Source organism: Candidatus Cloacimonas sp. (assembly GCA_035403355.1).
Taxonomy (GTDB): domain Bacteria; phylum Cloacimonadota; class Cloacimonadia; order Cloacimonadales; family Cloacimonadaceae; genus Cloacimonas.
Genome location: DAONFA010000003.1, coordinates 57,672 through 162,701, shown reverse-complemented (window position 1 = coordinate 162,701; position 105,030 = coordinate 57,672). Strand labels below are relative to the sequence as shown.

Genomic DNA, 105,030 nt, shown 5'->3' with positions numbered 1-105,030 from the left:
CGGAGGGTTGGCGTCCTCGCCAACCAAAAAAATCCGGAGGGTTGGCGTCCTCGCCGACCAAAAAAATCCGGAGGGTTGGCGTCCTCGCCAACCAAAAAAATCCGGAGGGTTGGCGTCCTCGCCAACCAATAAAAATTTGGTATGGGATGAACAGGATAAAAGGGATTTTAGGGATAAAAAGAGCGCACGCAGATTACGCAGATTTCACAGATAAAAAAGAATAGCTCTCACAGATTACACAGATTACACAGATAATATCGTTTTTATAGCGAAAATGGATATGGCAATAAGTTAGCTGGCAAATTGCGAAACCGTTGCCGATTTTTATACTGCACATTAATCCTTGCTTAGTTGAATCTTTTATGCTTCTGTAAAGCTCCTTAAACGACTCCTTAACAAAGTTAATGTATCGTTAAAGAGTCATTAAAGAGGCGTTAAAGAAATGAGCAGGCAACAGGTAGTTAAACTAAGTCCACAAGGTAATTTAGTAAATCAAGATAATGGGCAGTATAAAAATAGATAAATGACAGGAGCATCGCTTGTGTCTTGTGATTTCATTTACTATAAAGCTGCTACTTTCATAATGTTAGGAACTATGAGATCATCAATGAAAGGTTCTATTGCCAGCTGAATATTTTCCAATATCCGAACAACAAGATATTACTTACTTTATATTTATGTCCACTATTTTCAGGACACTTCAATTCTATTTTTGGTTGGCGAGGAGCCAACCCTCCTATTCTTTTAGGTTGGCGAGGACGCCAACCCTCCGGATCTTTAGGTTGGTGAGGACGCCAACCCTCCGGATTTTCATCTGTGAAATCTGTGCAATCTGTGAGAGTTTTTTTTATCCCTAAAATCCCTTTCATCCTGTTCATCCCATACCTATTATCTTTTAGGTTGGCGAGGACGCCAACCCTCCGGATCTTTTGGTTGGCGAGGACGCCAACCCTCCGGATTTTTAATCTGTGAAATCAGTGTAATCTGTGAGAGTTTTTTTTATCCCTAAAATCCCTTCCATCCTGTTCATCCCATACCTATTTTCTTTTAGGTTGGCGAGGAAATCAATCCTACGGATTTTTATCTGTGAAATCTGTGAAATCAGTGTAATCTGTGAGAGCTATTTTTTTTCAATCGTTAATAATAGCCAGTTTGCCTTTTTTAATATTTCCGGCATCATCAGCAACTACAAAAAAGTAAATCCCGCTACCGCATTGTTTTCCTGCAGCATTTTTTCCATCCCATTGAAAACGGCAAAGGGCATTTTCTTCCAATTTAATTACTAAAGCACCCGCACTATCATAAATTCTACATTCTGCTTTTCCCGCAGGCAAATTATCCACAGGTATATTTACAATCTGCAAATAGGGTTGAACAGAAGGTCTGAAAGGATTGGGAAATGCTTTCAAATTTTGCAGCGTAGTAGGAATTTTAACTGTTCTACCTATTTTTAAGGAATTGAAACCATCCGGGGTTCCAATAATCAAATTCCCGGCAACGGGATCAAAACCCAAACAAGTTATGTAATTGGAAATAAGAGGATATTTGGGATAGAAATAATTAGTGAACCTTTCTGTATTGGGATCATACATAGAAAGTCCGTTTTCCATACTGCCCAGCCAGATCCGATTTTGGGCATCCAGAAAAATACAGGTGGGAGTTGTTCTTACAGAACCGAAAAGACGTTCTTCATCCACATAATAAAGAATATCGTTTTCCCAAACATTTAAATAGGTGTTAAATTTATAGCGTTTAATCATAGTATCATAACGATACCAGTTAACTTCATTCCACATAAAAACACCTGTACTTGCGGCAATCCAATGCTGCCTTCCTTCATAAGGTGTATCAATTGTAACTACTCCATAAACAACACAACTGTTTAAATCGGAAGTGGGAGGAATTATCCAATGCGCCCCTCCCGAAACAGGAAGAGAATTATGATTCCAGATAGTAAGTCCGCGATCGTCATTAGTTCCGATAAAATATTTATCTCCGCTGTAATAACTATAAAGGAGATGATTAAAAACAGTATTGGGAGGAGAAAAACGAGACACAATTTGGAAATTCATATCCAAAACATTAACTTCGCCATCCGAACACATCACCATCATTAATGAATCTCCTGCTGGATAAATACCTCCAATTGTGCTGGTGGTTAAACGATAGGAAGGATTAGGATTATAGGCACCCCAGGATTGTGTTTCATTATTATAATAGCGGATACCATCTCTCGTAATATGCACCCAGATATTACTATCTTCATCAAAAACGCTGAGACCTTTTTCCCAGCCGGAAGGGCTGTTTGTATTATCCCAGGTGGCAAACCATTTTCTGTTCAAAGGATCAACTGCAATGCCCAAAATATTATCTGTATGAATAGGACTGTTATGAATGTTCAAGGTTGACCAGTTGCCATTGGCTAATTTACTTACTCCCATTGAACCCTTACGCACAGGAAAATTAGAAATATAACCACTGGCAAACCACAAGTTATAGTTATTATCAGTAACAACTTGAGCAATTCTGGGAAAACCAATGCTGACCGGATTATAATTACTCCAGGAATCTGCTTCCCTACAATAGATACCTTCTCCCCAGCTGCAAAGATAAATTTTACCGTTCAAGTCCACAATTCTGCTAATTGGACTATAGCCAAGCCCGTTATTCTCTTTCAAAAGATGGGTATTGGTATTATTTTCTATCAAAGTTAAAAGCGAATCGGTAGTATTAGTATAACTTAAAATAGCTTCATCCCAATCGGCATAAGAAATCCATAAACGAGCTTGGGAATCCAAAAGAACGGAAGAGACATTTTTTCCGGTAAGCATATTGGCACTACTGTAAGTTATCCAGGAACCGTTTTCCATATTCAAAGGATGCAGATAAACCTTATCATATAAACCAATTACAATGCTTTCGGAATTGGCAGAAAGCTTTGGATTGCCTCCGCTTAAAACAGGACTATTTACTCCGCTAATTGTTTTCCAGGCAGAATCATTATCCAATTGCTCCAGGGGAATATAGCTAACTCCATCGGTTGTAGCTACAAAAAGAATTCCTGTTTCCGTTAATAACATATCCACAATATTATCTCCAACCAGTCCTCCGGAAGTATTGGCAACGGTATATTGATGCAACATCAAAGGAAAGGCAACCTCCGGCAAATAATAAAAAACGGCAAGACCTGCAGAAGTTGCCACCAGAATTGTGGATTGATGTTCAATAATTCTGGTTACCTTTAATGACGGCAAACCTAAATCACTGCCAAGATTCTGAAACCCCTGCTGACTTAAAATAGAAATTCCGTTATCCGAAGAACCCATCCATAAACTACTGGAAAAATCAATATAGGAAAGGGTTCTGATGTCATTAGAGACCAATCCGGTCCCTTTTTGGTATATTTTCTTTTCCGTGTAAGCGTTTAAGCTGGAGGAATCATTTCCCGGACTCAATTGTAAAACTCCACCCCAGGTAGCAAGATAAAGATCATTACCTTTGGCAGATAAATCGTAAATATGATTTGTATTAGTAGATATTGTCCAATTCTGTGCAGGCAGATAAACACATACCAGTATTGCTGCAAGCAGTAAAATCCTTCTCATCGTTTTCGCTCCTGTCGCATAATTAAATAGGCAATCACAACCATCATGGCAAAAAGCCCTAAAAGCAAAGAAAAAACAATCTTTTTGGAAGAAAAGGAAAAGCCGATGGCAATAAGTCCAAAAAGCAAGGTTACTAAATATATTATAATCGCAATTGTCTTTTGAGAAAAGCCAAAATCCAACATCGTATGATGAATATGCTCTTTATCGGAATGAAACATATCTCCGTAATGCAAACGCCTGAAAACAGCCAGCACAAAATCAATTAAAGGAACAGCCATCACCGTTAACGGAACCATCAAAGTTATAGAAGTTATTCCTTTAAATTGGGAAGTTCCCGCTGTGGAAATTGCAGCTATATTCAGCCCGATAAATAAAGACCCCGTTTCTCCCATAAAAATTTTTGCCGGATAGAAATTATAACGCAGAAAAGCTAAATTTCCCGCCAGTAAAAAAGAAGAAATAGCAATTACCAGCTGATTCTGTTCTTTGATGCCAATTACAATTAAAACGGCACTTACAATAATCGTTATTCCACAAGCTAAACCATCTATACCGTCAATAAAATTGATAGCATTGATTACTATTAAATACCATAAAACAGTAACCGGAAAGGATAACCACCCCAAAATAAAGTGCGCTCCGAAAGGATTAGTCAGATACAAAACCCGATAGCCAAATAAATACATAATAATGCCTAAGGTAATTTGCCACAAAAGTTTATAAGGAGGAGGACTTTCAAAACGATCATCCCAAACTCCAAAACATAATGCCAGAACTCCTACTCCTGAAAGCTCTAAAAGCATATTACCCGGTTCTGAATTTCCGCTGATCAAGCCAAAAGTTGCCTGGGCTAAAATAATAGGCAAAGCAAAACACAAACCACCTGCTTCGGGAATTGGCATTTTATGAATTTTACGCTCATTCGGATGAGCAATGAGCTTTAATTTTGTGGAAATTTTCACATTAAGCGGGAATAACAAATGCGTGCACAGATGAATTATAACCGCTTCAATTATAATCAGTAAGTATATGTTTATCATCGTTGTTCTCTATTATTTAGCTGAAAGATAAAGTTCTCTGTAAGCATTAACCATTTTCTCATAAGAACAAATTGCGGCGATCTTTTTTGCTGCTTCCTTGCCTTTCCGATACGCGGTCTCAAAATCCTGGGCTATTTCTATAAAGGTCTTTGCCAGCTCTGCATTATTATCTAAAGGAACAATATAACCTGTTTGGCTATCCACCAATTCCAAAAGAGAAGGCAGGTCGGAAACAATTATCGGCAACCCTGAATGCATTGCTTCAATGATGCTGAAAGGCATCGCTTCCCAACGCGAATAGAGAACAAAAACATTGAAGACCTTCAACCAGGGCAAAACATTTTTATCCCAACCCGGAAGCAATATCCGCTCGTCCAAACCGTAACTGTGAATAATGGCTTTACACAATTCATAATATTCACCCTCACCCAAATAGATGAATTTTAATTTTTGCTCCTGTAAACAGGCATTACAAGAAGCAGTTATTAAATTGATTACATTTTTTTGAGGACAAAACCTTAAAGTGGAACCAATAATAATTTCCTGTTCCGGTTTTTTTCGGTTTTGGGCAATTTCCTGTAAGGCAGTTGCTAATGTTGGAGGAAGTGCATTGTAAATAGTAATTGCTTTTTCCGGTTTGATTAAGCCCATCTTTAGGGATTTCAACCGATCAGAATTATTCACGAAAATATTGTAATCACCCAACCGGTTGCCAATCCTTTCTAAAGTAGTAAAGAACTTGTAAGTTATCGGTTTTTGCTGTTCCAGAAAAGGAAAAGTATGTGTTGTATGAATAATTAACGGAACTTTACCTAAACGGGCAGCTAAACGACCTAAAAATCCTGGCTTGGAAGCATTGGTATGCACAATATCAAAACGGTGCTTTTTAATTATATATAGTAAGTGGAAAAAGGTAAAGATGTCCCCAAAGCATATCTGATGACGAAAAGTAGGCAAAGGAATATATTGATAACCCCTGGCTTTAATTTCGTCCACAAATTCACCATTCGGCTTACAGGCAACCTGGACATCAAATTCATTGCTATCCAAGCCATCCAATAAATGCAAAGAAAATCTCTGCACCCCGGATAGTATTGGCAGTAACTGTATATGCAATACCTTTTTCATCTCTATCCTTTTATCTTCGGAAGAACGACGTCCTCGTCGTTCATAAAACCCGGAAGAACGATTTCCTCGTCGTTCATAAAATCCGGAAGAACGACTTCCTCGTCGTTCATAAAACCCGGACGAACGATGTCCTCGTCGTTCATATAACCCGGACGAACGACGTCCTCGTCGTTCACAAAATCCGGAAGAACGACGTCCTCGTCGTTCCACTTCCAACCGCGCTATTTCTTTACCCCCAAATTTCACATTAACCCATTCTGGTTGATGAGGACATCAACCTTCCTGTTCTCTTTTTGGTTGATGAGGACATCAACCTTCCTGTATCTCTTTTTGGTTGACGGGGACATCAACCTTCCTGTTTTTTTATCTGTGTAATCTGTGTAATCTGTGAGAGCCCTTTATCTTTTTTATCCTGAAAATCCCTTTCATCCTGTTCATCCCATACCTATTCTCTTTTTGGTTGATGAGGACATCAACCTTCCTGTTTTTTTTATCTGTGTAATCTGTGTAATCTGTGAGAGCCCTTTATCTTTTTTATCTGCGTCATCTGCGTAATCTGCGTGAGGTTTTTTCATTTCCCTTCCACCACGATCACCGCTATAGAATCCGCTTTGACATTCGTAAATTGTACTTGGTTTCCCATCACCTTTGCCGGCATTTCAGCTACTTCTTTAATTTTTGGATTTCCATGCAAGCACAGCGTAAAACTATCCAAATCGTCCGGAAACATCAGACAAATCTGATCTTCGCTTTCATTGATTGTCACCCGGTTTCTTTTTTCCCACCAGTCAACTAATTCACCTGCCGTAGCCAGATAGGTCTTTCCACTTTTGATCAGTGCCAAAAGATAAGGATAAAGTTTATTCATATAGCTGATATTGCTGAAACTGGCAATCGTGAAATCCATACTGAAAATGCTATGAGTGCGCACTGCATTTTGGAAGAACTTTTTCAGTTGGTGTTTAGCATCTTCCAGTTGCAGATAGTTATGTTTATTAATCTTCAAATATTCATCACGATAAATTGTAGGCAATTCCCAATAATCCATTTTAGTTCCGTTTACCCAGGGTTGCCAGGGTAAGCTCATTCCGTTTTTGTATCCGGGAAGTGATTGAAACGCTGTGCTCTGGCTAAAAGCAGGAGAAATTTTGTTTTGTAATTCCCGGATTGTGTTATTGATTTTATAGTTCAGTTGCCTAATTCCCAGTTTTTCTTTACCCAGCAGATGCAGAAGAATTTGTTTGCGGGTTAAATAATCATCCTGATTAAGCTTATCAGCAGTTGCCAAAAGACCTATTTCATTTCCGCTATGCAAGATTTTCTGAATTTCTTCCTGCAGATCAGGATCTTCCAGAGAGTAATCAATATCTTCATTTGCCTCGGTTGCCAGATAGTATGTGCTACGACAATTGGAGTCCTTTTCCTGATTTAAAAACTCATCAAAATTCCAGTTAAGCTCGTAGTTAGTAAAAAGATATTGAAGTTTACCTTTCAGCGTATGTGCCAATTGTTTCCAGCGAAAAGTAAATAACCTTGCCAAATCGTCAGGGAGGGAAAGGATTAGCGAAGAGGCATTCCATTTTTGCAAATCATCTATACTATGTGATAAAAGCACAGCTGCTTGTTGAGCCGAGGGCCATAATAACTTTTGAGCAATGCAAGTATTTTTAGCGCGGCAGTGTTCTTTGATCAGCGAATCTACCAGCCACAGCAAATTATCTACAATTGGTGTTTCTCGATAGTTGTAAAAAACACTGGCACTATCAGGATAATAGCCATTTTCCATTGAGCCGGCATCACTACTTTCTTCCAGATTGCTCAAATGCAAAAAGATGTTACCCACCAAGTCAAAATTGATTTTTCCTCCGCTAATGTCACTTTCCGTATAATTTTCCGCAGGGTATTCAAATTTGCGGGCTGAAACAATAGGCGTTATATTCAGTAACTTTATTTCCCGCATACATCTACGCAAACGGTCTGCACTGTATGCTTTGTTGTCAAAAAAATCCGGATCGCAGGGAATGAAAAATGTGATATAATGCTTAGCCAGACCTTTTAATTCTTCAGGAGTTGGCTCTGTGTAACCATATATCAGCAAAATATCGTTTGCTTTCAGCTCTTCCAGCTCTTCCAGAAAACGAAAGTTATAACCCAGGGTCTGGAACATAAAGCCAAACACATATTTTATTTCCCTTGTCCACCGACTTACTTTACTGTCTATTACTATAGATATCATCTTCTTTATTTACCAGCTATTACCTTTTTTTACCTTTTTCTCATTAACCTAATCTGCGTCAAGTTAAATCCTTTTTTTGATCCTTTTATTTATCCTTTTATCAACCTTCCTCTTTGCCCTTAATCACAATCATTTTTTATCTGTGTAATCAGTGTAATCTGTGAGAGGTATTTTTTCTCTCCGCTCTCCGCCCTCCGCCATCAGCTAATATAATCCTGTTCATCCCCTACCTATTCTCTTTTTTTATCTGTGCAATCTGTGTAATCTGTGAGAGAATTATATTTTTTTCCACATAGCTAACCTCTTATCCAACTTTATCTTATCTTTCTCTCCTCTATCCCAGTTCACTCTAAATCTCGTTTCCCATGCAAAAAATATATTGACAGCTCCAGCCCCAATTTCAATTATGAACTCAATTATGAAAAATATAAACGAGAGTATTATAAAACTATGGCTAACATACCGATAAAATACAGGACAGCAAAGAACTTTAGACATAATCAATATGACTTCTCAGTTACCTCATCAAAGGGTAATTTAGAAGTCAATTTTTTTATCTGCTCTGCATTTTATCCTTCTGCACCTGCTTTTTATCCTTCTGTACCAGCTTTTTGTCATACTGCTCCTACTTGTTGTCATTCCTTACTTGAAACGAAATCTATTCCCTTTTAGAATATAATACTCTACCAGCCATATCTTTTAACGCCTTATGCAACCCAGAATGCATAAGCCACGGGGCGAAGCTGTAGGCAGTACTGGAGTTCAAAGTTCAAAGTTCAAAGTGCAGAAGTGCAGGAGTTCAAAGTTCAAAGTGCAGAAGTGCAGGAGTTCAAAGTTCAAAGTGCAGGAGTTCAAAGTTCAAAGTGCAGGAGTTCAGTTGTGAAGATAGAAAGTTTTTCAGATATTGAAGCATGGAAATAAGCGCGAATTTTCGTAGCTGATGTTTATCATATTTTTTCAGAAGGTAATTCACAAAAAGATTTCGGTTTTAGAGATCAGATTCAAAGAGCATCCGTTTCTATTATGTCCAATATAGCCGAGGGTTTTGATAGTGGTTCAAAGAAATCATTTCTTCAATTTCTAAGTTATTCTTTTCGTTCTGCTTCTGAAGTTGAATCCCTTTTGTATGTTGCTTTAGATATTCATTATATAGATTTAAATCAGCACAATGAACTAATGTTAAAACTAAATAGTATCAAAAGATTGATTGGCGGTTTTATCCGTTACCTTAAGAACTCTGAACACCCCAACTAAGAACTTTGCACTTTGAACTTTGAACTTCCGCACTCTAAACTCTCTAACTCTATATTTTTTAACTTCTATTAATTATTTATCATCTCAAATAGGGCATATTAATTCTTGTTAATCAGCTACAATGATAGTTTTCTAAGAAACACATTTTATGTAGCTATAATGTGAAGGGATATTAAAAATAACATATCAAAGTACTTTAATCGAAGATGTCAAATAAACTTATCATAAAGAACAGTTTCTATCTCTATATTCGTCTTGTTGTATCAATGATCGCAGGAGTTTTTACTTCGCGATTCGTTCTTATGGCATTAGGTGCTTCGGATTATGGATTATATAATGTAGTTGGTGGTGTTGTGTCTTTAATGGCATTTGTCAATACCATTATGATAACAACTACTTATAGATTTATTGCTTATGAAGAGGGGAAGCCAAATGGAGATAGCAATAAAATATTTAATATAAGCTTGAGTATTCATCTACTGCTTTCAATATTATTTGTTATATTAGCTTTAACTGTTGGTCTATATTATATCTATCACTATTTAAAAATCCCTGAAGGGAAATTGAATGATGCTGTATTTACCTTTATTTTTTCCATTCTAAATACCGTCTGTATTATTATTGGCACCCCCTTTCAAGGTCTACTCGTTGCAAAAGAGAAATTTTCTATCACTGTTCCCATTGAAATATCTACTAAAATACTAACTTTATTATTATCCATATTATTAATTTATTTGCCAGGGAATCATTTAAGATATTATGTAATATTTATAACTATCATTCATGCCCTAAATCCTATAATGTATATTGCATATTGTCTAAAGACATATTTTAATACAGTCAAATGGCAATTATGTAGGGATTGGGTAAAGTACAAAGAAATGCTTGGTTTTACGGGATGGAATTCTATTGAAGTTGCTGCAATTGTTGGGGAAAATCAAGGATCAGCAATTATTATTAATCGGTTTTTTGGCACTATATTAAATGCCAGTTTTGGTATTGCTAATCAAGTAAATTCAATCGTAAGATCATTTGCACAGAGCTTAGGGCAAGCAATTATTCCACAGATAACAAAAAGTTATAGTGCAGGAGATCATAAACGAGCAAGTAAATTAGTTATTATATCTTCTAAATTCTCTTTTTTTTTAATGGCAATACCTATGCTGCCAATTCTCTTAGAAACTGATTTTATACTCAACTCATGGCTTAAAGAGGTTCCAGAATATACGATAACATTCGTTCAAGCCATGCTAATAAAATCAATTATTGCTACAAGTCAATTTGGTATAGGTCCATTGATTCACGCTTCTGGTAAAATTGCATTGTTTAAAATAATTAATAGTGGTATTACTCTTCTGTGTTTACCTTTAGCATACATTGCTTATAAAATGGGTCATCCACCTTATATTATTAGCTATATTTATCTTTTCACTGCTTTTTTAACCTTTATAACGAATCAGATTCTGCTAAAAGTTATTTTAAACTATGATGCAATTGAATTCTTAAAAAGATCTACATTTAAAATACTCCTTGTTTGCTTAACAGTAACTCCTCTTTTTATCATAAAAAATGCATTTTCTTATGGCTTGTTACGTTTTATTATTATAAGTATTATTTCAGAAATAGTTCTCTTTGCTTCAATATATTTTTTAGGAATGGATAATTCTGAGCGACAAACTATTAAAGGTTATGCAAGCCAAGGAATTCATAAATTACAAATGCACCATTCTTTTTCCCCAACCGAGCCATAAACATAATATATAAAAATTACAGTATGAGTTAATATGGTTGAACGAATTTAATAGGTTGAGAAGGTTTAGAGTGTTGAGAAGGTTTAGAAGGTTTAGAAATTTGTGTAGTCGGAGCTCGCTGAAGCTCCGCATTTATTGAGAGGGTTAAATTACTTAAAAAGCGGAAATGGATTACAATATACTTTAGATTATTATAATTCAAATAATTCGTGCTAATTAGTGAAAATTCGTGGACAGAAGAAAGGAAAATATGAAAGTTCTTGTTACCGGTGCTGATGGTTTTATCGGTTCCCATCTTACTGAAGCATTACTAAAAGATGGCTACCAGGTGAGAGCTTTAGCTCAATATAATTCTTTTAATTATTGGGGTTGGTTGGAAGATATAAAACCAAGCTCAAATTTGGAAATTGTATGCGGAGATGTAAGAGACCCTAATTATTGTAGAGAAATTAGCAAAGGCATAGATGTTATTTTTCATTTAGCAGCTTTAATAGCTATCCCTTATTCTTATATTGCACCAGAAAGTTATATAGAGACAAATGTAAAAGGGACTTTAAATATATGCCAGGCAGCTAAAGATAATGGAGTTAAAAGAATTTTAGTTACTTCCACCAGTGAAGTTTATGGCACAGCCAAATATGTCCCTATTGATGAAAAACATCCTTTACAGCCACAATCTCCTTATAGTGCCAGTAAAATTGGGGCAGATGCAATAGCGATGAGTTTTTATAATGCTTTTAAACTTCCCTTAACTATTATGCGTCCATTTAATACTTATGGTCCCAGGCAATCTGCTAGAGCTGTTATACCAACAATTATAATTCAAATAGCCAATGGAATGAAAGAAATCAAATTAGGAGATACATCTCCAACTCGTGATTTCAACTATGTAGAAGATATTTGCCAGGGCTTTATATTATTATCCCAATGCGATAAGGCAATTGGAGAAACAGTGAATATTGGTTCCAACTACGAAATTTCTATAAAAGAAACCTTTGAATTGATCAAGGATATTATGCATAGTGATGCTAAATTGGTTACTGATGAACAAAGAAATAGACCTGAGAAGTCAGAGGTCTTTCGCCTTTGGTGTGATAATAGTAAAATAAAGGCATTAACTGGTTTTGAGCCAAAATATAGCATAAAAGAAGGATTGGAGAAAACAGTGGAGTGGTTTACAAATCCGCAAAACCTGGGAAAATACAAACCAGGAATTTATAATCTTTAGTCCACGAGTCCACAAATTAGTCCACGAATTTTCACAAATTGACACGAAGTATGAATAATAATATTTTGTATAAGGAAGAATGCTACAAGATTATTGGGGCTTGTATGAATGTTCATAAGGAGTTGGGGCCTGGTTTTCTGGAAGCTGTATATCAAGAATCATTAGCTATTGATTTTTTGGATCAAGGAATACCATTTGAAAAAGAGAAAGAGATTCGCATCTTTTATAAAGATAAAATATTAGATAAATGCTACAAAGCTGACTTCTTATGTTTTGGGAAAATCATTGTGGAAATAAAAGCCCTTTCAGAACTCTCCAATGATCATATTTCTCAAATATTAAACTACTTGAAAGCCACTAAACTTAGAGTTGGCTTATTAGTAAACTTCGGTTCCCCCAGTTTAACATATAAACGCCTAATCTTATAAATTCGTGTTAATTTGTGTAAATTCGTGGACTAATTTGTGAACTATCAACTAATAATTGACTTCATTCGTTCCCTCTATCCCAATAGAGATCTCATCCCCCTTCATGAACCCTATTTTGGTGGTAATGAGAAAAAGTATGTTCTGGACTGCATAGAAAGCACTTTTGTTTCTTCCGTTGGTAAATATGTGGATCGTTTTGAAGAGATGATCAAGGATTTTACCGGTGCAAAATATGCTATTGCTACAGTGAATGGAACTTCTGCTTTGCATATTGCTTTAAAACTTGCAGGTGTTGATCAAGGTGATCTTGTAATAACACAACCGCTTACTTTTATAGCCACTTGTAATGCTATAACTTATTGTGGTGCAGAGCCAATTTTTGTAGATATTGATCCTGAGACCTTAGGTATGTCTCCTGATTCATTAGAACTTTGGTTATCTGCAAATACAATTATTCAAGATGATGCCTGTTATCTAAAAGAAGTTAATGTGTCCACAAATTTACACAAATTATCACAAGATCAAGAGTCCACGAATTTATACAAATTATCACAAATAGAGGAATTACAGGGATCGTTTGAAGATAATTCGAGTAAATTTGTGAAAATTCGTGGACAGAAGAAGATTACCGCATGCGTTCCTATGCACACTTTTGGTCATTCCTGCAAAATTGATCAAATCGTAGAGATTTGCAACCGCTATCATATTCCCGTTGTAGAAGATGCTGCAGAATCAATTGGAAGTTACTATAAAGGAAAACATACAGGAACCTTCGGGAAATTGGGAATATTGAGTTTTAATGGCAATAAGACCATAACTACAGGTGGGGGAGGAATGATTTTAACTGATGCCGATCAACTTGGTCCTCTGGCAAAACATATTACCACAACTGCCAAAAAAGCACATCCCTGGAAATTTGAACACGATATGATTGGCTACAATTATCGTTTGCCAAATATTAATGCTGCTTTGGGTTGTGCTCAAATGGAAATGTTACCGGAAATTCTTAAAAGCAAAAGAGAAACAGCCCAAATTTATCAGGACTATTTTAAAACAATTGCGGATATAGAATTTATTACAGAACCCAAAGATTGTATTTCTAATTATTGGCTTAATGCTATTCTCCTAAAAAATATCGAAGAAAGAGATGCTTTCCTTGAACAGGTAAATTCACAAAAAGTTATGTGCCGTCCTGCCTGGATTTTGATGAATAAACTTAAAATGTTTAGCCAATGCTTGAAAGCTGAAATACCCTTAGCAATAGAAATTGAGGAGCGATTAATTAATATTCCAAGTGGATTCGGAATTCATTTATAAGGTTATGTGTTATATCCAATATTTCAATATAGATATCTAAAAGCATAATGCATTGTTAGGATTTATAATTGTGAATATATTGATTATATCTGTTCATCCGGATGATGAAACTCTTGGTTGTGGTGGCACTATACTAAAGTTAAAGGAAAAAGGCCACTCAGTTAACTGTATGTTCATTACCGATGGAAATTCTCAACAATCTTTGATTATTGAAAAGGTTAATAGAATTTATGGTTTCAAAGCTATATACCGGATGAGCTTGCCTGAAACAGAGATAGATCAAATTAAACTAAATGATATAATTGGATCAATGAGTAAATTTATTATAAAATCAAATGCCGAAATTATATTTGCTCCTAATAGGAGTGATGTTCATTCTGATCATAGGACTATTTTTAACGCTTTGATATCTTCGACTAAAAGTTTTAGAGCTCCATTCATTAAAGGAATTTATATGTTCGAAACCCTATCAGAAACTGAATTTGCCCCTGCCTTAGCGGAAAATGCATTTATTCCCAATACATTTGTTGATATTACTGATTATCTGGATACAAAAATTGAAATAATGAAGATATATGAAACAGAGATAATGCCTGATCCTTTACCGAGAAGTGCTCATGCTATAAAAGGTTTAGCAGCTTTTCGGGGTTCAAGAATCGGCGTAAAGTATGCGGAAGCGTTTATGTGTATTTTTCAGAGGTTTTGATGAATAAACAACTAAAAGTTGCTTTGATATGCCACTTTTCTAATCCAGAAGTTAGAGAAAAGCTACCATTATCGGGATGTAAGATTGAGAATTATATTCGTAAGATTTTAAATAAGCGAAATAAACAATTATTTGACTATGCTCCTTGGGTAACGAATCTTATTTATGAGTTTGAAAAACGGAATGATATAGAAATTCATATTATATCTCCACATAAAAATCTAAAAAAGTTTAAATACAGCTTTAGCTATAATAATATACACTATCACTTTTTTAGACCAGATGATGATATTCTAATAATTAAGATATATAGGCGCTTCTTTAATGTGAAGAGACCAAAATACTATCATAATAGATATTTAATAAACCAATTTTTGAAGGATATTAAACCAGATATTGTAAATTTGGTAGGTGCTGAAAATCCTTATTATTCTATATCTGCTTTGGATATTAATAATTTACCGTTAATGCTTACAGCTCAAACTGTTTATACAAATCCCCTTAGGGAAAAACTCAGCGGAGATGTAGATCAATATCGTTGGGATTTAGAGTTGAGAATACATAAAAAAATAAAGTACTTTTGCTGTAATGGACTAATGCATAGGAATATGGTTTTGCGTAATAACCCTGAAGCCATAATATTTCATTATACTTTCCCTTTTAAACATCCCAAAACAATAGATAATATAGCTAAGAAATATGATTTTGTCTTCTTTGCTGCCGGTGTTACAAAGAAAAAAGGGGTAGAGGATACTATCCAAGCACTTAAATTGGTAAAAAAAGAATTTCCTGAAGTTACTTTAAATATAGTTGGGAAGTGTGCTGCAGATTATCGTAAATTTCTGGACAAAATGATTGAGGAATTACGATTAAAAGATAATATCGAATTTACGGAATATTTTATTAAACAATCTGATATGCACAAGCATATTCAACAAGCAAAGTATGCTGTGTTACCTGTAAAACTTGATGTAATATCAGGAACTATTATAGAAGCTATGATACTTGGATTTCCAGTTATTACCTATAAGACAACCGGCACTCCTTTTCTTAATAAATATGGTGAGGCAGTTTTAATTAGTGAGATTGACGATGTTAATTCATTAGCTAAAAATATGCTTAGAGTGATGAAAGAACCTGAACTTGTTGAAAAAATGTTAGCGAATTCAAAGGTCTTTATTGAAAGAGAGTATGATAACAAAGCTAATATGGATAAACTCGTAAATATTTATAATGCCGTCTATAAGCATTATTATAATAGAGAACATATACCTAAAGAATTACTTTTTAATCCTGATGAATTTCCCGAATATACAATGGGATAGAGGAGTATAAATGTCTAAAATTATATCATTAATAGAAATAATAGATTTACTGAAGCAAGAAATTGTAACAGTAAATGGAGATATCAAAAATATAAAAGTAAATGGAATTGCCTCTTTAGATAATATGGATTTAAATAAGTTAGATTGGGTAAATCCTTCGGCACTTAATAAACAAACAAGAGCTGAGCAAACAAATTCTTCTGCTATTATTACTGACGCGTCCGTAAGTTATACAGAGATAATGCAACAAAAAGGTATTGTCCAAATTGTCGTTAAATCACCAAGAAATGCTATTGCTATGATAGGTAATCATTTTTTTATAAACACTTATAAAGCATATATACACCCTACATCAATAATTTCTAATAAAGCGCAAATAGATAAAACAGTTTATATTGGCCCAAATGCAATTATTGGTAAATGTATTATAGGAAGGAATTCTATCATACATAATTCAGTTACAATAGAAAATGATGTTATTATCGGAGATAATGTAATAATATATTCAGGATCTGTTTTGGGAACAGTTGGACTGGGTTGTTATAGGGATGAAATTGGTAACCTTTTTACTTTTCCTCATTTAGGAAGATTAATAATAGAAGATAATGTTGTTATCGGTGCTAATTGTTCTATTGCAAGGGGTTCTTTATCAGATACTTTCATAGGTCAAGGAACAAAAATCAATGCCTTATGTTTTATTGCTCATAACTGTAAACTTGAAGAAAATGTATTAATAACCGGTTCAACAATGTTGAATGGCTCTGTTTCTATCGGGAGGAATTCCACAATTTATTCACAAGTAATTATCAGAGAACAAACTAAAATTGGTGATAATGTTATAATAGGAATGGGTTCAGTTGTTTTAGGTGATATACCTTCAAATGAAGTATGGGTAGGCAACCCAGCTAAGTTTTTAAAGAAAAGATGAATAATAAAATTAAAGATCTTACCATCGGATTGAAGGACACTATTGCTTCAGCATTAAGGCAGATGGATAGAATTAATAAAAAACTCCTAATAGTAATAGAAAATGATAAATATTATAGTATGTTAAGCATTGGAGATCTTCAGAGAGCTATTATTAGAGGGATAGATCTAAACACTGAAATTAAAACAATCCTTAGGGATTATGCTGTAGTTGTTTCAGAAACAGATAATATTGAGCAGATAAAACAGAGAATGTTACAAAGACGGAATGAATATATGCCCATTATATCTACCGAGGGAAAGATAACAGATGTAGTTTTTTGGGAAGATATTTTTAAAGAACAGGAAAAGCTAAAGAAGGGAAATATCAATCTACCAGTGGTAATAATGGCTGGAGGTATTGGCTCACGGTTAAAGCCCTTAACAAATGTCTTTCCGAAAGCATTAATCCCAATTGGGGAAAAAACAATTCTGGAACAAATAATAGATAGTTTTCTGGAATACCAGTGTGAGAACTTCTATATTTCGGTAAATTACAAATCAGATATGATCAAATATTATTTAAATTCACTTAATAATCATAATTACAATATACACTATATTGAAGAAAAAGAATTTTTAGGGACTGCTGGAAGTATCAAATTGGCAAGAAAGTTCATTGATTCTACTTTCTTTGTAAGCAATTGCGATATTCTTATTGATGATGATTATGCTAATATATTGGATTTTCATAAAGAAAGTAAGAATGAAATAACTATTGTAGCAGCGATAATGCAATCCAGCATCCCTTATGGAGTTCTGGAAACAAATAATGAAGGTCAACTGATAGAGATTAATGAAAAACCGGAATATTATTACAAAATAAACAGTGGCTTATATATCTTGGAGCCAAGTGTTTTTAAATATATTCCAGAAAATAAGCTCTTTCATATTACGGATTTAATTAAATTGTTAATGGAACAGAAAAGGAGAGTTGGCGTTTTTCCTGTGAGTAAAGAGAGTTGGACTGATATGGGTAATTGGGATGAATTTTTGAAACAGGCAAGGATTAAATAATTATGGAATATTCCCAATTTATAAAACAGGACAACAAGCTGATATTATGGTCTATTCCTATTGTATTATTTTTATCACATTTATCTATCAATACATATTTTCCTAATCTGATTATTAATATGATAGGTATTATGTTAGTTACCATAACTTTAATATTGATATGCAGAAACTTAAAATTACCCTTTAGTATTGTGCTTGCATTTTTGATTACTCATTATCAATATAAGGAACATAGTTGTAATAATAGAAACAGTACTTATTGTTTAAGATACTGCAATGATATGGTGTTACGATATACATAAAAATATATGAAGACATTAATAAACAGTATATTAATAATTAATTAATGAGAGTGCAACTAATATTATGAGAGACATGGATTTAAATAACAGAGCAATTGCGTCAATGGGTTATTATGTCCCTTATGCAAAAAAAAATACACTAATACATAAAATAAATATATTTTTATCAAAAGACATATTGTATATTTTTGTTTTCTTTATAGCTATTACTCCTATGCAGTTCTCATTTAGTAAATTATTAATTCCCTTTGCATTTATTTATACATCAATAATATTTTTTTTAGAGAGGAAAAAACTTAGTGGAATTTTGATATTTCTTAGTATTTTATGGCTTATGATTAATATAATTGCTTTTTATAGAAGCATCTCCCTTAATGTTACCTCATTTCCTTATGCTTTTTATATGCAGTTCTTAAGGTTATTCTTAGCTTATATGATAATGTCTATTTTAGGTGATGAATTTTTCTTTACTCTAGAAAAATGGCTTTATAAATTGTCAGTATTGTCTCTACCTTTTTTCTTATTAGAAACATTGTTTAGACCTTTATTCTATAGGGTTTCTTCTTATCTAAATTTTGCTACTATTATTGATCAAAAAATTCTTGGAGGATGGTATGGCGGTTTTTATACTTTCAATGCATGGAGTGCTGGAAGGAATAGTGGATTTATGTGGGAACCTGGAGGTTTTGCTTTTATTCTTATTTTCCTAATTATTTTTAGATTTTACCAAAATTCACTTAAGATAGATAAACATATTATAGTATATTTTATTTGTCTGGCAACAACTTTATCAACAACAGGAATATTAGTAGGATTTTTATTACTATTAACTTATTTAGTGTCTAAATCTCGAAATGTCTTCCCAATATTACTTATTCCTCTATGTATTTATATATTTTTCGTTCAAATCTGGGAATTAGAATTTATCGGTCCCAAAATTAATATGTATTTATATAATTTAAATCTAACATGGCAAGTGGGTGTTGGTTCAGCTTATACATTGAGATTAAATAGAGTTGGAATATTTTACTATGCAATTAAACAATCTTTCAATTATCCCTTAGGACATGGTGTTTTTCCAGTACTTGGCTATATAGATGAATTCGGAGAAGAAGTATCAGGTCCAAATTCTTATGCTTTGATTATTGTAAAATGGGGTTGGATAGGACTTATAATATTTGTAAGTGGGATATGGAATGCAAGCAAAATAATGTTTAAAAAATATAATGAAATCGTTCAGATATTGATTTTTATTGCAGTAGCTCTAACCTTGTTTTCTAATATATTGGAGAATAATCTTATTGTATTATGCTTTTTACTGTATCCTTTTGCAATTAGCAATAACCCACTCAATAACACTTACTACAGCCAATTATCATAAGAGTGCTATATTATATTAAGATATAATTATTCTCAGCAATGAAAAATTAGATGATATTATTAGATTAGTATATTTAAATAGAAATCATAAGGATATTATATGTTTACAAATAAGTTAATAATTATTACGGGTGGAACAGGTTCTTTCGGTAACGCTGTTTTAAGACGGTTTTTAAATACCGAGGTGAAAGAGATTCGCATATTCAGTCGGGATGAGAAAAAACAGGATGATATGCGGAAACTATATAATAACCCTAAAATCAAATTTCATATTGGAGATGTTAGGGATTATGATAGTGTAGCTAATGCAATGGTAGGTGTGGATTATGTTTTTCATGCTGCTGCCCTGAAGCAGGTTCCTTCCTGTGAGTTTTTTCCTGTTCAAGCAGTTAAGACCAATGTTCTGGGCGCTGAAAATGTAATTAGAGCTGCTATTGCCAATAATGCCAAGAAATTAATTGTGCTTTCTACAGATAAAGCTGTTTATCCTATAAATGCAATGGGAATGTCTAAGGCATTGATGGAAAAAGTTATGATTGCCTATTCCAGACAGCAACCGGAAAATGGAACTGTTCTTTGTGGAACAAGATATGGCAATGTAATGGCTTCCAGAGGATCTGTTATACCTCTATTTGTAGAACAAATCAAGGCAGGGAAACCGATTACTATTACAGACCCGGATATGACACGTTATTTAATGTCTCTGGAAGAAGCAGTTGAACTTGTTATTTATGCATATCAGAATGGAGTGCAAGGGGATATTTTTGTGCAAAAGTCACCAGCTTCTACGATAAAAGACCTGGCACAGGCATTGATAGAACTTTTTGAAGCGACGACAGAGATAAAAATAATCGGAACCAGGCATGGAGAAAAGAAGCACGAAACCTTAGTAAATAGAGAAGAAATGGCAAAAGCAATTGATCTTACGGGTTATTACAGAATTCCTGCAGATGTTAGAGACCTGAATTATGATAAATATTTTAGCAATGGGGAAGAAAAAGTTGCAGAAGTAGTGGAATATACTTCGGAAAATACCTATCGGCTGAATGTGGAAGAAGTGAAAGAGAAACTGCTGACCCTTAAATATATCCAGGATGAGCTAAGTTCCCGCAGATGACGCAGATAAAAACGCGAATTACGCAGATTGGATATAATTATAAGAATTCAAAGAAGCTATTTGTTTATATAATTCAACATTATAATGGAAAAGATTAGATATGAGTGAGAATGAAATTGCCTATAAGATAAGAGGTGCTATTTATGATGTGTATAATAAACTTGGTCCTGGGCTATTTGAGTCGGTATATGAAAATGCCTTAAGTTATGAATTAAAGAAACGAGGATTAGATGTAAAATCTCAGGTTCCAATAAATATAATCTATGATGGAATTGATATGGGAGCTGGCTTTAAAATGGATTTACTAATTGAAGACAAAGTGATTATGGAATTAAAATCTGTTGAAACACTTGCTTTAGTCCATCATAAACAATTACTAACCTATCTAAAACTAACTAACTTGAAACTTGGTATACTCGTCAATTTTAACACTTCCGATATCAACAAAAGCATTATCCGAAAAGTAAATGGTCTTTAAAATTCTTAAAATGAATTATAAAATAATATCTGCGAGATATGCGTTTTTATCTGCGTAATCAGCGGGAAACTAACTATGATTAAGATTGGGATAACTGGTCAAGCAGGGTTCATAGGTACCCATTTATTTAACACCCTTAGCTTGCATCCGGATAAATATATCATAATTCCTTTCCGGGATGAATTCTTCCAATCCGAAGAAGCATTGGATGCATTCGTAAAACAGTGTGATGTGATAATTCATTTAGCTGCAATGAATAGGCATAACGATCCAAATGTGCTGTATAAAACCAATATAGAATTAGTGCAGAAACTAATTGACTCTATGGAACGCACAAATAGTAAACCTTATGTAATTATGAGTTCATCTCTGCAAGAAGAACGGGATAATGTATATGGACTTTCCAAAAAAGAGGGCAGAAAATTATTTAATCAATGGGCAGAAAGAAATGGTGCAAAGTTTACCGGTTTAATTATTCCTAATGTCTTTGGTCCTTTTGGTGTGCCATTCTATAATTCTGTGATTTCTACATTTTCACATCAAATATGCAATACGCAGGAACCCAGAATTGAAGTGGATAATGAACTGAAATTGATCTATGTGGGGGATTTGGTAAAGGTGGTTCTTGATTTGTTTCCCGCAGATTATGCAAACACTGAGGGCTCTGAGGGCACTGAGGACACTGAGAACTCTGAGGGGTGGCAACCACCAAAGGTTTTGGAAGTACCGTATAAGGCAAAATATAAGGTCTCGGAATTATTGAATAAACTACAAGGTTATTATGATACTTATGTAGTGAATGGAATTTTTCCTGATTTAGCTGATTGGTTTGAGGTTTGCTTATTCAATACTTTCAGGTCGTATATACCTAAAGAGCATTTTCCTGTTAAATATAATAAACATTCAGATCAACGTGGTATATATGTAGAAACAATGAAATTTAATTCAAGAGGACAAGTTTCCTTTTCCACAACCCTACCTGGAATAACAAGAGGGAACCATTTTCATACCAGGAAAGTTGAAAGATTTGCTGTGATAAAAGGAAAGGCATCTATAAAATTACGAAAATATGGAACTGATGAAATTATTGAGTACATTCTGGATGGTGAAGAACCTGCTTATGTAGATATGCCTATATGGTATACACATAATATTACTAATATAGGGGATACGGAATTGCTGACTATGTTTTGGATTAATGAATTCTATGATCCCAATGACCCTGATACTTACTATGAACCGGTGTGATTTATTTCCGGCAGATTACGCAGGGGTTATTTCCCGCTGATTACGCAGATTTATGTTTAGTGATATTTTCATAATTTTGAAACGAAAAAGATAAAGATATTTCATCATACAATAAGGTATGCTAACTATTTCAATTACATCACTACTTATTAAATATATGCTGTTTAACTTTCTTGAACACTTATCTAAAAATAAAATTAAAAATCCTATCTGCGAAATATGCGTTTTTATCTGCGTAATCTGCGGGATATGATACTATGATGGGATTGACATGGGTGCTGGCTTTAAAATGGATTTACTGATTGAAGGGAAAGTGATTATAGAATTAAAATCTGTTGAAGCACTTTCCTTAGTTCATCATAAACAATTACTAACTTATTTAAAACTAACTAACTTGAAACTTGGCATACTCGTCAATTTTAACACTTCAGATATCAACAAAAGCATTATCCGAAAAGTAAATGGTCTTTAAAATTTTAAAATGAATTATAAAATAATATCTGCGAAATATGCGTTTTTATCAGCGTAATCTGCGGGAAACAATACTATGCTTAAATTGATCACTGTTGTTGGCACAAGACCTGAAATAATCAGATTATCTTGTGTAATTCCTTTACTGGATAAATACACAAATCATATTTTAGTTCATACCGGTCAGAATTATGATTATGAACTGAATCAGATTTTCTTTGAGGACTTAGAGCTTCGGCAACCAGATTATTATCTTAATGTAAATACTTCCAGTTTAGGATATGTCTTAGGAGAAACGCTGATTAAAATTGAAGAAATTCTGGATAAAGAAAAACCGGATACAATGCTTATCCTTGGAGACACAAATGCTTCTATAGCTGCAATTATGGCGAAAAGAAAACACATTCCGATTTATCATATGGAAGCAGGCAATAGAAGTTTTGATAACAATGTACCGGAAGAAATAAACCGTAAAATGATTGATCATATAGCGGATTTTAACTTGGTCTATACAGAGAATTCAAGAAGACATCTTTTATCTGAAGGTCTGCCTCATAGAAGAATTTATGTTACGGGCTCCCCTATGTTTGAGGTGTTGCAGCATTATTTGCCTAAAATTAAACAATCAAATATCTTGGAGACTTTGAACATAAAACCCCAAAAATATTTTCTAATCTCTGTGCATAGAGAAGAAAATGTTGATTATCCGGAAAATTTACAAAAAATAAGTATTGTCCTAAATACACTTGCAGAGCAATATCATTATCCTGTTATAGTCAGTACCCATCCCAGAACCCGTAAAAGGTTAGAAAATTCAGAGGGATTAAAGTTTAATTCTTTAATTCAGTTTCTTAAGCCATTCAGTTTTACTGACTACAACTTCCTGCAAATGCATTCTTCTTGTGTGATATCAGATAGTGGAACTATTAGTGAAGAAAGTGCGATTTTAAAATTTCCTGCTATTACCATTCGGAATTCAATGGAACGTCCAGAAGCAATAGATGCTGGAACGATAATCCTTTCCGGTTTTGATCCTGATATAGTGCTTGATTCAATTAAAGTTGCAATAGAGGAAGATGCTAAATATACAAAAATATGCCCAGAATATGAGATTGATAATTGTTCAATGCGTGTGCTGAAATTGATCTTGGGGACAGCTAAATTGCATAAGCAGTGGAATGGGTTATTAATATCTTTTCTTGTGTCACTATAAAAAATCGTTAAATAATTGTGAATATAGTTATTATTTGTAGATTTCCTTTTCCAATAGGGTATTCTGGTACGAATAGAATAATATCTTATTCAAGAGGTTTGATAGAATTGGGTTGTCAAGTTTCAGTTTTAGTTTTGTGTAAAACTGAAAAAAATAAAAAAGCAATAAATAAGAATACTAAGGGTATTTATCAAGGTATATATTTTGAGTATATACCTAAAAGTACTATTAAATCTGAATCTAAGATCGGAAAAGCGATTGACTTAATTAGAGATTCTTTGTGCAGTTATATCCACATATTTAAGTTATCCAAAGATTCATCTATTGATGTATTTCTTATTAGTTCCGATCTTTGTTATGATGTGTATGTATTAAGTATGTTAGGGAAAAAAGATAAAAACCAAAAAGTATTTTGGATTGTTGACGAATTTCCAATTCCCATTCGTTATGGAAGGGATTCTATATCTTTATTGAGTTCTGCTTTATTTAAATTAGCATTGAGAAGATTAAATGGGCAAATATCAATGACAAAAATAGTTAATGAATATTATAAAAATCTTGCAGGTCAGCAATTTCCAAGTTTAATTATGCCTATGACTGTTGAACCTGATAGATTTGTTTATTTATCTAATAATATTCAAGATTCTAAAACTATAACTTATATTGGCAATATGGAGATTTACAAAGATAGCTTAGATATATTAATTAAAGCATATTACCTATTTTGGAAGGAAAGAAAAGACTATGAATTATGCCTAGTGGGAGATGGGAAAGATACACCAAAGCTTAAAAAATATGTAAATCAAATGGGGATATCTGAAAGTGTAATATTTACAGGTTCAGTTAATAGAGATGAAATTCCTTGTGTACTTTCCAATTCTAGTATTCTTATACTTGCAAGGACTAATAATAAGAGAGCCATGGGTGGATTTCCAACAAAATTAGGGGAATACTTAGCTTCTGGTAAGCCGGTTATTGTTACGAATGTTGGAGAAATAAGTGAATATCTCACCGATAAACAGAATGCTTATATAATTGAACCTAATAATATTGAAGCTCTTTATAATTGTTTTAAGTATGTTGCTGATCACTATGAAGAAGCAATTAATGTTGGTCTTGAAGGAAAAAAATTAGCTGAGGGTATTTTTAATTACAAAAGTCAAGCTATACGGATGTACGATTTTATTAGAGTGTATTGAATATGAGAGTTGCTTTATTTCATTTTGGTGTGTACAAAAAAGGAGGTTGGGAAAGAACTTTTTCACTTGCAAAAGGTTTAGCCGCTAATGGTTGTTGTGTTACTGTAATTACAACTGATGATAGAAAAGGTATTACCTATAACATCAATAAAGAAGAAGGAGTTAATGTAATTAGATGTAAAGATGTGTTACCTGATATTGTATTAACTAAAGGATTTGGATTATTTTCATTTATTGAAAGATTATGTTTTGTAATATTTCACAGTTTCGAAATTGTACATGCAGACAGTCATCGTCCTAATTCATATTATCCCTGTATATTAAATAGATATTTATATAAGGGGAAATTTATAATAGAGTGGTGGGATAATTTCAGCTATGATGGACAATTAGCAAACAAAAAGCAAATATTTAAATTAACTTTAGGTAGATGGGAAGAGAAAACAGAAATAGTTTCAAAATTGCGAGCAGATGGCGTAGTTGTACTATCTCAAGCGATGAGGGAACGAGCATTAAATTGTGGAGTAGTAAAAAATAAAATACAAGTCATTCATGGTGGCTCTAATATTAATAATATCAGGTATTTAGAAAAAACTATCGATAATGACAATTTATCAAAATATGATATTATATTTGGGTTCATTGGTTATGGTGATTCAGAAATTAATGATTTGATGCCATTCTTTCAAGCAATTAGATCAATTACTGTAAATTATTCTATAAGATTAATGAATTTTGGGAAGGACTTTTCTCGAAAAAGTATTGAAACTTTAGGATTAGACAAGATTATTATGAATTGTGGATGGATTGACTACCATTCAGATACAACTCTTTTATCATACCCGGATATATATATTTTGTTAAAAAAAGACGATACAATAAATAAATATGGTTGGCCCAATAAACTTGGTGATTATATGGCTTGTGGAAGACCCATTATGCTGAATTTATATGGAGATTTGCATGGTTTTGTTTCTGAATATCCTTATGGTTTTATTGTAGTAGAATACAGAGAGACGGATATAATAAAAGCTATAAAGAATATTATCATTGGAAATTATAACTTAACTGATATGGGCAAATATAATAGGACAATAGCTGAGAATTTGTTATCATGGAATGCTAAATCTAAAGAACTTCTTGAATTCTATAGAAAGATATACAATAAAGAATTGAATAGGTAAGACCTATCATTATTATACCTAATTATTTGTTTGTAATGTGGCTCACACATTCAATATATTGCTTCCCTATGATATGCATTTGTTAGGTAGTGTCTCGTCAAACTTGACATGACGCATAGGGATAAAATAAATGTCTCACTAAACCAAAGTGAGGTAATTATGCTCAAGTACAAAGTAACCTTAACGAAAGAAGAAAGAGACGAACTTATAGTTTTAACGAAAAAAAGAGATCACCCTGTATCCAAAATAAAAAAACCCTTGATTTTATTAAGTTGTGATGAAGGTGAAGGAGCAAAGAAACATAAGAATCAAGAAATTAGTGATATAGTTCAGGTAAGAAAGAAGACCATAGACCGGATTAAAAAGAAATTTGTAGAAGAAGGATTTGATGCAGTTATGTATCCGGGCAAATCTAAGCGTATTTAGCAGAAAAAATTTGATGGTGATATAGAAGCTCACTTAGTAGCTCTTTGTTGTAGTAATCCGCCAGATGGATTTGCCAAATGGTCTTTACGCTTACTAGCGGATAAAATGGTAGAATTACACTATGATGATATTTCTCACGAAGGTGTGAGACAGATTTAAAAAAACGAACTTAAACCCTGGAAATGTACAGTATGGGTAATTCCTCCTCAAGAGAGTAGTGAATTTGTAGCCCGAATGGAGGTTGTGTTGGATGTTTATAAAAGACCGTATGATGAAAATAACCCGGTAATATGTATGGATGAGACCCCCAAACAGTTAATTGAGGAAACCAGAATTCCAATTGCATGTCGTCCTGGTTTTATCGAGAACCACGATTATGAATACAAACGCAATGGTGTAAGCAATATATTTATAGCCTCAGAGCACCTAAAAGGTAAACGTTATGCACAAGTAACAGAGAAAAAGAAGAAAGGAGATTTTGCCAATTTGTTAAATTCCGTTATAGATTTATATTCTGAAGCCAAGAAAATTACTTTGGTAATGGATAATTATGATACCCATACAATTAGTTCTTTTTATGAGGTTTATCCATCTGAAAGAACAAAAGCAATAATAGACAAATTGGAAATAATTTATACCCCTAAGCATGGTAGTTGGCTGAATATAGCTGAAATTGAATTAAACATACTTCAAAGTCAATGTTTGAATAGGAGAATTCCAGATATTATAACTTTGGATAGGGAAGTAACAGCTTGGGTATTAGCCAGAAATAGTAAGGAATGCAAAATCAATTGGCAGTTTACTGTTGCCGATTCGAGAATAAAACTAAAAAGGCTTTAATCGATAAATTAAAGGCATTCCCACAAAAAAGTGATGTGGACAAGTTATAACACACTGTTGTGTATATATATAGGTTGTGTAGATGTCCAAGGTATTAATTTTTGTTATTAATTGAAAAATGGGATTTTTCCACAAAACTTTTCGTAACCAAAATTGCCGATCGAGAATTTTATGCCCTTTAAAGCCCATAATACTTTAATAGAAGCATTTTCTCGGGGGTGAGACGAACTTTGTGTCTAAATTTTAAAAATAGTTCAACTAACGCTGAATTAGCCCTGTGGATAAGTCAAAATCTGGACATATAACTATTGTAATAAACTGATATTAAAAGCTTTACAAAAATGGCGGTCTCACAATTATGGAATCAATTAAAAATAAGGAGACCACCATGGTAATAATACAGAATGAAACCACCGAATTCGTGCAAGGGAAATTATCTTGCTTCTGTAAAAAAGCAGCAGAAGGACTATCTAAACCCAAACAAAAATTCATAAAAGATATACTTATGGGATTATGCGGAACTGGATCACCCTCTATACACAATATCTCAAAATTTATCCAGGACAATGTATCTACCAAATCTACTTCTGAGCGTTTATATCGGAATTTGGGCCAAAACGACTATGTTGAGCACATTGATGAAACGCTGTTAAAGTTAGCAAAACCCTATATTACAGATGAAACCATCTTTATCGTGGATGAAAGTGACATTGCAAAACCCTATGCCAAAAAGATGGAAGGTTTACAGAAGATTTATAATGGTAGCGAAGGTAAAAGTACCAATGGGTATCTATTAATCAACATTGTAGCCTATACGCCCAACAAAGATTCCTACATGCTCTTACCAGTCTTTAGTCGTTTAATTGCACCCGATTTGGAATCTGACTCAGCTAAACAGATTATGCAAGATGCAATTATCAATATGGAGTTGTTCTTTAACGGTAAAGGCACATATGTGTTTGATAGAGGATTTGATGATCGTAAGCTAATAGAGTTTTTAAGTAATAATGGGATTCAATTTGTCATTCGTGGCAAGGGTAATCGAGCTGTTAAAGAAGGATTTGAAGAAATCAATTTTAACAAAATCGTAAGCGAAATGGAGTTCAACTATGAATTGCTTGGCTGCAAAGATAACGAAGTATTTAAATGCGGTACCAGAAGAATTAATGTCAGAACCGATGACCATCCCAGTAAAAAATCAAATACGGTTGAGATCAGTTTGGTTGTCTCGCGGATCTTTAGAAAAGGTTTTCAAAGAGGAAACGATTTTTATCTATTATGTGATTTTGCCAGCCAGGATAGGTTTGATTTGGAACTGGTTGCGAAAGCAATAGCTGTTTATAAAAAGCGTTGGGCAATAGAAGAAGTTCATCGCCAAATGAAGCAAAGTATGAAATGGGAAACCATGAGATTGGGTAGCTATCAAGGTATGAAAAATCTTAATGCTTTCATGGCTTTAGCATTGTTCTTCATTTATGTATCTAAAAAGTATATTGAAAAAATCGCCCTGGGATTCCCCAAAATACTACACTACAAAAAAGAAGATTTATCTATACCTAAAGAATTCATATATTACAGAATAGCTGAAGTTATTACAGTATGCATTAACTTTATTATTCAGTATAAACGAAAACTAAGCTTAGCCGAACGTATCGACCAGCATCAAATGAAAATAAGGTTCCGATGAAAAATATGGGAATGCCAACGATAAATTATTCTTGACATGACACTAGAAACAACTGTGGTTAATGAAAAATCTTATAAAAAATTTCTATATTAATTCAGTGATAGAGGATAGGAAAAAAATTCCTTTTATAACTTTGTATTTAGCACGGATAGAGAAAGAAAAGGTTATTTATGAATTAATTGAAGCTTTTAAATTAATCAAAAGAAATTATAATGATGTTTATCTAATAATCGCAGGAGATGGTTCACAAATAAAGGCTATTAATAATATAATAAATAATGATGATAGAATAAAAATGGTTGGATATGTTACTGGGGGAATAAAGACTGATATATATAAAAAAAGTTCTATTTATGTTTTACCTTCATATACCGAATGTATGCCTCTTTCTGTATTAGAGGCTATGGCTTTTGGATTACCAATTATTTGTTCAGAGATAGGTGGTTTATCAGATATTATCAGGGACAAAGAAAATGGTATTTTAGTTAGATGTAAAGATATTAATAGTTTGTACTTAGCTATCGAGAATTTATATTTAAATATATCTTATATTAATTTTAATAAAGCTACTTATTTTTATTCAAAACAAGTCGTATCAAGACTAGAAGCAATTTATAAAAAAAACATATATAATTATTCATTATAAAATTATGTATATTAATGAACAAATTAATATAATAGAAGATTTAAACAAATTACTTTACTGGATTGATTCCGAAGGATATAAAGGTTATGATCCCTATGATACATTAAATGCACCAATTTTTTCTTATGTAAAGTCTATTTATATCAAATATATCGCACTTCAAATCAATAAATATCTTCCAATTAATATTAGACCTCTTATCGGATTAAAAAAAGATTATTCACCTAAGGGTATAGCACTTTTTTTAAATGCTTATTCTAAGTTAATGCGGATTCCAGAGTTATCATCTATTTATGGTTTATTGAATAGAGGGATAGAGAAACAATTATTCTGGATTAAAAATAATAAAATTAATTTAAATGATACAATTTGTTGGGCTATGAATTTTCCTTTATCAAATATTCAAGAAGAAAGATCAAAAAATGATCCTTCTTCAGTTCTAAATTGCTTTATGGGAGAAGCTTTATATGAATATTATATAAACACAAAAGATCCTGAGATTTTAAATTTATTAATAGGGATTAGTAATTTTTTGAATAATAAAATACCAGTAACCAAAACTAATTATGGTCTGTGTTATAGTTATACTCAACATAGAAAAGATATTGTTTTTAATGCAAATATGCATGTTGCCGAATTTTATTCTAAATTATATAAACTAACAGATAATGAAGAATATAAATATATCGCAAAAAAATGTGTTAATTTTACCATAAAAAATCAGAAATCTGATGGGCGCTGGGAATATAGTATTTCTGAGAATGGTCAGGAAAGACATCAATATGATTTTCATCAGGGATTTATTCTTTGTTCTTTATATGATTATATGATTTTATGCAATGACCATAGAGATGAAGTTATAGGAGCTTTACAAAAAGGATATATTTTTTATAAGAGTTTATTCTATCGAGGTAAATCTTATTGGCGTTATCCAAAGAAATATCCTATAGATATTCATAATCAAGCAATGGGAATTATTTGTTTTTCTAAATTATCTAATATTTTTAATGATTCTTTAAAGCAAGCCGAAGAAATTTTCATTTGGACTATTAATAATATGCAAGATAAAAAGGGTTTTTTCTATACACATTCTTATCCTTTAATTAAGAATAAAATTCCTTATATTAGATGGGGACAAGCCTGGATGTGTTTAGCTTTTGCCGAATGTTTACAAAAAATGGAGGATTATAATGGAAAATTTTGAAATTGGAAGATATTTAGAAGAGTTTACAGTTGGTGAGATTATTTACCATTCAATGACTAAAACGATTTTTGAATCTGACAATAACCTTTTTTGTTTGTTAACGATGAATCTTCATCCTTTACATACTAATATAGTTTTTGCTCAGAAAAGCCAACATGGGAAAACTGTTGTTGTTGGAACACTCGTTTTTAGTCTTGTAGTAGGTTTTACAGTTCCTGATATTAGTGGTAAATCTATAGCAAATTTGGAATATGAAAAAATTGAGCATCTTTTTCCAGTATTTATTAATGATACAATACATGCTCAAACAGAAATTTTAGATATAAGAGAATCAAAATCAAAGCCCGATAGAGGCATTATTTATGTTGAAACTACAGCTTTTAATCAAGATAATATAGCTGTGCTAAAATTTAGAAGAAGGGTGCTAGTACCTAAAAGGAGAAAATAAATGGATAAAATTTTAATGCGAAGTTTGATGTTCGTTCCAGGCCATAATGAAAAATTACTTGCTAGTGCTGCAAAATCTCAAGCAGACGTTTTATTATTAGATTTGGAAGATTCTGTTCAACCGAAATATAACAAAGCTTTAGCAAGGAAAACTATTCTAACTTGGGTATCAGAGGGTAGATTTAAAAATTATCATATCTTTCCAAGGATTAACGATAGAGAAAGTGGATTTTTACTTCAAGATTTATATTCATTAACTATAGATGGGATAGATGGTTTTATGTATCCGAAAGCAAAGAAAGGGGAAGATATATATTTTTTTGATAAACTATTAGAAACTATAGAATATGAAAAGAAATTACCTATTGGAACTTTTAAAATTATTCCCTTAATAGAAACATCCGGTGCAGTATTAAATGCCCAAGATATCTGTCAGGCGTCTAGTAGGGTGATTGCAATTTCATTTGGTTGCGAAGATTTTGTAAGTGATTTGGAAGGTCTTCACGATAAGGATGGTCAAAGTATATATGTTCCTCGTGCACTTATAGCTCTTGCCGCAAGAGCGAATGGAATTATACCAATTGATACTGTTCATATAAATGTCCATGACTTAGAAGATTTAGAAAAAAATCTTATTCTTGCAAGGAATTTAGGTTTTGAAGGAATGCTTGTTTTACATCCTAAAGAAATTGAACTTGTACATAAATATTTTTCTCCTACTGAGGAAGAATATAAAAATGCTATAGAAATGCTAAAATTATTTGAAGAATCTCAGAAAGAAGATAAAGGTGTAGCAATTAAGGATGGGAAATTTATAGGTCCACCTCTTGTGATTGCTGCAAAAAAAGTTATAGAAAAATGGAATTTAATAAATAAGAACAACACTTATTTTTAGTTTAAGGAGGTTAAGAATGATGGAAAATATAAATTATTATGATTTATGTAGGGATTTTGACAAATTAGGTATAAAGAAGGGAGATAATTTAAATCTTAAAATTTCTTTAAAATCTATAGGTCATGTAGAAGGAGGAGCAAGCACAGTTGTTAATGCTTTATTAGATGTAATAGGAAGGGAAGGTACTATTGTTGCTGAATCTTTTGTTAATAGTTTTTATTTTCCCAGATTAATGGGGGAGAAAGCATTGGTTACACAAAAAACTACTTCCTATGCCGGCGCAATAGCAAATGAAATGTTAAAAAGGGCAGATAGTTATAGAAGCACTCATCCCATTCAAAAGTTTGTAGCCATAGGTAAATATGCTAAATATTTAACTGAAAGACATACTCCTGATTCTATGCCATATAATGTACTGAAGGAATTGGCAGAATTAAATGGAAAAAATCTAAGGGTAGGGGGATTGAATAAAGTTGTAGGTGTTGGTACTACACATGTAGCAATAACTAGTTTAAGATTAAGACAAAGAAGAATAAAATCTGGGGTAAAATATATAGATGAAAAAGGAAAGGAAAAAGTTTTTATGTTAAATTGGGCTGGTGGTTGTGCTAAGGGGTTTAATAACCTTATGAATATATATAAAGAAAATGGTTGTATAGTTTCTGAGGGTATTGTAGGCGAAGCCCAAAGTTTGATTACTGATATGAAAAGAACTTTGGAATATGAAATTGAATTATTTTCTAAAAATCATAAAGCTTTTTTTTGTAATGATCCATGTTGTGTAGATTGCAGAATAAGCTGGGATTTTTCGGAAAAGAAATTACTAAAATTTATTAGTAATTGTATAAAAGAGAAGAAGTATAAAAATATTATTAAGTTAATAGGTTTATATTTATACTCTGCCAAATTTCCAAAATGAACGATGCTTAAAATTGCCTTAACTCATGATGTAGATAGAATTAGGAAAACTTATCAATATCTTACGAGGTCTTTCAGATATCTAAGAAAATGGGACTTTAAAAATATCTATAAAGAGTTTTTATCAATTCCTAAATTTGACGATGTCTATTGGAATTTTGAAGATATTATGGAAATTGAAGATTCGCTGAACATTAGGTCAACATTTTTCTTTTTAAATGAGTCTATTCCTATTGATATTTTGCATCCTTCAAACTGGAAACTTTCTTTTGGTAGATATATGATTACTGAAAAAAAAGTCAGAGATATAATATATACCTTAGATAAGAACGGGTGGGAAATTGGATTACATAGTTCATATAATTCTTATTCAGAACCAAAACTTATTAAAGAAGAAAAGATTCTTTTAGAATATATATCAGGATGTAATATATTAGGAGTAAGGCAACATTATCTTAATTTAAATGACAAAACATGGGATATTCAAAAAAAGGCAGGTTTTAAATACGATTCCAGCTTTGGTTACACCAAAAAGATAGGATACAAAGATGAAAAAATATCTCCTTTTAGACCTTTTAATGATGATTTTATAGTTTTCCCCTTATGTATTATGGATTCTTGCTTTATGGACGACAACAATAGGAATACAGAAATTAGAGATATAATAGAAAAAACTGAAATTAAAGATGCAATTTTAGTTTTAAATTGGCATAGTAATAACTTTTCTGAAAGAGATTATCCATATTATAAATCCACTTACATTAATCTAATAAACTTATTTAAATCTAATGGAGCAATATTTAAGACTTTAGGTGAGTATTGGCGCGATTTAAATATCAAAGAGTAATTTTATATTTATAATATAAATAATCGTTATCATTATATATTTCTTCTATTAGACATTATTCTCGTTGTTTTAGCCTTTCTTGTAGTGTCCAATACCAAAAGAACAGAAAAAAAAACTTATCTTTAACCCAAAAAGCAATTGCTGCTTTAAATATAGAAGATGTTGAATTAAAACTCGTATATAATGTTCCTCATAAAGAAATGCCATTATATTTTAATGGATCTGATTTATTATTATCTACATCTCTCTGTGAGGGCTCTCCCAATGTTATTAAGGTAGCAATAGCTTGTAATTGTCCCATTGTATCAACAAATGTAGGTGATGTTAGATGGTTGTTGGATGATGTAGAGGGGTGCTTTATTACTACTAATGATCCCAGGGATGTTGCTGATAAAATAAATAAAGCACTTAATTTTAAAAGTAAAACAAAGGGTAGAGACAAGCTTTTTAGATTAGGTTTTGATTCAGAACATATTGCGAAGAAAATAATTAAAGTTTATGAAGAGTTAATTTATAGTACTCTAAGGGGAAACAGTTTATAAATGATAGGGTAAGGATATCTTATGCAAAAGCCATATTATATCTGTGTTGATTTCAATTTTATAACTACTTGTTACTTAGCTGATTATCTAATAATCCTCTAACTACAATCTAGCACATCTCTAATTTCGTTAGAGAAGTGCTAAAGAAATGTAACAGGATTATAAAAGAATGCTCCTACTTAAATAATATGCTCTACGGTGGGAATATCTTAAAAAGTGATACAAAATGCTAAAAATAGATGAAACAAGGCTAGTAGTAGAAAGAGGAAAAGAATGATAGAGGTTTATTGTCCTGAATCTTACATCATATTCCAAAATAAAATCATCCAAGGAAATTATACACAATCTTTCCGATAGACCTATCTAATTGCGAGTATAGAAGTTATGCAATGGAAACTGCTTACAAACAAAGATATATCAAGGGAACAATGCTTGTCCTATGTTGATAAACATCCTTATGGGACAATTTTTCATACTCCCTATATGTTTGAGGTTTATTGGGAAACTCCTAATTATGAGCCCTTTGCTTATTATGCAGTTGATGAAGAAAAGCAAATTAAAGCAATGCTTTCCGGATCCATTGAAACAGTAAAACCTGGGTTTTTATCAAGTTTGAGTAAAAGAGCCGTAATGATGCAAGCGCCAATTTTTGATGAAATAGATGCTCTTGATTTTCTTCTATCAGAATACTCAAAGATAATGAAATATAAGGTGGTTTATTCTGCGATTAGGTATCATTATAACCCTACAGGTATGTCCCAAGCTATAATCAAAAAAACGGTTTTAGCTATGAAGATAAATATAATATTATTGATGAATTATTGATAGTGTTTACTTTACTATTAGTGGAGATATGTAAGATTTCTTCAAAAATAGCAAATGAGAAAGGACCCAATAGAGTACATATTGCATTGCAATAAAAAGGGTAGTATACAAAATAGAGGATAATATTTATACTTTTAAAGGGAGGTATATTTTTCTAAATGATGAAACAATTAAATATATCTGATAATCATTGTAATGTAACTCCCCCCAAGGGAGCTATAATTCTAGGTGGACATATACAAGCTTATGGAATTATTCGTCAATTAGGTGAGATAGGTATAATGTCCATTGTAATAGATTATGTCCATTTTAACATTGCAAAATATTCTAAATATTGTCAATCATCTTATGTGGTTCCTTATAATTCAATTCTTAGCTATTTATTAAACCTTGCTAAAGATGAAAAATATTACAAATGGCTAATTATACCAACAGATGATTATTATGTACGTATAATTAGTAAAAATTATGCTAATTTAATCCAATATTTTAATCTATTGACTGACAGATGGGAAATAGTATCGGTTTTTTTTAATAAATGTAAGACATACCCCTGGGTTGATAAACTTGGTATTCCTATTCCTAAAACTTATTATCCAAAATCGCTTGAAGAAGTAGAAAGTTTGCATTCTCTAATTATGTTTCCCTGTATAATAAAACCGGCAATCATGAAGGATTTTTACAATTTCTTTGGTTCTAAGGTTTTAGTATGTAATCAATACGATGAATTAAAAAATAAATATCAAAAAGCTATCAGACAAATAAAAGCTGAGGAATTAATGATTCAGGAGATTGTTCCGGGATCGAGTGAAAACCAATATTCCGTTGGCTTATTTAGTGTTGAAGGAAAGATTTATAATTATATTGTAGCTCGAAGAAAAAGACAACATCCCCCACTTTTTGGGAATGCCACTACCTATGCTGAAACTGTCAATATACCAATATTATTACAATATGCAATCCAGATTATTGATGAAATTAAATTTACTGGTGTTTGCGAAATAGAATTTAAGTATGATAAAAGATCAAATGAATATAAATTTTTGGAAGTAAATCCAAGATTCTGGAAATGGCATTTAATTACTCAAGTTGCAGGTGTTCCATTGCTTAAAAGTGTTATATCTTATTATTATACAGGTAAAGCTATTGAAAGTAAGGAATGTAATAAGGCATCGTGGCAGGATATTATAACTGATATACCTACTATTTTGAATTATAAATCTAAAGGATTATATGTTAAACCACAAAAATATAGGCGGATAAATGCCGTTGCTAATCTTAAGGATCCTAAGCCATTTTTTATGCAATTATTACATTTGCCTTATTTATATAAAACAAGAAGATAGAAATGGAGACGGCTTTGATATATATATTAATATGTTATATTGTTATGGCAAGCACCATTATGTATATATGCATTCGTCATATTACCCATATGAGAGTTAAGCTCTTTTTTATTGATAATCTTATTGTTGCTATTGTAGGGATATTAGTAGCTATAGTTTTATATGTATATCCGATTTGGGCTATAATAATATCGACAATCAGTTTGCCTATTTTTGCATATTTGGGAATTCAAATAAGGTTTTGGAGGTCACCAAATAGAAAATTAATTGCTAAAGAAAATGAAATTGTCTCTCCTGCGGATGGCAATATTATATACATTAATAAAATCGACCAAGAACAGCAGTTCATCTCTATAAAGAATGGGAAAATATCTGAGTTAGAAGAAATCACTCAAACTAGTTTGATTAAAAAACCCTGTTGGCAAATAGGAATTAATATGACCCCCTTTGATGTTCATAAGAACTGTAGCCCTATAGAAGGTAGAATTGTTTTATCAAAACATATATCAGGTACATTTCATTCGTTAAAAGAATATATCTCTATAATTGAAAATGAAAGGCATACTTTTATTATATCTAACGATAAATACAAAGTAGGGGTTGTTCTAATTGCCTCCAGAAGGGTCAGAAGAATAGATTCTTATGTTCAAGAGGGTCAATATGTAAAACAAGGCCAATGGATAGGAATGATTAGATTTGGTAGTCAAGTGGATGTTTTTCTACCAATTGAAGCCAAAATTAATATAGATCTAAAACAACAAGTATATGCAAAAAAATCTATTATTGGGGTGATTGAATGAGAATATTAATAGATATTGATCATCCAGCTCATGTGCATTATTTCAAGAATCTCTATTCGGAATTGATACAGCATAAGCACATAGTATATGTAACTTGTAAATCAGTAAAAAGTATAACAGCATTATTAATTCATTATAAAATACCCTTCATTGAACTTGGAGATAAAGGAGACGGAATAACAGAAAAAATATTTAAGCATGTTAAGCATGTAAAAAAAGTAGCCAATTTAATAAGAAATAAGGATATTACATTAGCAATAGGAGTTTCTTTTATAGCTGTTCATTCATCAAAAATCACAAATTGTGAATCAGTTTTTTTTGACGATGATGATCAAGCTGTTCAACCCTTTACGGAAAAATATGTTACTCCTTTTGCAGATTGTATATTATCTCCTGATGTATTGAAGTATGAAAAGTTAAAAAATGTTATTTACTATCCAGGAACTCATGAGCTTGCTTATCTACATCCTAAAAGATTTACTCCCAATATAGAGGTCTTAACAAAATATGGTTTGTCTATAGATGATAAGTATTATATCTTAAGGTTTAATGCATTTAAAGCACATCATGATATTCACGAAGGGGGAATGAATTTAAACCAAAAACGGAAATTGATAAAATTATTAGAACAATATGGTAAAGTGTTTATTACTACTGAAAAGGAGATTGATCCTGAATTTGAACGATATAGAATTCCAATTGAACCTTATGAAATGCATAGTTTTCTTGCATATTCTCAGATGTTTGTATCTGATAGTCAAACAATGAGTTCAGAGGCAGCTGTATTAGGCGTTCCTTCTTTTAGATGTAATACATTTGCAGGAAGAATATCTCTTCTTGAAGAAGAAGAGAAAAGATATGGATTAACCTATGGTTTTTTACCAAGGCAATTTGATTGGATGTTAGAGGCAATAGAAATAGTCCTGAAAGATCCTGATTCAAAAGCTAAATGGAGCATAAAAAGGAATAGAATGTTAGAGGATAAAATTGATGTAACTGCTTTTTGGGTTTGGTTTATTGAGAACTATCCTGAATCTGTGAAAGAGGTTAAAGTAAAGGATTTTGATTTTGGAAGATTCAAATAATTTAACCACTAAGAACACAGAGGACACAGAGGACACTTAATGCACTGAGGACACGGAAGCTACGGAAAGCACTGAGAAAATAAAAGTTAGAGAAGATTATGGAGATAAAAGGAAAGATGAAGGCGAAAAGAAAAATTAAAAGTTACTTATATGCCATTAGTTTTAAGCTGAAATAAATAGATAATTCAATAGAGATTAAGGAAAAGTTATGTTTAAGGATAAAGTAATTATTATTACAGGCGGAACCGGTTCTTTCGGGAATGCTGTTTTGCAGAGATTTTTGAATACCGATGTGAAAGAGATTCGCATTTTCAGTCGGGACGAAAAAAAACAGGACGATATGCGAAAATTGTATAATAACCCCAAAATCAAATTTCATATTGGGGATGTAAGGGATTATGACAGTGTGGCTAATGCTATGGTGGGTGTGGATTATGTTTTTCATGCTGCGGCATTAAAACAGGTACCTTCCTGTGAGTTCTTTCCGGTTCAGGCGGTTAAAACCAATGTTTTGGGTGCAGAAAATGTAATCAGAGCTGCCATTGCCAATAATGCAAAAAAGTTAATAGTTCTTTCTACAGATAAAGCTGTTTATCCTATAAATGCTATGGGAATGTCTAAAGCATTGATGGAAAAGGTGATGATTGCTTATTCCAGACAGCAACCGGAAAATGGAACAGTTCTATGCGGAACAAGGTATGGAAATGTGATGGCTTCCAGAGGTTCTGTTATACCACTATTTGTTGACCAAATAAAAGCAGGAAAACCGATTACTATTACAGACCCGGAAATGACCCGTTATTTAATGTCCTTGGAAGAAGCGGTTGAACTTGTTATTTATGCATATCAAAATGGAGTGCAGGGTGATATCTTTGTGCAAAAATCACCTGCCTCTACAATTAAAGATCTGGCTCAGGCACTTATAGAACTTTTTGAAGCAAAAACAGAGATAAAGATAATTGGCACCAGGCATGGGGAAAAGAAACATGAGACATTAGTGAATAGAGAAGAAATGGCAAAAGCTATTGACTTGCCAGGTTATTATAGGATACCTGCCGATATTAGAGATCTGAATTATGATAAATATTTTAGCAATGGGGAAGCCAAGGTGGTAGAAGTGGGGGAATATACATCGGAAAATACCTATCGGCTGAATGTGGAAGAGGTGAAAGAGAAATTGCTGACCCTGAAATATATACAGGAAGAGCTTAGAAACCACTGAGGACACTGAGAGCACTGAAGGCACTGAGGACACTGAAGTGAAGAGATTAAAGAGAGAATAAGATATGGTTAATGAGATTTACGAAAAGGAATTAAGTTATAAGATTATTGGTTGTGCTATACAGGTACATAAAGTCCTTGGTTCTGGTTATATGGAAAAACTATATGAAAGAGCTTTATTAGTTGAATTAGCGGAAAATGGTTTAAAAGTTGAATCTCAGGTGCCAGTACAAGTTCATTATAAGAATATATTAATTGGTGACTATAAGATGGATATGATAGTTGAAAATAAAGTTATACTTGAATTGAAAGCTTGTTCAAAGATTATTCCAGTTCATGAAGCTCAATTGATTCAATATCTATATGCTTCAGGTATTAAAATCGGTTATGTTATTAATTTTGGCAGTTCAGGTAAACTAGAATATGTACGCAAAGTTGTATAAGTTCTCTGTGCTCTCAGTGTCCTCAGTGTCCTCAGTGTTCTCAGTGCTCTCAGTGGTGACAATATGTTGAAAGTTGGGATAACTGGTCAAGCAGGGTTCATTGGTACCCATTTATACAACACTCTCAGCTTGCATCCGGATAAATATATCAGAATTCCCTTTCAGGATGAATATTTTCAATCAGACGAAGCACTGGATGCCTTTGTTAACAAGTGTGATGTGATAATCCATCTGGCAGCAATGAATAGGCATAATGATCCTGATGTGCTATATAAAACAAATATAGAATTGGTGCAGAAACTAATTGATGCAATGGAACGGACTAATAGCAAACCTTATGTAATTATGAGTTCATCGCTTCAGGAAGAACTGGATAATTTATATGGACGCTCTAAAAGAGAGGGCAGAGAATTATTTAATCAATGGGCAGAAAGAAACAATGCAAAATTTACCGGTTTAATTATTCCTAATGTGTTTGGACCTTTTGGGAAGCCATTCTATAATTCGGTGATTTCTACATTTTCTTATCAAATATGTAATAAGCAAGAACCCAAGATTGAAGTGGATAATGAACTTAAATTGATCTATGTGGGAGATTTGGTGAAGGTGATTCTTGATTTGTTTCCCGCAGATTATGCAAACACTGAAAACACTGAGGACACTGAAAACACTGAGGACACTGAGGACACTGAGGACACTGAGGGCACTGAGAATGTAACCACTGAGAGCACTGAGGACACTGAGAGCACTGAGAGCACTGAGAACACTGATAACACTGATAACACGAAGAAATGGGTACTACCAAGAGTTTTGGAAGTTGAATATAGGGCAAAGTATAAGGTTTCAGAATTATTGGATAAACTAAAGGCCTATTATGAGACCTATGTTGTGAAGTGGATTTTTCCTGATTTGACCGATTGGTTTGAAGTGTGCTTATTTAATACTTTCAGATCTTATTTACCTAAAGAGCATTTTCCGGTGAAATACCATAAACATTCAGATGATAGAGGTATCTATGTAGAAACAATGAAGTTTATGTCCACTGGGCAAGTTTCTTTTTCTACAACTCTTCCAGGAATTACAAGAGGCAATCATTTCCATACCAGAAAAGTAGAAAGATTTGCAGTGATACAAGGAAAAGCATCTATTAAATTGCGGAAATATGGAACCGACGAAATTATTGAATATATCCTAAATGGGGATGAACCTGCTTATGTAGATATGCCTATTTGGTATACACATAATATTACTAACATTGGGTATACGGAATTACTGACTATGTTCTGGATTAATGAATTCTATGATCCGGATGACCCTGATACTTACTATGAGCCGGTGTGATTTTTTCCCGCAGATTTCGCAGAGTTTGTTTCCCGCAGATTACGCTGATAAAAAACGCGGATTCCGCAGATTGGATTTAATAATAATTCAAACAAATACTATTTATGTGATTGAACTTAGTAATGGAAAAGATTAGATATAAGTGAAAATGAAATTGCCTACCAGATAAGAGGTGCTATTTATGATATGTATAATAAACTGGGTCCGATTTTTTTGAATCTGTCTATAAGAATGCATTAAGCTATAAAATTAAAAAAATGGAGATTAGAGGTTAAATCTCAGGTTTCTATTAATATTATTTATTAATGAATTGATATGAGTGCTGCCTTTTAAATGGATTTACTAGTTGAAGAGAAAGTGATTATAGAATCAAAAACTGTTGACAATTTTGCTCCTGTTCATCACAAACAGCTTTTAACCTATTTAAAACTAATTAATTTAAAACTTTGTATCCTTGTTAATTTTAAAACTTCGGACATCAACAGAAGCATTATCTATAAAGTAAATGGACTTAATGATTCCTTATGATAAATTATAAAAATATAATCTGCGTAATCCGCGTTTTTATCTGCGAAATCTGCGTGAAATAAATTATGCTTAAAGTGATCACAGTTGTTGGCACAAGGCCTGAAATAATCCGGTTATCCTGTGTAATTCCTTTACTGGATAAATACACCAACCATATCTTAGTGCACACGGGTCAAAATTATGATTATGAACTGAATCAGATTTTCTTTGAGGATTTAGAGCTTCGGCAACCTGAATATTATCTTAATGTGAATACAACCAGTTTGGGAACTGTTTTAGGTGAAACGCTGATTAAAATTGAAGAAATTCTGGATAAGGAAAAACCGGATGCAATGGTTATTCTTGGAGACACTAATGCTTCTATATCTGCTATTATGGCTAAACGAAAACATATTCCCATCTATCATTTGGAAGCAGGTAATAGAAGTTTTGATAACAATGTGCCGGAAGAAATCAACCGGAGAATGATTGATCATATAGCGGATTTCAATTTGGTCTATACCGAGAATTCAAGAAGACATCTTTTATCTGAAGGGCTAACTCATAGAAGAATTTATTTAACTGGTTCTCCTATGTTTGAGGTCTTACAACATTATTTACCTAAAATTAAACGATCAAATATTTTAGAAACCTTAAAACTGGAACCCCAAAAATATTTTCTCATCTCTGTCCATAGAGAGGAAAATGTAGATTATCCTGATAATTTGAAGAAAATAAGCATTGTCCTAAATACTCTTGCAGAGCAATATAATTATCCAGTAATTGTTAGCACCCATCCCAGAACCCGTAAACGGTTAGAAAATTTAGCTGGTTTCAAATTTAATTCCTTAATCCAATTTCTAAAGCCATTCAGTTTTACTGACTATAACTACTTGCAAATTAACTCTACCTGTGTTATTTCCGATAGTGGAACGATTAGTGAAGAAAGTGCAATCCTTAAATTTCCTGCAATAACAATCAGGAATTCAATGGAACGTCCAGAAGCAATAGATGCCGGGACGATAATTTTATCCGGTTTTGATCCTGAAATAGTACTTGATGCAATTAGAGTTGCTATAGAAGAAGGTGCAAATTACACAAAAATATGCCCGGAATATGAGATTGATAACTTTTCTATGCGAGTTTTAAAAATAATTTTGGGAACCGCAAAATTGCATAAGCAGTGGAGTGGGTTATATTAAATGCAACCACTGAGAACACAGAGGACACAGAGAACACTGAGAATGCAACCACTGAGGGCACAGAGAACACTGAGGACACTGAGAAAAAGATAGGATTATGATAGAAGAACGAAACATAATGAAGAGCATAAAATGGTTATTTTGGGGATGGTTGATAGTGGTTTTGGTGATAAATGTTGTGCCTTTGGGCAATGAATTAAATAGGGATCTAACAGCTAAAAGGTTTATTTTTCGGCTGGATTATGTAGTGCATTCCTTAACATTTTTGGCTTTTGCATGGATATGGGTATTCGGGAAGATAAAGAATGTTCGTTGGTATAAGAGTTATGAGGTTTTGAAGTTTTGTGGGATTGTATTTGTTTCAGCTATTGGGGTTGAATTGCTACAGATAATAATACCTTATAGGACATTTAATCCGATGGATATGATGGCTAACCTCTTTGGTGCTATATTATGTATATTGTTTATTCTTATTAGCCACCGAGAGCACCGAAGATACCGAAAAGAGATTATAGCCACCGAGAACACTGAAGACACCGAAAAAATATAACCACTGAGAACACTGAGGGCACTGAGAAAGTCATATAATTTTCAAAGAAAGGCAGGAGAAGGTAAAAAGTTATGATATATGAGAAAGAGCTGAGTGATAGAATTATTGGTTGTGCAATTGCTGTTCACAAAGAGCTTGGTTCAGGATATTTGGAAAAACTATATGAACGAGCTTTATGTGTAGAATTTAAATATCAAGGTATTAGTTATGTTTCTCAAGTTCCTATACAAGTTTTTTATAGAGATCAGATTGTTGGAGATTATGTTGCTGATATTATTGTAGAAAGTAAAATTATACTGGAGCTTAAGGCGTGTAATATAATTCATTCCATGCATTCAGCACAAATAATAAATTATCTAAGTGCTACAGGGCTTAAAGTTGGATATATCTTAAACTTTGGCAATGAGGCAAAATTAGAATTCAAGAGAATTGTCCATTAAACTATTTTTCGGTAATTTCGGTGGCTTTATTTTGATTAGAGATTTTACAGTCAGAAAGTATAGCGAATTGTTAGATGCTTTTAAAGATGCGGGATATGAATTTAAGGCATTTAGAGATTTTTTAAAGCAGCCCCTTGATAGAGTTGTTATTCTAAGGCATGATGTAGATAAACTGCCATTAAACTCTCTTAATTTTGCAAAAATAGAAAAGGATAAAGGGCTAAATGCTTCTTATTTTTTCAGAAGTGTACCTGTTTCCTTCAAACCAAGTGTAATTAGAGCTATTCAACAGATGGGTCATGAAATTGGTTATCATTATGAGGTTATGGATCAAGCTAAAGGCGAGGTTAATAAGGCATTAGAGATATTTATTCAAAATCTGGATAAATTTAAAAAAGTGGCTAAGATTGAAACTATTTGTATGCATGGAAGCCCGATGTCTAAATATGATAATAGAGAACTGTGGAAGAAATTTCATTATTATGATTATGGAATCATAGGAGAGCCATATTTTGATATTGACTACTCTAAAGTTCTTTATTTAACTGATACTGGAAGAAGTTGGAATAGTGAAGAATCAAATATTAGAGATAAGGTGGTAAGTCCTTTTCACTATGAAATAAAAAATTCTGATCAGCTTATAGAACTGATCCTTAAAAAGGAATTGCCAAACCAGATAATGCTTAACACGCATCCACAAAGATGGAATGATGATTTTATGAAATGGGGGAAAGAATTGGTGTGGCAAAATGTTAAGAACCAGGTAAAAAGATTGGTCTCTCACAGATTACACAGATGATAACTCTCACAGATTACACAGATTTCACAGATTAAGTACTATAATGAAAATAAGATTTTGTTTTATTGCCTTAATTTCTTTAGTTGCTATATTATTATGTAGCTGTGATAGTAATACTAAGATACAAAAGGGTGTTATTTCCGGGGTTATCATTTTAGATGGTCAAACAGATTATTCTGGAATTACGGTTATGTTATATTCTACTGATATAGTTCCGGAAAAATTAAAAGAAATAAATAAGCAATATCCTCAGCTTGCTTTTCCACTTAAGGATAAGCATATATTTGATCATAGAGAAAGGACACCTTTATTTACGGTTGTTACTAATAATAATGGTTTTTTTAGCTTTCCGGAAGTTGTATATGGGAAATACATCATAACATATCTGAAAGAAGGTTGGGGATATAACTATCTTTTTGATATAGAATTAAATGCCCAGGAAATTTCGACGAATAACATTCAGAAAGCTGATCTTACCCTATATCCGGAAACAATAGTTCCAGCTACAATTGAGGGAAACTACAATTTTTTACAAAACCATTGTTATATTGTAGAAAATGATGTAACCGCGCTACCTACTTCAACTCTTAATTTTGCTCAAGATGCTAAAATCCTTATTGCACCGAGTAAAAAGATAACTATCTATGGGAATTGTTCCTTTCCCGAAGGGGATGATTTTGCTTATATAACTTCATATTCTGGAATTTATTCCTCAGCAGGTGCAGAGATTTTAAACGGGGAAGGAATTGTTTATTTGGGAACTACAGGAACAATCAATAATATTTGTATTACCAATCAAAATAATGGAATAAGCATTAGAAGCAATGAAACGACTTTGCATCATTTATTGGTGAGAGATTGTGTTTTTGGAATCACTTCTGTGCAGGTGAACAACTTGGAAATAAGCAATTCTATTATTATGGACAATAAATCTCAGGATGCGGTAGCTATTAGTAATTATACTGTTAACGGTTGTAATGTTCAAGATAATATCTTCTATAATAACTATATTTCCTTGAAACACGAGATAGTAAAAAACGCTGTCGTTAGTAATAATGCTTTTATCAGTGGTTCACGGGAGTTTATTAATTCCTGGGAATCAACTTGTGAATTCTCTCACAACCTGATAGATAATGTGGGTATAGGCATTGTAAATACAGGCCAATCCAATCTTAATATTTCATATAATTCCATTAAAGCAAATGTATGTATTCAAACCTACCATTCTCATCATTCATGGAACACAGTGAGTAATGGTTGGACTAAAGCAAATAACAACAATTTTTATGCTTCGCAATATGTTATGGAATCGGGGGCATCTTATATATATCCGGATGGTTTACCTTATCCATTGGATTTTAAGAATAATTTTTGGAATACTACATCAACTACAGAAATTGATGAATTGATAATTGATTTTAATGATCTTGGCTTAGAGCTTAATTATGGTGTAACTTCTATTGTAAACTATGTGCCATATAAAAATGGTCCTGTAGCGGGAGCAGGTATTCAATAGAATTTCACGCAGATTCCGCAGATGATGTCTCTCACAGATTACACAGATTTCACAGATAAGGGTTTGTAATGAGATTAAATGATATAACATACAAAGTGCGGGGTGCTGTTTTTGAGGTTTATAATATATTAGGTCCCGGTTTGTTAGAAAGTGCTTATGAAGCAGCTTTAGCTTTTGAATTTGTTAAGTTGGGTATGGAATATAAAACTCAAGTTCCAATTAATGTTCTTTATAAAGGGCAAGATTTAGGTTTGGGATATAGAATGGATATGCTTATTGAAGATATTCTTGTTTTAGAACTCAAATCAGTGGAAATATTAACAGATGCTCATAAGAAACAATTGCACACTTATCTGAAATTAGCAAATAAGCCCTTAGGTCTCTTGATCAACTTTAATACCACAAACTTAAGTAAAAACATTATTCGTATTGCAAATGGTGACATTTCTTCATTATTATAAATTTATATCTGTGTTATCAGTGGAATCTGTGAGAGCCGTGTAATCTGTGAGAGGATAGAAAATGAAGTATTTAGTTACAGGGGGAGCCGGGTTTATCGGTTCCAACATAGTGAAAGAGTTATTAAAACAACATCAGGAAGTTCGGGTGCTGGATAATTTTGCTACCGGCAAAAGGGAAAATATCCTGCCTTTGCTGAAAGACCCGAAGTTGACATTGATAGAAGGGGATTTAAGAAGTTTTCATATTGTCCGTTCTGCTGTTAAAGGAGTGGATTATATTCTTCATCAGGGTGCTTTACCTTCCGTTCCGCGTTCCATAAATGATCCCATCACTACTAATGATGTGAATATTTTGGGAATGCTGAACATTTTGGAGGCAGCTAAGGAATTTGAAGTAAAAAGGGTGATTTGTGCATCGTCATCTTCCATTTATGGCAATAGCCAATCTTTACCCAAAGTGGAAACAATGCCTGTTAATCCGATGTCGCCTTATGCTTTAACAAAATATACGCAGGAGCGGTATTGTCAGATTTTTTATCAATTATATGGATTGGAAACTGTCTCGCTAAGGTATTTTAATGTGTTTGGACCCAATCAGGATCCTACTTCACAATATAGTGCTGTTATACCCAAATTCATAAAATTGATGATGCAGAATAAAAGACCTGTTATTTATGGGGATGGAAGCCAATCCCGGGATTTTACTTATGTGGAAAATAATGTTTGGGCAAATATTCAGGCATGTACTGCAGAAAAAGCAGCTGGAGAAGTGATCAATATCGCCTGCGGGGAGAGTTATACTTTAGTGGATTTAGTAAAGATGTTGAATGAGATTTTGGGGAAGGAGATTGAACCGGTTTTTGAAAAAGAGAGAGCAGGAGATGTGAAACATTCATTGGCAGGGATAGAAAAGGCGAAAGAAGTGCTGGGGTATGAAGTGAAGGTGGATTTCAAAGAGGGTCTGCGTCGCACCGTAGATTTTTTTAAATAGGTAGGGGATGAACAGGATTTTAGGGATTAAGGAGATAAAAGATTTATAATATAAGTAATTGAAAGGGTGAATATGTGGAGAATGTTAAGAAACGAAGTATAAACCAAATTGATATGCTGCACAAAGAGATAACAGATAGAATTATTGCCTGTTTCTATAAAGTTTATACTAATCTTGGTTATGGATTTCTGGAAAAGGTCTATGAGAATGCTATGCTGATAGAGCTTAATAAAAATGGTCTGAAGGCAATTTCTCAATATCCTATAAAAGTTAACTATAATGGTGTATCTGTAGGAGAGTATTTTGCTGATATTATTGTTGAAGATAAAGTTATTATTGAATTGAAAGCAAGTGCTAACTTAGTTCCTGAAAATATTCTGCAATTACAAAATTATTTAAAAGCTACTAATATAGAAGTAGGATTACTTCTAAATTTTGGGAAAAAACCTGAAATCAGGCGCAAAACCTTTCACAATAATTTAAAATCTTTCTAACTCTATAATTATCTCCCATTGTGCTCTATTCAAATTTCATTTTTTATATTACGGCATGTCTATCTTTTTAATTCCTAATTAAGGAAATAATCAGATTATAATCCTTAAAATCACTTAAATCCTGTTCATCCCAGACCTATTATATAAAGTGTAATCTGCGTGAGAGAAAAATATGAAGTATAAGATAGCAAAGTATATTCTGCTTACCCTTGATTTAGTGATCATTGTATTTGCATTTTTATTTGCTGCCAAAGTGCGTCCTGGCACCAAAAGAATAATTCTAACCTATTATCGTAGTTTTATTCCTTTTGCTCTTATTTGGCTTGGCTCAGGGCTTTGGGGTAGGAAATACAGTGTTAAAACAATTAGGGGCGGAGCGGATTATGTAAAACGCATCTTCAAATGTAATTTGATAGCAATTGCGTTTCTCTTTGGTCTGATGTATCTTTTCGGGAAGTTCTATTATTCCCGCTACATAGTTTTCGGGACGATATCCATTTCCTTTGTTTTGGAGTTGTTTTTTTTCCCTGGTGTTTTTTATGCCTTTCGTTTTCAGAAGGAGAATGAGAGTTATGCTTCTACTAATTTGGTAACTCATTCCCAGGCAATGGAGAATTTACAGAGTCCGAAGTTTTTTCTGGATTCTGCCAATGCTGTTCCAATTATCAGTAACGAGCCCTATCATTTACATTGTAGTGAAAATATTGATTCCGATTCAATTCTTATTCCTCTCTGGCAGCAATATTTAGCGGAGCAACCGAAATTATTTGAGTTCCTAAATGACTATCTGGATTTGGGAAAGTTTAATAAAAACAGTGCCTTAATTCTCAATTCGGAGGACTATTTTAATATTCAAAACGAAGCGAAAAGCAGTCGCCAGATTTTTATCAATCTACATAAAATAAATGACTTACGCCGGCTGAACTACTATTTTATCCGGGTTAACGAATTACTGATTGAGGGAGGTGTCTTTGTCTGTAAAGGACAAACCATCTCAGAGAGGCATAATCTTTTTTATAAGCGTTGGACACCTTATCTTGGATCGATCCTGTATGGGATCGATTTTATTTTTAGGCGCGTTTTTCCTAAATTGCCAATTTTGCAGGGTTGGTATTTTGCCATAACGAAAGGTAAAAATAGAGCCATTGCAGAAACGGAAATGCTTGGACGCTTCTATTTTTGCGGTTTTGAGCTGATTCATAAACGCGAAATTGACGATATGATGTATTTTATCCTGAAAAAGACCAAGGCACCTCGCACTGATCCCAATCCTACTTACGGTCCTCTGATTCGTTTGAAACGCAAAGGCAAGGACGGTAAAACAATATATCTAAAGAAGTTGCGGACGATGCATCCCTATAGTGAATACCTGCAGGACTATGTGTATCAGACCAATGCTTTGCAAGAAGGGGGTAAATTTTCAAATGATTTTAGAGTTACTTCCTGGGGTAAAGTATTCCGCAAGATGTGGTTGGATGAATTACCCCAACTTATTAATTTTATTGAAGGCGATCTGTCTTTAGTGGGAGTCCGCGCTTTGAGCGATCACTATTTTTATCTCTATCCCAAAGAAATGCAGGAACTTAGGATAAAATTGAAACCGGGCTTAATTCCTCCCTTCTATGCAGATATGCCTAAAAGCTTTGAAGAAATTGTGGAATCGGAAAGAAGATATATAATGAAAAAAATGGAAAAACCGTTTAAGACGGACTGGGTGTATTTCTGGAAAAGTGTGTGGAATATTTTGGTTAGGGGAGCCCGGTCAAATTAGGATTTTAGGAAGTTGAGACAAGGATTATAGGTAATTGAAACGAGGATTTAAGGATTTCAGGATTTAGAGGATTAGCATTTTAAAAACAAGGATTTTAGGTTGAAAAGGATGTAATATGGTTAATGCTGAAAAGACAGAAACGATTATTGGAGCTTGCTTAGAGGTATATAATAATTTAGGTAATGGATTTCTGGAAGCTGTTTATGCCGAAGCACTGGAAAAAGAATTTGCGCTTTGTAATATACCTTACACGAGAGAAAAGGAATTTTCATTGCAATATAAAGGGTTTAAACTAAAAAAGACATATAAGGTGGATTTTTATTGCTATGATTCTATTATTGTGGAGCTGAAAGCAGTTGAAAATATTATTCCCGTCCACATCAGCCAACTAATCAATTATCTAAAGCTTTCTAATTCCGAGACGGGATTATTGATAAACTTCGGGAATACAAGCTTACAATACAAAAGAAGAGATCTATCGTTTATAGGGAAGAATAAAAACAACAGCTGAGTATAATTGTAGAAACAAGGATTTTATAGTTGGGATTTTAAGAAGCTGAAACAAGGATTTAAGGATTTTAGGATTTTGAGGATTAAGGTTTTAGAATGGGGTACAAGGTTTTGGGATTAAAGGATTTAGAGGATTAGGATTTTATGTATTGAAACAAGGATTTAAGGATTAAAGGATTTAGAGGATTAAGGTTTTAGAATGGGGTACAAGGTTTTGGGATTAAAGGATTTTGAGGGATGGACTTAGAATTGAATTGAAGTTATTTTGTTTTTTTGCTTTTAATGAAATATTCTTTTGTTCTATACCGATATTCTTTCTTATATTTTTTCCTCTAAATCCTAAAATCCTTAAATCCTTGTTTCATAAAACCTATCCCTATAATCCTTGTTCCATAAATCCTAACCATATAATCCTTGTTCCATAAATCCTAACCTTAAATCCTTGTTTTAGCGTTATTGGTTTCGTGGATTACTAAACCTATTGTAAAGGCAAAGATAGTAACAGTTACACCAATAGGAAAAAAATTTTGCTTGACAGAATTAGTATGGATCAGAAAATGATGCTGGTTGGCAGTATTGATAGGTATCGTAGTAAGATACACATATTAAGGAATAAAGATGAAAAAGTTAGCAGTTATCGCTTGCGGATTTTTATGGATAAATACTCTTCTTTGGGCAACAACCTGGACTTATGATTTTGGGACAACTACAGGATCTTACACTTCCACAACTAATAATTGCAATAATTTTTTACCTCAACCCGTATCAGGAGAGGATTATGTTAGGGCAGGTGTTGATGGCATCCTTAATCTGGAAAATCCTGGTCTTAATAATTTTGGCACAGGATCGGAACTTAGAATTGTAGCTCCTTCCACGGGCGATATGGCTAAAGTATCTATTTATGATTTTTCTGCAACTTTATTATTTTATACCAGATTTAATATCCTGTTTGGCGATTCTGCAGGTGGAAATACTGCTAATTCCGGAGCTTTTTATTTGATTTTGGGTAACGGTGGTTCTTTTTCTAATAATGGAACTATTAATAGAGATGAAGCTTTTACGGTATTATCATTTACTTTTAGTGATGCTGATACTTTAACCGTGGGATATTTATCGGGCAGTTCTAACTCTTATATTGTAAATAATGCATGCCTCAAAAAAGGAACAAACAATATTATAGAAATTTGGTGCAATAACTATAATTATACTGATTATAAAACTTATTATCGCAATGGCGCTGGTTCATACAATATATATAAAAATAAATTACATCTTTGGATTAACGGGAAGCAACATATTTTGTCTAAAGCTAACTTAGTCAATAATAAAAACATAGATTCGTTTATGTTTTATGGAGAAGGGAGCCAAAATAATGTGGCTAACTGCTTTATTGATAATATTGTCTATTCTAATGAGCTTTGTTCAAGTCCTTCTACTCAGGCATCATTTCTTAGCAACCAAACAGTAACTTCAAATTCTTGTGATTTAACTTGGGCTGTTGGTAACGGGAGTAAAAGAATTGTAATTCTGAGCACAAATAGCAATATTATAGCTCCCGAAGATGGATCTGATCCGGAAGCGAATCCTTATTTTTGCAGTAAAGGTCAGCAAGTTGTTTATAATGGCCCTGGAAATTCTGTAACTGTTTCCGGTTTATCATCTTCCTCAGTATATTATGCTAAGGTACTTGAAGTTAATGGTTCTGGAATTGCAACAAGTTATAACACCACAAACACATCCGAAAATTCTATCCAACTTATAACTTCAGAAGATACTTTACCGGTGGAGTTTTCCAATTTCAGGGCAGAATTGGATTATCCGAACAGGATTAAACTGATGTGGGTAACGCAATCGGAAGCAAATCTTTTAGGGTATTATATTTATAGAAACAATGAGGATGATGTTGCCACTGCGGATCTTATTTCTCCAATAATTACAGCAACAAATACTTCTTCCATGCAGCTATATGTTTTTACAGATGCAAGTGTAAATGAGGCAGGCAATTATCATTACTGGTTGCAATGTATAGATTATCAAGGGAACGAAAATTTTTTTGGTCCATCTATTTGCCGGTATGATTTTCCGGGAACAAATTCAGGTTCAGAAATACCTTTACGAGAAGGAATAAGAAGCATTTTTCCCAATCCTTTCAATCCCTGCACCACTATCAATTATGCAATGGAAAGTGCCGGTTCAATGGAATTAGCTATTTATAACATTAAGGGGCAGAAGGTGTTAGGCAAGACATTTGCACATAGTGAAAAAGGGAACTACAAATATCTCTGGGATGGTTGTGATGAAAAAGGAACTGGCTGTAGTTCAGGGATTTATGCTATCAGGATGAGGTGTAGGGGAAGAAATTATCTAAGAAAAGTAGCGATTATAAAGTAGGTCTCTCACAGATTACACAGATTTCACAGATAAAATAGGTAAGGGGTGAACAGGGATTTTAGGGATGTTTTTTTTAGAAACGAGGATTTTAGGATTTTTTTTAGAAACGAGGATTTTAGGATTATAGGATTTAGAGGATTGATTTTTATACTTGTGAAGAAAAAAAAATAAGTTCACACAGATAAAATAGGTTGGGGATGGATAGGATTTTGGAGTTGATTAGGATTAGATATATAAAATGAAATTGGAAAGAAATTTAGCTGTGTGGGGGGATTTGTAGAGATTAAGAAATGTTTTATGTCTGATTTCAAGTTTTTACCCAATTAAGAAGTAATCCCATTTCAATTAAGCATTAAATCATCACCCAGTTGTTTCTTTTTTTAGTCATAATCACTAATATCCTTAAAATCCTGTTCATCCCTTACCGATTTTATCTGTGTAATCCGTGAAATCTGTGAGAGTTATAATCCCTAATATCCTTAAAATCCTGTTCATCCCTTACCTATTTTATCTGTGTAATCCGTGAAATCTGTGAGAGTTATAATCCCTAATATCCTTAAAATCCTGTTCATCCCTTACCAATTTTATCTGTGAAATCCGTGAAATCTGTGAGAGTTATAATCCCTAAATCCTTAAAATCCTGTTCATCCCTTACCTATTTTATCTGTGTAATCCGTGAAATCTCTGAGAGTTATAATCTGCTGAGATTAGGATATTTGCAGAAGGTAGATATCATTTAAATTAAGGGGATAAGACCAGGAAGGAATAATAGCGTCAATTGCTTTTAGAGCTGTATAGGAATCGCAGTTTTTAAGGGCGGAAGATATATCTATTCCCTTTTCCTGCAGTTGGTTGGCTGTGTTTTGATTAACCCAGGCACCGGATACATTTTCCAGATTATCATTTCCATCGCCGGCAAGAGCATAAAAAGTAATATGCTTTTTGCCGGCGATTTTTTTTGCCATTAAAAGAGCAAGATGTGTGCACCTTCCACCTTTTCCTTTTCCGGTAACTTGCACAGATGCTTCTCCACCAAAGATATAGATACCTTTTTTGTTTGCAGAAAAAGCAAAATTAGTCAACGAGTTCGCTACATTTTCTGCATTTTCAGTAAAATAACGGGTCTGCACCTCAACCGGAGCAGTTAGTGCTTTAGCTAACTGATAGCGGAGAGAGAAGTTATCGCCTATAATAGAATAGGATAGTTCTTGCTTGCCATTTTTCAGTTTTGCCCGATAATGATTTTCATCTATTTTTTGGGAATTAGCAGGGAAAAAACAGCCGGAGGCAATAATATTTGGTTCCTTATTGGGGACATCGGAAAGAGCGTAACAGTATATTATTTTAGCTTTTATATGGTCAAGTGCTTTTCCGGCTTTTACTTTTGACTTTTGGGCGCGTTCATAATTTATTTCTTTAATACTTAATCCACTTTGCAGCAGGTTCTTATTAAAATGAATCAAGTCCTCTAAAGTAAAGCCGTCAACCGGCACTTCAAACAGAGAACTTCCACCACCGCTAATCAGGATTATCAGTTCATCATTTTCCGGAAGTCCTTCCAGCCAGGATAGAATTTCCCGGCTATGTTTGATCGTATTTTTATCGGGAACAGGATGACCCGCCTTTCTAACAATTAAATCGGGTATTATTTCAGATACCTTTCCATATTTTGTAAGTAGATAACCGGAATAATTTATTTTCCTTTTATTTAGTGTATCTACACAGACCTTAGCCATTGGGAAAGCGCTTTTTCCAATGGCTAAAATTTTTACCGGATGGGAAAGAGGTCTTTTGTCCAAGTCCTTTTTTAGTTCAGGCAGTTCATTGAGTTGCGTTAAAGTATCTTCCAAGGCATTGATAATAATGTCATTCATATTTTATTCCGCGTCGTTCTATTTTGTTTTATTATGCTAATTGGGCTGTCTAATTTATTCCATATCAAATGTAATAGGTTCACCTGTAAAACTTTCTAACAGTTCATTCCAGGCAAGATTCATTGCTCCACCCCAAATATCGTTGTTATGAAATTTACTCCCCGTATAATTGAGGTTTTCGTTTTCTGCATTTGTGGCGTTGGTTTTTTTGAGGGAAGTAAGCTGAAAATAGGAGAGCAGTTATAATGATTATGGTAATTTGATATTCACGCATTTTTCACCTCATTTCATTTTTAGTTAGGATAAATTATGAAGGGATGGTGTCAATTAAAATATGTATCTCTCCCCAATTATATAGATTATACATATCCTAATTGATAACAGCGGAGGGCTGAACAAGATTTTGCGGAGTTAGAAAGTGTTTTAATAATCAGGTTTGAACTTCAAAAATGCAGTTGAAAAAAAAGTGGATAACTCCGTCATTTTAGGAAGCAAAATTATTTCTTGCTTAGTAACTTGTGGTGCAGATACCGTGGTGCCTCTGGGGAATTTACCGAGCAATGCCACCGTAGCTCTACCACAGATAATTAAGCAGGAATACACCTGATTTATATCTCTCACAGATTACACTGATGACACAGATTTTTATTTTCTAATTTTTCATTTTCAATTTTCCATTTTCCATTTTCCATTTTTTATTAGCCATTCTGCAGGTATGAGTCCTCACTTACACACGAATTTGAAAAACGGATAGAGTTATTTTTGAATATTATGACTCCTGACTTAAAGTGCGGAAACCCAATTTCAGGTATAAAAGATAGCAAGGAGCTAACTTTGCTTGACAAAAAGGGAGAGATTAAATATCAAGAAACAACTGAAAAAATAGCAGGAGTAAGTTTAATGGAGAAGATTTCGGAACTATGGTCAACTGATGCTGAAAAAATGTTTTTTATCAGTTACCTGAAAACTGTATTGCCAGATAAACTCTTTTATAAATTGGATGATGTTTACTATGCTTATATACCGAAAGTCCTGAATTCAAGAAATCAAACATTACAAAGCAGAAATGCGCTAATTGGATTTTATACTGAGAAATGGTGTAGAGATTTATTTGCTCCCATAGCCCGAAAAATGAATTTGTATGCTGTAAATGGTGTTGTTTGTGAGGAATTAGGATTAACTAAAAATTCATCTGCTGATTTGGCTTTTTGCACAAATGAGAAGAAATATCAGAATGCTGAAGCTATAAAGCTAATCTTTGAGATTAAGATGAGCATTGTTTGGAATTATATATATAACGGTAAGAAGGAAATAAAAGTTTTGGGTGATTTTAGAACTCATAAAGGAAATCCTTCTCTATTGAGATCGGATTCTATGTTGAAAGCTATCGGGAAGGCAATTAATATACGCGTTTCCAGTTTTAGTGCCAATAAAATTCCTATAATTATAATTGGAAATAGTCCAATTACTTCTACATATCTTAGTAAAGTAGATTATCTTAAATCTGCCGGTGTGGTTCAAGGTTTTTGGTCTTTAAATCCTTACCCGTCAGATGCTGATGATTATATAAAGAACTCACCCCTGCTGGGATTTAAAACATATAACAATATAGCTGGTATCAGTAAAGATTGCGAAAAGCTTGTAACAAACGAGTATTATTTTATCTCTACTATGTTAAGCAAGCCCCAAATTGGCAAATGCATAAGTATAGCGGCAAAAGAAAAAACCAATACTGCTAAGGCAGAAAAATTCATTGAACTTCTTAAAGGCGAATTATGAACAAGAAAACAGGAACATCAACAAGTTCATTTGGTTCAAAAGGAAGGATAAATCACGACTCTTCCAAGTTTTATAACTCTAAACTATATGAAGAGATACAGACAAAAAATGTGATAGATAAAACAGAAAATCCTTTCCCCGAAGAATATTTGAATAAAGTTGTTTCAGGTTCTGCAGAAAATATGCAGGAAATTCCTGATAATTCTGTTCATTTAATGATTACTTCTCCTCCCTATAATGTTAGCAAGGACTATGATCAGAATTTATCTTTAGGGCAATATCTGGAATTGTTAGAAAATTCCTTCAGGGAAACATACAGGGTTTTAGTAAATGGGGGAAGAGCTTGTATTAATGTAGCTAATGTTGGCAGGAAACCATATATTCCATTATCTGATTATATCTCCCAAATGATGATAAACATCGGGTTTAATATGCGAGGAGAAATAATTTGGAATAAGGCAGCAAGTGCCAGTCCATCTACTGCCTGGGGAAGTTGGATGAGTGCTGCAAATCCTACTTTAAGGGATATTCACGAATATATTTTGGTCTTTTCCAAAGGAGATTATTATAGAACTAAGAAAGATAAACAAAGCACTATCCGCAAAGAGGATTTTATTGAATGGACAAAATCAGTATGGGTTATGAAAGCTGAATCAGCAAGAAAAATTGGACATCCGGCACCTTTTCCTGAAGAACTTCCTTACCGGTTAATACAATTATATTCTTTCCAGAATGATATAATTCTCGATCCCTTTATGGGTAGTGGAACAACTGCAATATCTTCTTTAAAATCAAACCGCTATTTTATTGGTTATGAAATTGAACCCGCTTATGTAGAGCTATGTAATAGGAGGATTAATAATTACTTAGATCAGTTAACGCTGGAATTGGAATAGAAAGTAAAAAAAGGGAGATGTTGTAAGGGCAAGCAAAAAGACAATAAGGTTTAGAAGGTTGAAATACTGTGGATGGCAATAAAAAATGGTACGATTTGGCAAGCGAAAAGTGATACACTTGAAAAAAATGGGAAAACAAACTCTTCGCCCTAAGCTCTTTGCCCTCTGCCAAAAGCCCCTTAGGGCGACACAATAATAGCGATGGAGGCGTAAGCCCCTCGTAAAGTAGGGTTTAGAAGGTTGAGAAGGTTTAGAGGGTTGAGATACAAAAATGGCTGATAAACCCTTTGCTCTCTGCCCTCTGCCAAAAGCCCCTAAGGGTAACATCGCAATGGTGACCTCCTGGTCAATTCCTTCTTGTGCTTGGACGACGAGGACGTCGTCCTTCCGAATAAAAAAAAGCCCCTAAGGGCGACACAAAAATAGCGATGGTGGCGTAAGCCCCTCGTTTAGTGCAAGCTACAATATTTTTTATCATTTTTCCTGTATCCTGAAAGCTGAAAGCTCCTAAGGGTAACATTGCAATGGTGACCTTCTGGTCAATTCCTTCTTGTGCTTGGACGACGAGGACGTCACCATTGCGATGTCGCCCTAAAGGGCTTTGAGGTATCTCAACCCTCTCAACCTTCTCAACCTTCTCAACCCTCTCAACCTTTTCAACCTTCTCAACCTTATTCTCCTTTTATGTCTTTTCAATATGAAATGTATATTACAGACGGATTGTCTCAATCGTGCCCTGGTTTAATTTTAATGCCGGCTCTCCCTGAATCATCATAATAATTCCTAATTCTTTACCGCATTTTGGGCATTTGGGTCGGGAAAATGTTTCAGCACATTGAAGTCCTACAAAGTCGTCCGTTAATCTACTAATGATGCATTTGATTAGGCGTCCTTTTCCTGCTTTGTAATAACGGAAAAGAAGATATCCGCAACGGCATTTTACATCAATTATTTTTCCACTGTGCATTTTGTTTTATTCCCGCTCTCATTTATTTGTTGTTATTAGGTGTCTTTTGCGCTCTATAAAAGATCAATTAAAATAGATGAAAAGGGCTCCTGTCTTCACTTGAAGCCGTAACGGTATATTTTTTGCTGAAAGAGCGCTGTTTTTTCCATATTTAACAAAGCAGACAGAAGATCAAATACGGAAGGGCTTTCCAGTAATTTTTCCAGAATCAGTTCGTTGCCGTTTTGTTTTAGAGAAACGATAATCTCTTTCAGGTTATAGTTTTTCACTTTGGGAGGAATGCCTTTTGTGTAAGTAAATATTTTACTATGGTTGAAGAAGATAATTTTATCTTTGATATCCTTATTTAGATCTTCAGGAAAGGAGATACCCAGCACTTCAAATTTGGGAGGAATAGTTTTTGTTTTTAAGTGCTCTACATTAGTTACGGTAAAATCGGGAATTTTGGTTTTATTAAATTCCTGTAAAATCAATTCTACGGGATAGGGTTGATAGAAAGAAAGGTCAAAATATTCTGCCAAGCCCTCAATTCCCACTGCCAAAGGTGGACATAAAGAAACCTTCGGATGAGGATTAAACCCCTGTGTAAAAACAGTTTGCAGGTCTAATAAAGATATTCTGCGAAAAAGCATTCGCATCCAATCCAGATGAGCAATAAAGCGTAAAAGTCCCGTTTTTTGATAATAAACCCGATATCTGAATTGTTCTTCCCGGGGAGCAGGGTTTTTCTTTTCCTGCCGTAACTGATCGGTTTTTAAGGAAATACCGACTGCGGTTGTAGTTTTAACTTCTTTATTGCAGATGCCGCAGGAAGAACATATTTCTCTGCAATCGGGTGTTTGAATTCCTGTTAACGCTTTCTTTTGTTCTGCAAGCAGAAAGCTTTTATCTATGCCCAGGGAGATAAAATCCCAGGGTAAATTATCTTCCGGATTACGAGAGCCCAAATAACTATCTAATGTGATGTTACATTCTGTTATTGCCTCCTGCCAGCAGGAAAAATTGAAGCATTCTTTCCAGCCGTCAAAACGAGCCCCCTTTTTCCATGCAATTTCAATAACTTCGGCAATTTTTATGTCCCCCCTGCTAATTAGTGCTTCCAAAAGGGAATTTTCAATAGTATGATAGTGGATTTTGATATTTCTGGCTTTGGCAAAAGCGTTTTTAATCCGCAACGCGTTTTTCAGCAAAGTTGCCGAGTCCTGCATTGCACACCATTGAAAAGGAGTAAAAGGTTTGGGAACAAAAGGAGATAGAGTTACATTTATTTGCAGTTTTCTATTTCCAGCTTTGTGAATTTTATGGATAAGAGCAATAATTGCTTCAATATCTGCATCTGTTTCTGTGGGCAATCCTAACATAAAATAGAGCTTAATCTTTTGCCAGCCAAGCTGTAAGGCAGTTTCAATTCCGGTAAGGATTTGTTCTTCGCTCAATTTTTTATTTATCACTTGGCGTAAACGCTGTGAGCCGGCTTCCGGAGCTATAGTTAAGCCCTCTCTGCCTAAAATTTTAAGCGAGTGCACAAGTTCCCTGTCCAAAGTGTCCACTCTTAAAGAGGGAAGAGCAATATGGGTTTTTTGGGTATCTATCCTTTCCAGCAGTTCTTGCAGAAGTTCTGGAATGCAGGAATAATCGCTACTGGAAAGAGATAGCAAGCCAACTTCGTCCCAACCGCTTTCTTTAATTTCTTTCAAGATATTTGTAATAATGTCTTTCGGTTCGCGTTCACGCACTGGTCGATAAAAATAACCGGCAAAACAAAATCGGCAGCCCCTGGTGCAACCTCTCATAATTTCAGATACATAGCGATTATGAGTTGCCAGCTGCCAGGAAAGTATTTGGGGACTATGTTGTACTTCTGATGTGTGAAAAGCAGTATATTTACGACTTTTTATCAAGTCAGCGCCATTACGTAAAGAAGGAACATAGCAGGAATCAAGCTGGGCAATTTGTTTGAGGCGTTCAGAACGGTTCTTTTCGTTTTTCAGAATTTGGGCAATTTGCAGAATACCTTCTTCCGCTTCCCCAATAAAAAACACATCTATAAAAGGGGCTAAAGGTAAAGGATTTACGGCACAGGGTCCACCTGCTAAAATTATCGGGTCTGTTTCGTTCCGTTTTAAGCTATGTATATCAATTCCGCAAAGGTCTATAATTTCCAGCACATTAGTGTAATTAAGTTCACTTTGCAGGGTTATCCCTAAAATGTCAAAGTCCTTAATTTCCTTTCTGCTTTCCCAACAGAAGAGATTTAATTTCTCTTCCCGCATAAGTTCTATTAAATCAATCCAGGGTAGATAAACCCTGTCTGCCATAGCGTAATCCAATTGATTGATAATGGAATAGAGTATTTTTATGCCTAAATGGGAAATCCCCAATTCATAAGTATCAGGGAATGCAAAAGCAAAATGGACCGGATAAGCAGAAAAATCCTTTCGGCAGGCATTTATTTCGTGGTCTATATAGCGGGATGGTTTTTCCACGAAAGGCAGAAGGTGTTCAATATTCACTATCATAAGCAGCGCAAGGATATTTTAACGCTATGTTCTGAACCCCAATTGATTAGGGATTGGCAAGCAGGATTTTCACCGAAAGGAAAAGAACCGGCTAAAATATCTTCTTTTCTTATTCCTTCCAGGGTTTTGCTATAATGACATTGCTGAATGATGAATCTATCTCCCTGCTTTAATAAATTCTGCATAGAAGCTAAATCGTCCGTACTTAAAAGCAAATCAAAAAAGGTAGTGCGAAATTCATAATCAACACCCGATTGGCGAATAAGATCCATACTTTTTTCTATTATCCCTGGTTCTAACTCCGCTCTGGTAATAACTTTATATAGCTTTATGGGGGCTTTAATATCCATTGCAAAATAGTCCACCAGGTTCTGATTAACAATTTCCTGTAAAACCTCAGGACAGGAGCCGTTAGTATCCAATTTAACTTTGTAATGCATTGCCTTTAGCAACTTTAGAAAAGGAACAAGGTCTTCCTGTAAAGTTGGTTCACCTCCGCTAATTACTACTGCGGAAAGTTTCTTATGCCTTTTATAGAGAAAACGCAGAACCATTTCTGTATCTAATAAGGGACTATATCTTTGCGGATCAACAAGTTCAGGATTGTGGCAATAGGGACAGCGAAAATTGCAGCCCTGCGTGAAAATAATGGCAGCTAATTTGCCCGGATAATCCAACAGAGAGAATTTTTGTAATCCACCGATGTTCATTATTAAGTCCTATACAATGTGACTTTTAGCTATTGAGGAACTTTCTTTTTTCTGCTGCTTGTGCAGGTCAAAATTTGTCCTCAGTTTAAATTCTGCTTTTTTGCCTTCGTTCCATTGAGAAACAGGACGCAAATAGCCAACAATTCTGGAAAAGACCTCTGTCTTTGTTTGGCAGACAGGACAAATTGGCTGTTCGCCATCCAAATAGCCATGGATTGGACAAATACTGAAGGTGGGTGAAAAAGTGAAATATGGTAAACGGTAACCTTCACAGACGGTTTTTATCAGTGCTTTGATACTTTGTCCATATTCAACTCTTTCTCCGCCAAAGATATGTAAAACCGTTCCGCCGGTATATTTGGTTTGGAGCTCATCCTGCAAATCCAAAACCTCAAAAATATCATCCGAAAAGTTTACCGGCAGCTGACTGCTGTTAGTATAAAAAGGGGAATCGTCATCACAATTGGCACAGATAATACCGGGGAATTGTTTTTTATCTAAAAGAGCCAAACGATAGCTTGTTCCTTCAGCAGGAGTTGCTTCCAGATTATAGTTATTCTGTGTTTCTGCTTGAAATTCCAGCAACCGTTTACGCAGGTAATCCATAATTTTTAGGGCAAATGCTTGTGCTTTTTTTGTTCCTAAGTTTTCATTCATAAAGTTTTGCATTGCTTCATTCATTCCAATAATGCCGATGGTGGAAAAATGGTTTTTCCAGTATTGCTGAAAGCGTTCAAATATGCTTTTTAAATAGAACTTGGTATAGGGATAAAGTCCGCCTTCCGTAAAATTTTCCAGAACCTTGCGTTTTATTTCCAGGGATTTTTTAGCCAGCAGCAAACGCTCCTCCAAGAGAGAGAAAAATTCCTCTTCCGTTTTTGCCAGATACCCAATGCGAGGTAAATTAATAGTTACTACTCCAATGGAACCGGTTAAAGGATTAGCTCCGAAAAGCCCTCCCCCTCTGGTTTCCAGTTTACGGGTATCCAAACGTAAACGACAACACATACTGCGCGCATCTTTGGGGTCCATATCAGAATTTACAAAATTGGAAAAATAAGGAATGCCATATTTGGCAGTTGCTTCCCATAAATAATTCAGATTGGGGTTATCCCATTCAAAATCCTTGGTGATATTATAGGTCGGAATGGGAAAAGTGAAAACGCGTCCTTTAGCATCGCCTTCAATCATTACTTCCAGAAATGCTTTGTTCAAAATGTCCATTTCTGCCTGAAAATCTCCGTAGGTCTTATTTTTTGGTTTGCCCCCAATGATAGCTGCCTGATCTTTGTAGAGCTGATGGGGCTTTAAATCTAAAGTGATATTGGTGAAAGGGGTTTGAAAACCGACCCGCGTTGGAACATTGATGTTGAAAACAAATTCCTGCAGCGCCTGTTTTACTTCTGTGTAGTTAAGCCCGTCGTAATATATAAAAGGAGCTAAAAGAGTGTCAAAACTGGAAAATGCCTGTGCCCCTGCAGCTTCACCCTGCAAAGTATAAAAGAAATTAACAATCTGCCCCAAAGCACTTCTAAAATGCTTAGCAGGAGTGCTTTCCACTTTGCCTTCCGCTCCGCAAAAACCGGTTAAAAGCAAATCCATCAAATCCCAACCTACACAATAAACAGAAAGCTGACCCAAATCGTGAATATGCAAATCTCCGCTTAAATGTGCTTCCCGAATTTCCGGAGGATAAATTTTATTCAGCCAATAGGTCTTACTTACTTCCGAAGCTATGTAGTTATTCAATCCCTGCAGCGAGTATGCCATATTGGAATTTTCATTCACCTGCCAATCCAGTTTTTCCAAATATTGATCTATCAAATCCACACTGGCTTTGGAAACAAGTTCTCTTATCCGTGAATGCTGATCACGATAAATAATATAGGATTTGGCGGTCTTTTTATAAGGTGAGGCAAGCAAAACCTCCTCTACAATATCCTGAATCTTCTCCACTTCGGGAATTTCATCCGGAATAACCTGCTGTGCTAAATTAAGTACTCGCAAAGTTAAAACCGCAGCAATATCTTTTCCGAATTCACCTGTGGCAAGTCCAGCACTTTCAATTGCTTTGGCTATTTTTTGTTGATCGAAAACAACGATTGAACCGTTTCTTTTGCGGATAGACGAAAACATCTCAAAACCTCTATATTCTTAAGTCAATATCTTATTTATAACTAAAGAGTTATAGCACTGAAATACATTTTTGGAAAAGTGGGTTTCAGCAACTGAAGTTTATGAAAATAGGGAGTTACTATTTTGTCAAGCGGAATTGTGAATTCCTCTCACAGATTTTACAGATTTATTTTCACGCAGATTACGCAGATTACGCAGATTTAAATAGGTATGGGATGAACAGGATTATAGGGATTTACAGGATTTATTATAATTAGCCACCGAGAACACCGAAGCCACCGAAAAAGAACTAACTTTGAACTAAGAACTCCTGCACTAAGAACTTTGAACTCCTGCACTTTGAACTCCCGCACTCCCGCACTTTGAACCCCTGCACTAATTTTCCGAAAAAAAGTCGGAGCTAATTAAGAAGCTCCGACTTTCAAACTCTCTTGTTAACCAGTTAACTTATTTTGCCAGAACCATCTTTTTGGCACTGCTATAATTTCCACTGGTCATCCGATACATATAAATTCCACTGGCAACAGGTTTACCGTTTGCATCACAACCATCCCAGGCAAGCTGATAAAAACCAGGGATATTATGTTCAGCAGTTAAGGTTTGGATAACCTGTCCCTTCATATTATATATATCAATCCTTACTTTTCCTGCATCCTTAAGTGAATAACGAATATTAGTATTGGGATTGAAAGGATTAGGATATGCATTTAGCAGTTTGGTAGCCATTAAAACTTCTGGAGGACGCGGTTCCTGATTGGGGTCGCCAATAGTAACAATGGAAGGACCATAGTAAGAACTGACTCCATCCAGAGAAACACTTTCCAGCCAGTAATAATATACCATATTGGTGTATGCCTCAAAATCGGTGTAAGAATAGCTGATCTGAGTTCCTGCTTCTACTCCCTCGTCAATTATCTGAGCATTTATTCTTTGAGCAGTAGCAAGGTCTTTCTTTTCGGCTCGTAAAATGTTGTAACCGGAATGATTGGTCTCGGATTCCGCTATCCATTTAATCAGCACATACATATCGGAGGTAAGAACAGCGGTAAAACTGCTCAATTCTACCGGCAAAGTAGGATCCTGTTCTCCTAAAACTATAGGTATTTCTTCTGAACCTTTTCCTTTAGCAAAAGTGATATTGAAGATAATCTGTTCTGTAGTACCAGTAACTGTATGCCAGCTTCCATTCTGATAATAAGCACCGTAAGCTGCACCTGGTTGAATGGTAATTGTCCAATTTGCTATGCTGTTATCCAAAACAAAAGATAAAGGAGTGAAATTAACATTCTGATTTGGAATAGGAGGTATTGGACCACTACCAACATTAGCATTACCTCCAGAGATAGTAACAGTCAAGCCGTTTATAGGTGTGGGAGTATCTTCAAGAAAGTCAAAAGCTTCTTCAAAATCAGCTAAAAAACGGGGAGTAATTTGAATATCGGCATTATATTGTCCTACCAGGCAAGTTATATTTTGAGGGGTTTGAGGAATTGGTTCTCCGTTATAATCAGTGGAAGTTAAAGTTCTTAAAGTTAAAGTTGTTTCACCTTGCGTAACAGGAATACTCTGGGTACCTGAAGAAAAGTTACCCGTAGAACCTAAAGTTACATTATAAACCTTAATCAGCTTGGATTGATCTGCACTGGTTAAACTGGCAAGAGTTCTTTCTTCTGGGATAATTACATTTCCTGTTGAGGAAGCAGGTCCGGGATCAGCTACAGGAACAAATTCCAGTAAACTGTTATAAGTAGAAAGAGTTCCCAGTAAACCGGTTATTCCATCTCCCATATTATAAGCAGTAGTTATTTTTCCCGCAGTATCATAAATATAAATAGCAGCAGTTGCATCTTGAATCCATTTGGGATGATAAGATAAACTCTGCTGAAAAGTAAGAATCGCTTCGCCAGTTAAACGATAAACATTAGAACCGACAGGTTGATTTCTCAAAGTGGCAATATCAGCTACCTCAGTTATCTCAGGAAATGTATAAACCGCTGTGGCAATAGCACTTGGATCATAACCTTCGGCATAGGCAATTGCTTTTAGAGTTGTGGTATCTTCAATATAAATAGGTTCTGTATATTCTGTAGCTGTTTCATCCGGATCAGAACCATCGGTAGTATAATAAATAGTTGCTCCCTCTGTTGTACAGGAAATTGTAGCATTAAATGCAGAATAAAAAGTATTCGTGGAAGGGGATATATTAGGAGTTGCAACTGTTGGGTTTCCACCTGATAATTCAAAAGTTCCAGTAATAGTTATTGGTCCTTGTAAACCAGCTGTACCACCTGTAGCTTCAGAATTATATAGATATAATCTAAAACCACAATTGGTTGTAATATTTGCATAATCAGAACCAAGTGTTATAATATTTCCTGTCCAAGATGAATTTGTATCAGGATTTGTTAATACACCAGAAGAATTGTTTAAATTTGTGTTCAAAGTTGTATAATTATCCAATATTGATCCATAATTATCATAACTACCTCTCCACTGGCATTGTCTGGTTCCTGTTGCACTTCTACCAATTCCAAATGTAATCGTTGAAACAGTAAATTTATAACCAGATGCCGCAGTAATAGTGAAACCAAAATACTTACCAGTATCTACAGAACCTGTAAAAGTGTCACTACCACTTATAGCTCCAAGGGGCCATCCAGTAGCTCTAAAGTTTCCAGTGCTTGAAGAACTCGTAACACCTACTTTATCAATAGTTCCCATAGAAATTCCATCGTAAAGAGTTCCATTATACGAAAACTTTTCTACATGACCAGTCGTACCAGTAAAAGTATAAGTAGCAGTAAATGCTGTTTGTGCCCAAGCCATACTAATGGTCAGTATGGTTAGTGTAAATACGAAAAGTAACTTTTTCTTTTTTCCTCCTACGGAATTAAGTTATTTAAACATCATTTTGGAATTTCTCATCATAAAGACATTATAATTTGAACAAGGATCTTGGCAAGTTATTTTTTTTACTCAGAAGAAATCTCACGCAGATTACGCAGATTACGCAGATTTAATAGGTCTGGGATGAACAGGATTATTGGGATTTACAGGATTTATTATAATTAGCCACCGAGAACACCGAAGCTACCGAAAAAGAACTAACTTTGAACTAAGAACTCCCGCACTTTGAACTCCGGCACTAAGAACTCCGGCACTTTGAACTCCGGCACTAAGAACTCCCGTACTAAGAACTATGAACTCCCGCACTTTGAACTCCCGCACTTTAAACCCCTGCACTTTGAACTCCATCACTCCCGCACTTTTAATAAAACACCGCTCCAACCGGGCAACCTGAAAAGTTTTTCTTATTGCCTTCAGAGCAGATTCCACAGGCATTGCATTTTGTAGTATCAATTACGGCTTTACCGTTTTTCAGGGAAATAGCTCCTTGAGGGCAATAGCGGAGACAGAGTTTACAGCCAATACACAGGTCTGGATTTATTCGGTAAGTTGTTTTAGGGGAGGGCGTTGTTGTTTTTGCAGGTTCAGGTGTTTCAGGTCTTTTCTCCTCTGGCAGGTCATCTATCTTCTTCTTATTTTGATATTGATTAGCAGAGGCAGTTTCTGCTTTTGCAGTATTGGATTGGGGTTTTAGAACAGAAGATTTCTCTTTTGTGCTATCCGGTTCAGGAACAATTTTTTTAATTGAGTTTACAGGAACAGCTTTTGAAGGCAGGAAAGCACTATAGAACAGGAATAAAAGAATGCTTCCCAAAAGCAGTAATACCAATATTTGTAAAATGGTTCTCATTTATTTATCCATCTTGCCTTTGAGGGTTTCGGGTTTAGGACATTTTTCCGCACACTTAAAACAAAGAATACAATTCGGGTTTTGCACATATTCTTCTTCCGTAATGTTAATATTCATCGGACAGGATAGAGAACAGATTTGGCAATCGTTACAGCGTTCCAGATTGCGGTGAATTTTGCAGCGGGGAAAATGAACCAGTTGACCCAAGCGCATAAACAAATTCATTAAAGCAGCATAAGGACAGAGGAAACGACACCAGAAGCGTTCCAGAAAAATACCTGCTATAATTATTAAGAGAGTAACGATTAAACCCCAAAAAGCTATATCGGGCAAAAGAGAAAGAGCATAAACAGGGCATAAGCGAATAAAGATATAGTTTCCACCGACAAGAGATAAGAGGATTGTTATTATTAATACAAGATACTTAACTGGGGCAAAACGCCTTTCTTGATAAAGAGGGATTTGTTTTCTGTTTCTTTTCTTTTTGCTGAAAAGGGCATAGATAATTTCTTGCATAGTTCCCAGGGGGCAAACAAAGGAACAGAAAAGGCGTCCGCAAAAAATCGTTAACACCAAAATTAAGAAACTAAAGGCAATTGTTAAAGCGAAAGGATTTCCAAGATATTGAATAAGGATGTTTTTGCTTAAGCCAAAACAGACAATGGCATAAGGGCAAATGTTATGAATTGTAAAGGGCAAAGCAAAGAAGATAAGCCCGGCAAAAAAAGCCAGAGATAACAGTAAAAAGAGTAGTTGGATATTATGTCTGAGGATTTGTCTTTTGCCTTCTTTACTCATTTTAGCTGTTTCCTTTATTTTTCTCATAGTATGACGGGAAAGTGGGTTTTTTTCTGCAATGTTGACCTCCTGACCAACCAAAACCAACGGAGGGTTGACCTCCCGGTCAACCATATTAAACGACAAGATGTCGTTTTTCCGGGATTTAAACGACAAGATGTCGTTTTTCCAGGATTTTAAACGATGAAGACATCGTTTTTCCGGGATTTTAAACGATGAGGACATCGTTTCTCCGTAATGTTGACCTCCTGGTCAACCAAAACCTGGAGGGTTGACCTCCTGGTCAACCAAAACCTGGAGGGTTGACCTCCTGGTCAACCAAAACCTGGAGGGTTGACCTCCCGGTCAACCAAGATAAACGACAAGATGTCGTTTTTCCGGGATTTTAAACGACAAGATGTCGTTTTTCCGCAAGGTTGACCTCCTGGTCAACCAAAACCTGCAATGTTGACCTCCTGGTCAACCAAGTTAAACGACAAGATGTCGTTTTTCCGGGATTTTAAACGACAAGACATCGTTTTTCCGGGATTTAAACGACAAGATGTCGTTTATCCGATTATCTATTTATATTCTACTCTCTTTTTTCAGTAGCTTGCGGTTCGGTAAGATATGTTTCATAGCCGCTTATATCATATTTCAGGTTGGGACGGACTTCATTAAACAATTGCAGAACTCCCTTATAGTCATTAAATTCCTTGGCGTAGCTAACTGCGAACTGAGCAAGATTTTCTTCTTGCGGGAACATTAACATTCCTTTTTTGATGTAGGTTGGAAGTTTCTCAGGGTAGTTATAGATCAAATGGGAGAGGATATAGTAAAAATACATATTTACGCCATCAGGATTTTTTGCGATATTACGGTTTATGAACTCATCCAGCTTATCCCACTGGCCTGTTTTACTATAATAGTTAGCATAAAATTCGGTCAGTTTATATTCCTCTTCCACGAATTTTTTTGCTTTTTGGATATATTTGAAAGCTTCAGGATAGTTTTCTTTATCCACGAAATAATTAGCAGCGCGTAAAAATCCCGAAGCGTAGTTTGTTACGAGGCGTTTCATATTCTCGTCTTTATAGACCCTTTCATTGTCTATGGAGCGGTAATTGTAAACCACATCTATATTATGGACAAGGCGTTCAGGGTTAATCTGACCTTCATTAGGAGTGGAAATAATTCTACCTACCATTCCTTCATTGCGCAGATAATCTTTAAAATTGATATAACTTTCGCAAGTTACAGCAAAATAGATAGGGCGTTTGCCGTAGTTATCTTTCACAATTTGCATCACGGCGATATCGGAAATACGATAAACAGGTTCATTTTCTCTCCATTCAGCAGTGGGAGGTATATCTACAGTAAAGCCCATAGAAGGATTATCCGGAGGACCGGGAATAACCAGGGGTTCTTCTATTCTTCTTGGTTCCAGTTCATCTAACTGCTTATCAGGGATACTGAATAAAACTCCTTCCTGGTCTCTTAGCTGTCTAATATACCAGGGAGTGTTCAAAAGTGAAAGATTGGCAACCGTAACATCTTTACGAATACCTTTCAAGCATTTACTTTTATAGTCAGTTGCCTTAGCAATTGCGGCTTTACTTTCCTTGGTAGGATAAACATTTGTGGCAGGATAGATATTCTCTTTAGCATAAGGATCTTTAACCGCTTGAGCATACCAGAGAGGAAATGTGTCATTATCTCCATTTGTGAAGATAATAGCATTTTCCTCAACCGAATTAAGGAAATTCAATCCATAATCCAGAGCGATAAATTCTTCGGAACGATCGTGAATGCGGTATTGAGTAATCACATTACTTAAAGGAGCCAGGAACATCAAAATGAGTAAAGCAATTCTTACGGGTTTGCTTTTCCACAGGGTAACTAAAGCCAAGGCACCAATTCCCATCCAAATTGCCCACATATTATAAGCAACTACAAAAAAGTAATCTCTATCGCGCACTTCGGCATTGGAAAGATTCATCACAAAGACCATTACAATAGTAGTAATTAAGATAATGGAGAAGAAATACCAAAAGCTGTGTTTATTTTTGCGAAATTGTAACAGGGCACCCGCTACACCCAAAAAAGCGACGAAAATATTAGCTATGGGCTTTAGCAGACCGGAAGTTACACCTAAGAATTTGGTGAAGAACGGTTCATTTAACCATTGCATACCGAAATAGCGTAAAAAGTGATAATTTAGCTGGTCTTTAAAAAAATTCCCCCTTCTTTGCACAAAACTGGTATTTCCGTATTGCTTTCTTAACACATATTCCTGAAACATTTTCCAGTTGCTGGGGTTGCCTTCATTGATGAAAGGTCTTTCTGCAGCTCGCACCATTAAATATATATGAGAAGAAACGCCAACTAAAACAAGAGCAATACCCAAAAGCCAAATTCGGCGATTAAGCACTTTTCTCAATTCTATAAACATAATAATAACGGCTACAAGAGCAAATCCCATTTTATCCAAATCATCTATCAGCAGCTGTTTACCTATCACACCGCAAAAGAAATAGCCAATTAACAGAAAGATGGAATACACAATCAGCTTGGGGAAAAAACTGCCGTTTTTAATGCCCTGCCTTAAAAGCGGGTAACATACTATAAATAGCATTGCGGGAGCTACTTGTAACGCGGTTTGATGAACACAGAAGCCGAGGAAAAAGAGATAGGCAATTAAAAGCAGTATATTCTGGTGAGAAAAATCCCGGCTTTTTTGCACCCAGGTGAAAGTGAGCCAGATAACCAAATTTACAAAGAAAACCAAACCGGAATAGACCTCTGCTTCTACAGCATTCATCCAGAAAGTGAAAGAGAAAGCAGTATAAAAAGCAGAGATTATGCCTGCGAAAATTGCCTGCCAGGATTTCACTTTCAGCATACTGGTCAGCTGGATAGTTATCAAATAAGTAAACATTACAGCCAGAGCACTAAACAAAGCAGAAATGAAGGCAGCAATCATAGCATGGGGAATAAAACCACCAAAAATAGCTACTATTGCTCTGCCCAGTAAGATATAAAAAGGATTTCCCGGGGGATGGGGAACCCCTAAAATGCTAATGCAGGTTGCATATTCTCCGCTATCCCAAAAACTCATTGTGCGTGCTTGAGTAAGCATATATACAACAAGAACCGCAAGAAAAACCCCGAAAGCAATCCAGCGATTCAATTTTACTGGAACAACTCTTTGAGGGCGTAAGGATTCATCATCAATTATTGTGTGGTGAACCGGTTTTTGATATTCGGGAGTAGTTCTGTGTGCTTCTCTGGTTTTTTGTAATTGTGCTTTTTTCCTTATTTCTTTGGCATCCACTGTTTTTCTCCTTTAATCTTTAAGACCTGCTTTGGCGTAACTGGCAATAATTTGTTTTTGTGCCATAAAGAACAGAATCAGAATGGGAACGATGCTGAAGGTGGAAGCAGCCATCAGCAATGTTGTTTGAGTTGATGCTTCCTGGTTAAAATAGCTAAGCCCGACTTGCAATACTCTCAGATTGGGGCTATCCGTCATCACCAGGGGCCACATAAAACTGTTCCAGCTTCCAATAAGGGAAAAGATGGAAGCAGTGGCAATAACTGATTTGGAAAGGGGGAGCATTATTCTCCACAGCATTCCGAAAGTGCTGCAGCCGTCAATTGCTGCAGCATCAAAAAGTTCCTGCGGCAGCGATTTAAAATGCTGGCGGAAAAGAAAGATGGTAAAGATATTTACAGACCAGGGAATAATTAGCGCCTGATAAGTATTCAGCCAATTTATTTTATCCAGCAAAACATAAGAGGAAACCAGATAAATTGGCTCCGGAACCATCATCATACTTAAAAACAGATAGAACAGAAAGTCCCTGCCGAAAAATTCCATGCGGGCAAAAGCATAAGCAGCAAGAGTAGAAGTAATCAGCACCCCGATTAAAGTTAAGAAACTTACCAGCAGAGTATTCTTAAAATAGGTGATAAAAGGCACTTTATTAAAAGCAGTAATAAAATTCTGCCAGTGGAAACTGGGGTCTTTAGTAATCTTTTTCACTTGAGCAGTAGGGACTTCTTTATATTCTTCAATAATTTTATCTTCACTGTTCAAAATGTGAATAACGCTTGTTTCCCCTTTATTTTGCACGAAGATAACTTTCTGCTTTTGCATTCCGTTATCCCATTCATAATATGTTTCTTTAGGAATGAAAAGACGTTCCTGTTTATTAAATTCAGATTGCGTCATCAAAGAAGTGGAAAGCATCCAAAGAAAGGGAAGAATCATACCTATACCGCAGATAATTAACACAGCATAGATAATAGTCATACGAATCTGTTCCGGCATTTTCTTTCTCCTTCTTTAATAATTCACATATTTTTCCAGGCGTCGCTGGAAAACCGTTAAAGTAAGGATAATAAGGAAAAGAGCCAAGGCAACGGCACTGGCATAACCCATTTCCAAAGTGTCAAAGCCCTTTTCGTAAATGTAATACACAATCAGTTTAGTGGTATTCAATGGTCCGCCTTTATCCGTCATTAAATAGACCTGCGAAAAGGTTTGAAAAGTTACGATAGTAGTCATTAATAACACATAGAAAGTAGTGGGGGAGACCAAAGGCAGGGTTATTTTGAAGAACTGTTTAAATTTGCCGGCACCGTCAATTTCCGCCGCTTCATAATAGACCTTGGAAATATTTTGCAAACCTGCAAGATAGATAATAGTATTATAGCCCAAACCCTTCCAGATAGTCATAATAATTATGGCAAAAAGGGCTTGAGAAGGACCACCCAAAAATCGGGGAAAAGTAGCTCCTGTTTTGGCAAACAGCATTTCAAAGATGCCTCTGGATTCGGAAAGCCATTTTTGGGGCTCAATACCGATATAGCCAATTATAGTATTTATTAAGCCGGTTTGCTCATTGAACATCAGTTTCCACACAATTGAAACAGCCACCAGGGAAGTTACATAAGGCATAAAATAGACAGTGCGGAATAAACCCTTAATTGCTTTGATATTATTCAGCAGAACGGCAAAAAGCAAAGAAAAAATAATACTTAGAGGGACGATAAGAATCACCAGCCAGAAAGTATTACCCATTGACTGCCAAAAGACACTATCTTTCAGCATATTAGCATAATTCAGAACGCCGATGAATTTACCGGTACCCCTAATTGACCAATCAAAAAAGCTGAGCACAAAGCTCATCACAATTGGTATTAAGCGAAAGGCAACCAGCAAAAAAAGCGCTGGTAGAATATAGAGGTAGGGGGAAATTTTCCGCTTTGTTTTCATATCGCTATCCCTTTATTTACCTGTTTTATTTCAATTTATGCCTCTCTGCTTAGAGCAGAGGGAAAATAACTATCATCTTAAGTTTCCCAAAGGAAGCATTTGCGGTCTTGTTTTTGTTTAATGCAGCTTTTGATATGTCTCAAGACCAATTTTAAAGATATGCATTGCTTTGGCAAGATCTTCTTTACAAAGAATGTATGCTAAACGCAATTCATTTTTTCCCAAGCCGTTAGTGGCATAAAATCCATCTCCGGGAGCAGCCATAACGGTTTCCTTATTAATCTGAAATTCTTTCAGCATCCAGATAATAAAATCCTCTGCATTGTCAACTGGAAGTTTGGCAAAAATGTAAAAAGCGCCTTCGGGTTTCTTACAAATTACACCGGGAATTTTTTCCAGTTCGCTAAATACCAAATCTCTCCGGGCTTGATATTCTTGTTTTATTTGTTCATAATATTCTGGCGGTAAATAAATTCCGGCATTGGCAGCTAATTGATCTACGGTGGGAGGACATAAACGCGCCTGGGCAAATTTCAGCAAGGCAGCCATAATTTCTTTGTTTCTGCTTACAATACAACCAATTCTGGCTCCACAAGCACTGTAGCGTTTGGAAATACTATCTACCAGGATAGCGTTTTCCTCAAATCCGGGAACTTCCAAAACACTTGTATGGCTTAAACCGTCGTAAATAAATTCCCGATAGACCTCATCGGAAATAAAATATAGACCTTTGCGTTTTGCCAAAGCAGCAATACGAAATATTTCTTCTCTACTGTAAACAGTTCCAGTTGGATTTCCAGGATTGCAAAGCATTATAGCTTTGGTTTTAGGAGTAATTTTTTCCTCTATTAAGGCATCGGCAGGTAAGGCAAAACCGTTTTCAGCATAAGTAGTTAGCGGTTTCAAATTAATTCCTGCCATCGTGGCAAAACCATTATAGTTTGTATAAAAGGGTTCGGGAACTATTATTTCATCACCAACTTCACCTACAACCATCATCGCGAAAGTAATAGCTTCGCTTCCCCCGGTTGTTACAATGATATCCTCCACTTTCAATTCAATGCCTAAATTATGGTAATAGTGCACTAAACTTTCACGATACAGATCAATGCCTTGAGAAGGTCCGTATTCTAAAACCTCATCAGAATATTCGTGATATGCTTTTAACATTTCCTTCGGAGTAGGCAGATCGGGCTGTCCAATATTTAAATGATAAACCTTAATTCCCTTTTTTTTGGCAGCATTGGCATAGGGATTCAATTTACGGATAGGTGATGCCTGAATTTCTCGGGCTCGTTTAGAGAGTTCCATTTCTGTTTCCTTTATATTTTTTTTATTTATATTACTGTGAACCGGAGGACGCTATTCCTCCGCAAATTCGTGTAAACGGAGGACGCTATTCCTCCGCAAATCTCTAAATCCTTATCATCATCTTATTCTTCTGATACCGACTATTTATAATCCTGAAAAAAGACAAGAAAAATCTTTGCCCTGCATACCAAATGCATCTACAAAGGACATCAACATTACGGAAAAAAACAGCATCCTCGGTCTTTTCAGTTCGGAAGAACGACATCTTGTCGTTCTCCTTGCAACCGAGCTATTTCTTTATTACTCTTTTTTCAGTTCGGACGAACGACATCTTGTCGTTCCCCTTGCAACCGAGCTATTTCTTTATTACTCTTTTTTCAGTTCGGACGAACGACATCTTGTCGTTCCCCTTGCAACCGAGCTATTTCTTTATTACTATTTATACAGTAACGAGATAGAAAGATAATGGTGGTTGACTAAGACATCAACCTTCGGCTATTCCCTTCTGGCTTTGGAAACAGCACTATTTTCCCTTCTTCTTCCTTAGCTATTTGTGGTAGAGATACCGTGGTGTTACTGGGCAAAATACCGAAGAACATCACTGTATCTATACCATAGATAGCTATACAGGGATAAAGGAAAACAGGCAGTTATATTTGTAACTTATATCCATTTCATATTGAAAAAGACATAAAAGGAAAATAAGGTTTAGAGGGTTGAGTGTGGATGGCAATAAAAAATGGTACGAGTTGGCAAGCGAAAATGATACACTTGAGAGAAAATGGGAAAACAAACTTTTCTTCTTTTGCTCTATGCTGGAAAGCCCCTTAGGGCGACATCGTAATGGTGACCTCCTGGTAAACCTCTTCTTATACTTGAACGACGAGGACTTCGTTCTTCCGAATAAAAAAGCCCCTTAGGGCGACACTAAAATAGCGATGGTGGCGTAAGCCCCTCGTTTAGTGTAAGCTACAGTATTTTTTATCCTTTTCCCGCATCCAGAAAGCCCTTCAGGGCGACACGATAATAGCGATGGGTGCGTAAGCCCCTCGTAAAATGCGGAAAAAATATCTCTTCGCCTTTTACCTATGCTTGAAAGCCCCTTAGGGCGACACTAAAATAGCGACGGGTGCGTAAGCCCCTCGGAAAATGTAAGATACAGTATCTTTTTATCCTTTTTCCCGCATCCAGAAAGCCCCTTAGGGCGACATCGCAATGGTGACCTCCTGGTCAATCCCTTCTTGTGCTTGAACGACGAGGACGTCGTTCTTCCGAATAAAAAAGGCCTAAGGGGCTTTAGGGAACCGGGAAAGTGAAAAAAGCTATCGTAGCTTGCATTTTCCGAGGGGCTTACGCACCCGTCGCTATTTTAGTGTCGCCCTAAGGGGCTAAAATTTGCCAACCCTATTTTTTCTAATTGCTCAAGTTGGGTATAAAGGCGGTTAGGATAATGCAGAAGAGGTTTTTAATTCACTTTTTCCACACAGGAAGGCAGCTGCTTGAGGAGCAGCTTTTTTCACTTGGGCAGCCATCAAGTGTGAAAGTTCTCTAATTTCCCATTGAGCATTTTCATCGCTACGCAGGCGGACAAAATGATATATTTCTCGTAAATTCATATTCACGAAAACGGTAACAATTGAGGCATTAGTTCTAAAATAGGGGGTAAGATATGCCAATTTAGCAGGTAGAGAGCTGCCCATTCGGATGATGGAATTATTCAGTTTTGTCCATATCTCTTCGCGTTTAATGTTTTGTATGGCAGGAGGGATTTTGGTAGCTAAGGAACTTCCTGCTTTGCGTAAAACGGTGCAATAGCGATGACGCTTAAATTGAGCCCAGCAACTTTCGCTCATTGTAAGTTCAAAACTGAAATTAACTGTCTCAAAAGCACGGGGGACTTTGTTCCAGGGCTTTATATTTTTAAAAACCTGATTCCAGAGTTGCTGTTTAATTATCCGGGGCAAATGAGCTACTGTTTCTTGTGTTTCCCTCCAGTCCAATTCCCCCTGCTGATAAATGATAGCAGTTAAAATTGTATCATCGGCATTAGCAGGAGTGCTAATAATCTTCACTTTATTTTCCATATCCAGTTCTTTCACCCAAGGCAATTCCTGTTGCAGAAAACCGGTAAAACCGACCTTTTCCAAATCTACAAAGCCGGTATAGTTATCAATTTCTGTGTAACGAATTAGAGAAGGAGCTATAGTGCAAACATTGGAATAAAGTAATTCTTTTAGTTCCGCTGCTTCTTTTAAGGGACTTTTGGCTAAATGGGCTAAGAGATTTTCCAGAGAACGGGCATTGATGGTCATACCTAATTGGGTTTTAGTGGAAAGAGGTAAAATGTAGCGGGCATCTTCTTTGGCAAGGCATTCTCTTTCCCGCGGTTTAAGCTCCGGTTTTTGTTCTTTATAGAATTCATTTAAAGCAAGATAGCATAATGCATATTCTGCGAAGAGCTTATCCATCAATTTTTGATAGGGCTGTTTCAGTTTGGGGCGATTGGCAAATTCAGGGGGAACAACATAGTCCTTATTAAAAGTTACATAACGCTGCGATTTTTCCGTGAAGGAAGCTATTCTGCTATGTTCTACCAATTCTGTAAGCGCTCTGGAAATTCCAATAAGATCAATATTAAAAACAGAATGCTCCGCAACGGAGCTGTGACCCATAGAAAAAATAATATCGGTATTGGTTTTTCTCGCTTTTTCCAATTCCATCATTGCTTCTTTCCTGAGGTCGGCAATGCTTTTATTGCTACGGCTGATTCTGGCATAAGAGGCAGAGATTAATTCCGGAGTAGCTAAAGGGCTTTGCAATTTATCAATCAGTTCTTTATCTATGTTGTATCCAGCGATATTTACTTTCATTTTTATTTTCCTTATTGTAAAATAGCATTCACACTGGATGCCCCGATTCTATTGGCTCCGACATCAAGCATAGCCAGTGCTTGTTCTTTGGTTCTAATTCCGCCTGCAGCTTTTACTCCAATTTTGGGTCCTACCACTTGGCGCATTAAAGCGATGTTTTCAATAGTAGCTCCAGCGGAACCGAAACCGGTTGAGGTCTTAACAAAATCCGCACCTGCTTTTTTTGCCAGCAGGCAACTGATGATGATTTGTTCTTCGGTAAGATAGCAGGTCTCCAGAATAACTTTCAGGAGGGCATTGTGTTCTTTACATAATATAGCCGTATCCGCAATACATTGCAAATCCAAATCGTAATCACCACTGAGAAAAGCACTTAAGTTCTGCACTAAATCTACTTCTTCAGCTCCAAGGGCTAAAACGGCTTTTGCTTCATTTACGATGGCATTTTTTGCGCCCGCACCCAAGGGAAAATTGATTACCGTGCAGATTTTAACCGGTTCGTGTAAGAGTTCTTTCAGCAAAGGAATAAAATGAGAATTTACACATACCGCTGCGGTCTGAAAATTATTTGCCGTGTGGCAGAGTTCAGTTACTTCTTTTTTGGTAGCTTCTGCTTTCAAAACAGTAGCATCTATCACGGCAGCCAAACCCTTTTCGGGATTGTATATTCTATCGGGACCTTTAAGATGGCAATTGTAACAATTTAAACAGATGATATGTCCCCCACCACATTGAGCGGGATGATTGTCGCCAAAAAGTTCTTTGGCAATTTCCGGAATGCTTTTCATTATATTTCTCCTCTATTATTATCGGTAAGTTGTCCGCAGGCACCGAAAATATCGGCTCCTCTGCTTTTGCGTAAAGTTATTGCCTGAGGCAGGTTTTGTGCCTTGCTCATAAAATTCTTTATTTCTGTTTCCGTGGGAGCTCTGAAGCGAGAACCCCTGCCGGGATTGTAAGGAATAAAATTTATTTTGCAGGAGAGGTCACCTGTGAATTTGCGTAAAGCGGTCAGGTCTTCATTATTCATATTGAATTCGGGAATAAGAATATACTCCAGGGTAACCCGGAAGGAGGTTTTGCGCAGGTAATAGAGCAATGCCTGTTTCAGCTGAATAAGGTTATATTGTTTACTAACAGGCATCAATTGATTGCGTTTTGTTTGAATTGCGGAATTTAGCGAAAGGGCAAGTTTGGTTTTAACTCCGCTATCAGCCAAAGCTATAATTCCTGGAACAATTCCGCAAGTGGAAACGGTTATTCTTCTGGGGCTGAAAGAAAGACCCTCATTGCTTTGTAAGATTTTAAGCGCTTCCAAAACCTTTTGCAGATTATTGAGAGGTTCTCCCATTCCCATTAAAACAAGGTTGGTAAGCTTGTTGTTGCCGGAATCTTTTTGTTCTTTTTCTGCCAATATAACCTGTCCAATAATTTCCTGCGTTTCCAAATTGCGAATAAACCCCATTTTGCCTGTGGAGCAAAAGATGCAATTATGGGCGCAACCAACTTGAGTGGAAATGCAAAGCGTATTTTTCTTTTCCGTTGGAATAAGCACACTTTCAATCAATTTGCCGTCTTCTAATTTTAAACGGTATTTAATTGCGCCATCTCGGGAAACAAGTTTACTTTCTATGGCAGGTAAAAAGAAGGAGTAATTGCTTTGCAGGAATGCTTTATACTCCTCAGGCAGATTGGTCATTTTTTCCGGTTCACCGCAAAAGGATTTATACAGCCAAAAAAGTAGCTGCTTAGTTCTGTAGGCGGGAATTCCGGGTTGCCTGGAAAGGATATTTCTTGCCAGCTCTTCAGGCAGCATTGAAAAAACATTCGTTAGCATTCTTCAACTATTGTGGGTACGCTGATAACTTTCAGAGTGTTATATTCATCCAGATCAATTTCCTGAATTATGCCTTCCTCATTGGCAAGCAAAACTTTCCTGCCTAAAACATTTAGCCGAAAAACCATCATTTTGGTGTTTTGGTATTGAACTAAAGTGCCAACCAAGGGAAAGCCCTTTGCTTCTTCTACATAAAAATCTTCTTCAAAATTCAAGCAGCAAAGCAAACGACCGCAGGGACCGGATATTTTAGTTAAATTTCCTGATATATTCTGGTCTTTTGCCATCTTAATGGTTACCTGATTGAAATGCTTTAAAAAACTGCTGCAACAATATTGTTTGCCACACATTCCAAAACCGCCCAAGCGTCTTGCTTCATCCCTGCCTGTGGTTTGATGTAATTCAATGCGGGTTTTGAATACATTTGCCAGTTCCCGAACAAAAGTGCGGAAATCAATTCTGCCATCGGCAGTAAAGAAAAAGGTTAATTTATTGCCGTCAAACTGGTAAATCGTTTCAATCAGTTTCATTTCAAAAGGATAACGCTCCAGAATATCCATAAAGGTTTTGGATGCCTTATCTTCTTCATAATTGATGTTTTTTATCTTTTCCAGGTCTTCTTCATTGGCATGGCGTCGGATACTGAATTTCTTTCCGGCTAAAACCTGGGCATCCAATTCTTCTTCGTTTACGCCCAAATGAATTACCTGCGCTATATCGTCACCGCGTTCAACTTCTACTACAATCAGGTCTTCGGGCTGAATATTAAGCTCCAGATTATTCTGATAATAGCCCAAACGTCCTGTTCTAAATATTACTTCTATATAGTCCTGCATTACATCCTCATATTATATATTTTATTATAGAGTTCTTTTTCGGTATTGGTGAAAAACAGCTTGCGCCGTTGTTTAACGGTTACGGCTGTTTCACAAAATTCGGGGAAACGGTATTTAACTAATTTATCTGCTTCGCCCCAGGAAAAATCGGGGATAAAATCTTTAATTAAGTTCGCACCATAAAGGTTACAGCCAATACCAATAACGGTTCCGGTATTAATGTTGCACCCGATACCTGTTTTAGTGTGGTCTCCAATTACACAACCTAAAAATTGATTGCCGGAATCAATTTTGGCTTTCTGGGGATAAGAATAATAGGCAACTGATTTGTAAGTGTTTTTCAGGTCACTATTATTAGTATCAGCTCCCAAATTTATCCATTCGCCGATGTAAGAATGCCCTAAAAAGCCGTCATGCTGTTTATTGCTGAAGCCCTGAAAAATTGTGCCTTCTACTTCACCACCAACCTTACAAACGGGTCCGATAGAAGTGCCTCCGTAAATTTTTGCCCCAATCTTAATCAGCGATTTTTTGCCGATGTAAACGGGACCGCAAAGAACCGCATTAGCCATTATGCGAGCTCCGTTATCAATTACAATGGGTCCTTCTGAAGCATCCAAAATAACTCCGGGGGCAAATTCCGCACCTTCTCCAATCCAAACATTATATGGATGTAAAACAGTTACTCCCGGTTCGGTTTCAAAGTAATTATCACTGTCGTAAAAATGCAAATGATAATCCCAATTAAGCAAACGGGCATTATCTTGAATAAGTTCCGGCAAGGAATTGTAGAGTTTTATCCGGCAGGGGATTTTCTTCAGGTTAGCTACATCGGGAAAAATGGAAGCATCCTTCACTTTTACCGCAATAAGTTCCTGTTCGTTATATAAACAGGAACCGAAAGAAAGCTGAGACATTGCTTCCAGTGCGTCTGTATTTAGTATAATGCGGGAGTTTAGATATATTTTTTCTCCCTCAATTTCAGAATTGATTAGCCAATCGGGATGCCGTTCCCGGTATAGAGGAACAAGGTCTTCTGCAATAATTACACAGGTCTTTTCCGTATCAGGAAAGATACTTTCCAGGCGTTGACGCAATTTCGTAATTCCGCAACGCAGGTCTCCAATACTTCTATTCAAAGTTAAAGGATAAAAATTGGGGCGGGAATCATCATCAAAGATTATGGTTTGCATTGTTATTCCTTTTTTTATCAGGTCTTTTACCTTGCCAGACGAAAATATTAAACTGTCCCAGCACCATTGTAAAAACCAGGAAGAAATTTTGAATAATCAGCCAGACAGGATAAAAAGTGAGCATTGCTTTCGTTATGCCAAAACGGGAATGAGAGTAATGGAAAGTGAAATTCTCCATAATTATGCGATAGGCAAAAATCAGCAGAGCCAGTTTGTAATTAAAAAACAGCATCAATAAACCACCCCAATATAAACAGGCAAGCGAAAACAGGATGAAAAAGAATTCCGGATTTAACTTCAGCTGATATTTCATATTGGAAGCCCAACGACTGCGTTGATTGATTAGCTGTTTCCAGGATTTTACAGGATGCGTGTAAACAAAACTGGTAGGGGAAAAATTGAATATTATCCGGTGCCCTTTTTTCCTCATTAGTTGTAATAGGTTTACATCATCGCCAGAAAGTAAATGCCTAATCTTGCTAAAACCATCTACATCATCAAAAGCGGAGCGTCTGTAAGCTAAATTTTGTCCGATGCAAGCCCAACTTTTGCCAATTGTGTAGCCACCCCCTAAAACCATATAAGTTAAGGCAAAATCCAGATGTTCATATTTTTGCACGAGAGAGGCCTTTTTCCAACTGGGAAGCAAAGTTCTGGAATAACCCGCAACCATAGAAACATCATCTGTAAATAGCGAAACCATAGAAGAAATCCAGGTTACGGGAACAATGCAATCCGCATCGGTAGTAAGAATAATTTCCCCTTGAGTAGCATAAACGGCATCTTCCAATGCCTTCTTTTTGGGAGAAAGAACATTTTCCCTTCCCGTTATTTTTAAATAATGCAGGTTTAATCCTGCTGCTATATATTTATTTGCCACTGCTTCTGTTTCATCTTCGGAATCGTCATCTGCCAGAATAACTTCATAAAGTTCGGAAGGATAATCCTGATTCAATAAACACAGTAATAAATCCTGTAAATTTCTGGCTTCATTACGAGCAGCAATAACAACGCTGACCGTCTTTTTTTGATAATTGAAAACCGGCTTGTAGTGTTTATAACCAAAGTAAAAACGAATGCAAAAAACCAGATAAGTAAGGCAACCGGTTGCCACAAAAGCACAAAGAATATAAAAAAGAACACTAACCACTTTTACGGTTCCAGTTAATTGTGGTTGCCCACACGGGTAGAATGGTAGTTATAACTTAAAGTATCGGAACGAGCCGGAGGAACATTATCTTCAATGAAATATTCTTCAATGCCGGTTTCGGAAACAAATCCGGTTTTAGGATTGATTGTTCTGGTTACAATATGCTCCGGAACTTCAAAACTATAACGCGGGTCATCACTTTTGGGCAGGCGTCCTTTATTATCATTGCGAATTGCCTTAGTCATAATTTGACCCCAAATAGGTGCACAACTGGCACTGGCAGAAATGGCAGCATTGTTATCAAAGCCATTCCAGATACCTAAAGTGTATTTTTTGTTAAAACCGATAAACCAGGCGTCACGATGGTCACTGGAAGTTCCTGTTTTTCCTGCTGCCTGCCAATAGTAATTATTTCTGGCAGCGGCACCTGTTCCGGAACTGACTACCGATTGCAACATAGAAGTCATTATGTAAGCAACCTGAGGAGAGGTGACTTCATATTTTGCAGAGCTCTTGCGTTCCAAAACCTTACCGTTCATATCTTCCACTTTAGTAATAAACACAGGTTTTGTGCGAAAACCGTTATTTGGAAAAGTGGTAAAAGCCGAAATCAGGTTTATGGGGGTAACTTCATAAGCACCAAGAGCAACGGAAAAATCCTCTGCTTTAGCATCAATGCCAAAACGCCTGAAAGCATCATTTACCACATCCAACCCTAAGTCCATAACAGTTTTAACAGCCCACACATTGTAAGAATGAGTAATGGCAGTGCGCATTCTGGTAGGTCCGTAATATACCCGGCTGAAATTTTGAGGAGTCCAATCCTTTCCGTTTCCTCCAGTTAAAGTTATAGGAGCATCGTTAATTACGGTGGCTGGAGTATAACCATGTTCTACTGCAGCTGTGTAATAAGTAGGTTTTATGGCACTACCGGGTTGTCTCTTTGCTTGAGTGATGCGGTTGAATTTGCTGTGAGCGAAATTTCTACCTCCAATCATAGCTAAAACCTGCCCGGTGCTGTTGTCCATCAATAATAAACCCCCTTGCAAATAGCGGGTATTGATATCCACACTGTTTGGCGAAACATTACTGTATTGCATAGAAGCAGGATAGCCCTTTTCAACCCGGGAAAGATATTTATTCAGCACTGAATCGGCATACACAGATAATTCCCAATCCATAGGAGTATAAATTCGCAAACCACCTTCAAAGAGTTTTTCTGTGCCATATTTATGTTCCAGATACAAACGGATGTGTTCTATGTAATAATCTGTAGCATATTGTTGCATAGAACTGCGGTCACCTGTTATTTTAGAAGCAACTGCCTGATTGTATTCATCCTGGCTAATCTTTTTTGCTTTCAGCATTTTGCCCAAAATCATATTTCGTCGTTCAATCAAACGCTCGGGATGTTTTGCAGGATTATAATAATTGGGACGCTGAATCATTCCTATTAAGGCGGCTGATTCAGCTAAAGTAAGATCGCGGGCATGTTTTCCGAAATAATACAGAGAAGCTGTTTCCACTCCATGCAGTTGCCCTCCCCAAAAGATTTTGTTAAAATAAATCTCCAGAATCTCGTCTTTAGTAAATTCCCGCTCAATCCTTAATGCCAGGATAATTTCTTTTAGCTTGCGGGAAACCCGTTTATCCAAAGTAAGAAACATATTGCGTGCCATTTGTTGAGTGATTGTACTTGCCCCTTGGGAAAAATCCAGCCGCATAATATCAACTGCCAAAGCACGCATATTGCCTAAAAGGTCAATTCCGAAATGGTGATAGAAATGTTTATCTTCCGTAATTATTAAAGCATCAATCAGATATGGAGGAAGTTCTTTCAGGGAAACCAGTTTCCGTTTTTCAAAGGCAAAGAGATAGACCATTTTTCCGTTACGATCATAAACCTCAGAACCGGAACGCATAGTAAAATTCCTCAGTTCACTGGTGGGAGGTAAACTGTCGTGATAAAACCATAAGGCACCTGTAAAAATACCGGTAAGCACACAAAATGCAAACCACAGGTATTTCAGAATGCTATATATCTTTTCTTTAGAGCGTGTTTTCATAATTTTATAATGTCTGTGTTTTCACTTTTCCTATCTATATATAATGTAAAGTAAGCAATTATGCTACCACTAAGCAAGGCAATTAAGAGCAGGATTGGTGTCAACACAAAAACTTTATCGCTATGAATAAGAATGCTGCGAACCATAATTAACTGCATCAAATTATGAGCGATAGCTCCACAAATACTAATTCCGTAAACACCCAAACCCAAATGAAACCAACTCACTAAAACCATAATTACGATAGCAGTTATTCCCGCAGTTAAAGATAAGATTGTTGAAGGACTAAGCAAAGTGAGTGTAACAATACCGCTTAAAAGAGTTTTACTGATATTTACTACGAATGCCTCCCAAATTTTATGATGAAGGATTAGGTAGAGGATAACAATATTGGAAAAACCAACTCTGATAAAAGGTAAAGGCAGCATCCGCATTATGAGGTCTTCCACAATGTGAATTGTGGCTGCTAAAGCAGTATAGAAAGCTAATTGAGTGAGGGTAGATTTATTGCTGATGTTCATTGCAAATATTGTTTCACAAAAGGATTTTCCGCTTTATAGAGTTCTTTGACATTACCGCTGAAAATCACCTTGCCGTTGTCTAAAAACAGCACCTGATTAGCTATTGTTTCAATATCCTTCAATTCGTGAGTAATAGTAATCAAAGTAGCGGAAGCAGTTTCCACTATCCGGGTGATGTAATACATTATTTCCCGCGAGGTGATAGGGTCCAATCCCGAAACGGGTTCATCAAAAATAATATAATCCGGTTGATAAACCAAAGCTCTGGCGATGCCAATTCTTTTCCGCATACCTCCGCTAAGTTGTGCAGGATATAGGTTTACGGTATTTTCCAGACCTACCATTTGCAGGCATTTATATACCCTTTCCCGAATGAGAGAGGCATCTTTTTCTCCGCGTTCATAAAGAGGCAAGGCAACATTTTGCAGAACCGTGAAGGAATCCAGCAAAGCAGCATTTTGGAAGACCATAGCAAAGCGTTTTTTAGTGGCTCTGCGTTGTTCTTCATTAGCCCGGTGAATATCTACGCCATCAATAATAACCTTGCCGGAAACAGGAAAATATATTCCCAGCAGAGTTTTTATCAATACAGTTTTACCGCTACCGCTACGACCTAAAATCACCAGATTATTTTCTTTATGCAGTTTGAAGCTGATATCCGTTAAGATATCATTATCGTTTAAAGAAACACAGAGCTCGTTAACATCTATCATATTTACGCCAGAAAAACAAAAAAACGATGATAATTCCAGCCGAATTTGCCATAAAATCATAAATAGATACATCCCGACCTGATATAAAACGCTGATGATATTCATCCAGCCCGGCAAGCAATAGCAGAAGAAGATAAATGAGCACAACCGTAATAAATTTCCAGTCCTTAAAGCGAAGCCAGTATCCAAGCAGACAACTGAGAACAGCGTAAATGCCAATATGCTCCAGTTTGTCCAAACCGATAATATTTACGGAGGGAATATGTTTGGAGGGAAGGGAAGATAAAATCCAGATTAAACAAAACCAGATTATAGTAGGGTAGAGAGTGCGAAAGAATTTTTTCATTATCTACTGTTGTAAAAGGAGCTTACTTTGACCGGGCATTTTTCAGGCGGGAAATTTGGTGTCCTCTGGTAACACATTTTAATAGATTTCGGCATTCTCATTTATTTAACAGCTATCAGTTCCCAGCTGGAAGTGAGCCCTTTCTTTTTAAATGTTGCCTTCACGGCATACTGATTGTTGTAAACCCACAGGTTAAGCTTGTTGTTTTCCTGCAGCATATTAAAAGTAACCATATCAATGTAGGGCATTTTCCGGTCTGTTAAATTTTGGAAAGTAATTTCATAGTGTTTAGCAGGATATTTGCCAAGGGAAGTTGAGATGGTCTCTGCACTCAGCTTTTTAACATTTGCCTGCCAGCGAACGCCGTTGGCATCTATCGGAAAATTGCCACCGGTAGCTTTACCTCTAATTACTTCTGCCAGAAAAGAAAAAACATCCCGGCTACCAATAGCTGTTTTATATCGGCATAAACTGTTATCGGATAAGCGAGACATAGTAGCTTCGGCAGCATCGTGATTGTAGTTTACGGTTACTTCATCGCTAACATTTTTCTGTTTTACAATGCGACAATAGGTTAGAGGCAGAAACTCGCCGTTGTGTTCAATTCTGTATATATTATTGATTTGTGGAAAGAGAGGAGTTTCTTTCACCGATTTTACTTTAATTTCAAGCAGCGGTTCCCGGTCACTGATTTGAATATCAATCTTAGCCAGTTTAATTCCTGCTGCCTTCATATAATATGTAGCGGTTAAGGCATTCAGCAAACTGCAGCCAATCAGAATAAGAGTTAAAAGGTATTTCAGGATGTTTCCTCCGTTTTTATCTGCACCTGAACCTGTTTAATGCTTTTTTCGTCTGCATCCAGAATAGTAAATTCAATTCCATCCTCAGAGCTAAGTTTTTCACCAATAGCCGGCACCTGATTGAAAGAGGCAAGCAGAAATTCAGCTAAATTATCGTAATCATCCACAGAAATTGAGGTAGAGAAGATTTCATTAAACTGGCGGATACTGTAGTTTCCGTTTAAGATATAGGTAGTATCATCTTTTTTTATCAATTCGGGAATTTCATCCTTATCATATTCATCTCTGATATCGCCAACGATTTCTTCCAGAATATCTTCTAAAGAAATTATACCGCTGGTGCCTCCATATTCATCCACTACTACGGCAACCTGCAGTTTGCGTTGTTTGAACTGATTCAACAAGGTTTGCACTTTCATATTTTCCGTTACAAACCAAACGGGACGCATCAATTGTTTGATGGTCTTCTTTTCCGGATAGAGCAACAGGTCTTTCACATAAATAATTCCGATAATCTCATCTATGCTACCGCGATAGACAGGAATTCTGGAATATCCGCTTTCAATAATAACCTTTTTCAAGTCCTCCAGACCCTTGTTTTCTTCAATAGCTGTAATTTTTACGCGGGGAACATAAATTTCTTTTATTTCCGTTTCTTTAAATCTGAAAAGACCTACCAGCATCTTTTTTTCGTGTTCTTCCAAGGTATGGCTGCCACTTTCCGATTGCAGTAAATTGTGAAATTCTTCGTTCGTGAATTGAGCTCCAACATAGCGATCTACCGTTTTATGGCTGGAAATGAGTTCACTAATTTTTTCCAAAATCCAAACTGCAGGGTATAAGATTGTATGGAAAAAAACCAGAGGCAGCGACAAAAAAGCGCTTACAACATCCGCTTTGGAAAGGGCAATCAGTTTGGGAGTTATTTCTCCCAAAAACAGAATCAGAATAGTGGTAACTATAATTTGCACGGTTACTACAGAGGACTCTGTGAAACCGTATTTAATCCCAATTTGTAAAGCCAGCAAAGTTCCAAAAGAGGAAATTGCCAAGTTTACGAAAGTATTGCCTAAGAGCAAAGTTATCAGTATTTGTCTGGGTTTGCCAAGTAACTTTAATATCCTTTTTGCGCTGTTTTTATCACTATTTTCCAAGCGCTTCAGTTGAATTCGCGACAGGGAAAAGAGAGCCGTTTCAGAGCCGGAAAAAAAAGCCGATAACGCAAACAGGACAATTATTATAAACGCCTTACCGTCATCCACAGTTAAATTTTACCTTCTGTAAGTTCTAAATAATATTCTTCTTGCTTCTTCATTTTTTCTGCATCCGCGCTTTTAATATGGTCATATCCAACCAGATGTAACAGACCGTGAATTAAGACCGCGCGATATTCTTCTTCCATAGTTCTTTTTCCCTTTTGCAGGAAAAGCTGTTTTATGTCAATAACAATATCACAAATACGCACAGGTTTGGCGTAAAATTCATCTTCCTCAATGTCTAAATCCAGGTCGCTAACAGGTAAATCTGCAGTGATAAAACTTAAGATATCGGTGGTTTCATTTAATCCCCGATACTGTTTATTATAGTGTTTCATAGTTTCGCTATCAACCGTTTTTACACAAATCTGATAGCAATGTTCCGGGTCTTCCTGTCCACAGATAAGCTCTGCTATTTTTTCCTGCGTGGATTCCGGGATAATTGCTTCGCCAATAATATTCAAGTTATTCATCTTTTTGAGGTTCCGGATAATCTAACCGTTTACGATAGATGCTATCTAAAACGGGAATAAAACTTTGCTTCACTTTTTTCAGGTCTTGCATAGAAAGAGGAGCATCATCAAATTGCTTTTCTTGTAGCAAATAGTGAATCGTAGTGTCTATAATTTTGGCAATATCCTCTTCATTTTCAATTTCTTTGGCTTTGGTAGTGGATTCTACAATATCTGCCAGCATTACGATGGCAGCTTCTTTTGTTCGCGGTCGGGGACCCGGATAGCGATAGGCATCTTTATCCAGTTCTTTGCCTTCTTGATGTGCTTTTTCATAGAAATAGCGGATAATGGAATCTCCGTGATGTTCCATAATAATATCAATTACCGGCTGAGGAATTTTATATTTTTTGGCTAAGGTAATGCCTTCCGTAACATGATTACGAATTAATTGAGCGCTTTCTTCCGGTTCCATTTGAGAATGAATATCTCCGGAATCCTCATTATTTTCCGTAAATATCTCAGGATTGATAACTTTGCCGATATCGTGATAATAACTGCCAACTCTGGCTAATAGAGGATTGGCTCCAATCGCTTCTGCCGCGTGTTCTGCCAAATTTCCCACTACCAAAGAATGATGATAAGTTCCAACTGCCTCGGTTGCCAGTTGTTTTAGCAATGGATGATTAAAATCCAGCAGTTCCAAAAGGGTCTGCTTAGTGGCTCTATTCCACTTTTTTTCATAAAAGGGAACAATCAACAAAATACCCGTAACGCTTAAGGAAGCGGAAATGAAATCATAGCCCAGGTTACGCAATATCGTTATAAATGTATCCCGCTTGTAAATTCCAAGGCATAAAGTTACCACCGCTAAGGAGATAATTAAATATAACCAAATCATCAAATATTCGTGCCAGGCATTCTGTCTTTTTAGAATCAATAAACACATAACGGTGGATAATAACATCAACACCGGAGTGAATGTTTCCCAGCTTAAAAACGGACTGATTACCAATATATTGCAAACGCTATAAAGTAAACCGAATTCAAAATTAACCAGAATAGCTCCCGCGATGGCAATCATTGCAAAAGGAATTATCAAATTGCTTAAGGAAAGAACGAAATTACTCAGCACCGTAAAGATTACCAGCAATAGGAATCCTAAATTTACCGGTAAGAAATCCGCCACCGGAATTTTTGCTTCTTTACTCTGCACTCCGTAATAATGATTTGCCAGAAAGATAACCACAAAGATGAACAGCAGCAAACCCAAAGATAAAAACATTTCTTCTAACGGGGATTTGCGGATTTTTTGGCGACGGTATGCTTCCTGCAACGATTCCAGCTTACGAACATCATCGCCGGTAACCCGAGAGTTTTTTCGCACGATTACTTCGTTTTTTAGTACCATTCCTTCGCTTGGCTGAACCGTTTGTAAAGAATTATTGTTTATTTCATTCAGTTTTTCTTCATTAACCAGCAAATTGGGTTTTAGATATTGTTCCGCAAATTCAGTTACAAAGGTCTCTGCTTCGGGGAATTTGCTTTGCAGAGTAGTTTGCGCCATAGCCAAAGAAAGAAACTCTTTGCTTGCTCTTTTTACCGGGTTGCCATTTTGCAAAACCAGGATACTATCCTCGGTAATAGATTCGTAAATACCTTGTTTATATAAAATGCCCAGTTCGCGACGCAGCGATTCGTAAATTTTATCGCGGTCATTTGAATGCGTAGCAAACGCAAGTGCTTCGGAAGAAAAAGAATAGCCACCGCGTTTCAGTTCGGAAGCAATTTTTTCCCCATCCATTGTCGGCTGGATTGTGCATAATATAGAATAGATATTATCCAGAGCACTAACGGCAGCAAATAATGGCTCATCCGATAGCTCGTAGGGTTTATTTACCCGGGAAAGAACCTCCTCCTTTTCTTCAGCAAGTTCCTGAGGTGATTTCAAAACAGGGAAATCAAAGGGAGCAATAATTTCCACTTCCGAAACCTGACCTTCCTTCAGATTATATTCCGGATAATTAACTCTTCCGATGGCAACTATCTGGTAAATACCAACTATAATTATAGCCGCTGCAACACAGTAAAGTATATATTTAGAATTCATATTTTATCTTTTTTACAAGATACCTTCTCTGTCAAGTGCCTTTTTTTACAATTGCCGATTCTCCTCTTTCTTGTTGGCTTAATGACTCCTTAACGACCCTTTAACGCTGAATTAATTTCGTTAAGGAATTGTTAAAGCAGTGTTAAAGCGTCTTTAAAGAAACGGCTCTGAGACAAGCAGTTATCCATTTTTCGTTGAACAACTTATAGCCAGTCCATATTGTAAATATATATAAGAAAAAGAGGATATTTAAACAAAGAGAGAAAGAGAAAAAGAGATTTATTTGAGAATTGAGAATTGAGATACCTTATAGCCCTTGGCCCTCCGCTCTCCGCCCTCTGCCCTCTGCTCTTCGCCCTCCGCTCTCCGCCCTCCGCTAAAAGCCCTTTTTTTCTTCTTGGCTGAGAAAAAAATTATCCTCTGTTTCTCTTTGTTTTCAACCGATTTTACGCTATATTATCTATAACGACTTATGAATTGAGGAGAAACAATGATTCAGCTCTCAGAGCTACCTGTTAGTTACGGTAAAATTCATCTTCCTGCAAAAGTTGCCCTGGTTGTTACGCAAAAACCTGCCGGCGGTTATAATTTAATTACGATTGAATGGTTTATGCGCACTTCTCTGCAGCCCCCGATGTTTGCAATTTCTATCGGGAAAACCAGATATTCTTATGAATGTTTGGAAGCCAACAGATATTTTAATCTGGTATTTCCCTCTCTAAAAATGAAACCGTTGCTAACTTTTTGCGGTTCCAATTCAGGCAGGGATATGGATAAATTCGCTGAAAATAATGTAGAATTCATTTCCGGAAAACTGCATAAACTTCCTGTTTTGAAAGATGCCGTCGCTTGTTTTGAATGCGAAGTTGTGTCCCAAATATTGAGTGGAGACCATACAATATATATTGGCAAAGTGCATTACAGCTGGCAAAATCCCGAAGAGAAACTTTTCTGGTATCAGGAAGGACTGTAAACAATATCACCATCGGAAAGGTTGAGAAGGTTTTGAAGTTTGAGATGGTTGAACTACTTTAAAGCTCTTTAGGGTGATATAGTATAGCGATGGTGGGTAAGCCCCTTGTAATAATGACAAACTATTTACCCTTGGCTAAAATCCCCAAAGAGTAAACCCGTTTTACCAATGATAATTAATCTGCAGAATTGGCGTTTTATTTTGTAAATTAAAAGATACCCCGGCTTTTTTATTGGGAGCCGTTATCCTTAAAGCATCTATAGTACTTATTAAATGGTTTAAAATTAAAACCCCTCCGGCAACCAGAGCATAATCATCGTAGTCCATACTCCGATTCCGGATTTTGTTATATTCGCTTCTGTGATTGGAACTATCCCAATACCAATATTTATCTGTTCCATAAGCATTTTCGTCAATATATTGTTGCTGTAATTCAGGATTATCCGGATACAATTCCATAGCCGTTTGACGCACCCAATTATTATAGCCCCCGGCATCAAAACCGCTACTTTCATAACGGGCTAATTGTTTATAAAAATCATCATTATAACCATCGGGATTCAGATGAGCAAACTTAACGGCGTATTCATAAGAATCCTGTTTTAGCACTTCGCTTTCACTGTTATAATAATAAATGGAACCAATTATTAATACTTCTGCAGTTAGCATTGCATAGCCGTAATCTTTACCGGAACTTATTTGTGACCAGCCGGGGATAGCTAAAGATTTTAAGGTGGTAACTGCTCTGCTTTGTGCACATAGCATCGGGAAAAGAAAGATGGCTAAAAGAATTATGCCCAGGCGTTTCAAATTGTTACTCCTAAAATTCAATCCGATAATTCAGCATTGCTCCGTTGGCAGGTAAAGGAGCAAAATAAAGCTCTCCGTGTTTTTTCTTGGATAAAATGGAACTGTCAATTACGCTAACACATCTATTCAATAGCATTAAACCCAGGGCAAGCTGATTGTTCATTTTTACCGTTTGATACCTTTTGCGGATGTGTTTATATTCCTGCCATTTTTCTTCGCTTTGCCAATTCCATTCTTCATTGCCTTGATAAGTATTAGCAGCAATGTATTCAGTATAAGCATTCGGATCATAATTATAGATTAGATAATAGTTGCGAGCCATCATTTCCTGAATATTGTTGTAATAATCGCTATTGGGATAATCTTGCACTGCCTGATAGAGGTCATTGGGCATTCCATAAGGCACGCCGGCATAAAGTTCGGCAAATTGCATATAGTTCTTTTTCTGCATCTCAATTTCCTTATCCGTAGCGATAAAAACATAAATATTTACTAAATCCGCACCCAGCAAAGTGGCACCCCGGGTGTTATGCCCTAAAAGTAATTCTCCCGTTCCCGGCAAAATTAAGGAAGAAACAGGATAGATAATTTTAGGTAAGGCAAAGAGAGGAATTATTCCCCATAACAGGACTGTAATTAAAAGCCAGGTCTTCCGTTTTAAAAATTCCACTTCACCCCCAACATCGGTGTAACATTTCCGGAAGGCATTGCAGCATAAAAATTTAAGGAAGGAACGGTTTGGGAAATATAATAACGGTTAAAATTACGGGTAACCCTAACGGCATCAAGTCCTGCAGCTAAATGATTGAATGCCAAACCTAAAGTAAAAAGTTGAGCCACGCTGTAAGAATCTTTGGCGTCGTTACGCATTCTAATATAGGTCTGACGCATACTGCTCATTTCGGGGGAGTCAATAGAAACAGGCGTTCCGGGATTAGTTCCGTCGGTAGGATAATTACCAATCCAATGTGTCTGAGGGCTATCCAAGGGTCCGTCAAATTGCCAACTTGGAGATACAGGATTTCCTGAGGCATCGGTAGCAAAACGATAATACCAATCCATCCAGCCAAAAACATATTGAGGGTATTTACCAATATCTTCATAAAAATGTTGGGTATTTGAGGCGTCCAGACGGAAATAGCTCTCATCATAAATATCCACTGTATTAACATTGATTAGAATAGCTTGAACCCTATTCTGACGAGCCCTGTCATAACGGTATTCGGTTATTTTTTCTCCATCTGCAGTGGTATAGGTTATCTTTTCTCCATTGGCATATTTTTCGTATTTATCGGTTTTATCTTTGCCTTCGTTGTTGAAATACACCAGTCCGCCAATCAGCCCGATTTCCAAAACCGGGAAAATATAGGTTGTAAGAACGGTTTTATTGGCATAAAATTGACCTGCACCAGGAACCAGCATAGACATAACCATAGCCAATTGAGCACTTTTCCGGTTGTAGTTTTGTTTTATTAAATCGTTAGTAACAATGGAATCACGCATTGCATTCTGTGGTTCTTCTTCTGTTTGATTGAGCCATTGGTCAATGTCGGTTTTAGGTTTTTCCTGGCAGAAGAGGTATAAGCCAAAGCCGGCAATAAAAATAAGCAGCATAAATTTCTTCATTGCTAACTCCCTAAAAAAAATCATTTCTCCACTGCAAATTTCAGGCGTTTAGTGGAATCGTTATTTTCCAGAACCATAATGTAAACCCCGGAACTGAGACCTTTAGTGCTTAATTCATAATCCCGCGGGTTATTTTGGGTATCAGGAATCAACATCTTTTTTACTAAGGTTCCGCTGATATCATAAAGACATAGTTTGGTGTCTCCAAAATAATTCTGGAGGTTTAATTTAAAATATTGTTTGCGTACGGGATTTGGATAGATATAGGCAAATTTATCCGCTGAACCGATATTTTCATCTTGGAAGTCAAAAGTGACACATCCGCTTTCTGCATTTCTGTAACCGGCAAAAAGGATAGGGTTACAGGCAATATTCTGTTTACTGTGAATAAACAGCTTTCCGTTATTTTCAGGATAATACCAGGATAGGATTTGCTGTTCCGGCTGGTAATACAGATAATCATTCTTTGCATCGTTATTTACGGATAAACACAGCTCAGGAATTATGTTGCCTGTTTTATCTATTGCCAAATAACCTTCATCCTGGATAGGATAATACAGAATCTCAGCAGTATCGTTTTTTAAAGCGATTGGGCTTTTGCTGGTAGAAACTGTCTGCGGAGAAATAACCGGAAAGTGAGTTAACTTTGTTCCATCCGCTTTTAGGGCATAAAGTTTATTACCAAGCCCAAAGAACAAAACCGGAGAAATATCTCCCAAAGCGGAACAGGCAAGTTGCCCCGGAATTTCATTGGTATGATTAGCAAAGATTAATTCCAGACGGTTATTATATATCCGGTATAAATTTCCGCTATTTGCCATTACAAAAATCATTGCAATGCTCTTATCCGGGTTTGTATAAATCAGCGGTTCAATATTGCCACAAGGTTCAGGCAGGATAAATTCATTGGCTATTTCCAGGTTATCTAATGCCAAAGTATATAGATAGTCCTTTTTTAATATTATAACATTATTGTCATAACCCGCAATACATATAGTTCCAGGTAAACTGATATAATCCTGAATGCTGAAGTTTTTTACGGAGTAAATACAATCTTTTGTAGTTACAATTAAAGTATTAGTTATAGATAAGGGGGTAGTTGTAATAGTATCAGGAAAGGAAATGTGATGATAGGCAGGTGAATCATTTGCCCAATCCGTAAAAAACAAATAATTGCCGTTAACAGTAACAAGTTCGTTATAACCATCGTTATTGAGGTCTGTTTTTTGCAAAGGATAATCCGATAAGTGAGAATGTGTGCTAAATTCACCCATCATATCCTGCCATTCGTTATCTGTCTCATTATAGCTAATTAGATGTATAGAACTACCGATAACAACAGGAAGATTAGTTTCCTCAAAACTGGTGTTGATGATAGGTCCGGTAAGAATAAGATTGGCAGCAAAATCTAAAATCTGAGTGCTGTCAAAATCACCGCTTTCTACCTTGAAACTCATTTTTTTCGCAGGATTGCCGATTTCCTTTAAATGATACAACCCCGGGACATTGAAACTATCTACCAGAGGTGGTTTTGTAGTTGCAGTAAGTTCAGGTTTCCAAGGTTCCTGACTCCAGTTTATAAATAAGCCGTTTGTATCAAGAACCGGTTTACGGGAATGAAAATATTCATAAGGTGTTCCCGTCCAATACATAGAATAGTCACTACCCAGGTCTGTTAGCCCGTCAGCTTCAATTACGGAAACCCCTTTATGGTAAAAACCGGTATTTACAGTATTCGCATCAAAATTACTAACCCAATTACCATCGCTATCGGTTTGCCCTTCATCATACAAGATAGCTTCATTGATATGCCAAACAAGAATACCGCCTCCAATTGCCGAACCATCCGTTTTGATAAATGAAGGTAAAAGATAGTCATATTCGTAAGTTGGAGGTGGGGGAGAGATATCGTCAAAAGGAGTAGGATACAGAATAACGCGTCCATCCAAAGCCCCAAAGACAGCTGTGCCTCCATCTCCATCAGGGTCAACATTGCGGTTTTCCACTAAAATATATTCTTTGGAATTTAGGGGAATTTTGTATGTATGAGGAACGGAAGCATTATCATTTTGCAGAGCACTAATAGCGCTTAAGGATAGTTCAGTCATTGTAGCAAAATTAGGAAATTCTTTTAATAGACCACGCTCCAGGTAACTATCACGAAACATCAAATTGCGGGAAAAAGCTCCGGGCAAAGTTGGCAAGGCACCTTCCACATAAACCAAATCACCATTTTCCATTTCCGCAACCAGAATACCGGAACCACCACTATCCATAATATCAAACACACCAACCATCGGAGAAGAATTGTAAACATTATACAAATCCACCGTCCCCAAAGAGTGACTGAATTCGTGAGCTATCACAGCATTTAAGGCACCATAACCATTATGAATTGTAATTCCGTTTTCTACATTATCATAAAAATCCTGTGATATTGTTTCCGGAACATTACAGCAATGGGAAATAAGCACTGCTCCATTATCTACAACCGCTTCTTTGCCGTCACCTACTTTTATAAAAAAAGAGGGCAGGTCTGATGGTGTATCTCCCATAATATCATGTTGCCAGTCCGAACCGGAATGTATTATCATATAATGTCCATAACTGGAAAAATCTATCTCCTGGTCTGTGCTGTCAGCAGTTTCCAAAGCTGTTTTGAAATATTCTTCCATCCGGCTTACAAATAATTCGGAACTTGCTCCCGGAGGATTATAGTAACCTAAACTTTTAGGTAAAGTATAGGCAGGTTTATTTTTAGGATAAACATCGTAATTAAGAGTATAATCGCTTGCAGAAACAGCTAAATAATAATATTTCAATGCTTCCAGATTTGCCTCAAAATATTCTCTGTTATGGGGTGGAGCACCAACAGAATAAATATAGGTGGAATCTGGTTGCAATTGAAATTTTCCGTTACCGGTAGTATTGGTATCATCGGTTTCTTCTAAAGCAAAATCTACCAGAATAACCAATAAACGATCATAGTTTGCATTATCCCTTTTAGTTAAATCCTGTTTGGAATTATGCTGAATTAGCTTATTTTGATATGGATGATCAATAAGTTTATGGTATTGTTGGCTGTTACGCAATACCATTTTTTGTCCTGGTAAAATAGCTGCCACCAGGACACATAATATCAGTAATATATTCTTTTTCATCTTATTTAGGTGAAGTTAGTGTTCCTTATCCTCTATGGTGCAAGGAGGACATTATTCTTCCGTTATTAAAACTCAAACCCCAGAGAGAAGATCTTGTTATAATTTGTTAATCCTCCTGCAGGAACCATAGCAAAATCAAATCCCAGCTTATAACGATTGCTGAATTTGTAATGCACTCCAACGCCAAAACTGGCACCTTCAACTTCACCCGCTTGATCGGAATAATAACCGCCGCGTAAAGCAATCAGATTCAAGTAAGTATATTCTGCCCCAACTCCATAAATGGTTTCGTCAAAATACTTCCATCCGGTAATAAACCTTTCATACAAAGGATCATCGTTTGCCAGAATTTTACTCATTTCGGCAGTAGTGATTAAGCGTCCCATCGGATTGTCAAAAACTGTATAGCCAAGCCCGGCTCTGAAAGTCATAGGAGCAGGGTCTGATTGATCTTTATCCACATAAGTAATATTGGGTCCGATATTCTGGATAACAACTGAAGCATTAAAATTATCTACAGCCACATCTTTGAACAAAACTCCGGCATCAAAAGCAAAGCTGAAAGCAGAACCTTCCGTTTCAGTTAAACCAGTGCCGGGTCCCAGATAAGAATACAATAGCTTAAAATTGCCCCCGATACCAATTTTTTCAGGGACTACTTCATAGCCATAACCTAAAGCTCCGGCAACTTCATAAGTGTGAAAATCACCTAAATTTACATCCTGGGAACTGGTTTGTGGCTGAGTTCCAGCATCCAACCAGATTACATGAGCATTGATGTTACCAATACCATAAAAATAATTATTGAATCCCAAATATTCATAGAAGATATCATCAATTCCGGAACCTTGTAACCAAGGGATGTGAGTTGCAGCTATTTGTGTATTTTTGTTAAAAGCTGCAGCTCCGGGATTCCACCACATAGCATAAGCATCATCAGCTATGGCAGAATAAGCACGTCCCATAGCATTGGCACGAGCTCCGGGCTCAAAAGTTAAGAATAACATTGTTGCCTGAGAAATTCCAGACAAGGCATAAGGTAGAATTAGCATCAGCAAAATGCTGAACACTATTATGTGGCGCTTGAACATTATACCTCCACAGGGTTTTGTATAATAAGTTTCAGGTTGCATATAAAGATCAACCGAAGTATATGATATGAATTCATATAATCTAATCTGCGGGAAATAAATATCAGTTTAGATTATGCCTCTTCTACAGTCAACTACATTATTAGGACTTAGTCCCCATAGCAAATAAAAGGTCTTCGCTCCTCAAAGTTAACGATGGTGCCGAAGGCCGGAATCGAACCGGCATGAGCTAATGCCCGGTGGATTTTGAGTCCACTGCGTCTACCAGTTTCACCACTTCGGCACTCTCTTTATTTTGCCACAAAATCAATCACTGTTTCCCTGTCAAGTAAAAAGGCATTTTTGCTTTCTTCGGAACATTTTATCTTTAATAACAATATAAGCCATCAACCGCAAAAAGCAAAGTTATCCAATTGGCGTTAGCTTGAGAGTAGAGAATTGCTTTGACATAAATACTTAACTTAATTAGTTGGTTTGAAAGATAATTGTATATCAGGATTCAGATTTATGAATTGCTTAAGTAAGGAGTATAAAATGCTAACTAAACTTTGGGTTAATAATTATCGCTGTTTAGTCAATTTTGAGATTGAATTTGATAGTTTAACTTTATTACTTGGTCCCAATGGCGGGGGTAAAACAAGTATATTTGATATTCTGTATAACTTAAGAAGGTTAATAATAGATAATGCAAAGGTCTATGAGGTCTTTTTTCCTGAGGATTTAACCGCTTGGCTTGATTCCAATGAGCAAACATTTGAGCTCCAAGTTGAGGGTAACGGAGGAATTTATATATATCGTTTAGTCATTTCTCATCAAAGGGAGTTAGGGAAATTACGCGTTGAACGGGAAACGCTTCATTATGATCATAAAGTAATCTTCTCTTTTGAAAAAGGTGATATTCATTTATACAATGATTATTTTAAGGAAGGAGCGGTCATTTCTTTTGATTGGATGTTCTCAGGACTTTCTATGGTTGTCCCCAGGCAGGATAATACAAAATTAACTTGGTTCAAGGACTGGATAAACAAGTTATTTATTTTAAATCTGGAACCGAAAGCCATCCATTCTGTTTCTGAAGATGAATCCTCACAGTTATTTAGGGATGGGAAGAATTTTGTTTCCTGGTATCGTTATTTTTCTCAAGAGCATCAGGATAAAATGTATGATTTGATAACTTATCTACGGAATTCTATCTATGGATTTGATTCCTTAAAATTGGAATTAGCAGGTAAACATCGTATCTTGCAAGTTGGCTTTCGGAGTGAAAATAAAAAAGATAAGACCCTATTTTTTGATTTTGATCGGCTTTCCGATGGGCAAAAAGTTTTGCTCATCTTACATACATTGTTAGTATGTTTACAAGATATGGGTAATACTTTGATGATGGATGAACCGGAAAATTATGTAGCACTTGCGGAAATTCAACCCTGGCTTATGGAACTTAGTGATGTTTGTGGAGTTACGATACCCCAAATTATAATTATCAGTCATCATCCTGAACTGATTGATTATTTTGGAGTGGAAAAAAGCCGTCTGATAGTTAGAGAGCCACTGGGTCCTGCAAGAGTAAAAAAAATCTTTAACAGGTTTGAAGATAGTTTAAAATTATCAGAATTAATTGCCCGGGGTTGGGAAAATGAGTAAAAGGAAAGTAAGCTTAGTTATATGTTGTGAAGATAAACAACAAGAATGTTTTGCCAGAAGATTTCTCAAAGGTTTGGGTTGGGATTATAGACAGTTATTTTTTAGAATAAACTCTGCTGGAAAAGGTTCAGGAGAACAATGGGTTAGAGAAAAGTTCGTTGAAGAATTAAATATCTATCGTTCTAAGCAATCTACTAATGCTTTCATAGCTATTATTGATGGAGACACAAAAGGTGTTGAAGCAAGAATTACTCAATTTAATAATATATGCCGGGAAAAGGGAGTTCAAGTTCGAAGTAATAATGATGCCGTAGCCATAATAGTTCCGACCAGAAATATAGAGACCTGGATACACTATTTAAATGGAGAAACAGTTGATGAAGAAACAGTATATCCTAAGCTGAAATTTGAAAGTGAATGCCAATCTGCAATAGATAATCTTGTTACAATGTGTAAAGGTAATGGACTTAATCAGGATGCTCCACCTTCACTACATTCAGCTTGTAAAGAATATAGAAATAGAATTTATAATTTCAGGTTTGCACATTAGTATGTTTAAAACTGATTATTATGGATAATGACCCTTAATGAAGATTTCCGTTTTCCCCATTTTAAAACAGGGTAGTATCAACTTTATGCTCTTTACCCTCTGACAAAAAACCTTTAGGCCAACCCAATGATAACAATGGTGGTGTAAGTTTCTCGTAAAATTCACGATGCAACCGGCAGGATGTTTTGACTTACAATTTTCACCTGCCTTCAATGTAACTACACCCCACACTTTTAGTTCACTTACAACCGCTCTGTAGCTTGTTTCCAAACCGGAAAATTGTGAGTTAAAACAAAAAGCACACACCCTTCCAACCCAACTATCAATCACCCTCTATTTACACAGCATAGAACAACAACACCATAATGCGATAACTCACTATCAGCAATGATTATTCTTTTTCCCTTCCCAAGATATTTGTTTATCAATTCCTGTTTTTTTGTGCTATGCAGCTAATGAGATTCCCGTATCGTTCCCATATTGCGATACGAGAACGATACGGGAGTCATATCGGAGAGTTATTGAGAAAATTCAGGGTTCTCTTTGGCAGTGATTTGTAGTCAATTTGCTAATGGCAAACCGTGTGTTGATTTAGTGGTTTATTTCGGTAAAATGAGAAAGCGCCGACTCTTTTTTTTCAAATAAGGTATGGATTAAGGTTTATTTTGCCAGCTATTATGTCAGATTTCGGGTTATTTGGTTTTATCGCTTTGAAGGGTTGTTTATCTATACAGTTTAAAGAGGTTGCTTGATTGTTTGGTTGTAAGGACGCATACTTTCTGTTTTAACTCACAATTTTTCGGTTTGGAAACCAGTAGTAGAATAGTCGGAAGTGAGAAAAGAAGGTGAGGTGTGATTACATTGAAGGCAGGTGAAAATTGTAAGTCAAAACCTTCTGCCGCTTGCATCGTGAAAAAAGGTAATTATTTAATTCTTTCCTAAATTAACTACTGACACCTTACCTACCCATTGAGGACGGCATCCGTAACAGGTGAGCATTTAGTTGGTGAAACTATTAAGGAAGGCAAAAGTTATACCGGAGTATAATATTGTATTAGTGTAAGATAGTAATTTTTTTTGTCCAAGAATTTCCTGCAGCAGCAAGATGTAAGATATAATTTCCATTGGCCAACAAATTTCCATTTTCATCTCTACCATCCCAGAAAAGATCAAAATTACCTGTATCCTTGGTCTCATTCACAAGGGTTCTTATTTTTTGCCCCTTTATATTGTAAACTTGCATTAAAACAGGGGATTTTGAGGGAATGCCATAGAAAATTTTAGTTTGCGAATCAAAAGGATTGGGAGAAGATGAATAGAATCCTGCCTTAACAGGTGTGGAAGGTGTTTGATTTCCATTATCATTTACTTCTACAATAGACGGTCCGTAAAATGAATTATATCCATCGTAATCAACAACTTCCAGCCAGTAATAGTAAATATTATTAGCAGGAACCTGGTCTTTATAAGTGTATATTTGTAATTGGGAAGAATTCGTTGCTGAAATAAGGTAATTGAGGTTTATGGCTGTATTTAAATCTGCCTGTGGGGAACGGTAAATATAATATCCTCTAATATTTGTTTCAGATTGAGTTGCCCAAGTAATTTTAACTGTGGAACTTCCAATTTGGGTAGCAGTTAATGAACTTAAAGTTACCGGTAGCGTATCATCTGTTCCTTTGCCTATATAGTAATATAAATCTTCTTTGGCATTGGGAAAACTATGTGCAATAAAGGAAATCTCTCTGGGATGAGCAGGATTCCAAATAGAAATTAGCGGTTCATTACTGTTTGATAGGTAAACTTTAGGGAAATTATGAACACTCCAGTTGCAGTAATTATCATTCTCTTCGTTCCAGTTAAAGGTTACTTTTTTAGAACCGTTGAAATTTCCTTTAAGATACCATTTTAGCCTAATAAACTCACCATTATTCTGAAAGGGTTGTAAATCCGACAAAAAATTATACATCAGAGTGCCGTTTTTGGAAATAACAGTTTTCTTTACATCGGGACTATAAAAACCATCTATACCTTGAGGAATAATTTCATAATTGATATCTCCCTCCAGAAGTTCCATAGTAGAAACAACTGTAATTGGATTGGTTAAAGTAACCCCTGCGGGATTATCAAAAATAATATCATTTACAGTATAGGAAGTGGGTGTAGGATTAAAATTCCCGGTTTGTTGATGAACAGTGCCGTTAAAAATATAATTGCCGTTGCTGTTATAATTTCTTGTGCCTACTTGCACACTGCCGGTTTTACCGGTTGAAGAAAAGCCGTCGGGATTAGCTGTAGCTATTGAAGAACTATCTTCCATAGAAAAGGTTCCTGAACCATACCATGCTTCATCAATAACAAACATACCAAAAGAGAGAGTGGTTCCGCTATGAACCAAAGCAGTATTTACAAGTTTTATATTCTTGCTTAAGCTTATGCCGGCAGGATTATTGAAATCTATACCTAAAACCTGTTCCGGTAGCTTAATTCCGGTTATTTGAGGTTCTGAACCATTGAAAATAAGGTATGGACTATTATAGCTAATTGTTCCGCTACAAGATAAAGAACCATCCAAACCTTGCGGATTAGAAGTAGCTATAGTGCTCCCGTAATTTGCTTTAAAAGAACTCTTCCCGGTTATTGAACCTTGACTGCCAAAGTTGATTTTGCCGTTGGAATTTACTGTAACCTGGCAAGTTTGGTTTGCAGTGGAAGCAGAAAAAAGACCATTGTTTTCAAGAGTTCCACCATCCATTACAGTGATTGATGAATTGGCATTAGCGGTTTTTATTTCACTATTATTTATTAGTTTTGAAGCGCTATATATTTGAATAGCTCCGATTTCGCAATTAGCATCTTTATTGATTGTTACTTCAATTCCAGAATATAATTGTAAAGTTCCGGTTATAACCAGGCCGCCCTTAATAATCATAGAAGTATGCATAGCTATGTTTTGAGTGTTTATATAGAGTGTATTGGCAAAAGGTGAAGAGGGAAGTTGGGTGGCATTAATCCAACCGAGACCATTATAACACTCCCATAAACTTATATCTTCAAAATTACCGCTCCATTTAGTGCGATAATCTCCTGAATTATAGCAGAATAAATTTGTGGCAACCAAGGCAAGAAGTGCCAAAATCACCACCCGTTTAATACTGTGCATCTTTGCTTTTGTATATTTGCTGTTAGACATAATATAACCTCTTATTGTATATGTAATTAATATGTAAAATAAGGATGTATTCAATAGGGAGAGCCACAATTTTTTGTGCTC

At 35.6% G+C, this 105,030-nt stretch carries 94 protein-coding genes, 1 tRNA gene and 1 pseudogene; 55 read left to right on the top strand and 41 right to left on the bottom strand.

The window, feature by feature from the left end; all coding sequences use genetic code 11:
* The coding region (locus tag PLE33_02050) for a hypothetical protein (GenBank protein HPS60031.1) at positions 1-224 on the top strand (224 nt) is incomplete at its 5' end.
* A 393-nt stretch (positions 225-617) separates the two neighbouring features.
* Here PLE33_02050 and PLE33_02045 read toward each other — a convergent pair.
* From PLE33_02045 to PLE33_02015, 7 genes are all read right to left on the bottom strand, one after another.
* Positions 618-869: a hypothetical protein gene (locus tag PLE33_02045; protein ID HPS60030.1), complete on the bottom strand. Its 252-nt coding sequence runs from the start codon at positions 867-869 to the stop codon at positions 618-620.
* Between the two features lie 261 nt (positions 870-1,130).
* A complete protein-coding gene (locus PLE33_02040) occupies positions 1,131-3,605 on the bottom strand; it encodes a hypothetical protein (GenBank protein HPS60029.1) in 2,475 nt (824 codons plus the stop codon).
* Entirely contained in the window at positions 3,602-4,648 is a 1,047-nt protein-coding gene (locus PLE33_02035; protein HPS60028.1) for an MraY family glycosyltransferase, read from the bottom strand. The genes PLE33_02040 and PLE33_02035 overlap by 4 nt, the downstream gene beginning before the upstream one ends.
* A 12-nt stretch (positions 4,649-4,660) precedes the next feature.
* Complete coding sequence (locus PLE33_02030; protein ID HPS60027.1) at positions 4,661-5,776, bottom strand: glycosyltransferase; 1,116 nt, start codon at positions 5,774-5,776, stop codon at positions 4,661-4,663.
* Between the two features lie 2 nt (positions 5,777-5,778).
* Positions 5,779-5,952, bottom strand: coding sequence for a hypothetical protein (locus tag PLE33_02025; protein ID HPS60026.1), 174 nt, complete (start codon positions 5,950-5,952; stop codon positions 5,779-5,781).
* A gap of 258 nt (positions 5,953-6,210) precedes the next feature.
* Complete coding sequence (locus PLE33_02020; GenBank protein HPS60025.1) at positions 6,211-6,351, bottom strand: hypothetical protein; 141 nt, start codon at positions 6,349-6,351, stop codon at positions 6,211-6,213.
* A complete protein-coding gene (locus PLE33_02015; protein HPS60024.1) occupies positions 6,348-8,012 on the bottom strand; it encodes a hypothetical protein in 1,665 nt (554 codons plus the stop codon). Before PLE33_02015 ends, PLE33_02020 begins: the two co-directional genes overlap by 4 nt.
* A gap of 927 nt (positions 8,013-8,939) precedes the next feature.
* On the opposite strand from PLE33_02015, the gene PLE33_02010 reads away from it, so the two are divergent.
* The 47 genes and pseudogenes from PLE33_02010 to PLE33_01780 all read left to right on the top strand — a co-directional run bounded on the left by PLE33_02010 (position 8,940) and on the right by PLE33_01780 (position 53,741).
* Positions 8,940-9,266, top strand: coding sequence for a four helix bundle protein (locus PLE33_02010; GenBank protein ID HPS60023.1), 327 nt, complete (start codon positions 8,940-8,942; stop codon positions 9,264-9,266).
* Between the two features lie 302 nt (positions 9,267-9,568).
* Complete coding sequence (locus PLE33_02005) at positions 9,569-11,017, top strand: hypothetical protein (protein HPS60022.1); 1,449 nt, start codon at positions 9,569-9,571, stop codon at positions 11,015-11,017.
* Between the two features lie 250 nt (positions 11,018-11,267).
* Positions 11,268-12,245 (top strand): NAD-dependent 4,6-dehydratase LegB, encoded by a 978-nt coding sequence (locus PLE33_02000; protein HPS60021.1) that lies wholly within the window; start codon positions 11,268-11,270, stop codon positions 12,243-12,245.
* 50 nt (positions 12,246-12,295) lie between these two features.
* The gene (locus PLE33_01995) at positions 12,296-12,673 is read left to right on the top strand and encodes a GxxExxY protein (protein HPS60020.1); all 378 of its coding nucleotides are present in this window, start codon (positions 12,296-12,298) and stop codon (positions 12,671-12,673) included.
* Between the two features lie 36 nt (positions 12,674-12,709).
* Positions 12,710-13,990 carry a LegC family aminotransferase gene (locus tag PLE33_01990; protein ID HPS60019.1) on the top strand — a complete coding sequence of 427 codons (1,281 nt, stop codon included), beginning with the start codon at positions 12,710-12,712 and terminating at the stop codon, positions 13,988-13,990.
* Between the two features lie 70 nt (positions 13,991-14,060).
* Positions 14,061-14,696 (top strand): PIG-L family deacetylase, encoded by a 636-nt coding sequence (locus PLE33_01985; protein HPS60018.1) that lies wholly within the window; start codon positions 14,061-14,063, stop codon positions 14,694-14,696.
* Positions 14,696-16,021: a glycosyltransferase family 4 protein gene (locus PLE33_01980; protein HPS60017.1), complete on the top strand. Its 1,326-nt coding sequence runs from the start codon at positions 14,696-14,698 to the stop codon at positions 16,019-16,021. The genes PLE33_01985 and PLE33_01980 overlap by 1 nt, the downstream gene beginning before the upstream one ends.
* A 10-nt stretch (positions 16,022-16,031) precedes the next feature.
* Complete coding sequence (locus tag PLE33_01975; GenBank protein HPS60016.1) at positions 16,032-16,949, top strand: DapH/DapD/GlmU-related protein; 918 nt, start codon at positions 16,032-16,034, stop codon at positions 16,947-16,949.
* Positions 16,946-18,004: a nucleotidyltransferase family protein gene (locus PLE33_01970; protein ID HPS60015.1), complete on the top strand. Its 1,059-nt coding sequence runs from the start codon at positions 16,946-16,948 to the stop codon at positions 18,002-18,004. Before PLE33_01975 ends, PLE33_01970 begins: the two co-directional genes overlap by 4 nt.
* A 366-nt stretch (positions 18,005-18,370) precedes the next feature.
* Positions 18,371-19,687 carry a hypothetical protein gene (locus PLE33_01965; protein HPS60014.1) on the top strand — a complete coding sequence of 439 codons (1,317 nt, stop codon included), beginning with the start codon at positions 18,371-18,373 and terminating at the stop codon, positions 19,685-19,687.
* 99 nt (positions 19,688-19,786) lie between these two features.
* Positions 19,787-20,803 (top strand): polysaccharide biosynthesis protein, encoded by a 1,017-nt coding sequence (locus tag PLE33_01960; protein HPS60013.1) that lies wholly within the window; start codon positions 19,787-19,789, stop codon positions 20,801-20,803.
* A gap of 100 nt (positions 20,804-20,903) precedes the next feature.
* Positions 20,904-21,281 (top strand): GxxExxY protein, encoded by a 378-nt coding sequence (locus tag PLE33_01955; protein HPS60012.1) that lies wholly within the window; start codon positions 20,904-20,906, stop codon positions 21,279-21,281.
* Positions 21,282-21,356: 75 nt separating this feature from the next.
* The gene (locus tag PLE33_01950) at positions 21,357-22,529 is read left to right on the top strand and encodes an NAD-dependent epimerase/dehydratase family protein (GenBank protein ID HPS60011.1); all 1,173 of its coding nucleotides are present in this window, start codon (positions 21,357-21,359) and stop codon (positions 22,527-22,529) included.
* A 265-nt stretch (positions 22,530-22,794) separates the two neighbouring features.
* Complete coding sequence (locus tag PLE33_01945) at positions 22,795-23,001, top strand: GxxExxY protein (GenBank protein ID HPS60010.1); 207 nt, start codon at positions 22,795-22,797, stop codon at positions 22,999-23,001.
* Between the two features lie 75 nt (positions 23,002-23,076).
* Positions 23,077-24,213, top strand: a complete 1,137-nt coding sequence (wecB, locus tag PLE33_01940; protein ID HPS60009.1) for a UDP-N-acetylglucosamine 2-epimerase (non-hydrolyzing) — start codon at positions 23,077-23,079, stop codon at positions 24,211-24,213.
* 17 nt (positions 24,214-24,230) lie between these two features.
* Positions 24,231-25,412: a glycosyltransferase gene (locus PLE33_01935; GenBank protein HPS60008.1), complete on the top strand. Its 1,182-nt coding sequence runs from the start codon at positions 24,231-24,233 to the stop codon at positions 25,410-25,412.
* Between the two features lie 2 nt (positions 25,413-25,414).
* A complete protein-coding gene (locus PLE33_01930) occupies positions 25,415-26,596 on the top strand; it encodes a glycosyltransferase (protein HPS60007.1) in 1,182 nt (393 codons plus the stop codon).
* Between the two features lie 159 nt (positions 26,597-26,755).
* Positions 26,756-27,862, top strand: a pseudogene (locus tag PLE33_01925) (IS630 family transposase).
* A 388-nt stretch (positions 27,863-28,250) separates the two neighbouring features.
* A complete protein-coding gene (locus PLE33_01920; GenBank protein ID HPS60006.1) occupies positions 28,251-29,549 on the top strand; it encodes a transposase in 1,299 nt (432 codons plus the stop codon).
* A 61-nt stretch (positions 29,550-29,610) separates the two neighbouring features.
* Positions 29,611-30,195, top strand: coding sequence for a glycosyltransferase family 4 protein (locus PLE33_01915; protein HPS60005.1), 585 nt, complete (start codon positions 29,611-29,613; stop codon positions 30,193-30,195).
* Positions 30,196-30,199: 4 nt separating this feature from the next.
* Positions 30,200-31,399, top strand: a complete 1,200-nt coding sequence (locus tag PLE33_01910; protein ID HPS60004.1) for a hypothetical protein — start codon at positions 30,200-30,202, stop codon at positions 31,397-31,399.
* Positions 31,386-31,847 (top strand): MaoC family dehydratase, encoded by a 462-nt coding sequence (locus PLE33_01905; GenBank protein ID HPS60003.1) that lies wholly within the window; start codon positions 31,386-31,388, stop codon positions 31,845-31,847. The genes PLE33_01910 and PLE33_01905 overlap by 14 nt, the downstream gene beginning before the upstream one ends.
* On the top strand, positions 31,848-32,741 hold the full coding sequence (locus tag PLE33_01900) for a CoA ester lyase (protein ID HPS60002.1): 894 nt from the start codon (positions 31,848-31,850) through the stop codon (positions 32,739-32,741). It abuts the gene before it with no gap.
* 16 nt (positions 32,742-32,757) lie between these two features.
* The gene (locus PLE33_01895) at positions 32,758-33,660 is read left to right on the top strand and encodes an AAC(3) family N-acetyltransferase (protein HPS60001.1); all 903 of its coding nucleotides are present in this window, start codon (positions 32,758-32,760) and stop codon (positions 33,658-33,660) included.
* Positions 33,661-33,663: 3 nt separating this feature from the next.
* Positions 33,664-34,506 carry a polysaccharide deacetylase family protein gene (locus tag PLE33_01890; protein ID HPS60000.1) on the top strand — a complete coding sequence of 281 codons (843 nt, stop codon included), beginning with the start codon at positions 33,664-33,666 and terminating at the stop codon, positions 34,504-34,506.
* A gap of 137 nt (positions 34,507-34,643) precedes the next feature.
* Positions 34,644-35,048, top strand: coding sequence for a glycosyltransferase (locus PLE33_01885; protein HPS59999.1), 405 nt, complete (start codon positions 34,644-34,646; stop codon positions 35,046-35,048).
* A gap of 384 nt (positions 35,049-35,432) precedes the next feature.
* Complete coding sequence (locus PLE33_01880; GenBank protein ID HPS59998.1) at positions 35,433-35,873, top strand: hypothetical protein; 441 nt, start codon at positions 35,433-35,435, stop codon at positions 35,871-35,873.
* Positions 35,874-36,031: 158 nt separating this feature from the next.
* On the top strand, positions 36,032-37,219 hold the full coding sequence (locus PLE33_01875) for an ATP-grasp domain-containing protein (GenBank protein ID HPS59997.1): 1,188 nt from the start codon (positions 36,032-36,034) through the stop codon (positions 37,217-37,219).
* 14 nt (positions 37,220-37,233) lie between these two features.
* A complete protein-coding gene (locus PLE33_01870) occupies positions 37,234-38,019 on the top strand; it encodes a phosphatidylserine decarboxylase (protein HPS59996.1) in 786 nt (261 codons plus the stop codon).
* The gene (locus PLE33_01865) at positions 38,016-39,104 is read left to right on the top strand and encodes a DUF354 domain-containing protein (protein ID HPS59995.1); all 1,089 of its coding nucleotides are present in this window, start codon (positions 38,016-38,018) and stop codon (positions 39,102-39,104) included. Before PLE33_01870 ends, PLE33_01865 begins: the two co-directional genes overlap by 4 nt.
* A gap of 208 nt (positions 39,105-39,312) precedes the next feature.
* A complete protein-coding gene (locus tag PLE33_01860; protein ID HPS59994.1) occupies positions 39,313-40,326 on the top strand; it encodes a polysaccharide biosynthesis protein in 1,014 nt (337 codons plus the stop codon).
* Between the two features lie 64 nt (positions 40,327-40,390).
* Positions 40,391-40,768: a GxxExxY protein gene (locus PLE33_01855; GenBank protein ID HPS59993.1), complete on the top strand. Its 378-nt coding sequence runs from the start codon at positions 40,391-40,393 to the stop codon at positions 40,766-40,768.
* A 63-nt stretch (positions 40,769-40,831) separates the two neighbouring features.
* Positions 40,832-42,109: an NAD-dependent epimerase/dehydratase family protein gene (locus tag PLE33_01850; GenBank protein ID HPS59992.1), complete on the top strand. Its 1,278-nt coding sequence runs from the start codon at positions 40,832-40,834 to the stop codon at positions 42,107-42,109.
* The gene (locus PLE33_01845) at positions 42,096-42,245 is read left to right on the top strand and encodes a hypothetical protein (protein HPS59991.1); all 150 of its coding nucleotides are present in this window, start codon (positions 42,096-42,098) and stop codon (positions 42,243-42,245) included. Before PLE33_01850 ends, PLE33_01845 begins: the two co-directional genes overlap by 14 nt.
* 197 nt (positions 42,246-42,442) lie before the next feature.
* A complete protein-coding gene (locus PLE33_01840) occupies positions 42,443-42,637 on the top strand; it encodes a GxxExxY protein (protein HPS59990.1) in 195 nt (64 codons plus the stop codon).
* A gap of 65 nt (positions 42,638-42,702) precedes the next feature.
* Complete coding sequence (wecB, locus tag PLE33_01835; protein ID HPS59989.1) at positions 42,703-43,818, top strand: UDP-N-acetylglucosamine 2-epimerase (non-hydrolyzing); 1,116 nt, start codon at positions 42,703-42,705, stop codon at positions 43,816-43,818.
* Positions 43,819-43,936: 118 nt separating this feature from the next.
* Positions 43,937-44,368 carry a VanZ family protein gene (locus tag PLE33_01830; GenBank protein ID HPS59988.1) on the top strand — a complete coding sequence of 144 codons (432 nt, stop codon included), beginning with the start codon at positions 43,937-43,939 and terminating at the stop codon, positions 44,366-44,368.
* A gap of 71 nt (positions 44,369-44,439) precedes the next feature.
* Positions 44,440-44,808 (top strand): GxxExxY protein, encoded by a 369-nt coding sequence (locus tag PLE33_01825; GenBank protein ID HPS59987.1) that lies wholly within the window; start codon positions 44,440-44,442, stop codon positions 44,806-44,808.
* Entirely contained in the window at positions 44,798-45,607 is an 810-nt protein-coding gene (locus PLE33_01820) for a hypothetical protein (protein HPS59986.1), read from the top strand. The genes PLE33_01825 and PLE33_01820 overlap by 11 nt, the downstream gene beginning before the upstream one ends.
* Before the next feature lie 43 nt (positions 45,608-45,650).
* Complete coding sequence (locus PLE33_01815) at positions 45,651-47,123, top strand: hypothetical protein (GenBank protein ID HPS59985.1); 1,473 nt, start codon at positions 45,651-45,653, stop codon at positions 47,121-47,123.
* 68 nt (positions 47,124-47,191) lie between these two features.
* Positions 47,192-47,584 (top strand): GxxExxY protein, encoded by a 393-nt coding sequence (locus PLE33_01810; GenBank protein ID HPS59984.1) that lies wholly within the window; start codon positions 47,192-47,194, stop codon positions 47,582-47,584.
* Between the two features lie 61 nt (positions 47,585-47,645).
* The gene (locus tag PLE33_01805; protein HPS59983.1) at positions 47,646-48,575 is read left to right on the top strand and encodes an SDR family oxidoreductase; all 930 of its coding nucleotides are present in this window, start codon (positions 47,646-47,648) and stop codon (positions 48,573-48,575) included.
* 113 nt (positions 48,576-48,688) lie between these two features.
* On the top strand, positions 48,689-49,069 hold the full coding sequence (locus tag PLE33_01800; protein ID HPS59982.1) for a GxxExxY protein: 381 nt from the start codon (positions 48,689-48,691) through the stop codon (positions 49,067-49,069).
* A 172-nt stretch (positions 49,070-49,241) separates the two neighbouring features.
* Positions 49,242-50,840 carry a sugar transferase gene (locus PLE33_01795; GenBank protein ID HPS59981.1) on the top strand — a complete coding sequence of 533 codons (1,599 nt, stop codon included), beginning with the start codon at positions 49,242-49,244 and terminating at the stop codon, positions 50,838-50,840.
* Positions 50,841-50,955: 115 nt separating this feature from the next.
* Positions 50,956-51,351, top strand: a complete 396-nt coding sequence (locus PLE33_01790; protein HPS59980.1) for a GxxExxY protein — start codon at positions 50,956-50,958, stop codon at positions 51,349-51,351.
* Positions 51,352-51,877: 526 nt separating this feature from the next.
* Positions 51,878-52,045, top strand: coding sequence for a hypothetical protein (locus tag PLE33_01785; protein ID HPS59979.1), 168 nt, complete (start codon positions 51,878-51,880; stop codon positions 52,043-52,045).
* Positions 51,969-53,741: a FlgD immunoglobulin-like domain containing protein gene (locus PLE33_01780; protein HPS59978.1), complete on the top strand. Its 1,773-nt coding sequence runs from the start codon at positions 51,969-51,971 to the stop codon at positions 53,739-53,741. Before PLE33_01785 ends, PLE33_01780 begins: the two co-directional genes overlap by 77 nt.
* 707 nt (positions 53,742-54,448) lie before the next feature.
* Here the strand turns inward: PLE33_01780 and PLE33_01775 are convergent.
* Positions 54,449-55,615, bottom strand: a complete 1,167-nt coding sequence (locus tag PLE33_01775; protein ID HPS59977.1) for a DUF4147 domain-containing protein — start codon at positions 55,613-55,615, stop codon at positions 54,449-54,451.
* A 771-nt stretch (positions 55,616-56,386) separates the two neighbouring features.
* Here PLE33_01775 and PLE33_01770 point away from each other — a divergent pair.
* Both PLE33_01770 and PLE33_01765 read left to right on the top strand, forming a co-directional pair.
* Positions 56,387-57,394 carry a hypothetical protein gene (locus PLE33_01770; GenBank protein HPS59976.1) on the top strand — a complete coding sequence of 336 codons (1,008 nt, stop codon included), beginning with the start codon at positions 56,387-56,389 and terminating at the stop codon, positions 57,392-57,394.
* Complete coding sequence (locus tag PLE33_01765) at positions 57,391-58,290, top strand: site-specific DNA-methyltransferase (protein HPS59975.1); 900 nt, start codon at positions 57,391-57,393, stop codon at positions 58,288-58,290. Before PLE33_01770 ends, PLE33_01765 begins: the two co-directional genes overlap by 4 nt.
* 709 nt (positions 58,291-58,999) lie before the next feature.
* Here the strand turns inward: PLE33_01765 and PLE33_01760 are convergent.
* From PLE33_01760 to PLE33_01705, 12 genes are all read right to left on the bottom strand, one after another.
* Complete coding sequence (locus PLE33_01760) at positions 59,000-59,257, bottom strand: hypothetical protein (protein ID HPS59974.1); 258 nt, start codon at positions 59,255-59,257, stop codon at positions 59,000-59,002.
* 95 nt (positions 59,258-59,352) lie between these two features.
* Positions 59,353-61,776 carry a TIGR03960 family B12-binding radical SAM protein gene (locus tag PLE33_01755; GenBank protein HPS59973.1) on the bottom strand — a complete coding sequence of 808 codons (2,424 nt, stop codon included), beginning with the start codon at positions 61,774-61,776 and terminating at the stop codon, positions 59,353-59,355.
* Positions 61,773-62,486: an anaerobic ribonucleoside-triphosphate reductase activating protein gene (locus PLE33_01750; protein ID HPS59972.1), complete on the bottom strand. Its 714-nt coding sequence runs from the start codon at positions 62,484-62,486 to the stop codon at positions 61,773-61,775. Before PLE33_01750 ends, PLE33_01755 begins: the two co-directional genes overlap by 4 nt.
* Before the next feature lie 9 nt (positions 62,487-62,495).
* The gene (locus PLE33_01745) at positions 62,496-64,622 is read right to left on the bottom strand and encodes a ribonucleoside triphosphate reductase (GenBank protein ID HPS59971.1); all 2,127 of its coding nucleotides are present in this window, start codon (positions 64,620-64,622) and stop codon (positions 62,496-62,498) included.
* Positions 64,623-65,069: 447 nt separating this feature from the next.
* Complete coding sequence (locus PLE33_01740; protein HPS59970.1) at positions 65,070-67,448, bottom strand: FN3 associated domain-containing protein; 2,379 nt, start codon at positions 67,446-67,448, stop codon at positions 65,070-65,072.
* 264 nt (positions 67,449-67,712) lie between these two features.
* Positions 67,713-67,865, bottom strand: coding sequence for a hypothetical protein (locus PLE33_01735; protein HPS59969.1), 153 nt, complete (start codon positions 67,863-67,865; stop codon positions 67,713-67,715).
* Positions 67,866-67,890: 25 nt separating this feature from the next.
* On the bottom strand, positions 67,891-68,379 hold the full coding sequence (locus PLE33_01730) for a 4Fe-4S binding protein (GenBank protein HPS59968.1): 489 nt from the start codon (positions 68,377-68,379) through the stop codon (positions 67,891-67,893).
* On the bottom strand, positions 68,380-69,204 hold the full coding sequence (locus tag PLE33_01725) for a 4Fe-4S binding protein (protein HPS59967.1): 825 nt from the start codon (positions 69,202-69,204) through the stop codon (positions 68,380-68,382).
* Positions 69,205-69,748: 544 nt separating this feature from the next.
* The gene (locus tag PLE33_01720) at positions 69,749-72,490 is read right to left on the bottom strand and encodes a DUF2723 domain-containing protein (GenBank protein ID HPS59966.1); all 2,742 of its coding nucleotides are present in this window, start codon (positions 72,488-72,490) and stop codon (positions 69,749-69,751) included.
* Positions 72,491-72,502: 12 nt separating this feature from the next.
* Positions 72,503-73,489, bottom strand: a complete 987-nt coding sequence (locus tag PLE33_01715) for a carbohydrate ABC transporter permease (GenBank protein HPS59965.1) — start codon at positions 73,487-73,489, stop codon at positions 72,503-72,505.
* A gap of 15 nt (positions 73,490-73,504) precedes the next feature.
* Positions 73,505-74,437: a sugar ABC transporter permease gene (locus PLE33_01710; GenBank protein HPS59964.1), complete on the bottom strand. Its 933-nt coding sequence runs from the start codon at positions 74,435-74,437 to the stop codon at positions 73,505-73,507.
* Between the two features lie 117 nt (positions 74,438-74,554).
* Positions 74,555-75,748, bottom strand: a complete 1,194-nt coding sequence (locus tag PLE33_01705; GenBank protein ID HPS59963.1) for a pyridoxal phosphate-dependent aminotransferase — start codon at positions 75,746-75,748, stop codon at positions 74,555-74,557.
* Positions 75,749-75,923: 175 nt separating this feature from the next.
* On the opposite strand from PLE33_01705, the gene PLE33_01700 reads away from it, so the two are divergent.
* Positions 75,924-76,214 carry a hypothetical protein gene (locus PLE33_01700; GenBank protein ID HPS59962.1) on the top strand — a complete coding sequence of 97 codons (291 nt, stop codon included), beginning with the start codon at positions 75,924-75,926 and terminating at the stop codon, positions 76,212-76,214.
* A gap of 256 nt (positions 76,215-76,470) precedes the next feature.
* Positions 76,471-76,668, top strand: a complete 198-nt coding sequence (locus PLE33_01695) for a hypothetical protein (GenBank protein HPS59961.1) — start codon at positions 76,471-76,473, stop codon at positions 76,666-76,668.
* Between the two features lie 522 nt (positions 76,669-77,190).
* Here PLE33_01695 and PLE33_01690 read toward each other — a convergent pair.
* The 14 genes from PLE33_01690 to PLE33_01625 all read right to left on the bottom strand — a co-directional run bounded on the left by PLE33_01690 (position 77,191) and on the right by PLE33_01625 (position 91,901).
* Positions 77,191-78,618, bottom strand: a complete 1,428-nt coding sequence (locus tag PLE33_01690; protein ID HPS59960.1) for an FAD-dependent thymidylate synthase — start codon at positions 78,616-78,618, stop codon at positions 77,191-77,193.
* Between the two features lie 11 nt (positions 78,619-78,629).
* A complete protein-coding gene (deoC, locus tag PLE33_01685) occupies positions 78,630-79,406 on the bottom strand; it encodes a deoxyribose-phosphate aldolase (GenBank protein ID HPS59959.1) in 777 nt (258 codons plus the stop codon).
* On the bottom strand, positions 79,406-80,455 hold the full coding sequence (gene rlmN, locus PLE33_01680; GenBank protein HPS59958.1) for a 23S rRNA (adenine(2503)-C(2))-methyltransferase RlmN: 1,050 nt from the start codon (positions 80,453-80,455) through the stop codon (positions 79,406-79,408). The genes deoC and rlmN overlap by 1 nt, the downstream gene beginning before the upstream one ends.
* Positions 80,449-81,291 (bottom strand): regulatory iron-sulfur-containing complex subunit RicT, encoded by an 843-nt coding sequence (ricT, locus tag PLE33_01675; protein ID HPS59957.1) that lies wholly within the window; start codon positions 81,289-81,291, stop codon positions 80,449-80,451. Before ricT ends, rlmN begins: the two co-directional genes overlap by 7 nt.
* Positions 81,291-82,484, bottom strand: a complete 1,194-nt coding sequence (locus PLE33_01670) for a putative sugar nucleotidyl transferase (protein HPS59956.1) — start codon at positions 82,482-82,484, stop codon at positions 81,291-81,293. Before PLE33_01670 ends, ricT begins: the two co-directional genes overlap by 1 nt.
* A complete protein-coding gene (locus PLE33_01665) occupies positions 82,465-83,634 on the bottom strand; it encodes a glycosyltransferase (GenBank protein HPS59955.1) in 1,170 nt (389 codons plus the stop codon). Before PLE33_01665 ends, PLE33_01670 begins: the two co-directional genes overlap by 20 nt.
* A gap of 14 nt (positions 83,635-83,648) precedes the next feature.
* Entirely contained in the window at positions 83,649-85,700 is a 2,052-nt protein-coding gene (locus PLE33_01660; GenBank protein ID HPS59954.1) for a PBP1A family penicillin-binding protein, read from the bottom strand.
* On the bottom strand, positions 85,697-86,221 hold the full coding sequence (locus tag PLE33_01655) for a Gx transporter family protein (protein ID HPS59953.1): 525 nt from the start codon (positions 86,219-86,221) through the stop codon (positions 85,697-85,699). The genes PLE33_01660 and PLE33_01655 overlap by 4 nt, the downstream gene beginning before the upstream one ends.
* Positions 86,218-86,934, bottom strand: coding sequence for an ATP-binding cassette domain-containing protein (locus PLE33_01650; protein ID HPS59952.1), 717 nt, complete (start codon positions 86,932-86,934; stop codon positions 86,218-86,220). The genes PLE33_01655 and PLE33_01650 overlap by 4 nt, the downstream gene beginning before the upstream one ends.
* Positions 86,921-87,280 (bottom strand): VanZ family protein, encoded by a 360-nt coding sequence (locus tag PLE33_01645; protein ID HPS59951.1) that lies wholly within the window; start codon positions 87,278-87,280, stop codon positions 86,921-86,923. The genes PLE33_01650 and PLE33_01645 overlap by 14 nt, the downstream gene beginning before the upstream one ends.
* A gap of 101 nt (positions 87,281-87,381) precedes the next feature.
* Positions 87,382-88,044, bottom strand: coding sequence for a hypothetical protein (locus tag PLE33_01640; protein HPS59950.1), 663 nt, complete (start codon positions 88,042-88,044; stop codon positions 87,382-87,384).
* 35 nt (positions 88,045-88,079) lie between these two features.
* Positions 88,080-89,345 carry a hemolysin family protein gene (locus PLE33_01635; protein HPS59949.1) on the bottom strand — a complete coding sequence of 422 codons (1,266 nt, stop codon included), beginning with the start codon at positions 89,343-89,345 and terminating at the stop codon, positions 88,080-88,082.
* Between the two features lie 2 nt (positions 89,346-89,347).
* Positions 89,348-89,812: an rRNA maturation RNase YbeY gene (ybeY, locus tag PLE33_01630; protein ID HPS59948.1), complete on the bottom strand. Its 465-nt coding sequence runs from the start codon at positions 89,810-89,812 to the stop codon at positions 89,348-89,350.
* Positions 89,805-91,901, bottom strand: a complete 2,097-nt coding sequence (locus tag PLE33_01625) for an HDIG domain-containing protein (GenBank protein HPS59947.1) — start codon at positions 91,899-91,901, stop codon at positions 89,805-89,807. Before PLE33_01625 ends, ybeY begins: the two co-directional genes overlap by 8 nt.
* A gap of 490 nt (positions 91,902-92,391) precedes the next feature.
* On the opposite strand from PLE33_01625, the gene PLE33_01620 reads away from it, so the two are divergent.
* On the top strand, positions 92,392-92,874 hold the full coding sequence (locus tag PLE33_01620) for a flavin reductase family protein (protein ID HPS59946.1): 483 nt from the start codon (positions 92,392-92,394) through the stop codon (positions 92,872-92,874).
* A 162-nt stretch (positions 92,875-93,036) separates the two neighbouring features.
* Here the strand turns inward: PLE33_01620 and PLE33_01615 are convergent, their stop codons facing one another.
* The 6 genes from PLE33_01615 to PLE33_01590 all read right to left on the bottom strand — a co-directional run bounded on the left by PLE33_01615 (position 93,037) and on the right by PLE33_01590 (position 99,845).
* Positions 93,037-93,684: a hypothetical protein gene (locus tag PLE33_01615; protein ID HPS59945.1), complete on the bottom strand. Its 648-nt coding sequence runs from the start codon at positions 93,682-93,684 to the stop codon at positions 93,037-93,039.
* Between the two features lie 10 nt (positions 93,685-93,694).
* Complete coding sequence (locus PLE33_01610; protein ID HPS59944.1) at positions 93,695-94,354, bottom strand: hypothetical protein; 660 nt, start codon at positions 94,352-94,354, stop codon at positions 93,695-93,697.
* A complete protein-coding gene (locus PLE33_01605; GenBank protein ID HPS59943.1) occupies positions 94,342-95,310 on the bottom strand; it encodes a hypothetical protein in 969 nt (322 codons plus the stop codon). Before PLE33_01605 ends, PLE33_01610 begins: the two co-directional genes overlap by 13 nt.
* Before the next feature lie 20 nt (positions 95,311-95,330).
* Positions 95,331-98,471 carry a T9SS type A sorting domain-containing protein gene (locus PLE33_01600; GenBank protein HPS59942.1) on the bottom strand — a complete coding sequence of 1,047 codons (3,141 nt, stop codon included), beginning with the start codon at positions 98,469-98,471 and terminating at the stop codon, positions 95,331-95,333.
* Between the two features lie 65 nt (positions 98,472-98,536).
* Positions 98,537-99,562: a PorV/PorQ family protein gene (locus tag PLE33_01595; GenBank protein ID HPS59941.1), complete on the bottom strand. Its 1,026-nt coding sequence runs from the start codon at positions 99,560-99,562 to the stop codon at positions 98,537-98,539.
* A gap of 196 nt (positions 99,563-99,758) precedes the next feature.
* Positions 99,759-99,845: transfer RNA gene (locus PLE33_01590), tRNA-Leu, on the bottom strand.
* 251 nt (positions 99,846-100,096) lie between these two features.
* Between PLE33_01590 and PLE33_01585 the strand changes: the two genes are divergently transcribed.
* Both PLE33_01585 and PLE33_01580 read left to right on the top strand, forming a co-directional pair.
* Complete coding sequence (locus PLE33_01585; GenBank protein HPS59940.1) at positions 100,097-101,206, top strand: AAA family ATPase; 1,110 nt, start codon at positions 100,097-100,099, stop codon at positions 101,204-101,206.
* Positions 101,199-101,756 (top strand): hypothetical protein, encoded by a 558-nt coding sequence (locus PLE33_01580; protein HPS59939.1) that lies wholly within the window; start codon positions 101,199-101,201, stop codon positions 101,754-101,756. The genes PLE33_01585 and PLE33_01580 overlap by 8 nt, the downstream gene beginning before the upstream one ends.
* Before the next feature lie 1,054 nt (positions 101,757-102,810).
* Here PLE33_01580 and PLE33_01575 read toward each other — a convergent pair.
* Positions 102,811-104,949, bottom strand: a complete 2,139-nt coding sequence (locus PLE33_01575) for a FlgD immunoglobulin-like domain containing protein (GenBank protein ID HPS59938.1) — start codon at positions 104,947-104,949, stop codon at positions 102,811-102,813.
* Positions 104,950-105,030 lie beyond the last annotated feature (81 nt).

Excerpts from the sequence above, each read along its gene's own strand:
- PLE33_01795 (HPS59981.1), top strand. The coding sequence starts at position 49,242 with ATGAAGTATAAGATAGCAAAGTATATTCTGCTTACCCTTGATTTAGTG.
- PLE33_01830 (HPS59988.1), top strand. The coding sequence starts at position 43,937 with ATGAAGAGCATAAAATGGTTATTTTGGGGATGGTTGATAGTGGTTTTG.
- PLE33_01875 (HPS59997.1), top strand. The coding sequence starts at position 36,032 with ATGATGAAACAATTAAATATATCTGATAATCATTGTAATGTAACTCCC.
- deoC (HPS59959.1), bottom strand. The coding sequence starts at position 79,406 with ATGAAAAGCATTCCGGAAATTGCCAAAGAACTTTTTGGCGACAATCAT.
- PLE33_01880 (HPS59998.1), top strand. The coding sequence starts at position 35,433 with ATGCAATGGAAACTGCTTACAAACAAAGATATATCAAGGGAACAATGC.
- PLE33_01890 (HPS60000.1), top strand. The coding sequence starts at position 33,664 with ATGCTTAAAATTGCCTTAACTCATGATGTAGATAGAATTAGGAAAACT.
- PLE33_01600 (HPS59942.1), bottom strand. The coding sequence starts at position 98,471 with ATGAAAAAGAATATATTACTGATATTATGTGTCCTGGTGGCAGCTATT.
- PLE33_01765 (HPS59975.1), top strand. The coding sequence starts at position 57,391 with ATGAACAAGAAAACAGGAACATCAACAAGTTCATTTGGTTCAAAAGGA.
- PLE33_01745 (HPS59971.1), bottom strand. The coding sequence starts at position 64,622 with ATGTTTTCGTCTATCCGCAAAAGAAACGGTTCAATCGTTGTTTTCGAT.
- PLE33_01950 (HPS60011.1), top strand. The coding sequence starts at position 21,357 with ATGATTAAGATTGGGATAACTGGTCAAGCAGGGTTCATAGGTACCCAT.
- PLE33_01650 (HPS59952.1), bottom strand. The coding sequence starts at position 86,934 with ATGATAGATGTTAACGAGCTCTGTGTTTCTTTAAACGATAATGATATC.
- ricT (HPS59957.1), bottom strand. The coding sequence starts at position 81,291 with ATGCAGGACTATATAGAAGTAATATTTAGAACAGGACGTTTGGGCTAT.
- PLE33_01850 (HPS59992.1), top strand. The coding sequence starts at position 40,832 with ATGTTGAAAGTTGGGATAACTGGTCAAGCAGGGTTCATTGGTACCCAT.
- PLE33_01915 (HPS60005.1), top strand. The coding sequence starts at position 29,611 with ATGAAAAATCTTATAAAAAATTTCTATATTAATTCAGTGATAGAGGAT.
- PLE33_02020 (HPS60025.1), bottom strand. The coding sequence starts at position 6,351 with ATGAAAAAACCTCACGCAGATTACGCAGATGACGCAGATAAAAAAGAT.
- PLE33_01750 (HPS59972.1), bottom strand. The coding sequence starts at position 62,486 with ATGAACATCGGTGGATTACAAAAATTCTCTCTGTTGGATTATCCGGGC.
- PLE33_01585 (HPS59940.1), top strand. The coding sequence starts at position 100,097 with ATGCTAACTAAACTTTGGGTTAATAATTATCGCTGTTTAGTCAATTTT.
- PLE33_01605 (HPS59943.1), bottom strand. The coding sequence starts at position 95,310 with ATGAAGAAATTTATGCTGCTTATTTTTATTGCCGGCTTTGGCTTATAC.
- PLE33_01775 (HPS59977.1), bottom strand. The coding sequence starts at position 55,615 with ATGAATGACATTATTATCAATGCCTTGGAAGATACTTTAACGCAACTC.
- rlmN (HPS59958.1), bottom strand. The coding sequence starts at position 80,455 with ATGCTAACGAATGTTTTTTCAATGCTGCCTGAAGAGCTGGCAAGAAAT.
- PLE33_01995 (HPS60020.1), top strand. The coding sequence starts at position 12,296 with ATGAATAATAATATTTTGTATAAGGAAGAATGCTACAAGATTATTGGG.
- PLE33_01805 (HPS59983.1), top strand. The coding sequence starts at position 47,646 with ATGAAGTATTTAGTTACAGGGGGAGCCGGGTTTATCGGTTCCAACATA.
- PLE33_01655 (HPS59953.1), bottom strand. The coding sequence starts at position 86,221 with ATGAACATCAGCAATAAATCTACCCTCACTCAATTAGCTTTCTATACT.
- PLE33_01860 (HPS59994.1), top strand. The coding sequence starts at position 39,313 with ATGTTTAAGGATAAAGTAATTATTATTACAGGCGGAACCGGTTCTTTC.
- PLE33_01815 (HPS59985.1), top strand. The coding sequence starts at position 45,651 with ATGAAAATAAGATTTTGTTTTATTGCCTTAATTTCTTTAGTTGCTATA.
- PLE33_02035 (HPS60028.1), bottom strand. The coding sequence starts at position 4,648 with ATGATAAACATATACTTACTGATTATAATTGAAGCGGTTATAATTCAT.
- PLE33_01825 (HPS59987.1), top strand. The coding sequence starts at position 44,440 with ATGATATATGAGAAAGAGCTGAGTGATAGAATTATTGGTTGTGCAATT.
- PLE33_01970 (HPS60015.1), top strand. The coding sequence starts at position 16,946 with ATGAATAATAAAATTAAAGATCTTACCATCGGATTGAAGGACACTATT.
- PLE33_01930 (HPS60007.1), top strand. The coding sequence starts at position 25,415 with ATGAGAGTTGCTTTATTTCATTTTGGTGTGTACAAAAAAGGAGGTTGG.
- PLE33_01595 (HPS59941.1), bottom strand. The coding sequence starts at position 99,562 with ATGTTCAAGCGCCACATAATAGTGTTCAGCATTTTGCTGATGCTAATT.
- PLE33_01800 (HPS59982.1), top strand. The coding sequence starts at position 48,689 with ATGCTGCACAAAGAGATAACAGATAGAATTATTGCCTGTTTCTATAAA.
- ybeY (HPS59948.1), bottom strand. The coding sequence starts at position 89,812 with ATGAATAACTTGAATATTATTGGCGAAGCAATTATCCCGGAATCCACG.
- PLE33_02000 (HPS60021.1), top strand. The coding sequence starts at position 11,268 with ATGAAAGTTCTTGTTACCGGTGCTGATGGTTTTATCGGTTCCCATCTT.
- PLE33_01705 (HPS59963.1), bottom strand. The coding sequence starts at position 75,748 with ATGGAACTCTCTAAACGAGCCCGAGAAATTCAGGCATCACCTATCCGT.
- PLE33_01620 (HPS59946.1), top strand. The coding sequence starts at position 92,392 with ATGATTCAGCTCTCAGAGCTACCTGTTAGTTACGGTAAAATTCATCTT.
- PLE33_01920 (HPS60006.1), top strand. The coding sequence starts at position 28,251 with ATGGTAATAATACAGAATGAAACCACCGAATTCGTGCAAGGGAAATTA.
- PLE33_01645 (HPS59951.1), bottom strand. The coding sequence starts at position 87,280 with ATGAAAAAATTCTTTCGCACTCTCTACCCTACTATAATCTGGTTTTGT.
- PLE33_01965 (HPS60014.1), top strand. The coding sequence starts at position 18,371 with ATGAGAGACATGGATTTAAATAACAGAGCAATTGCGTCAATGGGTTAT.
- PLE33_01780 (HPS59978.1), top strand. The coding sequence starts at position 51,969 with ATGAAAAAGTTAGCAGTTATCGCTTGCGGATTTTTATGGATAAATACT.
- PLE33_01845 (HPS59991.1), top strand. The coding sequence starts at position 42,096 with ATGAGCCGGTGTGATTTTTTCCCGCAGATTTCGCAGAGTTTGTTTCCC.
- PLE33_01905 (HPS60003.1), top strand. The coding sequence starts at position 31,386 with ATGGAAAATTTTGAAATTGGAAGATATTTAGAAGAGTTTACAGTTGGT.
- PLE33_01580 (HPS59939.1), top strand. The coding sequence starts at position 101,199 with ATGAGTAAAAGGAAAGTAAGCTTAGTTATATGTTGTGAAGATAAACAA.
- PLE33_01910 (HPS60004.1), top strand. The coding sequence starts at position 30,200 with ATGTATATTAATGAACAAATTAATATAATAGAAGATTTAAACAAATTA.
- PLE33_01770 (HPS59976.1), top strand. The coding sequence starts at position 56,387 with ATGACTCCTGACTTAAAGTGCGGAAACCCAATTTCAGGTATAAAAGAT.
- PLE33_01790 (HPS59980.1), top strand. The coding sequence starts at position 50,956 with ATGGTTAATGCTGAAAAGACAGAAACGATTATTGGAGCTTGCTTAGAG.
- PLE33_01575 (HPS59938.1), bottom strand. The coding sequence starts at position 104,949 with ATGTCTAACAGCAAATATACAAAAGCAAAGATGCACAGTATTAAACGG.
- PLE33_01760 (HPS59974.1), bottom strand. The coding sequence starts at position 59,257 with ATGCACAGTGGAAAAATAATTGATGTAAAATGCCGTTGCGGATATCTT.
- PLE33_01975 (HPS60016.1), top strand. The coding sequence starts at position 16,032 with ATGTCTAAAATTATATCATTAATAGAAATAATAGATTTACTGAAGCAA.
- PLE33_02045 (HPS60030.1), bottom strand. The coding sequence starts at position 869 with ATGAAAGGGATTTTAGGGATAAAAAAAACTCTCACAGATTGCACAGAT.
- PLE33_01725 (HPS59967.1), bottom strand. The coding sequence starts at position 69,204 with ATGAGAAAAATAAAGGAAACAGCTAAAATGAGTAAAGAAGGCAAAAGA.
- PLE33_01690 (HPS59960.1), bottom strand. The coding sequence starts at position 78,618 with ATGAAAGTAAATATCGCTGGATACAACATAGATAAAGAACTGATTGAT.
- PLE33_02030 (HPS60027.1), bottom strand. The coding sequence starts at position 5,776 with ATGAAAAAGGTATTGCATATACAGTTACTGCCAATACTATCCGGGGTG.
- PLE33_01670 (HPS59956.1), bottom strand. The coding sequence starts at position 82,484 with ATGCAAACCATAATCTTTGATGATGATTCCCGCCCCAATTTTTATCCT.
- PLE33_02040 (HPS60029.1), bottom strand. The coding sequence starts at position 3,605 with ATGAGAAGGATTTTACTGCTTGCAGCAATACTGGTATGTGTTTATCTG.
- PLE33_01855 (HPS59993.1), top strand. The coding sequence starts at position 40,391 with ATGGTTAATGAGATTTACGAAAAGGAATTAAGTTATAAGATTATTGGT.
- PLE33_01755 (HPS59973.1), bottom strand. The coding sequence starts at position 61,776 with ATGATAGTGAATATTGAACACCTTCTGCCTTTCGTGGAAAAACCATCC.
- PLE33_01715 (HPS59965.1), bottom strand. The coding sequence starts at position 73,489 with ATGCCGGAACAGATTCGTATGACTATTATCTATGCTGTGTTAATTATC.
- PLE33_01955 (HPS60012.1), top strand. The coding sequence starts at position 20,904 with ATGAGTGAGAATGAAATTGCCTATAAGATAAGAGGTGCTATTTATGAT.
- PLE33_01810 (HPS59984.1), top strand. The coding sequence starts at position 47,192 with ATGAGATTAAATGATATAACATACAAAGTGCGGGGTGCTGTTTTTGAG.
- wecB (HPS60009.1), top strand. The coding sequence starts at position 23,077 with ATGCTTAAATTGATCACTGTTGTTGGCACAAGACCTGAAATAATCAGA.
- PLE33_01660 (HPS59954.1), bottom strand. The coding sequence starts at position 85,700 with ATGAAAACACGCTCTAAAGAAAAGATATATAGCATTCTGAAATACCTG.
- PLE33_01895 (HPS60001.1), top strand. The coding sequence starts at position 32,758 with ATGATGGAAAATATAAATTATTATGATTTATGTAGGGATTTTGACAAA.
- PLE33_01840 (HPS59990.1), top strand. The coding sequence starts at position 42,443 with ATGGATTTACTAGTTGAAGAGAAAGTGATTATAGAATCAAAAACTGTT.
- PLE33_02005 (HPS60022.1), top strand. The coding sequence starts at position 9,569 with ATGGCATTAGGTGCTTCGGATTATGGATTATATAATGTAGTTGGTGGT.
- PLE33_01865 (HPS59995.1), top strand. The coding sequence starts at position 38,016 with ATGAGAATATTAATAGATATTGATCATCCAGCTCATGTGCATTATTTC.
- wecB (HPS59989.1), top strand. The coding sequence starts at position 42,703 with ATGCTTAAAGTGATCACAGTTGTTGGCACAAGGCCTGAAATAATCCGG.
- PLE33_01980 (HPS60017.1), top strand. The coding sequence starts at position 14,696 with ATGAATAAACAACTAAAAGTTGCTTTGATATGCCACTTTTCTAATCCA.
- PLE33_01730 (HPS59968.1), bottom strand. The coding sequence starts at position 68,379 with ATGAGAACCATTTTACAAATATTGGTATTACTGCTTTTGGGAAGCATT.
- PLE33_01710 (HPS59964.1), bottom strand. The coding sequence starts at position 74,437 with ATGAAAACAAAGCGGAAAATTTCCCCCTACCTCTATATTCTACCAGCG.
- PLE33_01900 (HPS60002.1), top strand. The coding sequence starts at position 31,848 with ATGGATAAAATTTTAATGCGAAGTTTGATGTTCGTTCCAGGCCATAAT.
- PLE33_01960 (HPS60013.1), top strand. The coding sequence starts at position 19,787 with ATGTTTACAAATAAGTTAATAATTATTACGGGTGGAACAGGTTCTTTC.
- PLE33_01625 (HPS59947.1), bottom strand. The coding sequence starts at position 91,901 with ATGAATTCTAAATATATACTTTACTGTGTTGCAGCGGCTATAATTATA.
- PLE33_01740 (HPS59970.1), bottom strand. The coding sequence starts at position 67,448 with ATGGCTTGGGCACAAACAGCATTTACTGCTACTTATACTTTTACTGGT.
- PLE33_02015 (HPS60024.1), bottom strand. The coding sequence starts at position 8,012 with ATGATATCTATAGTAATAGACAGTAAAGTAAGTCGGTGGACAAGGGAA.